At 72.6% G+C, this 112147-nt stretch carries 105 protein-coding genes and 1 pseudogene (2 of these 106 running past the window's edge); 52 read left to right on the forward strand and 54 right to left on the reverse strand.

All coding sequences use genetic code 11. From position 1 onward, the window contains the following. Positions 1 to 262, forward strand: partial view of a malonic semialdehyde reductase gene (locus ACFYX3_RS01645; protein WP_359506927.1) — the 3' portion only. It extends 329 nt beyond the left edge of the window; 262 of the gene's 591 nt are visible here — the last part of the coding sequence; its start codon lies beyond the left edge, outside the window; the stop codon is at positions 260 to 262. Positions 263 to 339: 77 nt separating this feature from the next. Here ACFYX3_RS01645 and ACFYX3_RS01650 read toward each other — a convergent pair whose 3' ends face one another. After that, a complete protein-coding gene (locus tag ACFYX3_RS01650) occupies positions 340 to 873 on the reverse strand; it encodes a DUF4245 domain-containing protein (RefSeq protein WP_389007067.1) in 534 nt (177 codons plus the stop codon). 117 nt (positions 874 to 990) lie between these two features. On the opposite strand from ACFYX3_RS01650, the gene glpX reads away from it, so the two are divergent. Continuing rightward, positions 991 to 2025, forward strand: coding sequence for a class II fructose-bisphosphatase (gene glpX, locus ACFYX3_RS01655; protein WP_116159068.1), 1035 nt, complete (start codon positions 991 to 993; stop codon positions 2023 to 2025). Positions 2026 to 2118: 93 nt separating this feature from the next. Here the strand turns inward: glpX and ACFYX3_RS01660 are convergent, their stop codons facing one another. Beyond that, positions 2119 to 2490 carry a WhiB family transcriptional regulator gene (locus ACFYX3_RS01660; protein WP_389007070.1) on the reverse strand — a complete coding sequence of 124 codons (372 nt, stop codon included), beginning with the start codon at positions 2488 to 2490 and terminating at the stop codon, positions 2119 to 2121. Positions 2491 to 2672: 182 nt separating this feature from the next. Next, positions 2673 to 3395, reverse strand: a complete 723-nt coding sequence (locus ACFYX3_RS01665) for a DUF1707 domain-containing protein (protein WP_389007072.1) — start codon at positions 3393 to 3395, stop codon at positions 2673 to 2675. Positions 3396 to 3680: 285 nt separating this feature from the next. Here ACFYX3_RS01665 and ACFYX3_RS01670 point away from each other — a divergent pair, with 285 nt between their 5' ends. Then, a complete protein-coding gene (locus ACFYX3_RS01670; RefSeq protein ID WP_382660746.1) occupies positions 3681 to 5354 on the forward strand; it encodes a fumarate hydratase in 1674 nt (557 codons plus the stop codon). Positions 5355 to 5548: 194 nt separating this feature from the next. Further along, on the forward strand, positions 5549 to 6187 hold the full coding sequence (locus ACFYX3_RS01675; RefSeq protein ID WP_352023719.1) for an HAD family acid phosphatase: 639 nt from the start codon (positions 5549 to 5551) through the stop codon (positions 6185 to 6187). Positions 6188 to 6192: 5 nt separating this feature from the next. On the opposite strand, the gene ACFYX3_RS01680 is transcribed toward ACFYX3_RS01675, so the two are convergent. Beyond that, entirely contained in the window at positions 6193 to 6696 is a 504-nt protein-coding gene (locus tag ACFYX3_RS01680; protein WP_389007075.1) for a hypothetical protein, read from the reverse strand. Between the two features lie 115 nt (positions 6697 to 6811). Here ACFYX3_RS01680 and ACFYX3_RS01685 point away from each other — a divergent pair, with 115 nt between their 5' ends. Then, a complete protein-coding gene (locus ACFYX3_RS01685; RefSeq protein ID WP_389007077.1) occupies positions 6812 to 7429 on the forward strand; it encodes a lipoprotein in 618 nt (205 codons plus the stop codon). Between the two features lie 58 nt (positions 7430 to 7487). On the opposite strand, the gene ACFYX3_RS01690 is transcribed toward ACFYX3_RS01685, so the two are convergent. Continuing rightward, a complete protein-coding gene (locus ACFYX3_RS01690; protein ID WP_389007079.1) occupies positions 7488 to 9017 on the reverse strand; it encodes a ricin-type beta-trefoil lectin domain protein in 1530 nt (509 codons plus the stop codon). A gap of 116 nt (positions 9018 to 9133) precedes the next feature. On the opposite strand from ACFYX3_RS01690, the gene ACFYX3_RS01695 reads away from it, so the two are divergent. From ACFYX3_RS01695 to ACFYX3_RS01705, 3 genes are all read left to right on the forward strand, one after another. Continuing rightward, entirely contained in the window at positions 9134 to 10534 is a 1401-nt protein-coding gene (locus ACFYX3_RS01695; protein WP_376588230.1) for a class II fumarate hydratase, read from the forward strand. Between the two features lie 127 nt (positions 10535 to 10661). Further along, positions 10662 to 11327 (forward strand): DUF402 domain-containing protein, encoded by a 666-nt coding sequence (locus tag ACFYX3_RS01700; RefSeq protein WP_382660743.1) that lies wholly within the window; start codon positions 10662 to 10664, stop codon positions 11325 to 11327. Positions 11328 to 11637: 310 nt separating this feature from the next. After that, positions 11638 to 13716, forward strand: a complete 2079-nt coding sequence (locus ACFYX3_RS01705) for a SpoIIE family protein phosphatase (RefSeq protein WP_389007082.1) — start codon at positions 11638 to 11640, stop codon at positions 13714 to 13716. Positions 13717 to 13776: 60 nt separating this feature from the next. On the opposite strand, the gene ACFYX3_RS01710 is transcribed toward ACFYX3_RS01705, so the two are convergent. Next, positions 13777 to 15987, reverse strand: coding sequence for a transglycosylase domain-containing protein (locus ACFYX3_RS01710; protein ID WP_389007084.1), 2211 nt, complete (start codon positions 15985 to 15987; stop codon positions 13777 to 13779). A gap of 271 nt (positions 15988 to 16258) precedes the next feature. Between ACFYX3_RS01710 and ACFYX3_RS01715 the strand changes: the two genes are divergently transcribed. The 3 genes from ACFYX3_RS01715 to ACFYX3_RS01725 are packed head-to-tail and all read left to right on the forward strand — an operon-like array spanning position 16259 to position 19829. Next, entirely contained in the window at positions 16259 to 16783 is a 525-nt protein-coding gene (locus ACFYX3_RS01715; protein ID WP_389007086.1) for a PadR family transcriptional regulator, read from the forward strand. Next, positions 16780 to 17463, forward strand: a complete 684-nt coding sequence (locus ACFYX3_RS01720) for an ABC transporter ATP-binding protein (protein WP_382655595.1) — start codon at positions 16780 to 16782, stop codon at positions 17461 to 17463. Before ACFYX3_RS01715 ends, ACFYX3_RS01720 begins: the two co-directional genes overlap by 4 nt. Then, complete coding sequence (locus tag ACFYX3_RS01725) at positions 17460 to 19829, forward strand: FtsX-like permease family protein (protein WP_389007089.1); 2370 nt, start codon at positions 17460 to 17462, stop codon at positions 19827 to 19829. The genes ACFYX3_RS01720 and ACFYX3_RS01725 overlap by 4 nt, the downstream gene beginning before the upstream one ends. Before the next feature lie 71 nt (positions 19830 to 19900). Here ACFYX3_RS01725 and ACFYX3_RS01730 read toward each other — a convergent pair whose 3' ends face one another. Next, on the reverse strand, positions 19901 to 20851 hold the full coding sequence (locus ACFYX3_RS01730; RefSeq protein ID WP_389007091.1) for a LysR substrate-binding domain-containing protein: 951 nt from the start codon (positions 20849 to 20851) through the stop codon (positions 19901 to 19903). 132 nt (positions 20852 to 20983) lie between these two features. On the opposite strand from ACFYX3_RS01730, the gene ACFYX3_RS01735 reads away from it, so the two are divergent. Together ACFYX3_RS01735 and ACFYX3_RS01740 are read left to right on the forward strand one after the other, a co-directional pair. Beyond that, positions 20984 to 21538: a peroxiredoxin gene (locus ACFYX3_RS01735; RefSeq protein ID WP_116159082.1), complete on the forward strand. Its 555-nt coding sequence runs from the start codon at positions 20984 to 20986 to the stop codon at positions 21536 to 21538. A 13-nt stretch (positions 21539 to 21551) separates the two neighbouring features. Continuing rightward, a complete protein-coding gene (locus tag ACFYX3_RS01740) occupies positions 21552 to 22085 on the forward strand; it encodes an alkyl hydroperoxide reductase (protein WP_030222466.1) in 534 nt (177 codons plus the stop codon). 54 nt (positions 22086 to 22139) lie between these two features. On the opposite strand, the gene ACFYX3_RS01745 is transcribed toward ACFYX3_RS01740, so the two are convergent. The 5 genes from ACFYX3_RS01745 to ACFYX3_RS01765 all read right to left on the reverse strand — a co-directional run bounded on the left by ACFYX3_RS01745 (position 22140) and on the right by ACFYX3_RS01765 (position 27876). Next, positions 22140 to 22814, reverse strand: a complete 675-nt coding sequence (locus ACFYX3_RS01745; protein ID WP_389007094.1) for a hypothetical protein — start codon at positions 22812 to 22814, stop codon at positions 22140 to 22142. Next, positions 22811 to 24238, reverse strand: coding sequence for an AI-2E family transporter (locus ACFYX3_RS01750; RefSeq protein ID WP_389007096.1), 1428 nt, complete (start codon positions 24236 to 24238; stop codon positions 22811 to 22813). The genes ACFYX3_RS01745 and ACFYX3_RS01750 overlap by 4 nt, the downstream gene beginning before the upstream one ends. A 98-nt stretch (positions 24239 to 24336) precedes the next feature. Beyond that, the gene (locus ACFYX3_RS01755) at positions 24337 to 25047 is read right to left on the reverse strand and encodes a lytic transglycosylase domain-containing protein (protein ID WP_389007098.1); all 711 of its coding nucleotides are present in this window, start codon (positions 25045 to 25047) and stop codon (positions 24337 to 24339) included. Between the two features lie 377 nt (positions 25048 to 25424). Beyond that, a complete protein-coding gene (locus ACFYX3_RS01760; protein ID WP_382655578.1) occupies positions 25425 to 26750 on the reverse strand; it encodes a PhoH family protein in 1326 nt (441 codons plus the stop codon). 364 nt (positions 26751 to 27114) lie between these two features. Then, entirely contained in the window at positions 27115 to 27876 is a 762-nt protein-coding gene (locus ACFYX3_RS01765) for an isoprenyl transferase (protein ID WP_116159087.1), read from the reverse strand. Between the two features lie 111 nt (positions 27877 to 27987). Between ACFYX3_RS01765 and mgrA the strand changes: the two genes are divergently transcribed. Further along, on the forward strand, positions 27988 to 29025 hold the full coding sequence (gene mgrA / locus ACFYX3_RS01770; protein WP_389007101.1) for an L-glyceraldehyde 3-phosphate reductase: 1038 nt from the start codon (positions 27988 to 27990) through the stop codon (positions 29023 to 29025). Positions 29026 to 29385: 360 nt separating this feature from the next. On the opposite strand, the gene ACFYX3_RS01775 is transcribed toward mgrA, so the two are convergent. Further along, positions 29386 to 30879, reverse strand: coding sequence for a DUF2079 domain-containing protein (locus ACFYX3_RS01775; RefSeq protein ID WP_389007103.1), 1494 nt, complete (start codon positions 30877 to 30879; stop codon positions 29386 to 29388). Between the two features lie 60 nt (positions 30880 to 30939). After that, positions 30940 to 31677 (reverse strand): prepilin peptidase, encoded by a 738-nt coding sequence (locus ACFYX3_RS01780; protein ID WP_389007105.1) that lies wholly within the window; start codon positions 31675 to 31677, stop codon positions 30940 to 30942. 40 nt (positions 31678 to 31717) lie between these two features. Between ACFYX3_RS01780 and ACFYX3_RS01785 the strand changes: the two genes are divergently transcribed. Beyond that, a complete protein-coding gene (locus ACFYX3_RS01785; RefSeq protein ID WP_389007107.1) occupies positions 31718 to 32101 on the forward strand; it encodes a DUF192 domain-containing protein in 384 nt (127 codons plus the stop codon). On the opposite strand, the gene ACFYX3_RS01790 is transcribed toward ACFYX3_RS01785, so the two are convergent. Beyond that, a complete protein-coding gene (locus ACFYX3_RS01790; protein ID WP_389007109.1) occupies positions 32073 to 33173 on the reverse strand; it encodes a hypothetical protein in 1101 nt (366 codons plus the stop codon). The genes ACFYX3_RS01785 and ACFYX3_RS01790 overlap by 29 nt on opposite strands. Positions 33174 to 33227: 54 nt before the next feature. After that, complete coding sequence (locus ACFYX3_RS01795) at positions 33228 to 33590, reverse strand: hypothetical protein (RefSeq protein ID WP_389007111.1); 363 nt, start codon at positions 33588 to 33590, stop codon at positions 33228 to 33230. 132 nt (positions 33591 to 33722) lie between these two features. Between ACFYX3_RS01795 and ACFYX3_RS01800 the strand changes: the two genes are divergently transcribed. The 3 genes from ACFYX3_RS01800 to ACFYX3_RS01810 all read left to right on the forward strand — a co-directional run bounded on the left by ACFYX3_RS01800 (position 33723) and on the right by ACFYX3_RS01810 (position 37560). After that, the gene (locus ACFYX3_RS01800) at positions 33723 to 34640 is read left to right on the forward strand and encodes a hypothetical protein (RefSeq protein ID WP_389007113.1); all 918 of its coding nucleotides are present in this window, start codon (positions 33723 to 33725) and stop codon (positions 34638 to 34640) included. An 81-nt stretch (positions 34641 to 34721) separates the two neighbouring features. Further along, positions 34722 to 35147, forward strand: a complete 426-nt coding sequence (locus ACFYX3_RS01805; protein WP_389007115.1) for a hypothetical protein — start codon at positions 34722 to 34724, stop codon at positions 35145 to 35147. Beyond that, entirely contained in the window at positions 35122 to 37560 is a 2439-nt protein-coding gene (locus ACFYX3_RS01810; RefSeq protein ID WP_389007117.1) for a tetratricopeptide repeat protein, read from the forward strand. The genes ACFYX3_RS01805 and ACFYX3_RS01810 overlap by 26 nt, the downstream gene beginning before the upstream one ends. 9 nt (positions 37561 to 37569) lie before the next feature. On the opposite strand, the gene ACFYX3_RS01815 is transcribed toward ACFYX3_RS01810, so the two are convergent. From ACFYX3_RS01815 to ACFYX3_RS01870, 12 genes and pseudogenes are all read right to left on the reverse strand, one after another. Further along, a complete protein-coding gene (locus ACFYX3_RS01815; RefSeq protein WP_389007119.1) occupies positions 37570 to 38184 on the reverse strand; it encodes an OmpA family protein in 615 nt (204 codons plus the stop codon). Between the two features lie 9 nt (positions 38185 to 38193). Continuing rightward, entirely contained in the window at positions 38194 to 38778 is a 585-nt protein-coding gene (locus ACFYX3_RS01820) for a hypothetical protein (RefSeq protein WP_389007121.1), read from the reverse strand. 27 nt (positions 38779 to 38805) lie between these two features. Next, positions 38806 to 39411 (reverse strand): annotated as a pseudogene (locus tag ACFYX3_RS01825) (pilus assembly protein TadG-related protein); the annotation flags it as partial. A 38-nt stretch (positions 39412 to 39449) separates the two neighbouring features. Then, a complete protein-coding gene (locus ACFYX3_RS01830) occupies positions 39450 to 39674 on the reverse strand; it encodes a Flp family type IVb pilin (RefSeq protein WP_389007123.1) in 225 nt (74 codons plus the stop codon). A gap of 191 nt (positions 39675 to 39865) precedes the next feature. Then, a complete protein-coding gene (locus ACFYX3_RS01835) occupies positions 39866 to 40753 on the reverse strand; it encodes a DUF5936 domain-containing protein (protein ID WP_389008061.1) in 888 nt (295 codons plus the stop codon). Between the two features lie 13 nt (positions 40754 to 40766). After that, entirely contained in the window at positions 40767 to 41714 is a 948-nt protein-coding gene (locus ACFYX3_RS01840) for a type II secretion system F family protein (protein WP_389007125.1), read from the reverse strand. Between the two features lie 135 nt (positions 41715 to 41849). Next, complete coding sequence (locus tag ACFYX3_RS01845) at positions 41850 to 43193, reverse strand: CpaF family protein (protein WP_389007127.1); 1344 nt, start codon at positions 43191 to 43193, stop codon at positions 41850 to 41852. Beyond that, positions 43190 to 43582: a TadE/TadG family type IV pilus assembly protein gene (locus tag ACFYX3_RS01850; protein WP_389007129.1), complete on the reverse strand. Its 393-nt coding sequence runs from the start codon at positions 43580 to 43582 to the stop codon at positions 43190 to 43192. Before ACFYX3_RS01850 ends, ACFYX3_RS01845 begins: the two co-directional genes overlap by 4 nt. Then, on the reverse strand, positions 43579 to 43947 hold the full coding sequence (locus ACFYX3_RS01855; RefSeq protein WP_382655545.1) for a TadE/TadG family type IV pilus assembly protein: 369 nt from the start codon (positions 43945 to 43947) through the stop codon (positions 43579 to 43581). The genes ACFYX3_RS01850 and ACFYX3_RS01855 overlap by 4 nt, the downstream gene beginning before the upstream one ends. A gap of 3 nt (positions 43948 to 43950) precedes the next feature. Then, positions 43951 to 45201, reverse strand: coding sequence for a CpaE family protein (locus ACFYX3_RS01860; RefSeq protein WP_389007132.1), 1251 nt, complete (start codon positions 45199 to 45201; stop codon positions 43951 to 43953). A 7-nt stretch (positions 45202 to 45208) separates the two neighbouring features. Next, entirely contained in the window at positions 45209 to 45940 is a 732-nt protein-coding gene (gene cpaB / locus ACFYX3_RS01865) for a Flp pilus assembly protein CpaB (RefSeq protein WP_385659315.1), read from the reverse strand. Positions 45941 to 46112: 172 nt separating this feature from the next. Further along, positions 46113 to 47027 carry a hypothetical protein gene (locus ACFYX3_RS01870; protein WP_389007134.1) on the reverse strand — a complete coding sequence of 305 codons (915 nt, stop codon included), beginning with the start codon at positions 47025 to 47027 and terminating at the stop codon, positions 46113 to 46115. A gap of 364 nt (positions 47028 to 47391) precedes the next feature. On the opposite strand from ACFYX3_RS01870, the gene ACFYX3_RS01875 reads away from it, so the two are divergent. After that, positions 47392 to 49107 (forward strand): chitinase, encoded by a 1716-nt coding sequence (locus ACFYX3_RS01875; RefSeq protein WP_389007136.1) that lies wholly within the window; start codon positions 47392 to 47394, stop codon positions 49105 to 49107. 80 nt (positions 49108 to 49187) lie between these two features. Here ACFYX3_RS01875 and ACFYX3_RS01880 read toward each other — a convergent pair whose 3' ends face one another. After that, the gene (locus tag ACFYX3_RS01880) at positions 49188 to 50516 is read right to left on the reverse strand and encodes a serine/threonine-protein kinase (RefSeq protein WP_389007138.1); all 1329 of its coding nucleotides are present in this window, start codon (positions 50514 to 50516) and stop codon (positions 49188 to 49190) included. A gap of 90 nt (positions 50517 to 50606) precedes the next feature. Between ACFYX3_RS01880 and ACFYX3_RS01885 the strand changes: the two genes are divergently transcribed. Continuing rightward, positions 50607 to 51959 (forward strand): M14 family metallopeptidase, encoded by a 1353-nt coding sequence (locus ACFYX3_RS01885; protein WP_389007141.1) that lies wholly within the window; start codon positions 50607 to 50609, stop codon positions 51957 to 51959. A 60-nt stretch (positions 51960 to 52019) separates the two neighbouring features. On the opposite strand, the gene ACFYX3_RS01890 is transcribed toward ACFYX3_RS01885, so the two are convergent. The 3 genes from ACFYX3_RS01890 to ACFYX3_RS01900 are packed head-to-tail and all read right to left on the reverse strand — an operon-like array spanning position 52020 to position 54546. Beyond that, positions 52020 to 52430, reverse strand: coding sequence for a RidA family protein (locus tag ACFYX3_RS01890; RefSeq protein ID WP_389007143.1), 411 nt, complete (start codon positions 52428 to 52430; stop codon positions 52020 to 52022). Continuing rightward, positions 52427 to 53206 (reverse strand): IclR family transcriptional regulator, encoded by a 780-nt coding sequence (locus tag ACFYX3_RS01895; RefSeq protein ID WP_389007145.1) that lies wholly within the window; start codon positions 53204 to 53206, stop codon positions 52427 to 52429. The genes ACFYX3_RS01890 and ACFYX3_RS01895 overlap by 4 nt, the downstream gene beginning before the upstream one ends. After that, complete coding sequence (locus ACFYX3_RS01900; protein ID WP_389007147.1) at positions 53203 to 54546, reverse strand: sugar kinase; 1344 nt, start codon at positions 54544 to 54546, stop codon at positions 53203 to 53205. The genes ACFYX3_RS01895 and ACFYX3_RS01900 overlap by 4 nt, the downstream gene beginning before the upstream one ends. A 131-nt stretch (positions 54547 to 54677) precedes the next feature. On the opposite strand from ACFYX3_RS01900, the gene ACFYX3_RS01905 reads away from it, so the two are divergent. Both ACFYX3_RS01905 and ACFYX3_RS01910 read left to right on the forward strand, forming a co-directional pair. Beyond that, on the forward strand, positions 54678 to 55943 hold the full coding sequence (locus ACFYX3_RS01905) for an alanine racemase (protein WP_376591957.1): 1266 nt from the start codon (positions 54678 to 54680) through the stop codon (positions 55941 to 55943). A gap of 25 nt (positions 55944 to 55968) precedes the next feature. Next, the gene (locus ACFYX3_RS01910; protein WP_389007150.1) at positions 55969 to 57543 is read left to right on the forward strand and encodes an amidohydrolase family protein; all 1575 of its coding nucleotides are present in this window, start codon (positions 55969 to 55971) and stop codon (positions 57541 to 57543) included. A 12-nt stretch (positions 57544 to 57555) separates the two neighbouring features. Here the strand turns inward: ACFYX3_RS01910 and mptB are convergent, their stop codons facing one another. Both mptB and ACFYX3_RS01920 read right to left on the reverse strand, forming a co-directional pair. Then, complete coding sequence (mptB, locus tag ACFYX3_RS01915; RefSeq protein ID WP_389007152.1) at positions 57556 to 58965, reverse strand: polyprenol phosphomannose-dependent alpha 1,6 mannosyltransferase MptB; 1410 nt, start codon at positions 58963 to 58965, stop codon at positions 57556 to 57558. Positions 58966 to 59009: 44 nt separating this feature from the next. Next, positions 59010 to 59468 carry a hypothetical protein gene (locus tag ACFYX3_RS01920; protein WP_389007154.1) on the reverse strand — a complete coding sequence of 153 codons (459 nt, stop codon included), beginning with the start codon at positions 59466 to 59468 and terminating at the stop codon, positions 59010 to 59012. Positions 59469 to 59630: 162 nt separating this feature from the next. On the opposite strand from ACFYX3_RS01920, the gene ACFYX3_RS01925 reads away from it, so the two are divergent. Both ACFYX3_RS01925 and ACFYX3_RS01930 read left to right on the forward strand, forming a co-directional pair. Then, positions 59631 to 60842: a pyridoxal phosphate-dependent aminotransferase gene (locus ACFYX3_RS01925; protein WP_382655508.1), complete on the forward strand. Its 1212-nt coding sequence runs from the start codon at positions 59631 to 59633 to the stop codon at positions 60840 to 60842. A 101-nt stretch (positions 60843 to 60943) separates the two neighbouring features. Continuing rightward, the gene (locus tag ACFYX3_RS01930; RefSeq protein WP_389007157.1) at positions 60944 to 61336 is read left to right on the forward strand and encodes a hypothetical protein; all 393 of its coding nucleotides are present in this window, start codon (positions 60944 to 60946) and stop codon (positions 61334 to 61336) included. Positions 61337 to 61418: 82 nt separating this feature from the next. On the opposite strand, the gene ACFYX3_RS01935 is transcribed toward ACFYX3_RS01930, so the two are convergent. Continuing rightward, positions 61419 to 61841, reverse strand: coding sequence for a hypothetical protein (locus tag ACFYX3_RS01935; protein ID WP_389007159.1), 423 nt, complete (start codon positions 61839 to 61841; stop codon positions 61419 to 61421). Positions 61842 to 61940: 99 nt separating this feature from the next. Here ACFYX3_RS01935 and ACFYX3_RS01940 point away from each other — a divergent pair, with 99 nt between their 5' ends. Genes ACFYX3_RS01940 through ACFYX3_RS01955 form a run of 4 tightly spaced genes read left to right on the forward strand, consistent with a single transcriptional unit; the run spans position 61941 to position 66577 of the window. Continuing rightward, positions 61941 to 63077, forward strand: a complete 1137-nt coding sequence (locus tag ACFYX3_RS01940) for a hypothetical protein (RefSeq protein ID WP_389007161.1) — start codon at positions 61941 to 61943, stop codon at positions 63075 to 63077. Then, positions 63074 to 64291 carry a toxic anion resistance protein gene (locus tag ACFYX3_RS01945; RefSeq protein ID WP_389007163.1) on the forward strand — a complete coding sequence of 406 codons (1218 nt, stop codon included), beginning with the start codon at positions 63074 to 63076 and terminating at the stop codon, positions 64289 to 64291. The genes ACFYX3_RS01940 and ACFYX3_RS01945 overlap by 4 nt, the downstream gene beginning before the upstream one ends. Further along, positions 64288 to 66000 carry a substrate-binding domain-containing protein gene (locus ACFYX3_RS01950; protein WP_389007165.1) on the forward strand — a complete coding sequence of 571 codons (1713 nt, stop codon included), beginning with the start codon at positions 64288 to 64290 and terminating at the stop codon, positions 65998 to 66000. The genes ACFYX3_RS01945 and ACFYX3_RS01950 overlap by 4 nt, the downstream gene beginning before the upstream one ends. Next, positions 65987 to 66577 (forward strand): hypothetical protein, encoded by a 591-nt coding sequence (locus ACFYX3_RS01955; RefSeq protein ID WP_382655496.1) that lies wholly within the window; start codon positions 65987 to 65989, stop codon positions 66575 to 66577. Before ACFYX3_RS01950 ends, ACFYX3_RS01955 begins: the two co-directional genes overlap by 14 nt. A gap of 121 nt (positions 66578 to 66698) precedes the next feature. On the opposite strand, the gene ACFYX3_RS01960 is transcribed toward ACFYX3_RS01955, so the two are convergent. Then, a complete protein-coding gene (locus ACFYX3_RS01960) occupies positions 66699 to 68522 on the reverse strand; it encodes a phosphoenolpyruvate carboxykinase (GTP) (protein WP_116159118.1) in 1824 nt (607 codons plus the stop codon). A 197-nt stretch (positions 68523 to 68719) separates the two neighbouring features. On the opposite strand from ACFYX3_RS01960, the gene ACFYX3_RS01965 reads away from it, so the two are divergent. Both ACFYX3_RS01965 and ACFYX3_RS01970 read left to right on the forward strand, forming a co-directional pair. Further along, on the forward strand, positions 68720 to 69403 hold the full coding sequence (locus ACFYX3_RS01965; RefSeq protein WP_389007168.1) for a hemolysin III family protein: 684 nt from the start codon (positions 68720 to 68722) through the stop codon (positions 69401 to 69403). A 31-nt stretch (positions 69404 to 69434) separates the two neighbouring features. Further along, a complete protein-coding gene (locus ACFYX3_RS01970) occupies positions 69435 to 70031 on the forward strand; it encodes a TetR/AcrR family transcriptional regulator (protein ID WP_389007170.1) in 597 nt (198 codons plus the stop codon). Here the strand turns inward: ACFYX3_RS01970 and ACFYX3_RS01975 are convergent. The 3 genes from ACFYX3_RS01975 to ACFYX3_RS01985 are packed head-to-tail and all read right to left on the reverse strand — an operon-like array spanning position 69991 to position 72201. Continuing rightward, a complete protein-coding gene (locus ACFYX3_RS01975; protein ID WP_389007172.1) occupies positions 69991 to 71031 on the reverse strand; it encodes a glycoside hydrolase family 26 protein in 1041 nt (346 codons plus the stop codon). The genes ACFYX3_RS01970 and ACFYX3_RS01975 overlap by 41 nt on opposite strands. Before the next feature lies 1 nt (position 71032). Further along, positions 71033 to 71680: a vitamin K epoxide reductase family protein gene (locus ACFYX3_RS01980; protein WP_382655484.1), complete on the reverse strand. Its 648-nt coding sequence runs from the start codon at positions 71678 to 71680 to the stop codon at positions 71033 to 71035. Positions 71681 to 71697: 17 nt separating this feature from the next. After that, complete coding sequence (locus ACFYX3_RS01985) at positions 71698 to 72201, reverse strand: DUF5949 family protein (protein ID WP_376591986.1); 504 nt, start codon at positions 72199 to 72201, stop codon at positions 71698 to 71700. Positions 72202 to 72351: 150 nt separating this feature from the next. Between ACFYX3_RS01985 and ACFYX3_RS01990 the strand changes: the two genes are divergently transcribed. Together ACFYX3_RS01990 and ACFYX3_RS01995 are read left to right on the forward strand one after the other, a co-directional pair. After that, positions 72352 to 72750: a tyrosinase family oxidase copper chaperone gene (locus tag ACFYX3_RS01990; protein WP_389007175.1), complete on the forward strand. Its 399-nt coding sequence runs from the start codon at positions 72352 to 72354 to the stop codon at positions 72748 to 72750. Then, complete coding sequence (locus ACFYX3_RS01995; protein WP_389007177.1) at positions 72734 to 73600, forward strand: tyrosinase family protein; 867 nt, start codon at positions 72734 to 72736, stop codon at positions 73598 to 73600. Before ACFYX3_RS01990 ends, ACFYX3_RS01995 begins: the two co-directional genes overlap by 17 nt. Positions 73601 to 73666: 66 nt before the next feature. Here ACFYX3_RS01995 and ACFYX3_RS02000 read toward each other — a convergent pair whose 3' ends face one another. The 6 genes from ACFYX3_RS02000 to ACFYX3_RS02025 form a co-directional block, all read right to left on the reverse strand. Then, a complete protein-coding gene (locus ACFYX3_RS02000) occupies positions 73667 to 73945 on the reverse strand; it encodes a chaplin (RefSeq protein WP_359507095.1) in 279 nt (92 codons plus the stop codon). A gap of 289 nt (positions 73946 to 74234) precedes the next feature. Continuing rightward, entirely contained in the window at positions 74235 to 74747 is a 513-nt protein-coding gene (locus tag ACFYX3_RS02005) for a hypothetical protein (RefSeq protein WP_389007179.1), read from the reverse strand. Between the two features lie 119 nt (positions 74748 to 74866). After that, entirely contained in the window at positions 74867 to 75835 is a 969-nt protein-coding gene (locus ACFYX3_RS02010; protein WP_389007181.1) for a hypothetical protein, read from the reverse strand. A 234-nt stretch (positions 75836 to 76069) separates the two neighbouring features. Next, positions 76070 to 76351, reverse strand: coding sequence for a hypothetical protein (locus ACFYX3_RS02015; protein WP_116159126.1), 282 nt, complete (start codon positions 76349 to 76351; stop codon positions 76070 to 76072). 223 nt (positions 76352 to 76574) lie between these two features. Beyond that, the gene (locus tag ACFYX3_RS02020) at positions 76575 to 77462 is read right to left on the reverse strand and encodes a hypothetical protein (protein WP_389007183.1); all 888 of its coding nucleotides are present in this window, start codon (positions 77460 to 77462) and stop codon (positions 76575 to 76577) included. 274 nt (positions 77463 to 77736) lie between these two features. Further along, positions 77737 to 77976 (reverse strand): chaplin, encoded by a 240-nt coding sequence (locus ACFYX3_RS02025; protein WP_116165347.1) that lies wholly within the window; start codon positions 77974 to 77976, stop codon positions 77737 to 77739. Between the two features lie 382 nt (positions 77977 to 78358). On the opposite strand from ACFYX3_RS02025, the gene ACFYX3_RS02030 reads away from it, so the two are divergent. From ACFYX3_RS02030 to ACFYX3_RS02070, 9 genes are all read left to right on the forward strand, one after another. Beyond that, positions 78359 to 79417, forward strand: coding sequence for a DUF3344 domain-containing protein (locus ACFYX3_RS02030; RefSeq protein WP_389007186.1), 1059 nt, complete (start codon positions 78359 to 78361; stop codon positions 79415 to 79417). Between the two features lies 1 nt (position 79418). Next, positions 79419 to 80555, forward strand: a complete 1137-nt coding sequence (locus ACFYX3_RS02035) for a glycosyltransferase (RefSeq protein WP_389007188.1) — start codon at positions 79419 to 79421, stop codon at positions 80553 to 80555. Next, entirely contained in the window at positions 80552 to 82003 is a 1452-nt protein-coding gene (locus ACFYX3_RS02040) for an exopolysaccharide biosynthesis polyprenyl glycosylphosphotransferase (RefSeq protein WP_389007190.1), read from the forward strand. The genes ACFYX3_RS02035 and ACFYX3_RS02040 overlap by 4 nt, the downstream gene beginning before the upstream one ends. 2 nt (positions 82004 to 82005) lie before the next feature. Beyond that, a complete protein-coding gene (locus ACFYX3_RS02045; RefSeq protein ID WP_389007192.1) occupies positions 82006 to 83316 on the forward strand; it encodes an O-antigen ligase family protein in 1311 nt (436 codons plus the stop codon). A gap of 364 nt (positions 83317 to 83680) precedes the next feature. Beyond that, positions 83681 to 85351 carry a murein biosynthesis integral membrane protein MurJ gene (murJ, locus tag ACFYX3_RS02050; protein WP_389008064.1) on the forward strand — a complete coding sequence of 557 codons (1671 nt, stop codon included), beginning with the start codon at positions 83681 to 83683 and terminating at the stop codon, positions 85349 to 85351. Then, a complete protein-coding gene (locus ACFYX3_RS02055; protein ID WP_389007194.1) occupies positions 85251 to 86066 on the forward strand; it encodes a polysaccharide deacetylase family protein in 816 nt (271 codons plus the stop codon). Before murJ ends, ACFYX3_RS02055 begins: the two co-directional genes overlap by 101 nt. Further along, on the forward strand, positions 86063 to 87196 hold the full coding sequence (locus ACFYX3_RS02060; RefSeq protein WP_382655452.1) for a glycosyltransferase: 1134 nt from the start codon (positions 86063 to 86065) through the stop codon (positions 87194 to 87196). Before ACFYX3_RS02055 ends, ACFYX3_RS02060 begins: the two co-directional genes overlap by 4 nt. Positions 87197 to 87209: 13 nt before the next feature. Beyond that, positions 87210 to 87887, forward strand: coding sequence for a lipopolysaccharide biosynthesis protein (locus ACFYX3_RS02065; protein ID WP_389007196.1), 678 nt, complete (start codon positions 87210 to 87212; stop codon positions 87885 to 87887). Further along, the gene (locus ACFYX3_RS02070; protein WP_389007198.1) at positions 87884 to 89023 is read left to right on the forward strand and encodes a GNAT family N-acetyltransferase; all 1140 of its coding nucleotides are present in this window, start codon (positions 87884 to 87886) and stop codon (positions 89021 to 89023) included. The genes ACFYX3_RS02065 and ACFYX3_RS02070 overlap by 4 nt, the downstream gene beginning before the upstream one ends. Before the next feature lie 27 nt (positions 89024 to 89050). On the opposite strand, the gene ACFYX3_RS02075 is transcribed toward ACFYX3_RS02070, so the two are convergent. Continuing rightward, positions 89051 to 90535, reverse strand: a complete 1485-nt coding sequence (locus ACFYX3_RS02075) for a glycoside hydrolase family 26 protein (protein ID WP_389007200.1) — start codon at positions 90533 to 90535, stop codon at positions 89051 to 89053. A gap of 154 nt (positions 90536 to 90689) precedes the next feature. Between ACFYX3_RS02075 and ACFYX3_RS02080 the strand changes: the two genes are divergently transcribed. Together ACFYX3_RS02080 and ACFYX3_RS02085 are read left to right on the forward strand one after the other, a co-directional pair. Then, the gene (locus ACFYX3_RS02080) at positions 90690 to 92000 is read left to right on the forward strand and encodes an ATP-grasp domain-containing protein (RefSeq protein ID WP_389007202.1); all 1311 of its coding nucleotides are present in this window, start codon (positions 90690 to 90692) and stop codon (positions 91998 to 92000) included. Positions 92001 to 92014: 14 nt separating this feature from the next. Beyond that, positions 92015 to 93283 carry a SidA/IucD/PvdA family monooxygenase gene (locus tag ACFYX3_RS02085; RefSeq protein ID WP_389007204.1) on the forward strand — a complete coding sequence of 423 codons (1269 nt, stop codon included), beginning with the start codon at positions 92015 to 92017 and terminating at the stop codon, positions 93281 to 93283. 67 nt (positions 93284 to 93350) lie between these two features. Here ACFYX3_RS02085 and ACFYX3_RS02090 read toward each other — a convergent pair whose 3' ends face one another. Both ACFYX3_RS02090 and ACFYX3_RS02095 read right to left on the reverse strand, forming a co-directional pair. Further along, a complete protein-coding gene (locus ACFYX3_RS02090; protein WP_382655441.1) occupies positions 93351 to 93584 on the reverse strand; it encodes a chaplin in 234 nt (77 codons plus the stop codon). A gap of 176 nt (positions 93585 to 93760) precedes the next feature. Beyond that, on the reverse strand, positions 93761 to 94174 hold the full coding sequence (locus ACFYX3_RS02095; RefSeq protein ID WP_376592824.1) for a rodlin: 414 nt from the start codon (positions 94172 to 94174) through the stop codon (positions 93761 to 93763). A 219-nt stretch (positions 94175 to 94393) separates the two neighbouring features. Here ACFYX3_RS02095 and ACFYX3_RS02100 point away from each other — a divergent pair, with 219 nt between their 5' ends. After that, complete coding sequence (locus ACFYX3_RS02100; RefSeq protein ID WP_376592826.1) at positions 94394 to 94804, forward strand: rodlin; 411 nt, start codon at positions 94394 to 94396, stop codon at positions 94802 to 94804. 78 nt (positions 94805 to 94882) lie between these two features. Here ACFYX3_RS02100 and ACFYX3_RS02105 read toward each other — a convergent pair whose 3' ends face one another. Next, positions 94883 to 95032, reverse strand: a complete 150-nt coding sequence (locus ACFYX3_RS02105) for a hypothetical protein (RefSeq protein ID WP_389007207.1) — start codon at positions 95030 to 95032, stop codon at positions 94883 to 94885. A 175-nt stretch (positions 95033 to 95207) separates the two neighbouring features. On the opposite strand from ACFYX3_RS02105, the gene ACFYX3_RS02110 reads away from it, so the two are divergent. Next, complete coding sequence (locus ACFYX3_RS02110) at positions 95208 to 96248, forward strand: LCP family protein (RefSeq protein WP_389007209.1); 1041 nt, start codon at positions 95208 to 95210, stop codon at positions 96246 to 96248. A 94-nt stretch (positions 96249 to 96342) separates the two neighbouring features. Beyond that, entirely contained in the window at positions 96343 to 96750 is a 408-nt protein-coding gene (locus tag ACFYX3_RS02115) for a rodlin (RefSeq protein ID WP_376592831.1), read from the forward strand. A gap of 79 nt (positions 96751 to 96829) precedes the next feature. On the opposite strand, the gene ACFYX3_RS02120 is transcribed toward ACFYX3_RS02115, so the two are convergent. After that, positions 96830 to 98851, reverse strand: coding sequence for a thioredoxin domain-containing protein (locus ACFYX3_RS02120; RefSeq protein WP_389007212.1), 2022 nt, complete (start codon positions 98849 to 98851; stop codon positions 96830 to 96832). A gap of 110 nt (positions 98852 to 98961) precedes the next feature. Between ACFYX3_RS02120 and ACFYX3_RS02125 the strand changes: the two genes are divergently transcribed. Next, entirely contained in the window at positions 98962 to 102432 is a 3471-nt protein-coding gene (locus tag ACFYX3_RS02125) for a tetratricopeptide repeat protein (RefSeq protein ID WP_389007214.1), read from the forward strand. A gap of 70 nt (positions 102433 to 102502) precedes the next feature. On the opposite strand, the gene ACFYX3_RS02130 is transcribed toward ACFYX3_RS02125, so the two are convergent. After that, positions 102503 to 102742 carry a hypothetical protein gene (locus tag ACFYX3_RS02130; protein WP_376592845.1) on the reverse strand — a complete coding sequence of 80 codons (240 nt, stop codon included), beginning with the start codon at positions 102740 to 102742 and terminating at the stop codon, positions 102503 to 102505. Continuing rightward, positions 102735 to 103616: a mycothiol conjugate amidase Mca gene (gene mca, locus ACFYX3_RS02135; RefSeq protein ID WP_376592847.1), complete on the reverse strand. Its 882-nt coding sequence runs from the start codon at positions 103614 to 103616 to the stop codon at positions 102735 to 102737. Before mca ends, ACFYX3_RS02130 begins: the two co-directional genes overlap by 8 nt. Before the next feature lie 98 nt (positions 103617 to 103714). Here mca and ACFYX3_RS02140 point away from each other — a divergent pair, with 98 nt between their 5' ends. The 4 genes from ACFYX3_RS02140 to ACFYX3_RS02155 all read left to right on the forward strand — a co-directional run bounded on the left by ACFYX3_RS02140 (position 103715) and on the right by ACFYX3_RS02155 (position 109697). Further along, complete coding sequence (locus ACFYX3_RS02140) at positions 103715 to 104116, forward strand: DUF4307 domain-containing protein (RefSeq protein ID WP_389007217.1); 402 nt, start codon at positions 103715 to 103717, stop codon at positions 104114 to 104116. A 189-nt stretch (positions 104117 to 104305) separates the two neighbouring features. Continuing rightward, on the forward strand, positions 104306 to 104803 hold the full coding sequence (greA, locus tag ACFYX3_RS02145) for a transcription elongation factor GreA (RefSeq protein WP_116159146.1): 498 nt from the start codon (positions 104306 to 104308) through the stop codon (positions 104801 to 104803). A 111-nt stretch (positions 104804 to 104914) separates the two neighbouring features. After that, positions 104915 to 107410, forward strand: coding sequence for a PQQ-binding-like beta-propeller repeat protein (locus ACFYX3_RS02150; RefSeq protein WP_389007220.1), 2496 nt, complete (start codon positions 104915 to 104917; stop codon positions 107408 to 107410). 4 nt (positions 107411 to 107414) lie between these two features. Next, a complete protein-coding gene (locus ACFYX3_RS02155) occupies positions 107415 to 109697 on the forward strand; it encodes a protein kinase (RefSeq protein ID WP_389007222.1) in 2283 nt (760 codons plus the stop codon). Between the two features lie 13 nt (positions 109698 to 109710). On the opposite strand, the gene ACFYX3_RS02160 is transcribed toward ACFYX3_RS02155, so the two are convergent. Together ACFYX3_RS02160 and ACFYX3_RS02165 are read right to left on the reverse strand one after the other, a co-directional pair. After that, positions 109711 to 110496 (reverse strand): ABC transporter permease, encoded by a 786-nt coding sequence (locus tag ACFYX3_RS02160; protein WP_181924859.1) that lies wholly within the window; start codon positions 110494 to 110496, stop codon positions 109711 to 109713. Between the two features lie 65 nt (positions 110497 to 110561). After that, positions 110562 to 111587 carry an ATP-binding cassette domain-containing protein gene (locus ACFYX3_RS02165; RefSeq protein WP_389007224.1) on the reverse strand — a complete coding sequence of 342 codons (1026 nt, stop codon included), beginning with the start codon at positions 111585 to 111587 and terminating at the stop codon, positions 110562 to 110564. Positions 111588 to 111807: 220 nt separating this feature from the next. Here ACFYX3_RS02165 and ACFYX3_RS02170 point away from each other — a divergent pair, with 220 nt between their 5' ends. Continuing rightward, on the forward strand, positions 111808 to 112147 hold the 5' portion of the coding sequence (locus ACFYX3_RS02170) for a helix-turn-helix domain-containing protein (RefSeq protein ID WP_389007227.1). The gene runs 266 nt beyond the window's last position; the window shows 340 of its 606 coding nt (coding positions 1-340); its start codon is at positions 111808 to 111810; its stop codon lies beyond the right edge, outside the window.

Here is a 112147-nt window from a genome sequence, read left to right on the forward strand (position 1 = left end):
GTTCTTCTCCGAGCGCCCGGTCCGCGAGGGCTCCGCGCTGCTGAACGCCGCCCTCCAGGCCGCGTACTTCATCGTGGGCGTCCGCGCCGCCGGCCTGGCCGCCGGCCCGATGACCGGTCTCGACTTCGCCGGCGTCCAGAAGGAGTTCCTGGACGACGACCACACCCCGCTGATGGTCGTCAACATCGGCAAGCCGGGCGAGGACGCCTGGTTCCCGCGCTCCCCGCGCCTCTCCTACGACGAGGTCGTCACCACCGTCTGAGTGGTACGCACGGCGAAGGGCCCCGCACTCCATGAGTGCGGGGCCCTTCCCGTACGCCGTGCGCCCGGGAACCCGGCTCAGACCTTCTTCGACTGCAACGAGCCGGCCATCTCCGCCAGCCGCTCGAAGGACGCCGTGCCGGTCACCACGGTCGTCGCGCCGCCGTCCGTACGGACGAGCGCGTCGTACTTCGGGCCCTCCCAGCGCTGCCAGACATGGCCGGCCACCGTCTGGGTCTTCCCGGTGTCCTTCGCCTTCAGGGTCACCTCGGGCACGAACTTCCCCGGCTCCGCCGTCGACTGGTTGACCGCCACGTACTGGGTGTCCGGGGTGAGGAAGCCGAGCTGCCAGGCGTTGCCCTGCTCGCGCTTGTAGGAGACGACCGTCGCCTTCCAGCCCTCGCCGAGGCCCTCGGGGGCCAGCACCGGGTACGGCGCCGCCCGCTGGGCCGTCAGGAGCTCGACCCGGTAGTCCTTCGCCTTGACCGGCTCCGCGTGTTCGTCGTGCGGGATGAAGAGATACATCACGCCCGCGGCGACCATGATCACCCCGAGGGACTGGAACATCCCGCGTACCGTCTGCCTGCCTCGCATACCTGCCACGCCCACCATGGTCGCATCATGGTGCCGTGCTCATACGTGGGCCCCTCTGCTCATTTTGTCGACGTACCGATAGAGTCGCATCACCCTCTTTTTTCCGGCCGTCGTCGTACAGAAAGGTGCGTTCCGATGACCGAGCACCACCACCTTCCGCCCGAGCTTGTCGTTTCCCCCGAGGCCCCCGACCGCAACCTCGCCCTCGAGCTGGTCCGCGTCACCGAGGCCGCCGCCATGGCCGCCGGCCGCTGGGTCGGTCGCGGCGACAAGATCGGCGCGGACGGGGCGGCGGTCAACGCCATGCGTACCCTGATCTCCACCGTCTCGATGAACGGCGTCGTCGTCATCGGCGAGGGCGAGAAGGACGAAGCCCCGATGCTCTTCAACGGCGAGCACGTCGGCGACGGCACCGGCGCCGAGGTCGACATCGCGGTCGACCCGATCGACGGCACCACGCTCAACGCCAAGGGCATGCCGAACGCGATCGCCGTCCTGGCCGCCGCCGACCGCGGCACCATGTTCGACCCGTCCGCGGTCTTCTACATGGACAAGCTGGTCACCGGCCCCGAGGCCGCCGACTTCGTCGACATCAACGCCCCCGTCTCGGTCAACATCCGCCGGGTCGCCAAGGCGAAGAACTCCTCCCCCGAGGACATCACCGTCGTCATCCTGGACCGGCCCCGCCACGAGGGCATCGTCAAGGAGATCCGCGAGACCGGCGCCCGGATCAAGTTCATCTCGGACGGCGACGTCGCCGGCTCGATCATGGCCGTCCGCGAGGGCACCGGCGTCGACATGCTCATGGGCATCGGCGGCACGCCCGAGGGCATCATCTCCGCCTGCGCCATCAAGTGCCTCGGCGGCGTGATCCAGGGCAAGCTGTGGCCGAAGGACGACGCCGAGCGCCAGAAGGCGCTGGACGCGGGCCACGACCTCGACCGCGTGCTCTCCACGAACGACCTGGTCAGCGGCGACAACGTGTTCTTCGTCGCGACCGGCATCACCGACGGCGAGCTGCTCCGCGGCGTGCGCTACCGCGCCGAGACGGCGACCACCCAGTCGCTGGTCATGCGCTCGAAGTCCGGCACGATCCGCCAGATCGACTCGACGCACCGGCTCTCGAAGCTGCGCGCGTACAGCGCGATCGACTTCGACCGCGCGAAGTAACGCTTCGGCGCGACGGTACGAAGAGGGGCGCCCCCATGTGCGGTGGGGGCGCCCCTTCTCGTACGGGCGCGGGGGAAGGTCTCCGCGGTCCCGTCAGCCCGCCTGGGCGATCCGCTCGGTCACTGCCGCCTTCCGCAGCTCCACCTCACGCCGCCGGCGCCGGGCGAGGACGACGCGGCGCTCGGCCGCCGTGAGCCCGCCCCACACCCCGTACGGCTCGGGCTGGAGCAGTGCGTGCTCCCGGCACTCGACCATCACCGGACAGCGCGCGCAGACCCGCTTGGCCGCCTCCTCGCGGGCGAGCCGCGCGGCGGTCGGCTCCTTGGAGGGCGCGAAGAAGAGCCCGGCCTCGTCCCGGCGGCACACCGCCTCCGCGTGCCATGGACCGGCCTCGTCCTCCCGGGCAGGGGCGCGCTGAGGGGGTACGGCGGCGACCTGGAGGGGCTGATGCGGCAGTTGCAGCACGGTCTACTCCTGACGACGGCTTCGCGAGCGAGCGGCGATGCACCAGCCCTACCCGCTGTGCGCGTGCCTATGCACTGCGTGCCCCGCCGTTCCGCACTGCGGATACCCGAGGGCGAATTCCGGTCACCTCCGGACGGCAGCCCATCGGAGCGTCGGCCTCGCTCCGGGCGGTCCCGTGAGCGTCAGTGTCCGAGGTTCTTCTTCAGCTTGCCCTGGAGGTCGGTGATCCACTTGCCGCGCTTGGGTCTGGCCTCGACGTTCCCGAAGACCGAGTAGCCGTTGATCACGACGACGGGGGCCTGCGGGTCGACGCCTTCCAGGGTCACGACCTCGAAGTTCCCGAAGATGCCGGTGCCGCTGCCGCGCAGGCTGATGTTCTCCGGGACGCGCACCTCGACGTTCCCGAAGATCGAGGTGGCGTTGATGGTGGTGAGGCGCTGGGCGAAGATCGACTCGGTCAGGTCGATCTCGATGTTCCCGAAGAGCGCGAAGGCGTTCGTGCGGCGGCTGACCCGCCAGCGGCCCTTGCGGGTCGTGCTGGAGAAGATCGCCACGAGGTTGTCCGCGGGGCCCTCGGCGTCGTCGGGTCCGTACGTGACGGCCGCCGGTGCGGTGTCGCGGGTGGTGCGGGCACCCGGCAGGTCGCGGACGATCGGCTCCAGTTCGCCCACGGTCTTGGCCCGGTAGACCGCGTCGATCCGGTCCGAGTGCTCCTCGGCGTCGAGCCGCCCTTCGGCCAGGGCGTCCCCGAGGATGTCCGCGATCCGGTCCCGGTCCGCGTCGGAGGCCCGCAGCGAGCCCCGCGGATCGGCGAGGGCCGGCTCGGCGGGGGAGGTGGTGGCGGGGGCGACCGGGCGCTGCGGCTGCGGCTGCTTCTCGGGTTCGGGCTGCTTTTCGAGGTCCACGGAGTCAGCGTAGCGACACGCGATAGATCGCGACCAGAGGGAACACCCCGGTCCCGTCCCCTAGGGGACACCCCAGGGGAGCCGCACGGGACGCGCCAGGAGATGCCCCCGAGATGCCCCCCGGGGGGCGCCCGGCGAGGCTCCCGATCGCGCCGTTCCGGCGTGGTCCGCGCCCCTAGTGAGCCTTACCTCACAGGATCCGGGCCGCGCCCGCGTCTTACGCTGGACGGTGCGTCGCCAACGGAGGCGGCGCTGCTGTCTGCCGAGTGAGGAATGGCCGCCGTCATGCCTGAGTTTGCGTACTCCGATCTGCTCCCCCTGGGAGAGGACACCACGCCCTACCGCCTGGTGACCTCCGAAGGTGTCTCCACCTTCGAGGCCGACGGGCGTACGTTCCTCAAGGTCGAGCCCGAGGCGCTGCGCAAGCTCGCCGCCGAGGCCATCCACGACATCCAGCACTTCCTGCGCCCGGCCCACCTGGCCCAGCTGCGCCGGATCATCGACGACCCGGAGGCGTCGGGCAACGACAAGTTCGTCGCGCTCGACCTCCTCAAGAACGCGAACATCGCCGCCGCCGGCGTGCTGCCGATGTGCCAGGACACCGGCACCGCGATCGTCATGGGCAAGCGCGGCCAGAACGTCCTGACCTCCGGCCGCGACGAGGAGGCCCTGTCCAAGGGCGTCTACGACGCGTACACCAAGCTGAACCTGCGCTACTCGCAGATGGCCCCGGTGACCATGTGGGAGGAGAAGAACACCGGCTCGAACCTGCCCGCGCAGATCGAGCTGTACGCGACGGACGGCGGCGCGTACAAGTTCCTCTTCATGGCCAAGGGCGGCGGCTCGGCCAACAAGTCCTTCCTCTACCAGGAGACCAAGGCCGTCCTGAACGAGGCCTCCATGATGAAGTTCCTGGAGGAGAAGATCCGTTCGCTCGGCACGGCGGCCTGCCCGCCGTACCACCTGGCGATCGTCGTCGGCGGCACCAGCGCCGAGTTCGCGCTCAAGACCGCGAAGTACGCCTCCGCGCACTACCTGGACGAGCTGCCCACCGAGGGCTCGGCCGAGACCGGCCACGGCTTCCGCGACAAGGAGCTGGAGGAGAAGGTCTTCGAGCTGACGCAGAAGATCGGCATCGGCGCGCAGTTCGGCGGCAAGTACTTCTGCCACGACGTCCGCGTCGTCCGCCTCCCCCGCCACGGCGCCTCGCTGCCCGTCGCGATCGCCGTGTCCTGCTCGGCCGACCGCCAGGCCGTCGCGAAGATCACCGCCGAGGGCGTCTTCCTGGAGCAGCTGGAGACCGACCCGGCGCGCTTCCTGCCGGAGACGACCGAGGAGCACCTGGCCACGGACGAGGACGTCGTGAAGATCGACCTCAACCAGCCGATGGACGAGATCCTCGCCGAGCTGACCAAGTACCCGGTCAAGACCCGTCTCTCCCTCAGCGGCCCGCTGGTCGTGGCGCGCGACATCGCGCACGCCAAGATCAAGGAGCGCCTGGACGCGGGCGAGGAGATGCCGCAGTACCTGAAGGACCACCCGGTGTACTACGCGGGTCCCGCGAAGACCCCCGAGGGCTACGCCTCCGGCTCCTTCGGCCCGACGACGGCCGGCCGCATGGACTCGTACGTGGAGCAGTTCCAGGCGGCGGGCGGCTCGAAGGTCATGCTGGCCAAGGGCAACCGGAGCAAGCAGGTCACGGACGCGTGCGGCTCGCACGGCGGCTTCTACCTCGGTTCGATCGGCGGCCCGGCGGCGCGTCTCGCGCAGGACTGCATCAAGAAGGTCGAGGTCGTCGAGTACGAGGAGCTCGGCATGGAGGCGGTCTGGAAGATCGAGGTCGAGGACTTCCCGGCGTTCATCGTCGTCGACGACAAGGGCAACGACTTCTTCCAGAACCCGGCGCCCGAGCCGACCTTCACGCACATCCCGGTGCGTCAGGGTTCGCAGCTCTCGTAAGGCCTCCCGCGGTTCAGGCGGAGCCCCTCGGTCCGGTCCGGACCGAGGGGCTCCGGCGTTCCCGGGGTCGCCCCTGTTGTCGATCTTCGCTCAGAAAGTGGCTACCGACCGGTAGCCCTCTCGTCACCTACTGGCCAGTATGGGTCGCGAGCATGTCAATCACTGAGCCGGTTCGACCCACTCGGGAGCCCCCCATGCCCTCCGTGCCCTCCGCCAAGGCCACCGCCACGGCCGCCACCGCCCTCGGCCTGACGGCCCTCCTCGTCGTCGGTGCGGCGCCCGCCGCCTCCGCCGCCGACCCGGACACCCACCTCACCTCGGCCGCGGCCCTCGCGCACGTCGACTACACGACCTGGCGCCACGACGTGGCGGCCGTGGTCGCCGAGGCCCGCCCGTACATCGAGGCCCGCGCCGAGAACGCCGGCCGCGAGAAGCAGGCCATCGTCCTCGACATCGACAACAGCTCCCTGGAGACGGACTTCCACCCGTTCTGGGAGCTGCCGACCCCGGCGATCGCGGACGTGCGCGCGCTCGTCAACGACGCCCACGCGCGCGGGGTGGCCGTCTTCTTCGTCACCGCCCGGCCGGGGATCATCTACTCCCTGACGGACTGGAACCTGAAGAAGGCCGGATACCCGGTCGACGGCCTCTACGTGCGCTCGCTCCCCGACCTGTTCGGCGAGGTCAGCGCGTACAAGACCGAGAAGCGCGCCGAGATCGAGGCCAAGGGCTACACGATCATCGCGAACATCGGCAACAACACGACCGATCTCGTCGGCGGCCACGCCGAACGCGCCTTCAAGCTCCCGGACTACGGCGGCAAGCTGTCGTAACGGGCTCACCTCGTGGTGACGTGGAACTCCATCCGCGAGTAGTCCCCGTCGGGGGTCGTACTCACGTATCCACGCGCCTGCGTGAAGTCGCCGGTGCCTCCGGTGATGGCGACGTCGTAGGCGGCCGGGGCCGCGTTCGAGATGTCGAAGGTGACGAGGGCCTGGGCGGTGAGCTGTCCGCCCGGTCCGCCGTTCAGGACGAAGGTGCCCACGCAGTTCACATCGGCCTGGTCACCGGAGACGCGCACCACGGCGCATGTCACGCCGTCGCGGCCGACCTTGTTGCCGCCCTTGGTCTTGTACAGGTCGTCGGCGGTCGTGAAGACGTCCCCGACCTTGGGTGGCGGCCCGCTCGAGTCGGTCCCCGGGCCGGGGACCTCCTTGGCGTAGAGCGTGAACTCGAACCCGTCACCGCTGTCGGCGTGGGCCGGGGCGGTGACGGCCGCGAAGGAGACGGCCGCGACCGTACAGGCGCAGAGCGCGCCGATCCTCCTGAAGCTGCGGGTCATGTCCTGCCTCCCGTGGGATGGGGTCCCCCTCGGCACGCTTCACATTGTGCGGCGATCACCGCCGTCTCGCCCGTTCGGAGCAATCCGGGGCCGCCCGGTCGGGGATCATGGCGCCATGCCAGAGAGAGCACGAGCGATACGCACGGCCGTCCCCGCCCTGGTGGCGTCCGGGCTGCTGCTGACCGCCTGCGGTACGACCCCGAAGCCCGACGCCCCGGCGGCGGGGGCCTCGCGGAAGACCACCGCCCCGGCCCCCGCCGCCGAGGCCGCGGCCACGCTCGGCGGCGCCGGGACGGCCTGTGCGCTGCCCGTCTCCTTCGCGCTCGCGGAGGGCTGGGAACCGAAGGCGGTCAAGGACCCCGAGAACCCCGAGTTCGCCGCGCTCACCCGGCAGGGCCCGGCCGTCGTGCGCTGCGAGGTCGACGCCAAGCCGGCGGGGAACATCGGCTACCTGCGGGTGTGGACCGCCCCGAAGGGCCCGGCCCGGGCGGCGCTCGAAGGCTTCGTACGGGCGGAGAAGGGGAGTTCGGCCGTCACCTACCGGGAGACGAAGGCAGGCGCGCTGCCCGCGACCGAGGTGACGTACACCGTCCAGGACAAGGAGGAGCGGGCCTTCGCCGTCGCCACTCCGAAGGGGACGGTCATCGTCCATCTCGGCGGGCTCGACACCGAGGAGCACCGGGCGATGCTCCCGGCGTACGAGCTGGCGAGGACCACGACGAAGACGCCCTGAGCATGACCGAGGCCCCCGTCCCGCACCGGACGAGGGCCTCGGCGTTCCTGGGGTGGCCCTACACGAACTTCTGGTTCGCGGAGCCGTCGCAGTTCTGGAGCCGGATCGGCTCCTTCGCCGCGCTCTGGGTGAGGCAGAGGCCGGTCGCGGCGGCGGGGCGGACGGTCGCGCCGTCACGGACGAACTTCTGGTTGGCGGCGCCGCTGCAGTTCCAGATGATGAGCGCCTTGCCGGCCTGGTAGGCGGCGCCGGGCACGTCCAGGCAGCGGTCCTGGGTGAGCTGGGTGTGGAGGGTCTGCCGGGCGGAGTCGTACCACCAGCCCTGGTTGCGGCCGCCGTGGCAGTCCCAGCCGAGGACGCCGGTGCCGTTGGCGGACTCGGCCGCGTTGACGTCCAGGCAGTTGCCGGTCGCCTGGTTCTTCAGCGGCTTGTACGCGTCGTCCCAGGCGACCGGGAAGAGCGTCGGGGTGCCGGAGGAGTTGACGTCGGCGCAGCTCGCCTCGCGCAGACCCGAGTTGTAGATCTGGGTCAGGCAGGACGCGAAGGCGCCGTGGCCGCTCCTGTTGGGGTGGAAGGACTGGCGTACGGAGTTCTCGTCGAGGCCGCCGGGCTTGGAGAGGTCGATGTAGAGGCCCCGGGCCCAGGTGTCCTCCATGCAGACCTCGTGGCCGTTGAAGAGCCGCGAGTTGTCGAGGAAGACGGCGCCGGTGTCGGCGGCGACCGTGCGCATGCCGCGCTCGAAGGCGGGGACGGCGCTGTTGCGGCCCCACTTGGTGTCGGAGTCGTAGCCCATGCCGCCGCAGGCGAGCTTGCCCGGGAAGTTCGGGTTGTCGTAGAAGTCGGGGCCGATCGGGCTGGGGTAGCCCATGACGACGAGCTTGTAGTCGCCGTCGGCGTATCCGGCGTCGCGCATGACGGTCTTCAGGTCGCGGACGGTCTGCTCGACCTTGGGGACGAGCGCGTCGACGCGGGCCTGCCAGCCGGGGGCGTACTTGGGCTCGCAGGTGCCCTGGCTGAGGACGAAGCGCTGGACGCAGTCGGTCATGACCGGTCCGAACTGCAGGTCGTCGTTGGCGCCGGCGACGAGCAGGACCATCTTGATCCGGGTGTTGCGGGCCTTGACGGCGAGGTTGTCGCTCTGGACGAGCTCGTCGGCGTACTGCTTGGAGCCGCCGATCCGGATGTTGCCGGTGTACGCGCCGGAGCAGGCCACGTTGAACGTGAGGTCCGCGGGGATTCCGGTGCGGTGGATGGCGGCGTCCGGGGAGCGGTGGCACCAGTTGGTCGGCCCGTTGGTGGGCGACTCGTACGTGCCGACGCCCTCGCCGGAGATCTCGCTGTCACCGAGCGAGATCAGGCCGGTCTTGCGCTGGGCGAGCGGGCGCTCCTCGGGGCTGCCGTAGATCCTGGTCGCCTCGGCGGCCCGGATCGCCTCCAGCTCGGGAGAGAGCGGTACGGAGGTGATTCCGGCCGCGGTGCTCGTGTCGACCGCGCCGGCGGGGGCGGCTGCGGTCATGCTGCCGAGGGCCGCCGCGGCGGCGGCGACGGCCGCGACGGGCCAGCGGAGTCTGGACCTGGTGCGCTTCACTGCGCCTCCTGGAAGTGGGGTTACCCACGGTTTTTACTGGCCGGTACGCGCCTTGGGAATACATCGAACAAGACAAGTGCTCATCTTTTTCGGAGAGTTCAGAGAGGCTGATGAACATGAACGACGTCGACGGCTACCGGATCGAACACGACTCCATGGGCGAGGTGCGGGTCCCCGCGCACGCCAAGTGGCGGGCCCAGACCCAGCGCGCCGTGGAGAACTTCCCGGTCTCCGGCCAGCGCCTGGAGCGCGCCCACATCGAGGCCCTGGCCCGGATCAAGGCGGCCGCCGCCGAGGTCAACGCCGAGCTCGGGGTGATCGACAAGGACCGCGCGGAGGCGATCGTCTCGGCGGCCGGAGAGGTCGCCGAGGGGCGCTGGGACGAGCACTTCCCGGTGGACGTCTTCCAGACCGGCTCGGGCACCTCGTCCAACATGAACACCAACGAGGTGATCGCCACCCTCGCCACCGAGCGGCTCCCCGAGGGCCGCGAGGTCCACCCCAACGACCACGTCAACGCCTCGCAGTCCTCGAACGACGTCTTCCCCTCCTCCATCCACATCGCGGCCACCGCCGCCGTCACCCGCGACCTGATCCCCGCCCTCGACCACCTGGCCGCCTCCCTTGAGCGAAAATCAGCCGAATTCGCGTCGGTCGTGAAGTCCGGCCGTACGCACCTGATGGACGCCACCCCGGTCACCCTGGGCCAGGAGTTCGGCGGTTACGCGGCCCAGGTCCGGTACGGCGCCGAGCGGCTGCGCGCCGCCCTCCCCCGGCTCGCGGAACTCCCCCTCGGCGGCACGGCGGTGGGCACCGGCATCAACACCCCGGCCGGCTTCTCCGCGGCCGTCATCGCCGAGGTCGCCCGCGCGACCGGACTGCCGCTGACCGAGGCCCGCGACCACTTCGAGGCCCAGGGCGCCCGCGACGGCCTGGTGGAGACGTCCGGCCAGCTCAGGACCATCGCGATCTCCCTCACCAAGATCGCCAACGATCTGCGCTGGATGGCCAGCGGCCCCCGCACCGGCCTCGCCGAGATCAACCTCCCCGACCTCCAGCCCGGCTCCTCGATCATGCCCGGCAAGGTGAACCCGGTGATCCCCGAGGCGGTCCTCATGGTCGCCGCGCAGGTGACCGGAAACGACACCACGGTGGCGGTGGCGGGCGCGGCCGGGAACTTCGAGCTCAACGTGATGCTGCCGGTGATGGCGAAGAACCTCCTGGAGTCCGTACGGCTCCTCGCCAACGCCTCCCGGCTGCTCGCCGACCGCACGGTCGACGGGATCACCGCGAACGTGGAGCGCGCCCGCGAGTACGCCGAGTCCTCGCCGTCCGTGGTCACCCCGCTGAACAAGTACATCGGCTACGAGGAGGCCGCCAAGGTCGCCAAGAAGTCCCTCGCCGAGCGGAAGACCATCCGCGAGGTGGTCCTGGAGTCCGGCTACGTCGAGCGGGGCGACCTCACCGTCGAGCAGCTGGACGAGGCGCTGGACGTGCTGCGGATGACGCGCCCGTAGGACGGGCGCACCCGCCGGTGACCGGCCGGTGGCGACCGGCCGGTAGCCGATTCCTCCATGACCGGTAGCCGACGTCTCCGTGATCTGTGCCGCAGCGGTCGTGGGAGCGCGCCCCTAAGATCTGCGCATGACAGGATCGGGCGGCTCACAGCACTGGGCGCCGGGGGATCACATCCTCTGGCGCTACCGCGGCAACGGCACCGGCGCGGTGCACATCTGCCGGCCGGTGACGGTCGTGCAGGACACGCCCGAGCTGCTCGCGGTCTGGATGGCGCCCGGCACCGAGTGCGTCCGACCCGTCCTCGCCGACGGCACGTCCGTCCACGACGAGCCGCTCGCCACCCGCTACACCGCCCCGCGCACCACCGAGCGCGCGCGCTGGGCCGGCAGCGGCGTCCTCAAGCTGGCGCGGCCCGGCGAGCCGTGGTCGGTGTGGCTGTTCTGGGAGCGCGGCTGGCGCTTCCGCAGCTGGTACGTGAACCTGGAGGAGCCGCGGACCCGCTGGTCCGGCGGCATCGACTCCGAGGACCACTTCCTCGACATCTCCGTCTACCCCGACCGCAGCTGGCTCTGGCGGGACGAGGACGAGTTCGCGCAGGCCCAGCGGTCCGGCCTGATGAGCGCGGTACAGGCCGCCGGGGTGCGTGCGGCCGGGGAGCGCGCGGTGGAGCGGATCAAGGCGTGGGGGACGCCGTTCGCGGACCGCTGGGAGGACTGGCGGCCCGATCCGGGATGGCCGGTTCCGGAACTTCCGGCGGACTGGGATCGCACTCCGGCGCACACGGCGCCGTGAGACCCTTGATGCGCCCCAGGGGTTCAAACGTAGGATCGTCCTCCGCACGGCAGAGACGGACCGGACACCACGTCAGACCGACCGACCAGCACGTCAACGACTCAGCACAGCACAGGACCTGACCAGAAGTCATCCAGAGGGGGAGAGCAGTGCCGGACGTGTGCCCGGGTGTTGCGCCCCCTGCCGTTGCCGCAGCTCGCGGAACGTCCAGATCCGCTGCGTACGAGGGGTTTATCCCCCGCGAAGGCGCGGCATCGGCGAGAAGAGCGAGTGCATCGCACCACCGGCCCGGACGGACGGAATCCCACGCGTGACGGAGCATCCCACCTCCCACGAAGGCCGGCAGCCCCTGGCTGCCCGGTCGCAGGAACGCGCGCGCCCTCGCCAGGAGGCGGCGGCCGGCCTGCCCTCCGACGCGCCGGGCGGCCCGGCGGCCCCCGCGACCCCGGGCCCCGACGTTCCCGCGCAGCCCGCGGGACCGGCTCCCGCGGGCACGGGCACCTCCGGCGGCACGGGCCACCCCGACACGGCGGGCGGCACGGACCACCCGAGCACCGCGGACGTCACGGGCCACCCCGGCACGCCCGGCGTGCCCGGATCCTCCGCCGGTACGGGTCACCCCGGCGCCCCCGGTGCCGTCGCGGTCGCCGTCTCCCCGCAGCGGCCGGGCGGCGAGGCCCGCGGCGGGGACGGCTCCGCCCGGCGCGAGGGCGACCGGCTGCGGTTCGTCGGCGCCGCGACCCGGCGCATCGCGCGCGGCATCGACCTGGACGAGATCGTCCTCGGCCTGTGCCGGGCCACCGTGCCGACCTTCTCCGACGAGATCCTGGTCTACCTCCGCGACCCGCTCCCGGTGGGCGACGAGCGCCCGGTGGCGCCGTTCGTGCTGCGGCTGCGCCGTACCGACCGGCTGCGGTTAAGCGATCTGGAGGGCGAGGAGCTCGTCCTCGTACCCGATCCGGATCCGACCCCCGCGGCCGAACTCTGCGAGGTGCGGTCCGGCGGGGCGCTGGCCGAGGTGCTGCGCGGGGTGCGGCCGGTCTTCGGCGACTCCGCGGCCGCGAAGACGGCGCTGGCCGAGCTGCTCGGCCCCGAGCACCCGCTGCCCGGCGGGCTGCGGGCGGTCCTCGCGCCGCTGCGCGGCCGGCGCCGGGTGATCGGCGCCGCCGTGTTCCTGCGCCGCCCCGAGCGGGCCGGCTTCGAGCCGAACGACCTGCTCGTCGCGGCCCAGCTGGCCACGCACACCGCGCTCGGCATCGACAAGGCCGTGCTGTACGGCCGCGAGGCGTACATCGCGGACGAGCTCCAGCGGACGATGCTGCCGGACTCGCTGCCGCAGCCGACCGGCGTCAAGCTGGCCTCGCGCTACCTCCCGGCGGCCGAGACGGCCCGCGTCGGCGGCGACTGGTACGACGCGATCCCGCTGCCCGGCAGCAGGGTCGCCCTGGTCGTCGGCGACGTCATGGGCCACTCCATGACCTCGGCGGCGATCATGGGCCAGCTGCGCACGACCGCGCAGACCCTGGCCGGGCTCGACCTGCCCCCGCAGGAGGTCCTGCACCACCTGGACGAGCAGGCGCAGCGCCTCGGCGAGAACCGCATGGCGACCTGCATGTACGCGGTGTACGACCCGGTCTCGCACCGGATCACCGTCGCCAACGCCGGCCATCCGCCGCCGATACTGCTCCACCTGGGCGGCCGCGCCGAGGTGCTGCGGGTGCCGCCCGGCGCCCCCATCGGGGTCGGCGGGGTGGACTTCGAGGCGGTCGAGCTGGACGCCCCGGCGGGCGCCACGCTGCTGCTCTACACGGACGGTCTCGTCGAGTCCCGGCTGCGGGACGTGTGGACGGGCATCGAGCAGCTGCGGGAGCGCCTGGCGGCGACCGCGCAGCTGACGGGCCCGGACCACTCGCCGCCCCTGGAGGCGCTCTGCGACGACGTCCTCGACATGCTGGGCCCCGGCGACCGGGACGACGACATCGCGCTGCTCGCGGCCCGGTTCGACGGGATCGCGCCGAGCGACGTGGCGTACTGGTTCCTGGAGCCGGAGGACGCGGCACCGGGGCGGGCCCGGCGGCTCGCCCGGCGGGCGCTGGCCCGCTGGGACCTGGAGGAGCTGACGGACTCGGTCGAGCTGCTGATCAGCGAGGTCGTGACGAACGCCGTGCGGTACGCGGAGCGGCCGGTGACGCTGCGGCTGCTCCGGACGGACGTGCTGCGCTGCGAGGTCGGCGACGACTCCCCGCAGCTGCCCCGGCAGCGGCGGGCGCGGGACACGGACGAGGGCGGGCGCGGTCTCTTCCTGGTGAACCGGCTGGCCCGGCGGTGGGGGGCGACCCGGCTTTCGGGCGGCAAGGTGGTCTGGTTCGAGCTGTCCACCCGTACCTGAGCCCGTACCGTACGGCCGAAGGCCGGACCCCCTCTCGGGGTCCGGCCTTCGGTCGTGTCGTCAGCGCGGCGGGCGGGTGGTGCTGTTGAGGCCCGGGTCGCCGCCGGCGTCCGGCGGCTGGATCGACGTCGGCGGGGCCGTCGGCTCCTGGGTCGCCGTCGGCTCCTGGGTGGGCGGCGGCGTGGTGGCGGGGTCGGTCGTCGTCGGCGGCGGCGTGGTGGCCGTCGTGGTCGGCGGGGCCGTCGGCTCCCGGGTCTCCGTCGGCTCGTCGCTGGGCTCCTCCGTCGGGGCCTCGGTGGTCGCCGTCGGGTCCGGCGCCGTGCCGTCCGAGGAGCCGCCCTCGGTCTCCAGGTCGAAGCTCGCGTCCGAGCCGCCGTTCAGCGCGCGCTCGGTGTAGTCGCCCCAGATCTGGGCGGGCGTGCGGCCACCGTTGGCGCGGCCGGGGTTGATGGTGTCGGTGAGGGTGACCTGGTTGCCCTTCTCGTCCTCGCCGAAGAGGCCGACGGCGGTGACGAGCTCGGGGGTGTAGCCGACGAACCAGGCGGAGCGGTTGTTCTCGGAGGTGCCGGTCTTGCCGGCGGCCTCGTAGTCGCCGGCGGCGCGGAAGCCGGAGCCGCTCCGTACGACGCCCGTCATGGCCTGGGTGGCGGTGTCGGCGGCCTCGCGGCTGATGACCTGGTCGCCGATCGGCTGGGCGCCCTTGACCGTGCGGTCCTTGTGCTCGGCGGTCTTCACCAGGGTCGGGGTGACCTTCTTGCCGTGGTTGTCGAGCGTGGCGTAGGCGCCGGCCATGTCCATGGTCGAGGCGCCCATGGTGCCGAGCGAGATGGCGGGGGTCTCGGGGAAGCCCGCCCCGTCCTTCATGCCGATCGCGAGGGCGGTCTTCTTGGCCTTGGCCGGGGTGACGTCGACGATCATCTGGGCGTAGACCGAGTTGATCGAGCTGTTGGTGGCCTTCTGGACGGTGACGGGGCCGTAGCTCTCGTCGTCCTCGTTCTCCGGCGCGAAGTCGATGGCGCTGCCGACGACCGGCCGCTTGCTGGTGCCGTCGTAGATCGTGCCGAGGCCGATCTGCCGCCCGTCCTGGGTGGTCGCGCGGTTGTCGACGGCGGAGGCGAGGACGATCGGCTTGAAGGTGGAGGCGGGCTGGTAGTCGCGGCGGGTCGCGTTGGACATCCAGTGCTCGGTGGCGCCGACGCCGCCGTACAGCGCGACGACCGCGCCGGTCTTCGGGTCGACGGAGGTGGCGCCGGCCTGGACGGTGGCCTGCTTCTTGTCGCCCTTGCGGTCGAGCTTGGCCTCCAGCTGCTTGTCGACCGCTTTGACGAGGTCCTTCTGCTTCTTCTCGTCGATGTTGAGGGTGATCGTCCAGCCGCCGGCCTTGATGTCCTCCTCGCTGACGCCCTGGCGCATCAGCTCCTGGTTGGCGGCCTCGACGATGTAGCCGGTCTGGCCCTCCATGCCAGGGGCGGGCTTGGGCTTCTGCGGGACGGGGAACTTCATGCCGGCGCGCTCGGAGGGGCTGAGCCAGCCCTCTCCGACCATGTTGTCGAGGACGTAGTTCCAGCGGTCCTCGACGAGCTTGCGGCCGGTGGTGGTCGCGGAGGTCCAGTCGTACTGGTTGGGCGCCTGGAGCAGCGAGGCGAGGTAGGCGCCCTGGGCGGTGGTGAGCTTGGTGGCGTCGACGCCGTAGTACGAGCGGGCGGCGGCCTGGATGCCGTAGGCGGAGCGGCCGTAGTAGCTCGTGTTCATGTAGCCGGCGAGGATGTCGCTCTTGTTCATCTTCCGGTCGACCTTGAGGGCGATGACCATTTCCTTGAGCTTGCGGGTCGCCGTCTGGTCCTGGCTCAGGAAGTAGTTCTTGACGTACTGCTGGGTGATCGTCGAGCCGCCCTGCTTGCCCTTGCCGGTGATCGTGTTCCAGGCGGCGCGGGTGGTGCCCTTGATGTCGACGCCGTTGTCCTTGTAGAAGGTCTTGTTCTCGGCGGCGACGAAGGCCTTCTGGACCGGCAGCGGGATCTTGTCGAGGCCGACGATCTCACGGTTGATCTTGCCGGTGCGGGCGAGGATCTTGCCGTTGGAGTACTTGTAGATGTTGCTCTGCATCGTCGCCTCGGCGTTGGCCGACGGCACCGGGACCAGCAGGTAGACGATGTAGAGGGCACCCATGCCGAGCATGCAGAACACGATGAAGGTGCCCAGGATCTTCTTCCAGGTGAAGAGGCGCCGTATGCCGCGCTTCTTCGCCTTTCCCTTGTCCGGTCGGCCCATGTGTCCAGTCGCTCCGCTCGTCTTGTGTCCGGCGCCCTCGGCGCTGAGCCCGTCCACGCCGGATCAGCTCAGCAAGTCAGCTAACACCGACGAGGCGGACAAAGGACAACCGATCACGTCTTTTCCGGACGTGAGAATCAGCACCCACGTCCAGAGGAACCGACGCTCGTACGGACCGGATGGTTGCGTGAGGGACCGATTCCGCTTAGTCACACCCGGCCGCACCCTCGGCTATACATCACGCGTATACACACCGTGTACAGTTGCTTTCATGTCCATCGGTCACACCCTCCTCGGGCTCCTGGAGTCCGGACCGCGCCACGGCTACGACCTCAAGCGCACCTTCGACGAGAAGTTCGGCCAGGACCGGCCGCTCCACTACGGCCAGGTCTACTCGACCATGTCCCGGCTCCTGAAGAACGGCCTCGTGGTCGTCGACGGCATCGAGGCCGGCGGCGGCCCGGAGCGGAAGCGGTACGCGATCACCGAGGCCGGCATCACCGATGTCGCCCAGTGGCTCGCCACCCCCGAGAAGCCCGAGCCGTACCTCCAGTCCACGCTCTACACCAAGGTCGTCCTGGCCCTGCTCACCGGCCGCGGCGCCGCCGAGCTCCTCGACACCCAGCGCGCCGAGCACCTGCGCCTGATGCGCGAGCTCACCCGGCGCAAGCGCGACGGCGACCTCGCCGACCAGCTCATCTGCGACCACGCCCTCTTCCACCTGGAGGCGGACCTGCGCTGGCTGGAACTGACGGCCGCCCGCCTCGACGCGCTCGCCGAGGAGATCCGCCGGTGACCTCCGCCCCGCTCCTCGGCGCGACCGGCCTCGACAAGGCCTACGGTCCGACCCCGGCCCTCGCCGGCGCCGACTTCACCCTCCGCGCCGGCGAGGTCGTCGCCGTCATGGGCCCCTCCGGCTCCGGCAAGTCGACGCTCCTCCACTGCCTGGCCGGAATCGTGCGCCCCGACGCCGGCACCATCACCTACGACGGACGCGAACTCACCGCGCTCTCCGACGGCGCGCGCAGCGCCCTGCGCCGCACCGACTTCGGCTTCGTCTTCCAGTTCGGCCAGCTCGTCCCCGAGCTGACCTGCGTCGAGAACGTCGCCCTCCCGCTCCGCCTGAACGGCGAGAAGCGCAAGGCCGCCGAGGCCAGGGCCGCCGAGTGGCTCGCCCGCCTGGAGGTCGACGACCTCGCCGGCAAGCGCCCCGGCGAGATATCCGGCGGCCAGGGCCAGCGCGTCGCCGTCGCCCGCGCCCTCGTCACCGCCCCGCGCGTGATCTTCGCCGACGAGCCGACCGGCGCCCTCGACTCCCTCAACGGCGAGCGGGTCATGCGGCTCCTCACCGACGCCTCCCGGGACACCGGCGCCGCCGTCGTCCTCGTCACCCACGAGGCCCGGGTCGCCGCGTACTCCGACCGCGAGGTCGTCGTCCGGGACGGTTCGGTACGGGACACGGAGTGGGCCGCATGAGCCTCGGCACCTGGGCCCGCGACCTGACGCTCGGCGCCCGGTTCGCGGTCACCGGCGGCCGCTCCGGCCTGCTCCGCACCCTGCTCACCGCGACCGGCGTCGGCTTCGGCGTGGCCCTGCTGCTGCTCGCCGCCTCCTTCCCGAACATGCTCTTCCAGCGGGAGGTGCGGGAGGCGGTCCGCGCCGTCGACGGCAGCGAGCAGGTCACCTCGCCCCGCCCCGACTCCTTTCTCCACCTCGGCCGGACCACCGTCTACCGGGACGACGTCATCAGCGGCCTGCTGCTGCGCCCCGAGGGCGACGCACCTCCGGTCCCACCGGGCGCGTCCTCGTTCCCCGAGGCCGGCGGGATGCTGGTCTCCCCCGCGCTCGGCGAACTGCTCGACTCCCCCGAGGGCGCCCTGCTCAAGAAGCGGCTCCCCTACAAGGTCGTCGGCACGATCGGCCCCGCCGGACTCATCGGCCCCGCCGAACTCCGGTACGTCGCCCACGCCGGCTTCCTGAACGCCGACAACCTCGACGGACGCGGCACGCGCTACGGCTGGTCCGTGCCCGAGGAACCGATGAACGCGTTCCTGATCCTCCTCGTCGTCGTCGCCTGCGTCGTCCTGCTCCTGCCCGTGCTCGTCTTCATCGCGACCGCCGTCCGCTTCGGCGGCGAGCAGCGCGACCGGCGCCTCGCCGCGCTCCGGCTCATCGGCGCGGACACCGCCATGACCCGGCGGATCGCCGCCGGCGAGTCCCTCGCGAGCGCGCTCCTCGGCCTCCTCGTGGGCCTCGGACTCTTCGCGGCGGCCCGGCAGTTCGCGGGTGCCTTCACCATCTGGGACGTCAACGCCTACCCCGCCGACGTCGTACCGATGACCGGCCTCGCCGTGCTCGTCCTCGCCGTAGTCCCGGTCGCCTCGGTCGTGGTCACCCTCTTCGCCCTGCGCGGCGTGGTGATCGAACCCCTCGGCGTCGTCCGGACCTCCACCCCGCGCCGCCGCCGGCTGTGGTGGCGACTGCTGCTCCTCGCGGCCGGCACCGCCTTCCTCGTCCCGCTCATCGGCGACGTACAGGTGAACCAGACCAGCATCGACAGCGTCGGTGTCGTGGCCGGCACGACGCTCGTCCTGATCGGCCTCACCACGCTCCTGCCGTGGCTCGTCGAAGCGGGCGTCAAGCGACTGCACGGCGGTCCCGTGGCCTGGCAGCTCGCCGTCCGCAGGCTCCAGCTGAGCAGCGGCACGGCGGCCCGCGCGGTCAGCGGCATCGTCGTCGCGGCGACCGGTGCGATCGCCCTCCAGATGCTCTTCCAGGCGATGGAGAACCAGTTCACCCAGTACAGCGGCGAGGACACCTCGCGCGCCCAGATCGCACTCGGCTTCGACGCCGGGAACGCGGACGACGCCCGCGGGATGATCGACCGCGTCCGGCGGACCGAGGGCGTCAGCGGCGTGATCGGCGTCGTCGAGTCGCGCGTGTGGCGGCCCGGTCCCCTCAAGCAGGGCGAGGAGTTCTCGCCGATGGTCTCGCTGCGGGTCGGCGACTGCGTCTCCCTCGGGGAGTTCGCCACGCTGCCCTCCTGCACCGACGGCGACGTCTTCGTGTTCCTCGCGCACGGCAAGCAGGGCAACCCGGACGACTCCTTCGTCACCAAGGCCGTCCGGCCCGGCGCCGCGGTGGCCCTGAGCGACCCGCACCCGCACCCGAGCGCCCCGAAGCGTACGAAGGGCGCGCCGGCGCAGTGGCGCGTCCCCGCCGACGCCAGGATCGTCGACTCCCGCCCGGACCCGACGGGCATGTACGAGTACGGCGTCCTCGCCACCCCGAAGGCGCTCGCCGGAGCCGTCCTCGACGAGCCCGACGCCCAGGTCATGGTCCGCCTCGACCCGGCCGTGCCCGACGCCGCCGACCTCGTACGGAACACGGCGGACGCCATCGACCCGACGGCCTGGGTGCGCACCCTCAAGGACACCGAGCGCGACGCGGCCTTCTCCAGCGTCCGCACCGGCATCCTGGTCGGCTCCACCCTCACGATGCTCCTGGTGGCGGCCTCGCTCCTGGTCGCGACCCTGGAGCAGCTCAGGGACCGCAAGCGGCTGCTCTCCTCGCTCGTCGCCTTCGGCACCCGGCGCTCGACCCTGAGCTGGTCGGTGCTGTGGCAGACGGCGGTGCCGATCCTCCTCGGCCTCGCCCTCGCCGTGGCGGGCGGCCTCGGCCTGGGCGTCGTCCTGCTGAAGATGGGCGACCAGCAGGTCCAGGACTGGTGGGGCTTCCTGCCCGTCGTCGGGATCGGCCTCGGTCTGATCGCGGCGGTGACGCTGCTGAGCATGCCGGTGCTGTGGCGGCTGATGCGGGCGGACGGGCTGAGGACGGAGTAACCCGTCGATCGCGCGTACGAGGGAGGGCGGCGGTTCCTGGCACCGGGGGGTGTCAGGAACCGCCGCCCTTCTCACTCGCCGGGGGTCACCCGTACCGGAAGCTCCTTCATCGCCCCGCGCAGCGCCTCCGCCAGCTCCTCGAACTCGGCGTGCCGGGCCGCGCCCGTCCGCATCGCGAGGGCGATCCGCCGCGAGGGCGCCGGTTCGGCGAACCCCCCGGTCCACAGGGCGGTGTTACGGGCGGTCTCGACGGTCACGGCGGTGCGGGGCAGCAGGGTCACCCCGAGGCCGCCGGCGACGAGCTGCACCAGCGTGGCGAGCCCGGCGGCGGTGGTGGTGACCTCGGCGCCGTCGGTGCGCCCGGCCTCCCGGCAGACGTCGAGGGCCTGGTCCCGCAGGCAGTGCCCCTCGTCGAGGAGCAGCAGCCGGAGCTCCTTGAGGGCCTCGCGCGGGATGTCGTCCCGCCCGGCGAGCGGGTGCCCCTCCGGGGTGACCAGGACGAAGTCCTCGTCGAAGAGGGGAAGTTCGGTGACTCCGGGCACCCCGAGCGGCACGGCGAGCAGCAGCAGGTCGAGCCGCCCGGCGGCGAGCCCCTCCAGGAGCGAGGAGGTCTGCTCCTCGTGGACCTGGAGGTCGAGCTCGGGATAGCGGCGATGGACGAGCCGCAGGACGGTGGGCAGCAGGTACGGCGCCACGGTCGGGATCACCCCGAGCCGCAGCACCCCCGTGAACGGCGCCTGGGCGGCCTCCGCCTCCTCCATCAGCTCCGCCACCGCGTCGAGGACGGTCCGCGCCCGCACGGCGAGCCGCTCCCCCGCGGGCGAGAGCAGCACCTTCCGCGTCGTACGCTCGAGAAGCTGGACACCGAGTGCCTCTTCGAGAGTCGAAACGGCGCCCGAGAGCGCGGGCTGACTCATACCGATGGCGGCCGCCGCATCGCGGAAGTGGAGATGCTCGGCGACGGCCACGAAGGCCCTGAGCTGGGAGATGCTGGGCTGCTTCGTGCGCCGGACGGAAACCACTGATAACCACCTTCGATCAACACGACCGAGTCTAGCTATTTCACTGATCAATGCACCCCGTGCCAGTATGTGAGACGTCCAACCCCCACGGAAGCCCCCAAAAGGGACCCTTCCTGCCTGCAAGGAGAGCGCGTGCTCACTGTCGGTGACAAGTTCCCCACCTACGACCTGACCGCCTGCGTGTCGCTGGAGAGCGGCAAGGAGTTCGAGCAGATCGACCACAAGGCCTACGAGGGCAAGTGGCGCGTGGTGTTCTTCTGGCCGAAGGACTTCACCTTCGTCTGCCCGACCGAGATCGCCGCGTTCGGCAAGCTGAACGACGAGTTCGCCGACCGTGACGCCCAGATCCTCGGTGTCTCGGGCGACTCGGAGTTCGTGCACCACGCCTGGCGCAAGGACCACGCCGACCTGCGTGACCTGCCCTTCCCGATGCTGGCCGACTCGAAGCACGAGCTCATGCGCGACTGCGGCGTCGAGGGCGAGGACGGCTTCGCCCAGCGCGCCGTCTTCATCGTCGACCCGAACAACGAGATCCAGTTCACGATGGTGACCGCCGGCTCCGTCGGCCGTAACCCCAAGGAGGTCCTGCGGGTCCTCGACGCCCTGCAGACCGACGAGCTCTGCCCCTGCAACTGGAACAAGGGCGAGGGCACCCTCGACGCCGCCGCCCTCCTCGCCGGCGAGTAAGGGCGGACCTGACATGGCTCTCGACGAACTGAAGTCCGCCATACCGGACTTCGCCAAGGACCTGAAGCTGAACCTCGGTTCGGTCATCGGCAACAGCGACCTCCCGCAGCAGCAGCTGTGGGGCACCGTCCTCGCCTGCGCGATCGCCTCGCGCTCGCCGAAGGTGCTCAAGGAGCTGGAGCCCGAGGCCCAGGCGAACCTGAAGCCCGAGGCGTACCAGGCCGCCAAGTCCGCCGCCGCGATCATGGCGATGAACAACGTCTTCTACCGGACCCGGCACCTGCTGTCGGACCCCGAGTACGGGACGATGCGCGCCGGCCTGCGGATGAACGTCATCGGCAACCCGGGCGTCGAGAAGGTCGACTTCGAGCTGTGGTCGCTGGCCGTCTCCGCGATCAACGGCTGCGGCCAGTGCCTGGACTCGCACGAGCAGGTCCTGCGTCAGGCCGGTGTCGACCGCGCCACGATCCAGGAGGCCGTCAAGATCGCCGCGGTGATCCAGGCGGTCGGCGTCACGCTCGACGCGGAAGCGGTCCTCGCCGAGTAGTCGGCGGATCCGTACGAGAAGGGCCCCGGGGCTGCGCGCCCCGGGGCCCTTCCGTCATTTCCTGAGTGCCGCCATGACCGCCAGCAGGTCCTGGGTCATCGGAACGTCGATCCCCGTGAGGTCGATCGGCTTGGAATCGCCGAGCGGGTTCCCGTCCGCGTCCGTGCTGTACTGCCGGTAGATGTTCAGGGAGATCTCGGCCTGGCCGTCGAGGACCCGCATCTCCCCGCCCTCGCCGCCGCGGCCGTCGAAGAAGGCCGCCTCCCCGAGGCCGCCTATCGGCGTGGTGACGTCGTAGTACTTCGACCGTGCCGCGAACTCCGGCCCCGGGTCCGTCACCTTGTGCAGGGTGTACGTGAGCGAGGCGCTGTACCCCGACTCCGGCGGGCCGAAGGTGACGTCGCAGGACGACTCGTACACCGCCGGTTCGTTCAGCTCGGGCCCGACGCCGTCCTGGCTCCGCTCGCCGAGGATCCCGCCGAGCGCCTTCAGCTTCGCCACCTCGCAGAGCTTCACCTCCGGCGGGTAGCCGCCGAGGTCGACGCCCGGTTCCTTCCTCTGCCCGTACGCGTACAGTCCCCCGCCCCACACCGCCGAGGCGAGCACCGCGCCGCCGAGCGCCCACAGCCAGGGGCTGCGGGCCCGGGGCCGGCGCGGCGGCGGGGCCTCGGTGAGCACCTCCGGGGCGTCGAACTCCTCGCCGCCCTCGAGCTCCGGCTCCGATATCACTTGGCCTCCGCCTCGAGCGTGCCAGGCGCCGGGACCGGCGCCACGGCGAAGGCCGTCGCGCCGCGCGGTTCGGGGGTGCTGAGGAGAGCCTGTTCGGTGGTGTACGCGCGCAGGTAGCCGACGACCGTGTTGAGGACGGCGACCAGGGGTACGGCGACGACGGCGCCGCCGATGCCGGCGGTGAGGCCGCCGGCGGCGACGGCGAGGACGACGGCGAGCGGGTGGACGCGGACGGCCCGGCCGAGGATGAAGGGCTGGAGGATGTGGCCTTCGATCTGCTGCACGGCGAGGACGACGACGAGCACCATGAGGGCGGTGAACACGCCGTTGGTGACGAGGGCGACCACGCAGGCGAGGGCACCGGAGATGACGGCGCCGACGAGCGGGATGAAGGCGAAGAGGAAGATGAAGACGGCGAGCGGGACGGCCATCGGGACGTCGAGGAACCAGAGTCCGAGGCCGATGAAGACGGCGTCGATGAGGGCGACGAGGACCGTGCCGCGCACGTAGGCGGTGAGGGTGCGCCAGGCGCGCGGTCCCGCGCCGGCGACGCCGGGCCGGGCCTGGGCGGGCACCAGCTTGAGCGTCCACTCCCAGACCTTCTTCCCGTCGTAGAGCAGGAAGAGGGTGCAGAACATGGCGAGCAGGATGCCGGTCATGGCCTCCACGATGACGGTGACGCCCTGGAGTCCGACGGAGGTGATCTGCTCGGCGTTGGCGCCGATGGCCTCGCTGAGGTTCTTGGCGATCTCGTTGATCTGCTGCTCGGTGACGTGGAAGGGGCTGTCGAGCAGCCAGTGCTTGAGCTCCTCGATGCCGTCCTTGACGCGGTCGGAGAGGTTGTCGACGTTGTCCATGACCTGCCAGACCACGAACCAGCCGACCAGGCCCATGACGACGAAGCCGGAGACGGCGGTGACGGCGGTGGCGAGTCCGCGGGGCAGGCCCTTGCGGCGCAGCATGGCGACGGTGGGCTGGAGCAGGGCGGTGATGAGGAGCGCGGCGACGAAGGCGAGGACGACCAGCTGGACGGAGCTGATCACCTTCATCAGCACCCAGACGGTGCCGGCGAGGACGAGCAGCCGTACGCCCGCCTCGGCGGCCACGCGCAGGCCCCAGGGGATGGCGGCGACGGGGTCGGGGCGGGCGGCGACGGCCGGTGCGTAGGAGGGGGGTGCGGGGACGGAGCGGCCGGGCTCGGCGGTCGCGGCGGTCTCGGCCTCCGGGAGGGGCGTGGCGGTGTCCGGCTGCGGGGAGGCGGGCGGGGCCTCGTGGGGAACCGCGCCCGGGACCTCGTGCGGGGTCGCGTACGGGGGGCCGATCGGATCGTCCCGTTCCGCCTCGGCCCGGCGCTCGTCGAGGCGTTCACCCATGCGGCTCAGGCTCTCGCCGAGCCGGCCCAGCAACCCTGGCACTCTGGACATCTCTTCCCTCTTCCCCCACCCATTCCTTCTCGGGAACCTACACGCAAGAAGCCCCTCACCGTAGGACGGCGAGGGGCTCTCGGAGGTTGAGCGCGGTACTAGTACCAGCGGTTGGCCTGCCAGAAGGACCAGGCGCCACACGGGCTGCCGTAGCGGCCGTCCATGTAGTTGAGGCCCCACTTGATCTGGGTGGCGGGGTTGGTCTGCCAGTCGGCGCCGGCGGAGGCCATCTTGTAGCCGGGGAGGGCCTGCACGAGACCGTAGGCGCCGGAAGAGGCGTTGGTCGCGCGGTAGTTCCAGCCGGACTCGTGTTCCACGATGTTGCTGAAGCACGAGAACTGGTCGGACGGCATCATCTGCCGGGCCATCGCCTTGACCTCGGCGATGCTGTAGGAGCCCTGTGCGGCGAAGGAGCTGGCGCTGCGGATGGAGGAACGGTTGGCGCGCTCCTCGGCCTCCTTGCGCTCCTTCTCGGCCTTGGCCTCGGCGGCGGCCTTGTCGGCGGCCTCCTTCTTCGCCTCGGCGTCCTTGGCGGCGCGGATGCGGGCCGCTTCCTCCGCGGACTTCTTCAGGGAGGCGTCGGCCGCGGCGGCCTGGGCATCGGCCTGCTCCGAGAGGGAGGAGACCTGTACCTGGGCCTGCTCCCCCGCGGGGATGTCCGCGAGCAGCGTGGTGTCGGCCGCGGTGGCCTCGAAGTTGTCGTCCGAGGCCTGGGCGGCGTTGCCCGAGGCAACGCCGACGACGGCGCCGACGGTGGTGACCGCAGTGGCCGAAGCCACCGCGAATCCCCGGACCGAGATCCGGCTCACACGGTTTCCTTCCAGCACGACCGCACAGGTGACCACGCGGGCGAAATCTTGCCCCTGGCACTGGTCTCCGACGTACGGGGTCACAGAAGACACGGGCCCGTGGTGCTGTGGGCGGCATACGACGACGGCTGTGGAGTTGTGTGGTGCGGTGCGCACCCCTGAGGGTGCACGTGTGCCGTATGCGGGGCCTGACGGAAGCAAGACTTTGCCGGACGGCGACGCCGCAAGGCAATTCCGTGTTGCGTGTGAAAGCTCACACCTGGGTGGACGCAAGGGATTTGGCGGATAACGGCGACAGCAGAGCGCCGCCCGGCTAAGCTCCTGCGCTTTGCCGGGCGGCGTCAACTACCGTACCCCTACAGAAGGGTACGAACCGGTCAGATCTGAACGTCCTCCAGCATCTCCGTCACGAGCGCGGCGATCTGGGAGCGCTCGGAGCGGGTGAGGGTGACGTGGGCGAAGAGCGGATGCCCCTTCAGCTTCTCGACCACGGCGACGACTCCGTCGTACCGGCCGACCCGGAGGTTGTCGCGCTGGGCGACGTCATGGGTCAGCACGACCCGCGAATTCGCCCCGATACGGGACAGAACGGTCAACAGGACGTTCCGCTCGAGGGACTGGGCCTCGTCCACGATGACGAACGCGTCGTGGAGGGAGCGGCCCCGGATGTGGGTGAGCGGCAGGACCTCCAGCATCCCGCGGCCGAGCACCTCCTCGATGACCTCGCGGCTCGCGACCGAGGACAGCGTGTCGAAGACCGCCTGGGCCCACGGGCTCATCTTCTCGGACTCGCTGCCCGGCAGGTATCCGAGCTCCTGGCCGCCGACCGCGTACAGCGGGCGGAAGACCATCACCTTCTGGTGCTGACGGCGCTCCAGGACCGCCTCCAGGCCCGCGCAGAGCGCGAGCGCGGACTTTCCGGTGCCGGCCCGGCCGCCCATGGAGATGATGCCGATGTCCGGGTCGAGCAGCAGGTCGAGGGCGATCCGCTGCTCGGCGCTGCGGCCGTGCAGCCCGAAGGCCTCCCGGTCGCCGCGGACGAGCCGCACGTTGCCCTCGGCGGTGACCCGGCCGAGCGCCTTGCCGCGCTCGGACTGGAGCACCAGGCCCGTGTGGACGGGAAGCTCGGCGGCCTCCGGCACGTACAGCGTGTTCTGCTCGTAGAGCAGGTCCACCTGCTCGCCGGAGAGCGCCAGCTCGGACATCCCGGTCCAGCCGTTGGCGTCCGTGATGGCGAGCTCGGCGCGGTACTCCTCGGCGAGGAGCCCGACCGAGGAGGCCTTGATGCGCAGCGGCAGGTCCTTGGAGACGACCGTGACGTCGTACCCCTCCGCCTGGAGGTTGCGCGCGACCGCGAGGATCCGTGAGTCGTTGTCCCCCAACCTGTAGCCGGCGGGCAGGACGCCGGGGTCGGAATGGTTGAGTTCGACACGCAGGGTGCCGCCCAGGTCCCCGATGGGGAGCGGGGCGTCGAGGCGTCCGTACCGGACCCGGAAGTCGTCGAGCAGGCGCAGCGCCTGCCGGGCGAAGTAGCCGAGTTCGGGATGGTGCCGCTTGGCCTCCAGCTCCGTCACCACGACGATCGGGAGCACCACCTCGTGCTCCTCGAAGCGCGAGACGGCGTTGGGGTCGGCCAGCAGGACGCTGGTGTCGAGAACATAGGTGCGCCGGTCGGAAAGGCGGCGCTTCGTGCTGGTCACCACGGAAGGACAGACCCCCTCTGAAGACCCCTGTGAGGTCGGGGTGCGACGGAACCGGTGTCGCTGCGGAATGGGACCGGGCTCAGGCCGCGATGCGCGGGCCGAACCACGGCCCTCCGCTTCTCCCGTACGTGTCCCGCACGGTCGTCCTGGTGCAAGGGGCCTCCCGGGTGGCGGTCTCCGTGCCGCTCACTTCACCAGGGATATGCCCTCGAACACCCTCTGCCATGCCATGGCATATGACGACGTGTTCATGAACTCGAGATGATCGGTTCCGACCGGGGATGACCGACTGCGAGGTCGGGTCCCGTGGCGCTCGGGTCCCGTGGTGCTCGGGTCCCGCAGCGCTCGGGTTCCGTGACGGCGCTCAGGTTCCGTAGCGCCGGTGCCGGGCCGCGTAGTCGCGCAGCGCGCGCAGGAAGTCGACCTTCCGGAAGGCCGGCCAGTGGACCTCGCAGAAGTAGTACTCGGAGTGGGCGCTCTGCCACAGCATGAATCCGGACAGCCGCTGCTCGCCGCTGGTGCGGATCACCAGGTCCGGGTCGGGCTGACCGCGCGTGTAGAGGTGCTCCGAGATGTGCTCGACGTCGACGATCTCGGCGAGCTCCTCGAAGCTCGTCCCCCGCTCCGCGTGCTCCAGGAGCAGCGAGCGGACGGCGTCCGCGATCTCCTGCCGGCCGCCGTAGCCCACGGCGACGTTCACGAGTATCCCGGTGTTGGTGCGGGTGGCCTCCTCGGCCTCCTTCAGCACCGACTGCGTACGGGAGGGCAGCAGGTCCATCGTGCCGACGTGGTGCACCCGCCAGCGGCCGTCGGCGGCCAGCGCGCGCACGGCGTTCTCGATGATGCCGAGCAGCGGGACGAGCTGTTCCTCGGGGCGGTTCAGGTTGTCCGTGGAGAGCATCCAGAGCGTGACGACCTCGACGTCCGTCTCGGAACACCAGCCGAGCAGCTCCTGGATCTTGTCCGCGCCGGCCTTGTGTCCCTGCTCGGGGGTCCCGCCGGACGCCTTGGCCCAGCGACGGTTCCCGTCGAGGATGACCCCGATGTGCTTGGGCACCTGGGTGTGGTCGAGGCGGCCTTCCACCCGGCGTGCGTAGAGCCCGTACACCAGGTCGCGCAGGTTCACTGTTCTTTACCCCTCCATGCAGTGTCGGCCCCCCGAAGCCGCCAGACTACTGCGGACGGGTAACGAGCTCACAGGCCGGGACTGTCACAAGTCCGTGATAAGCAGAGATACGTGACTGATTCCCCCCTCTACCGCGCCTCCGCGGACCGCTACGACGCCATGGAGTACCGCCGCACGGGCCGCTCCGGCCTCAAGCTCCCGGCGATCTCCCTCGGCCTCTGGCACAACTTCGGCGACGACAAGGCCCTCGGCACGCAGCGCGCGATCCTGCGCCGCGCCTTCGACCTCGGCGTCACCCACTTCGACCTGGCGAACAACTACGGGCCGCCGCCCGGCTCCGCCGAGCTGAACTTCGGCAAGATCTTCGCCCAGGACTTCGCGCCCTACCGCGACGAGCTGATCATCTCGACCAAGGCCGGCTACGAGATGCACCCCGGCCCGTACGGCGAGTGGGGCTCCCGCAAGTACCTGATGTCCTCGCTCGACGCCTCCCTGAAGCGGATGGGCCTCGACTACGTCGACATCTTCTACTCGCACCGCTTCGACCCGCACACCCCGCTGGAGGAGACGATGGGGGCCCTCGCCTCCGCCGTCCAGCAGGGCAAGGCGCTGTACGTCGGCGTCTCCTCGTACGACAGCGAGCAGACCGCCGAGGCCGCGCGGATCCTCCAGGACATGGGCGTCCGGCCGCTCATCCACCAGCCCTCGTACTCCATGATCAACCGGTGGACCGAGGAGGACGCCCTCCTCGACACCCTGGAGGCGGCCGGCATGGGCTGCATCTCCTTCGTCCCGCTCGCGCAGGGCCTGCTCACCAACAAGTACCTGAAGGGCATCCCGGCGGGCTCGCGGGCCACCCAGGGCAAGTCCCTCGACCCGAACCTGCTCTCCGACGAGGTGCTGCGGCGGCTGCACGGCCTCGCCGACATCGCCCAGCGGCGCGGGCAGACCCTCGCCCAGCTGGCGCTGTCGTGGGTGCTGCGGGACGAGCGGATGACCTCGGCGCTGATCGGCGCGTCCAGCGTCGCCCAGCTGGAGGAGAACGTGGCCGCGCTCGCGGGCGCGCCGCTGACGGACGAGGAGCTCAAGGAGATCGACTCGTTCGCGGTGGACACCGCCGGCACGAACATCTGGGCGGGCCGCGGCTGACGCCCTGGCTTTCCTGGCCCCGGGCAAGAAAACGGGCCGGTCCGTGGGGGGGATACGGACCGGCCCGAGGGGGGGTTTCCACCATAACCCTTCGATAGTCGTCTTGCGCGCCACGCGCGCCGAACGAACTGCTTCCAATTCCCCGGATCCCAAGCGGCACAAGGGCTCCGGGGCCCCGTGGCGGGTTTGCGCCCCGGCGTGGCGGCGGGGTTCCGTCCCTCCGAAGAGGGACCTCACGGCGTTGACGCGAGGGGACGCCGGGGGCTGCGGGGCGGGTGGTTTCCCGGCGGGTCGGACGGGCTCCGGCGGGCGGCTTCCCGGCAGGTCGGCCGCCGGTTCGGCGGGCGGCTTCCCGGCAGGTCAGCCGCCGGTTCGGCGGTGCAGGAGCGTGATCCCGTCCCGCCGGGCGACGACCTCGTAGCCGTACGTCCGGGTCGCGGCCTCCAGCTCGGCCTTCTGCCGCTCCAGCGGGTAGGGCCAGTGGCCCGAGGGGTACGGCCAGGCCTCGGGCGCCCGCTCGTCGTGGACGATCCACGCGGCCGTCGGCGCCGGGATGTGCGGGACGTCGTACCGGTAGAGCTCGCCGCCCACCGGGAACGTCGGGAAGAGGACGACCGTGCAGCGTGCGGTGAGCTGCGGCGCGAGCCGGTTGGAGGCGGCGACGGTGGCCCCGTCGGGGATGCGGGCGAGCAGCGCGCGGGCCGCCTCGATGTGCGGGGTGGTGCGCCAGGTGGCCCGCTGGGCGAGCTGGGCCAGCGGGAACGACGGCAGCAGGACGACGGTCACCGCGAGGACGGTCGCGAGGACGGCCCGCAGCTCACGCCGGGACTTGTCCCCGAGCACGTCGACGAGGCCGGCGAAGACGACCGGCATCAGGATCGCGCTGTAGTGGAAGGCCGTGCCCCAGTGGAAGCCGTTCTCGGAGAGCAGCCGCCAGCCGAGCGTGGGGACGGCGGTCAGCGCGAGCGGTGAGCGGAGCGCGAGCAGCGCGGACGGCGCGAAGACCAGGATCAGGGTGACCGCCTTGACCTCGGGGCGGAGCACGTCGAGCGGGGCGTGCGCGAGGGTGGAGAGCAGGGAGCCCTGCGCGGCGGCGAGGTTGCCGCCGTGGGCGTAGCCGCCACCGGGGTTGAAGGCCGGCAGCAGGACCTCGACCTCCAGGACCGAACCGAGGACGCCGACGACGGCGGTGACGAGCCCGAGGCGGCGGGGCCCCTTGAGGGCGATGTACGCGCCGACGGCGGCGAGCGTGAACCCCAGGTCCTCCTTGACGAGCAGCAGTGGCGCCGCCCAGGCGACGGCCTGCCGCCACCTCCGCGTGGCGAGCGCTTCGAGGGAGAACGAGAGCAGCGGGACGGCGAGCGCGACCTCGTGGAAGTCGAAGGCGGCGGCGGAGGCGACGCCCCAGCTCAGCCCGTATCCGACGGCGACGGTGTGCGCGGCCGCGGGCCCGAGGACGGCCTCGGCCCGGCGGGCGAGGGGGACGACGGCGAGGGCGAGCAGCGCGGACTGGGCGAGCAGCAGGCAGAGCGGGGAGGGCCAGAGCCGGTAGAGGGGGGCGAGGGCGGCGAGCAGGGGGTGGAAGTGGTCGCCGAGGAGGTTGAACCCCTCGCCGCGCAAGGGGGCGACGGGTGCCCTGAGTTCGGCGTAGGCGCGGACGGCCTGTTCGAAGATGCCGAGGTCGTAGCCGGTGGTGCGCAGGAGCTGGTGACGGCGCACGGCGACGGTGGCGTAGAGGAGGAAGAGGGCGGCGGCCCAGATCCAGGGGATGAGCCGGGGGCGGCGGTACCAGGGAATCGGGGCCGGTGCGGGAGCCGTGCCCGTTACAGGTTTTTCGTTCGCAATTGTCCGCATGTGCGGCGATGCTAGGGGCGCTCCTTCCGGGCACGGCGGTGAACGCGCCGAGGCAGGTCCTTACGGCACGGCGGTGAACGCGCCGAAGAGGAGGCCGAGCAGGGCGCCCCCGAGCATGAAGGGGCCGAAGGGGATCGCCGAGGAGCGGCCGGCGCGGCGCAGCAGCATCAGCCCGAGGCCGTACATCGCGCCGAGGAGGAAGCCCGCGAAGGCCCCGGCGAAGAGCACGCCCCAGCCGTACCAGCCGAGGGCGGCGCCCAGCGGGACCGCCAGCTTCACGTCGCCGAAGCCGAGCCCGCTGGGGTTGATCAGGAACAGCACCAGATAGGCCCCGCCGAGGGCGAGCCCGCCGAGTACCGCGTGGATCCAGGAGCCGGCCTCGTACGGGAGGAGTGCGGCGCCGCCGAGGAGCAGCGGGACGGCGGCGGCGAGCGGCAGGGTGAGCCCGTCCGGAAGCCGGTGCACGCGCGCGTCCACGCAGGCGAGGAGGACGGCGAAGGGCGCGCCGAGCAGCCAGACCGCCAGCTCGGGCCGGGGCCCGCCGGTGGCGGCGGCGAGCGCGGCGCAGGCGAGGGCGGTGAGCAGGGGTGCGACGTGCGGGCTCGGGGTGGTCGCGCAGGCCTGCCGTCCGGGCCCGCCGAGCCAGCCGCGCCCGGGCCCGGCCAGAACGTGCCCGGCGGGGCAGCGGTCCCGCCACGGCTCCTCCGGCTCCACGGAGAGCCGGTACGCGGCCCGGGGCACGAGCAGCCCGACGGCGGCCCCCCACAGGGCGGCGACGGCGATCAGCGTGACGTACACGGACGAGACCCTAGGCGCCGGGGCCGCTACGGTCTGCCGCATGGGGAAATGGGTGGACGGGACGGGGACGTTGGCGGTGGCCGCCAGGGAGATCCCACTGGAGGTGGCGGCCTCGTACCGGGCGAGGCGGCGGGGGCTGCTCGGCCGGGACGGGATCGCGGGGGCGCTGCTCATCGTCCGGACGAACAGCGTGCACACCTTCGGCATGCGGTTCCCGATCGACGTGGCCTACCTGGACGGCTCGTTCACGGTCCGGTCGGTGGTGACGATGGCGCCGGGGCGGCTCGGGATGATCCGGCCGCGCGGCCGGCACGTCCTGGAGGCGGCGGCGGGCGCGATGGCGGGGTGGGGGCTGAAACCGGGAGTACGCGTGCGCGTGGACGTCGATGAGGGGGTCACGGAGGCCCCGAACCGAGCAGCGTGAACGCCCCGTAGACGCCGGAGGCGAGCGCGAGCCCGGCGAGGACGGGCACGGCGATGCGCGTCCGCACGCGCGCGAGGGCCACGGCGGGCGGGAGGAGGAGCCCGAAGGCGGGCATCATCAGGCGCGGCCGGGAGCCGAAGTAGGCGGCGCCGACGAGGGAGACGAACACGACGCCGATCGTGTAGACGAGCAGCGGCAGCGGCTGCCGCTGCCGCACGCACAGCGCGACCAGCCACCCGAGCAGCGCGAGCGCCGCGCACAGGCCGAGGGCGGCGGGCCACGGCAGGCCCGCGATGAACGTGGCGAGGGCGACACCGAAGTCGATGGAGTTGCCCCAGGCGGCCTGGACGTCGAAGTAGGCGGTCGGGCTGCCCTGGCGGACGCCGACGTAGGCGACGTACGCGAGCCAGCCCAGCGGCGCGATGAACACCCCGGCCACCGTCCGCGCGGGCAGCCGCCGTTCCCGTACGAGGGTGACGAGGGCCGTGATGCCGAGGGCGGCGATCAGCGCGGCGGCCGTCGGCCGGGTGAGCCCGGCGGCCGCGCACAGGACGCCGGCGAGGATCCAGCGCCCGCGCAGCACGGCGTACAGCGACCAGGCGGCGAAGGCGGTGAACAGGGTCTCCGTGTACGCCATGGACTGGACGAACGCGGTCGGGTACACGCCCCAGAGCACGGCGAGGAGGACGCCGGCCCTCCTCCCGGCCACGTGGTCACCGCACTTGAAGATGCCCCAGGCGGCGGCGAGCCCGGCCGTCCAGGAGACGAGGAGTCCGGCGGTGGCCGCGTCGACCGGCAGGACGGCGGACAGGCCGCGCTCCAGGGCGGGGAGGAGCGGGAAGAAGGCGAGGTCGGAGTGGACGTCACCGTTCGGCAGGGTGACCTGGTACCCGTACCCGTGCTCGGCGATCCGCACGTACCAGACGGAGTCCCAGCGTCCCTTGAGCCGGTGCAGGCCGTCCTCGCCGGTCGCGGCGGCGGCGACGGCGAGGACGACGAGACCGACGACACGGGTGGCGGCATAACCGCCGAGGGCGGTGAGGGTGGGGCGGTCGGGCCTGGTCAGGGGCATGCACCCGATTATCCGGGGGCATCCGTCCGGATCAGCCGAGGGTCTTGTCCGCGCTCACCCGAGGGGCCTTATGCGGACGAACTTCGCGGCCATGACGGGACCGAGCTGCTCGACGATGGCGTGCCCGGGCTCCTGCGGCGAGGGCAGGTCGCCGAGGAACGACGTCACGATGACCTCGTCGATCCCGAGCACGCCACGCGCGCTCTGCTCCTCCAGGAAGTCGAGCGTCCGCCGCCAGTCGGCGGAGCCGGGGGCCTCCCCGAGGAAGGACCGGACGGTGTCCTGGACGACGTCCCAGAAGAACACGTGCGGCTGGACACCGCCCTGATGGAAGACATGGGTCTCGTACACGCCTCGGAACTCCGGAATCCGGGTGACGAGGTCACTGACCAACTGCACGCTCGCGGTCGCCGTCATCTGTCCAGAATGCTCCTGCTGAACGGGGATGTCCCACCGGATCCCGCCGGATTTACGCTTTCCTGGCGACGTCTTTCGCCGGGTTTTCCACAGGGGGTGCGAAGTGTCCCTCTTCCGTGGATCGTTGGGCGTATGTACGAGTTGGCGATCCTCGCCAGGGGCGGGGTCCTCCTGACGGTCTGGGCGGTCGCGGCGGGCCGGCCGCCGGGCCGGCTGGCCGGACGGCTGCGCCGTGACGGCTGGCAGCGGATCTGCCGGGGCGCCTGGGCGGCCCCGGGGAGGGAGGTGGACTGGCGGCTGAGGGCGACGGCCCTCCAGTTCCTGCGCCCGGAACTGGTGTGCAGCCACGGGACGGCGGCGCGGCTGCACCGCATCGAACGGCTGGGAGCGGGCGCGGGCGACCCGCTGGAGTTCACGGCTCCGCCCCCGGCCCGCTCGGCGCGCGGCGAGGACATACGCGTCCACGGCACGGCGTTCCTCACGCCCCGGGACTGGTCGAACCGGCGGGGGCTGCGGACGACGACCCCGGCGCGGACGGTCGGCGACCTGATACGGGCGTCCGGCACCCGCGAGGAGGCGGTGGTCGTCGCGGACTCGGCGCTCGCCCGGCGGGCGGTCGAGGGGGTACGGCGCGAGGCGCTCGTCCGGTACGAGGACCTCGCCGCCGAACTCGCCGCGCCCCGACGGGGAGCGGCCCGCGCGAGGACCTGGCTGCGCCTGACGGAACCGGCGTCGGGCTCACCGGCGGAGACGGTGGCGAGGCTGCGGATACGGGACGCGGGATGGGTCCCCGAGTCCCAGCCGACCCTGCTCACGGCGGCGGGCCGGCCCCTGCGCCCGGACTTCCTCTTCCGGGCGGCGGGCCTGGCGGTGGAGATCGAGGGCCACGCCTTCCACGGCACCCGCCGCGCCCACGAACGGGACGTCGCCCGCTTCAACGCGCTCCAGTCCTGCCCGGAGATCCGCCGCGTGCTGCGCTTCACGGCGAGGGAGGTGTTCCGCCACCCGGACCGGATGACGGCGACGATCCGGGCGGCACTGAGCCTGTGAAACCCCTGCCATGCGGGCGCAGGACGGGGAGAATGACTAGCCCGAAGGGGAGCGCTGGGGGCTGAGGGGGGGGCGGATCGGATGTCGCGTCCGATGCGGTGGACGGTGGCCGTGGTGGCGGCGGCGGTGACGTTCTGGGTGTGCCTGTGGGCGGCCAGGACGGTGTCGTGGGGATGGCTGCCGAAGGAGGAGGACACCCGGTTCGCGGTGGCCATCGCGTTCGCCACCGTGGCGGCGACGGTGGTGGCGGCGGGGGTGGGGTGGTGGGCGGGCCGGGAGCAGCCGCCTGCTCCTGCTGTGGAGCGCGCGGTGTCGCAACGGGCGACGGCGACGGGGAAGGCCCGGATCACGCAGATCGGCGGCAGCCGAACGCCGGGCGCCGGCACGACCCCCGATCGGGTCGAACAGCACGCGGAAGCCTCGGACGAGGGGCGCGTGATCCAGGTCGGCGGGGACCGGCACATCGAGGAGGCGGGGACGGATGACCGGTCGACACCCCGGCCCTGAGCACGTCACGCAGAGGGCCACGGCATCCGACCACGCCCGGATCATCGAGGCGGGCGGGGACGTCCACGTGTGGGAGGCAGGCGGCCCCACGCCGCACACGCTGGACGCGCTGCCGCCGGCCCCGCGACTGACCGGCCGTACGGCACAGGCCGAAGAGCTCCTGAAGGCGCTGGAGCCCGACGAGACGGGCAGGGTCGCGACGGTCGTGACGGGCCTGCCGGGAGTCGGGAAGTCGGCCCTGGCCCTGCACACCGCGCAACGGGCGGTCGACCTGGGCCACTTCCCGGGCGGCACCCTCTTCGTGCACCTGCGCGGCTACGCCCCGACGGGCGCCGTCGGCCCCGGACAAGCCCTTGAGACGCTGCTGCGGGCTCTGGGCGTACGGACGGAGGACCTGCCGCCGACGGTCGAGGAGCAGGCCGGCCTGTACCAGTCGGAGCTGGCCCGCCGGGCGAGGGACCACGGCCCGGCCCTGATCCTCGCCGACGACGCCTCCTCCCCCGCCCAGCTCCTGCCCCTGATCCCCGCGCACCCGGGCCACCGGCTCCTGGCCACCTCCCGCGACGCCCTGACCGCCCCGGACTTCCGCCCCAGGCTCGTCCCCCTGGACGAACTCGACACGGACGCGGCGGGCAAGCTGATCGCGGGGGCCCTGGCCCAGGTCCGTCCGGAGGACCCCCGCGCCGGGGCCGAACCAGACGCCCTGGAGCAGGTGGCGGCACACTGCGGGGGCCTGCCGCTGGCCCTGACGATCGCCGCGGCACTCCTCACGGACGACCCGGGCCTCCCGATCGCCACCCTGGCGGACGACCTCGCCGACACGCGTACCCGCCTGGAGTCCCTCCGGCACGAGGACGCCGACGGACGCACTCTGGCGGTCCGCACGGCCTTCGACCTGTCCCACCGGCGCCTGAAGGAGCGGGACGCCCGGCTGTTCCGCCTCCTGACGCTGAACCCGGGCCCGGACGTGTCCACGGACGCGGCCACGGCCTTGAGCGGCCGGTCCACGAAGGAGACCCGGGGAAGCCTGGCCGCGCTCACCCGCTCCTGCCTTCTCGGCGAGCAGCCGACGGGTTCGGGCCGCTGGCGGGCCCACGACCTGATCCGCCTGTACGCGGCGGACCTCCCTCCGGAGGAGGACGAGGACGAGGCCCTGGAGCGGCTCCTCACGTACTACTCCACCGTGAGCGCCGCCGCCGACGGCCATCTGCGCGGCCCGCACGGGCAACAGGCGCTCGACGTCTTCCCCGACCGGGCCTCCGCATCGACCTGGCTGGACGCGGAACGCGCGAACCTCATCGCCGTGATCCCCAGCGCCGCATCGGATCCCGCGACGGCGCTGGGCCTCGTCGACCGGCTGACCACCTATCTGCACGAGCGCCGCCACTTCCACGAGGTCCTCGCCCTGAGCGAGTACGCCCTCGCCGTCGCCCGCACGCTGGACGACCCGACCGTCGAGGCCTGGGCGCTGACCATCCTCGGCATCGCCCTGGAAGGGGTACGGCGGTTCGACGAGGCCGTCGACGTGCTCGCCCAGGTCGTCGACGTCTACGCCGAACTGGACGAACGCCACAGCGAAGGCGTCGCACTCAACGGCCTCGGGACCGCTCTGATGCAGGTACGGCGCTTCGACGAAGCCGTCGACGCCCTCACCCGAGCCGTCGGCATCTTTCGCGAACTCGGCGAACGCCACGGCGAGAGCCGGGCGCTCAACAACCTCGCCATCGCCCTTCAAGAGGTACGGCTCTTCGACGAAGCCATCGACGCCCACGCCCGCGACCTCACCATCTGCCACGAACTCGGCGACCGACTCGGCGAAAGCGCCGCGCTCAACAACCTCGGCGTCGCCCTGCGCCTGGTAGGGCGTTTCGACGAAGCCGCCCAAGCCCACACCCGCGACCTCGCCATCTGTCGCGAACTCGACGACCGCCACGGCGAAGGCCAGGCGCTCGGCAACCTCGGCACGGTCCTGCAAGAAGGGCTCGTCCTGGACCTGGCCATCGACGCCCACACGCAGGCGGTCGCCATCTACCGCGAACTCGACGACCGGCACCGCGAAGGCGGGACGCTCAACAACCTCGGCGTCGCCCTGCGCCTGGCACACCGCGTCGACGAATCCATCGAAGCCCATACGCAGGCCGCCGACATCTTCCGCGAACTCGACGACCGACACCGCGAAGGCGGCGCGCTCAACAACCTCGGCATCGCCCTCATCGAGGTGCCACGCCTCGACGAGGCCGTGACCGCCCTCACCCAAGCCCTGCGCATCTACCGGGAGTTCGGCGACAGTCACAACGAAGCCATCGCCCTGAGGAACCTCGACGCGGCCCGAGCCGACAGACTGCCGCCTCCCGCCAAGCGCGAGAAGCGGCGATGGTTCCGGCGCGGCCGCGCAGGTGGGCCCGGGGCTTGAGCCGCGCGGCTAGCCGACGGGTGTGGTCCGGGGGAAGGAGATCTCGACGCGCCGGTTCTTCTTCCGCCCCTCCTCGGTGCGGTTGTCGGCGATCGGGTAGTCCTCGCTGTACCCCCGGATGTCGAAGGCCGTACCGGGGTCGAGGGCGCGGGCGAGGACCTGCTGCACGGCGACGGCGCGCTCCTTGGAGAGCTTCAGCCCGTGCTCGTACGTCCCCAGGTTGTCGGTGAACCCGAAGACCCGGACCCGTCCGGAGCCCATCTTCTTGATCTCGGCGGCGATGGCGGCGATGCGGGCGGTGGCGTCGGGCGAGAGCTTGGCGCTGTTCTTCGGGAAGAGCACCTCGGCCTGCAGCGCGAACGTCACGTCCACGTTGGTGTCCTGCCGGCGCTCCTGCCCGCCCTCCTCCTCGACGATCTGCTTGATGTCGAGGACCTTGGCGGGGGCGAGGGTGGCGCCGTCGGGCAGCATCAGCCCGGGCGAGTTCGGATCGATGACGGGCGCGGGCGAGGCGGTACCGGCGGGACCGGGGGCGTCGTCGGCGTAGGCGGGCGGCCCGGCGAGCGGGGCCAGGGCCACGCAGGTGAGCACGATCGCGGCGAGGCGGCGGTTTGTCGTCGTCATGGCGTCGCCTCAGGAGAGCTTGAGGGTGGCGGGTTCGAAGGTGGGGAGTTGGAAGCTGACTTCGGTGGTGGAGGCGGGGGGTGCGGGGAATTGCATGAAGACGGCAGTGGACTTGCCGGGCCCGAGGCTGTCGAGCCCAATGGTCGTGAGCGGCCGCCCGTCCGTGTCCCTCAGGACGTAGTACCGCTTCTTCCCGACGGAATCGACGAACGTGGCGCCGCCAAGTGACGTGCCGTGCTTCACCACTTCCGTCTCGTCACCACTCGTCTGAGCGGGGATCGCACTGACGGAATCAGAGGTATTGCGCAGCCGCCCCTTAACGGTGATGAACCCGCCCGCGTCTCGCTCCGCCGAGTTGATGGCCAACTCAAGCCCCTTCTGCCCTCTGAGGAGAGCCAGCACCTCTGCCGGCTCCTCGGCCTCCTGCTGGGGCTGGGTGGCTGATGCTCCTTGCCGGGGCGCGGCACTCGTCGAGGTGGGTTTGTTCTCGCTGGGCTTCTCCTCGGCGCCGCATCCGGCCGCGAAGAGTGCCACGGACGTGAGCGCGACGGCGATCACCCCTCGGCGGGTCTTCCATACGTAGCGCGCGTTCATGAAGCGTGCTTCCTTTACTCGTCGCGGTCAGTTCGACAGTCGAACCCTGAAGAGATCAGCGGCACCGGGGAGGTTCGGGCTTTCAGGATCGATCACCCACGGCTCGCCATCGCACAGGAGGTCAACCACGGGTCCCTCGCCTTCGGGCTCTCCGCTACCCCCATCAGGGCCGGTCGATGTCGAATCCGGAGGGGATTCCGGCGGGTCCGGGGGCGGGTCCGGCACCTCGAACGTGCAACGCGGTTCGAGTACAGCTTCAGCGGAAGCGGTGGCATGCGGACCTCCGCCCGTCGTGCTCACGGTCACCCTGAAACCATGCTCCCCGGTAGCAAGAGGCACGCACCTGCTGCCCGAGAGCGCCGCCTCGTTTCGAGCCGCAAACTCCTCCGCTTGCTGGCACGCGGAGTCACCATCAGTGTCCGCCACGCCCTGAAGGAACCTGTTCCACTGCCCCGGATCGAGAATCACTCCGATCCAACCGGCCCGCAATTGCTTTCCGGCATCCTGAGCCGCCGCGAGAGCCGCTGCGTCCGCAGCGGTCTGGGCACTATTCCGCGTCGAAGCGGCCTGACCCACCAAGAAGTAGGCGAACGCCAGGAAAAGGAGCCCTGCAATGACCGCGATGTAGACGGGGAACGCCTGCCCCTCATCACGGCAACGCGCGAGCTGCTCTACTCTCCTCCGCCACCCGTCAGCTCGGCGATCTTCTGGCTGATCGCACTCTTGATCGACTGCCCGAGATCCGTACCGGTGATCGCCACCACGATCGCCACCACCACCACAATGATCCCCAGATACTCCACCGCAGTCTGCCCGCGGTCCCGCGTCCGCCGGGACGTCCAATCGTCCAGGCAGACACGGCCCTTCGTCAGGGCCTTCAGCATTGCGTCGTTCATCGTGGTCCCCTCCGCGTTCGGACGCCTGCGTTCGGGGACCGTACGCCGACGGGCGGGTCGGCGGGTAGGGCCCCGTCATCGGGCGGGACTCATGGTGCAGGTCCATCAGCCCACCCCCCTCACACTCAGTCCGCACTCTGGCACATCGCGTTGCGCGGCCGAAGCCGTTTGACTCGAATATGTCACCGCGCTCACTTGCCCGTCACCGCGCCGAAGTCCGTTCCCGTGCCCAGGAACAGGCCCGCGCCCAGGAGGATCATGGTGGCCGGGACCATCAGGGTCGTGATCACCATCGTGGCCTTCGGGACGGCCTTCGCGGCCTTCCTCCTCGCGTTCTGCGCGTCCGTGCGCCGCATGTCGTTCGCGATCTGGATCAGGGTGTCCACGATCGGCGCCCCCAGCTCCTCCCCCTGCTGCAGCGCCGTCACGAACTGGGCCACCTGCTCCGAGTCGTTGCGCCGGCGCAGTTCGTCGAAGGCCTGGCGGCGGCTGACGCCCATGTCCATCTGCCGCAGGGTGATGCGGAGTTCGTCCGACCACGGGCCCTCGTACTTCTCCGCCACCCGTTCCAGCGCCTGGCGGAAGCCCAGGCCCGCCGAGACCACCACCGCCAGGACGTCCAGGAAGTCCGGCAGGGTGCGTTCGATCTGGTCCTTGCGGATGCGGACCGCCGACCAGATCCCGACCTCCGTCCAGAACGCGCCGAAGGCCAGGAGGAGGAGAGCGGTCAGGTACGAGCCCTTGCCCAGCATCACCAGGGCCCCGAGCCCGCCCAGGAAGCCGTACACCGCCCGCCGCGCCCCGTACCGGTCGATCGTCAGGCCGCCGGGGTTGCCCGCCAGGTCGATGCGCCGGCGCACGGCGTTGACGCGTTTCGGGCCCATCAGCCGGAGCACGGCCGGCGACCAGCGCATGCCCAGGCGGTCCACGGCCGAGTCGACCGCTCCCGTACGCGTCGCGCCGACCTCCAGGGCCAGCTTGAGGTCGTCGGGCAGCCGGGCGTCGGCTCGGTAGAGGCGTAGGCCGTAGGCCATGCCCGCCACGGCCAGCGCCGCCAGGAGGGCCAGGAGGAGGTCCATCACGCACCGGCCCCTATACGTCGATCTTCGAGAAGCGGCGGATCGCGGCGAAGCCGACCACGTACAGGGCGAACGCGGCGATCACGGCGGCCTGTCCCATGCCGGATGCGGTCATGCGGTCCAGCGCTCCCGGCTGCATGTTGTCGATGAGGAGGAGCGAGCCGATGCCGATCACCGGGACCGAGTACGCCGTCATGCTCACCTGGGACAGCTGTGTACGGACCTCGCGTCTCGTCTCCTTGCGCTCCTCCAGCGTCTCCGTGAGGTTCCGAAGGGACGACACGACGGTGCCGCCCGCCCGGTTGGCCAGGACGAGGGTGGTGACCAGGACGACCAGTTCCCGGGACGGGAGGCGTTCCGCCAGCTCCCCCAGCGCGTCGTCCAGGGAGGTTCCGACCGCCAGCTGCTGCGCCACCTTCTCCAGTTCGTCGCCCGCCGGCGCCTCCAGCTCGTCCGCCGCGAGGCTCAGCGCCATGCGGAGGGCGAGGCCCGCCTGGGTCGCGTTCGCCAGGATGCGGGAGAGTTCGGGGAGTTGGTTGATGAAGCGCTCGATGCGCTTCTGGCGCTGCCAGTTGAGGTAGCCCAGCGCCACCCAGATCCCGAGGATCCCGCAGATCGGGCCGAAGAACGGCGACAGCGCCGCCTGCCCCACCACCCACAGGACCGCCACGGTCGCCGCGAGCGCCACCGTGAACTCTCCGGGCGTGACGTCGAGGCCCGTCGCCGCGATCCGCAGTTCCAGCTTCCGGCCGAGCGCCGTCTTCCGTACCCGCCGGTCGATCCCCCGGAAACGGCGCCTGCGCCGGCCGGTCGCGGTCTCGGGTGCGCCGCTCCCGTCGAGCCGGGCGACGAGAGCGGCATGGCGGCGGGCCCCGCTCGCGTACGTCTGGACGCCGACGACGCCCAGCACGCAGGCGATCAGCGCCACGCCCACCGTCAGCCAGAAGGGGTCGGTCAGCATGGCCGCGCCTCGGGGCGCTGATCCCCCGGCCGCCAGGTGGGGTCGGTCGTGGTCATCCCTGCTCCCCGGGTCGCCAGGTCGGGTCCGTGTTCGTCGCCCACAGGTCCGTCGTCATCGTCGCTCCCCACGTCGTCTTCACTCCGCCTCCCTGGTCGTCAGGTACGCGTCCGTCGCCGCCACCCCGAAGGCCTGCGGAATCGGCTGCCCCGCCAGGTACAGCCGTTCGGCGACGCGCCGCGGCAGCGGGTGGTACGTGAACCTCCCGTACACCCGCCCGTCGGGCGCGACCGGCTGCGCCTCGAAGCGGCAGACCGTGGCCAGCAGGAAGCGTTCCCGGCCGTGCGAGGCGAGGACGGAGATCTCGGTGATGCGGCGGGTCCCGTCCGGGTGCCGGGTCAGCTGGACCAGGACGTCGACCGCGCTGTTGATCTGGTCCCGCAGCGCCTCGAACGGCACCTTCACCTCCGACATGGAGGCGAGGGTCTGGAGGCGCATCAGGGCGTCCTCGGCCGAGTTCGCGTGGACGGTCGCGAGCGAGCCGTCGTGGCCGGTGGACATCGCCTGGAGCATGTCGAGCGTCTCGCCGCCGCGTACCTCTCCCACGATGATCCGGTCGGGACGCATGCGCAGGGAGTTGCGGACGAGGTCGCGGATCGAGATGGCCCCGCGGCCCTCGATGTTCGGCGGGCGTGCCTCCAGGCGGATCACGTGGGACTGCTGGAGCTGGAGCTCGGCCGAGTCCTCGATGGTGATGATCCGCTCGCCGTCCGGGACGAGACCGGAGAGCGCGTTGAGGAGGGTCGTCTTCCCGGTGCCCGTGGCCCCGGAGACGATCAGGTTGAACTTGGCCTGAACCAGTCCCGAGAGCAGGAGCAGCATCTGCTCGTCGAGCGAGCCGAGGCCGATCATCTCGTGCAGCGTGTACGCGCGGGGGAAGCGGCGGATGGTGAGCGTGGCCCCGGTGAGGGAGAGCGGCGGGATGATCACGTTGACGCGCTCGCCGGAGGGGAGCCGGGCGTCGACCATCGGGTTCGACTCGTCGACCCGCCGGTTGACCGTCGAGACGATCCGCTCGATGGTCTGCATCAGCTGCTCGTGCGAGGCGAAGCGGAGCGGGAGCAGTTCGACGCGGCCGCCGCGCTCGATGAAGATCTGGTCGGGGCCGTTGACCATGATCTCCGTGATGGACGCGTCTTCGAGGAGCGGTTCGAGTACGCCGAGCCCGAGGGCCTCGTCCACGACCCGGCGGATCAGCTGGGCCCGCTCGGCGGTCGAGAGGACCGGGCCCTCGCGGCTGATGATGTGCCCGAGGACGCGCTCCAGGCGGGCGCGCCGCTCGGCCGCCGCGAGCGCGGACATCTCGGTGAGGTCGATCTCCTCCAGGAGCTTGGCCCGGAAGGCGGCGACGAGGTGCCCGTCCTCCCGGCCCCCGCCCGTGGCCTTCTCCTCGGGAGCGCTGATCCGCGCACGCAGGCTCATGGCAGGTCCTCCTCGTCGGGGAGCGGCATGGTGGCGGTCTTCGTGACGGAGCCGAAGCCGTCCCAGAAGGGGACGACGGAAGGGATCGTGACGCTGACGGTGTAGACGGCCGCCCCGTCTCCCCCGCCGGAGGTGACGGTGGAGCGTTTCGCGACCCAACCGCTGACGGCCGCGTGGGCGGCCGCCTCGGGGCTGGGCCCGCTCTCGTCGTCGCTGCTCGCCGCCCGCGCAGCCGCCCGCGCAGCCGTCCCCGCCTGCTGCGCCGCGTACGCGACGATGCCGAGCTGGAGGCCCGCGAGCCCGACGAGGAGCAGGATCGGGAGGAACCCGAGGTACTCGATGGCCGCCTGCCCCCGGTCGCGGCCACGGCGGTGCGGGAGGATCGTCATGGGTTCAGGTCCTCCTCGTACACCGCGCCCGCTTCGGCCGTGACCGGGAACAGGCCCCCGAAGCCCGGGACGAGGGCCGGTACCTCGACCTCGACCTCGACGTGGACCATGCCGCCGCTCGGGCCGTCGCAGTCGCCGCCGGACGCGCTCCAGGCGCCGTCGATGTGGCGCTGCGCGGCGGCGGGTCCGTCGTCCCCCACCGCGCACGCACGCGCCGCCTCGTCCGCCGCGTTCCCCGCCAGCGTGTACGTGTAGCCCACCAGGACGACCTGCCACAGCAGGGCGAGGGTCAGCAGGATCAGCGGGACCATGCCCACGAACTCCACCGCCACCTGCCCCCTGTCCTCGTCCCGGTGCGTACGCATCCCTCAGCGCCCTCCCCCGCGCCGCCGCAGTCCGAGCGAGCCCCGGTCGCCCGCTCTGGCCAGCTCCCTGCCGGAGGTCTCGGCCGTGCCGACCAGGCCCAGTTCGCCCGCCAGGGTCCACAGCGCCTGCTTGACCGTCGACTTGGCGTCGAGCTCGTGGAGGCGGCCCGCGTCGACGACGGCCGAGAGTTCCTTGAAGTTGGCCGGGACGGCGACGCCCGCGATCCGGGTGCCGGTGATCTTCTGGACGAGGGGTGGCTGGATCTCGGTGGAGCGGTGGTGGCGGTTGACGAGGGTGACGGTCTCCTCGGCCTTGCGGACCTGGAGCCGTTCCCACATCCGTACGGTCCGCTTGGCCGCCCGGACGGCGACCACGTCCGGGGTGGTGACGAGCAGCGCGGTGTCGGCCATCTCGATGGCGGCGGCGTTGGCGCTGTCGAGCCGGGAGCCGCAGTCGAGGACGACGACCTCGTGCCGGCCGCGCAGGGCGCTGACGACCTGGCGGGCGGCGCGGTCGGTGACCTCCTCGCCGCGTTCGCCCTCCGCCGGGGCGAGGAGCAGCGAGAGGCCGGTCTCGTGGACGTAGACGGCGTCCTGGAGGACGCGGGGCGAGATGTCGGCGATCGTGGCGAGGTCGGCCACGGAACGCCGGAACTGCACGTCCAGGTACGAGGCGATGTCGCCGCTCTGGAGGTCCATGTCGACGAGCGCGACGCTGCGGCCGGAGGCACGGGCGGCGAGGGCGAGGTGGACGGCCGTGACCGTGGTGCCGACGCCGCCCTTGGCGCCGCTGACGGTGACGACGGCGCCTCCGGGGCCGGTGAACTGGTCGGCCCCCGCGCCGAGGTGGCGGCGGACGCCGGCGGACCACTGGGCTGCGGCCTGGACGCGGCTGGCGAGTTCCTCGTAACCGAGGGGGAGCGTGACGAGGCCTCGGGCGCCGGAGTCCATGGCGGCGGAGAAGAGGACGGGGCTGGCGTCGGCGGTGATGAGGACGACGCCGACGGCCGGGAAGCGGAGGGCGACCTCGCGGACGAGTTCGAGCGCGGGCACGGGCCCGATGCGCTCGTGGACGAGGACGACCTCCGGGAGTTCGTCGAGGGAGGCGGCGGCGAGGCGCGCGAGGGTGTCGACGAGCTGCGTGGAGTCGACGACCGGCTGGGACGGTTCGGCGTCGGGGAGCTGGCTGAGCAGCGTACTGACGGACCGGGCCGCGTCGGGGTCTCCGACGGCCGGCAGGATCCTGGTGGTCATACCGGCCTCACTTGTCCTTGTCGAGCGTGTAGGTGCGGTCGCCCTTGTCGGCCGGGGAGCCGCCCGGGCTGCCGCCCTGCGAGCCGGCCGCGGAGGGGGCGACGAGGGCGAGGCGTACGTGCTCGGCGAAGGACTCGGCGTACGCGACGCGCTGGGTGTCGAGGGTGGAGAGCGCGAACGTGATGGGGACGGTGGAGGTGGCCCGGTCGCCGCGGTCGGAGCTGTCGGAGGCCCGGGTGAGCTTGCCGACGTCGAGGACGCGGGCGCCGGTGACGATCATCCGGGACTGGTCGGGGTCGCCCTTCTTCTCGCCGGCGAAGGTCGCGTAGATGTTGACGGTGGAGCCCGGGTTGATCTTGCCGGCGACACCGGTGGCGGCGTCGATCATGATCGCGATCTCCTGCTGTCCCGGCTGGAGTTCGGGGCGCTCGACGATCATGTCGGCCTGGAGGAGGGAGCCGGCTTTGAGTCTGTTGACCGCGATCTTTCCCTCGATCTGGCGGAGATCGGTGACGGCGGTCGAGGAGAGCCAGCGCTTGGGCATGGAGATCTTCTCGAAGTCGCCCGCCGTCAGGGGCTTGTAGGGCTCCACGTCGTTCTTGAGCCGGTACGCCGTGGTCTCCGGGCCGACCTTGGAGTTCACGTCGCTGATGACGGCGAGGACACCGGCGAACGCGCCGAGGGCGCACAGGACGGAGAGCAGCAGCAGGATCACGCCGCGGCGCTGGCGGGAGTTCATGGCCGTACTTCCTCGGTCGGAGCGGTCGGAACGGTGGGAGCGGTCGGAGCGGTCGGAGCGGTCGGAGCGGTCGGAGCGGTCGGAGCGGTCGGAGCGGTCGGAGCGGTCGGAGCGGTCGGAGCGGTCGGAGCGGTCTGGGGCATGGGACAGCGGCGGGGCACGGGACCGCCGCTCACGGCAGCGCGGCGCGGGCGGTACGGGCGCCGGGCCCGAGGGCGCGGGTCCGGTCCCCCGGTCCGAGTGCGTGCCCGCCGGGGTCCGGCGGCGGTGCCAGCGGCGCCGCGCAGAAGCCGCAGCGGTCGCCGATGAGTTCCATCCCGCACCAGTGGCAGGTCTCGCGGCGCACGGAGGAGACGAGCTGGTGGAGGACGGACAGGTCGGGCAGGTACGCGGCGAACTCGACGAGCTTGCCGGTGCCCCACCAGCCGGGCGAGGACGCGGGCAGCGGCACCTCGTGCACGGGTCCGGGGATCCGCCACCGGGGCACGAGGGTGGTGGCCGGCCAGTCGGTCTGGAGCTGGCCGCGGGCGAGGAGGAGCTCGGTGGCGAACTCGGGTCCGGCGAGCGGTTCTTCCGAGGTCCCCACCCGCACGATCTGCGGTGTCGGTCCGGCGAGGACGGCGAAGTGGGCGCCGGGGAGCCAGCCCTTGAGGTGGGAGCCGAGGCTGACGGGGACGCGGTCGAGCCGGGAGACGGAGCCGAGGACGGCTCCGGCGTAGATGTAGTGGGCGAGCAGCCGGGCGGCGGAGGCCAGGACTCCGGGGCTGAAGTCGCAGCCGGCGAGCTGCCGGAGCTGGCGGACCAGGACGGCCGCGCCGAGGGGTGGCAGGTCGGTCCTGACCAGGGAGATCCGGTCGCTCTCCAGGAGGGCGCGGACGGCGTGCAGGCGGTGTTCGACGCCGGCGGGCGCGGCGGTGGGGCAGACGACGACCACGTGTCCGTACCGGGCGAGGAGCTGCTGCATGTCGGCGAGGGAGGCGTCGAGCGAGCGGCTCTCGGGGGGCGGGAGCACGGCGGCCTGCGGGGTCCCGGGGTCGGCCGCGGGCAGCACCAGGTCGGCGCTGGTGACGGCGATCGCTGTCGGCACGTCGGACCCCCCGTCCCCTCCGGCCTCCGGTGACCCGGGGGCCGCGGATCACTTACCGCGTTCGCGGCGTCACCGCAGGGTGCCGCCGTCTCTGCACCTTATCCACGTCCCCCGGGGTGGTGAACACACAATCCGCCAAGCTGCCCCCACTAATTTGCGCCCTGGCCTCGCCCTTGGGACCGGGCCCTGACCTCGGGGCCTTGCCCGCGGGCGAACGCCGTTCGCCGCGCGAGGTATTGACATTGCGATTGGTCTGGACCAACTTGTTCCGACAGCGGTGGCCACCGCCGGTACCCCCGTACCCGCATCTCCCTCCGTACGACGACGTACGGCACCTCCACCTCCCCAACTCCCCCACCGGAGGATGCACGTGGACCGCACCACCACCCGTCCGCACGGACGCCGGCTGCTCGGCGGAGCGCTCGCGCTCGCCGTCGGCTCCGGGCTCGTCCTCGTCGGCGGAGCCGGCACCGCGCAGGCGGCCGACGTCAACGTCGCCAAGAACGCCGGGTTCGAGAACGGCCTGACCAACTGGTCCTGTTCCGCCGGGAGCGGCGCCGCCGTCTCCTCGCCGGTCCACACCGGCACCGGCGCGCTGCGCGCCACCCCGGCCGGCCTCGACTACGCCCAGTGCGTGCAGACCGTGGCCGTGAAGCCCAACTCGACGTACTCCCTGAGCGCCTGGGTCCAGGGCGGCTACGCCTACCTCGGCGTCACCGGCACCGGCACCACCGACGTCAACACCTGGACGCCCGACAGCGCCTCCTGGAAGCAGCTCACCACCACCTTCACCACCGGCGCCTCCACCACGTCCGTGCAGATCTACACCCACGGCTGGTACGGCACCTCCCCCTACTCCGTCGACGACGTGAGCGTCTTCGGGCCCGACGGGGGCGGCGGCCAGGACCCCGACCCGACCGCCCCGGCCACCCCGGCCGGTCTCGCCGCCGGCTCGGTCACCACCAGCTCCGTCGCCCTGAGCTGGAGCGCGGTCTCCGGCGCCACGGGCTACAAGGTGTACCGGGACGGCGCCAACCCGCAGACGGTCAGCGGTACGTCGACCACGATCACCGGACTCGCCGCCGACACCGCGTACCAGTTCCAGGTCTCCGCGACGAACGCCGCGGGCGAGTCCGCGAAGTCCGCCGCCGTCACGGCCCGCACCGCCAAGCCCACCGACCCGGGCCCCGGCCCGGCCGTGCCCAAGCACGCCGTCACCGGCTACTGGCAGAACTTCGACAACGGCGCCGCCAAGCAGAAGCTGCGGGACGTCCAGGCGGCGTACGACATCATCGCCGTCTCCTTCGCGGACTCCACCGCCACGCCCGGCCAGATCACCTTCAACCTCGACCCGGCCGTCGGCTACGCCTCGGCCGCCGACTTCAAGGCCGACATCGCGGCCAAGAAGGCGGCCGGCAAGTCCGTGATCCTCTCCGTCGGCGGCGAGAAGGGCAACGTCACCATCAACAGTGACGCCACCGCGACCGCCTTCGCCGACAGCGCGTACGCCCTGATGCAGGAGTACGGCTTCAACGGCATCGACATCGACCTGGAGCACGGCGTCAACGCCACGTACCTCACCAAGGCGCTGCGCCAGCTCTCCGCCAAGGCGGGCTCCTCGATGGTCCTGACGATGGCCCCGCAGACCATCGACATGCAGAACACGAGCTCCGAGTACTTCAAGACCGCGCTCGCCGTGAAGGACATCCTCACGGTCGTCAACACCCAGTACTACAACAGCGGTTCGATGCTCGGCTGCGACGGCAAGGTCTACAGCCAGGGCTCGGTGGACTTCCTCACCGCGCTCGCCTGCATCCAGCTCCAGGGCGGCCTCGACGCCTCCCAGGTCGGCCTGGGCGTCCCCGCCTCCACGCGCGGCGCGGGCAGCGGCTACGTCGACCCGCAGATCGTGAACAACGCGCTCGACTGCCTGGCCAAGGGCACCGGCTGCGGCGCCTTCAAGCCGGCCCAGACCTGGCCGTCGCTGCGCGGCGCCATGACCTGGTCGACCAACTGGGACGCGACGGCCGGCAACGCCTGGTCGAACGCGGTGGGCCCGAAGGTGCACGGCCTGCCGTAGCGGACCGGGTTCCAAGGTGACAGCGCAGCGCCGCCGCTCCCCCGGCGGCGCTGCGCCGTCTCGTCACGCGGAAGGCCGAGTCACGCGGGCAGGTAGTGGCGCAGCACCGGGTCGAGCTGCCGGATCCACTCGTCGACCCGGGAGGCGCGTCGGCCGTCGACCTCGCAGTCGTACACCGAGCCGTCGTAGAGGGTGACGGCGACGCGCAGCACCCGGTCGCGGCGGATGCGGTCGTACCGTACGGCCCCGATCTCGCTCCAGAGGAAGTCGGCCTCCTCGCCGAAGAAGTGCAGGGACACCCCGCTCCCGTCGACGGCGATCCCGGAGTTCCGGTCGGCGGCGGTGAACTCCGGCGCGGGGGCGGGGGCCAGGAGGGGCGGCGGCGGTACGTAGGAAGTGGGGGGATACGGGACGGGGGCGGGGGGACGGGACACGGGGGCGGGGACAACGTCCTGGACCTCCACCGGCGCGGGGATCGCGTCCCGGGCCTCTGCGGGCGCGGGGATCGCGTCCTGCACACCGATGGAGGGCTCCGTGGGCACCCGGGGGTCCGGCACCACGGACGCCTCCGTCCCCTCCGGCACCTCCGGTGTCCCCGGCGTCCCCGCCCCCTCCATCAGCTCGTCCATGATGGCGTCCGGCGTGGGCCGTTCGGCCGGGTCCTTGGCGAGGCAGCGGCCGACGAGCGGGCGCAGTGCCTCCGGTACGGCACGGAGGTCGGGGGCCTCGTGCACCGACCGGTACATGAGCCCCATCGGCGTCCCCTCCCCGAAGGGCCGCCCGCCGGCGGCGGCGACGAGGACGGCGCCGAGGGCGAACACGTCGGCGGCACCGGTGACCTCCTCGCCGAGCGCCTGTTCGGGGGCGAGGTAGCCGGGGGTGCCGAAGGCGCTGCCGGTGGCGGTGAGGCGGGTCGACTCCAGGGCGCGGGCGATCCCGAAGTCGAGGACGCGGGGCCCGTCGGAGGCCATGACGATGTTGCCGGGCTTGAGGTCCCGGTGGACGAGCCCGCAGGCGTGGATCGCCTCCAGGGCCTCGGCGAGCGCGGCCCCGAGGGATCGGAGCCGCTTCTCGCCCATGGGGCCCTCGGCGGTGACGAGTCCGGAGAGGGTGGGGCCGGGGATGTAGGCGGTGGCGAGCCAGGGGGCCTCCGCCTCGGGGTCGGCGTCGACGACCTGCGCGGTGTGGAAGCCGCCGACCTGCCGGGCCGCGGCGACCTCGGCGCGGAAGCGGGCGCGGAAGGACGGGTCGGAGGCGAGTTCCGGCCGTGCGACCTTGACGGCGACGGCGCGCCCGCCGCGCGAACGGGCGAGATAGACGGTGCCCATGCCGCCTTCACCTAGTTTGTGCTCGATGACATATCTACCGATGAGGGTCCCCACGCGGGACAGTATGGCCGAACTCCCCATCTTGACCGGTCCATGACATAGCCGGACCATGTGCCCGGACACCCGCACGACTTGGTCGCACTCCCCCACACTCCCCACCCAGGAGCCAGCATGCGACGTCCCACACGCGGCAGAAGGTCCGCAACCCTCGCGGCCCTCGTGGCGCTCGCCCTCGCGGCGCCCCTCTCCGCGCTCACCACGCCCGCCGGGGCCGACCCGGCGCCGGCCTCCGCCCGCATCGCCTCCGGGGCCGAGGAGGTGATCCGGCAGTACGAGATCGCCGGACCGTCCACCCCGGCCGCCCGCACCGCGCTGACCGCCACCGGCGTCTCGATCGACGAGGTCGACGCCCGCTCGGTCGTCGTCAGCGCCAACACCGAACAGCTCGCGCGCCTCAAGGCACTCGGCTACGAGCCGGTCGCCCTGCCGGGGCCGCCGAACCGCAGCACCGAGGCCGACAAGACGGCCGGCCCGCTCGACTTCCCCTCCGCCGACGCGAAGTACCACAACTACGCGGAGATGAACACGGAGATCGACCAGCGCCTGGCGGCCTACCCGAACATCATGCGCAAGCAGGTCATCGGAAAGACGTACCAGGGTCGGGACATCGTCGCCATCAAGGTCAGCGACAACGTCGCCACCGACGAGAACGAGCCCGAGGTCCTCTTCACCCACCACCAGCACGCCCGCGAGCACCTCACCGTCGAGATGGCGCTCTACCTGCTGCGCGAGTTCGGCGCGGGCTACGGCACGGACTCCCGGATCACGAACATGGTGAACAACCGCGAGATCTGGATCGTCCCGGACCTCAACCCGGACGGCGGCGAGTACGACATCGCGAGCGGCTCGTACCGCAGCTGGCGCAAGAACCGCCAGCCGAACTCCGGCTCCTCGTACATCGGCACGGACCTGAACCGGAACTGGGACTTCAAGTGGGGCTGCTGCGGCGGCTCCTCCGGCACGAAGAGCTCCGAGACCTACCGGGGCGCGGCCCCCGAGTCCGCCCCCGAGGTGAAGGTCGTCGCCGACTTCGTCCGCTCCCGGGTGGTCGGCGGCAAGCAGCAGATCACGGCGGCCATCGACTTCCACACGTACAGCGAGCTGGTCCTCTGGCCCTTCGGCTGGACCACGGCCAACACCACCACCGGCATGACCCAGGACGACCGCGACGCCTTCGCGACGATCGGCCAGTCGATGGCGGCGAGCAACGGCTACACGCCCGAGCAGTCCAGCGACCTGTACATCACGGACGGCTCGATCGACGACTACCTGTGGGGCACGCAGAAGATCTTCGCGTACACCTTCGAGATGTACCCGTCGAACGGCGGCGGCGGCTTCTACCCGCCCGACGAGGTCATCGAACGCGAGACGAGCCGCAACCGCGACGCCGTCCTCCAGCTCCTGGAGAACGCGGACTGCATGTACCGCTCGATCGGCAAGCAGGCGCAGTACTGCGCGGCCTGACGGCCCGTACGTGAGGAGGTGCCCCGGCGGCCCATCGCCGGGGCACCTCCGCGTCCCGTCTCAGCCGAGAACGGCGAGCGCGTCGATCTCGATGAGCAGACCGGCCGGGAGGCCGACGTAGACCGTGGTGCGGGCGGCGGCGGGGGCCTTGAGGCCCTCCTCCTGGAAGTACTGGTTGTAGATCGCGTTCATCTCGGCGAAGTGGTCCACGTCCGTGAGGTAGACGCGCATCATCATCACGTCGTCCCAGCTCGCGCCGCCCTCCTCCAGGATCGCCTTGACGTTGGCGAAGGTCTGCAGGGTCTGCTCGCGCAGGGTCGGACCCGCGACCGTCGGGGCCTGGCCCTCGACGGCGGGCAGGAAGCCGACCTGGCCGGCGACCTGCAGGATGTTGCCCTTCCGCACGCCGTGCGAGAACTTCGCGGGCGGGGTGGTGTGGGTGGCGGGGGTGATCGCGGTCTTCTCGCTCATGCGCTGTCCTTCACGTCCTTCGTGTCGCTCACGGCGGGGCTGCCGGAGTACTCGCGGCTGATGGCTTCCGCGGTGCTGCGCACCTGCGGGAGGAGGGTGAGGAGTTCCTCGGCGGTGACCACCACGTTCGGCGCCGAGACCGACATCGCGGCGACGACCCGCCCGTCGGCGCCCCGGATGGGCGCGCCGACGCAGTTGATGGACTCCTCGTGGCCGCCGAGGTCGGTGGCCCACCCCTGCTCGCGCACGGTCGCCAGCTCCTTGAGGAAGGCGGCGGCGTTCGGCGTCGAACGGGGCGTGTACGGGGGGTAGTCGAGCCTCGCGGCGACGGCACGGCGCTCCGGCTCGGGCAGGTCGGCGAGGAGCAGCTTCGCGACGGCGGCGACGGTGATCGCGACGGGCTTGCCGATGCGGGAGTACATGCGGACCGGGTAGCGGCTCTCCACCTTGTCGATGTAGACCACCTCGCCCTCCTCGTACACCGCGAGGTGGATCGTGTGCCCGATCCGCTCGTTGAGCGCGGCGAGGTACGGGTGGGCGATGTCGCGGACGTCGAGGTTCTCCACGGCCTCCTGCGCGAGCGCGAACAGGCGTGCGCCGAGGCGGTAGCGCTGGTCCTGTTGCCGGTGGACCAGACCGTGCTCGTGGAGCGTGCGCAACAGCCGCAGCGCCGTGGACTTGTGCACACCGAGCCGCTCGGCGACCTGCCCGAGATCGGCGGGCCCCTGGGCGAGCAGCGGCAGGATGCTGAGCGCCCGGTCGACGGTCTGGCTCATGGCGTACGTACCTCCTGGTCGTCCCCCGTCCAGCCGGGGCCGAGGTGAAGTGTGCCCCAGGCGACGTCGTCGAGCGCGACGAGGCGGTCGGCGAGGTCACGGCGGGGCGGCGCGGCGAAGTCCCCGGGCACGGTGAGCACGGCGGCGGCGGCGAGATGCCCGTGCCGCAGCCGGTCTTTCATGCCGAGGCCGCGGAGGGTGGCGGAGAGGAACCCGGCGGCGAAGGCGTCCCCGGCGCCGACGGGGGAGAGGACGGTGACGTGGGGGGCGGGAGCGGGGGTGAGGGCGTCGCGTCCGCGGGGCGGGGGGTCGGCGGGGGTGCCGGGTGCGGGCGCGGCGGGTACGGGTTCGGGGCCGCTGCGCGGGGCCGTTCCCCACCCCGCCGCTTCCCGAACCGGGGGCAAGCCCCCGGACCCCCGTACGGCCTTCGGCCGTGCCCTCAGACGCCGGGCAGGCCGAGTTTCCGCCCGGCGGGCGGAAACTTCAGCCCCGCCGACTTTCGAGGCGCGGGGTCCGGGGCGGAGCCCCGGTTCGGGAAGTGGGGGTCCCCCCACGCCGCCAGGCGTAGGGGGAGGGGTGGGGAAAGAAGCCGCGCAGCGCTCGAACCCCACCGCCCCCTCCCCACCCCCCTTCACGACCACGACCGCCGGCTCCGCCAGCACCTCCCGAATCGCGGCCGGGTCGGCGACGCCCCACAGCGCCGCCGCCTCGTCCGCCCCCACGAACACGATGTCCGCCCGCCGCGCCAGCGACAGCAGCACCTCGGCCGCACCGCCCTCGCGCCACAGCCCCGGCCGGTGGTTCACGTCGAACGAGACCAGCGGCCGCCCCGGACGCGGCGCGGTGAGCTCCCGCACGAGGGCGAGGCAGGACGCGGACAGCGCGGCCGTGATGCCCGTGAGGTGGAGGATCCGCGCGTCGGCGACGGACTCGTACGACACGGTCGCGGGCGACATCGCCGAGGCCGCGGACCCGGCCCGGTAGTAGACGACCTCGTGGGCGGACGTCGCCCGGTCCGAGTCGGTGCGGAAGTAGACCCCGGTCGGCCGGTCCGGGTCGCGCCCGACCGTGCCGACGTCGACCCCGTACGACGCGATCGTGTCGACGAGGTGGTCGCCGAAGCCGTCGCGGCCGACGCGGCCGACCCAGCGGACGCGGTGTCCGACGGCGGCGAGCGCGCACGCGACGTTGGACTCGGCGCCGCCGATCGCGCGGGTGAAGGAGGGGACGTCGGCGAGGCGGCCCGGCCGGGAGGGCAGGAAGGTCACCATGGACTCGCCGAGACAGACGACGTCACAGACGGCATCGCCGACGACGTCCGCCCGCCCGCCTCCGCTCACTCTCGACTCCCCACGACTCGTAGTGGCTCATACGGGTCCATTGACCCGGCCTCGGCCCGGATGTTAGACAGCCTTGAGCACTGTGCGCAATGAGCGTTGCACATCCCGCAACGCCCCGATGAGGAGGCCTCATGCCCGACCTGGCGAACGAGCGCGTCGACCACCGCTTCAAGGCCCTGCCCCCGGACGCCGAGGGCCTGACCGTCGGCGAGCTCTCCGCCCAGCGGCGCAACCTCTTCACCGGCGGCTTCACCACCCCGGTCCTCGCCCTCTCCGCCGAGTCCGTCGAGCACAACCTGCGCCTCCTGGAGACCTACGCCGAGCGCCACGGCCTCGCCTTCGCCCCGCACGGCAAGACCTCCATGGCCCCGCAGCTCTTCGAGCGGCAGCTGGAGCACGGTGCCTGGGGCATCACCGCCGCCGTCCCCCACCAGGCCCGCGTCTACCGCGCCCACGGCATCTCCCGGATCTTCCTGGGCAACGAGCTCGTGGACGCCGTCGCCCTGCGCTGGCTCGCCGCCGAGCTCGACGCCGACCCCGACTTCCGCTTCATCTGCTACGTCGACTCGGTGCGCGGCGTCGAGCTGATGGACGAGGCCCTCGGCGCGGCCGGTGCGGTCCGCCCCGTGGACGTGGTCGTCGAGCTGGCCGCCGGCGCGAAGGGACGTACCGGCGTACGGACGGAGGCGGAGTGCGTGGCCGTCGCCGACGCGGTCGCGGCCACCGCCACCCTGCGCCTCGTCGGCGTCGCCGGCTACGAGGGCACGATGCCCGGCGCCGACGCCGACTCGGTGCGCGTGTGGCTAGAGCGGCTCGTGGGGCTCGCGGCCGACTTCGACAAGGCGGGCCGCTTCGACCCGGCCATCGGCGAGATCGTGGTGAGCGCGGGCGGCAGCGAGTGGTTCGACACGGTCGCCGACGTCTTCGCGGAGATCCCCGGCCTCTCCCTCCCCGTCCTGAAGCTGCTGCGTTCCGGCGCGTACGTCTCGCACGACGACGGCCAGTACCGCGACCGCACCCCCTTCAACCGGATCCCCGAGGAGGGCGCCCTCCAGCCCGCGTTCCGGCTGTGGTCGCAGGTCGTCTCCCGGCCCACCGACGAGCAGGCCTTCACCAACGCGGGCAAGCGGGACGCCGCCCACGACCTGCACCTCCCCGAGGCGCAGGTCGTCCGGGACGCCCGCACGGGTGAGATCCGCCCCGCGGCGGGCATCACCGTGACGGGCCTCTCCGACCAGCACACCTGGCTGGCCACCGCACCGGACACGGACCTGGAGGTCGGCGACTGGGTGGGCATGGGCCTGTCCCACCCGTGCACGATCTTCGACAAGTGGCAGCTGATCCCCGTCGTCGAGGCGGACGGCACGGTGGTCGACCACATCCGCACCTTCTTCTAGTCGGCAAAGGGCAAAGGACAGGGGCATGGATCTCGTCTTCCGCGACGCGGACGTCGTCGACGGCAGCGGCGGCGACTCCTACCGGGCCGACGTCGGGATCGAGGGCGGCCGGATCGTCTCGATCGTCAAGGAGGCCGCGGCGGCCGGCTGCCAGCGCCCCACCGCCCGCCGCGTCCTGGACGCGGAGGGCCTCGTCCTCTCCCCCGGCTTCATCGACATGCACGCCCACAGCGACCTCGCGCTGCTCCGCGACCCGGACCACAGCGCGAAGGCCGCACAGGGCGTGACCCTCGAAGTCCTGGGCCAGGACGGACTGTCGTACGCCCCCGTCGACGACCGCACGCTCGCCGAGGTCCGCCGGGCGATCACCGGCTGGAACGGCGACGGCTCCGACCTCGACCTCGACTGGCGCACGGTCGGCGAGTACCTGGACCGCCTGGACCGGGGCATCGCGGTGAACGCCGCGTACCTCGTCCCCCAGGGCACGGTCCGGATGTACGCGATGGGCTGGGAGGACCGGCCGGCGACGGAGCACGAGCTGAACCGCATGCGGCAGCTGGTCGCCGAAGGCCTGGAACAGGGCGCGGTCGGCATGTCGTCCGGCCTCACCTACACGCCCGGGATGTACGCGCCGGACGCCGAGCTCACCGAGCTGTGCCGGGTGGTGGCGGAGTACGGCGGCTACTACTGCCCGCACCACCGCTCGTACGGCGCGGGGGCGCTCCGCGCGTACCAGGAGATGGTGACGCTCACCCGGGAGGCGGGCTGCGCCCTCCACCTGGCGCACGCCACGATGAACTTCGACGTGAACGAGGGCAGGGCCCCGGAGCTCCTCTCCCTCCTCGACGAGGCCCTCGCCGCGGGCGCCGACATCACCCTCGACACGTACCCGTACACCCCGGGCAGCACGACCCTGCTCGCGCTGCTCCCGAGCTGGGCGGGCGAAGGCGGCCCGGACGCGACGCTGGACCGCCTCCGCGACCCCGCCACGGCGGAGCGGATCAGGCACCACCTGGAGGACCTCGGCTCGGACGGCTGCCACGGGGTGCCGGTCGACTGGAGGACGATCGAGATCGCGGGCGTCACGAACCCGGCCCTGACGGGTCAGGTGGGCAGCCGCGTACCCGACTGGCCCGCAGCCCGCCGCCTCCTCCTGGAGGACCGCCTGGGCACGACGATCCTCCAGCACGTGGGCCACGAGGAGAACGTCCGCACGATCATGCGCCACCGGGTGCACACGGGCGGCTCGGACGGCATCCTCCACGGCCTCAAGCCGCACCCGCGCGCGTACGGCACGTTCCCGGAGTACCTGGGCCGGTACGTACGCGACCTCGGCGTCCTCACCCTGGAGGAGTGCGTCGCCCACCTCACCTCCCGCCCGGCAGCCCGCCTCCGCCTCCCGGACCGCGGCCTGGTGAAGGAGGGCTACGCGGCGGACCTGGTCCTCTTCGACCCGAAGACGGTCGCGTCAGGCGCGACGTACGAGAACCCCCGCAGCCTCCCGGTGGGCATCCCCCACGTCCTGATCGACGGCAGGTTCGTCATGGAGGACGGCAGGAGGACGGACGTGTTGGCGGGAAGATCGATCCGCCGCGCCTGAGAGGTCCCGTCCCTACCGCCCCGCGCCCACCGGAGCGGCATCCTTCACCGGGTCGCTCCCCCACTGCTCCCGCCGCGCCCACAGGAGACCGAGCCCCAGCACCGCGCCCGCCAGCACGAACCCGTACCAAGGCGTGTGGCCCGAGGGCTGGGTCTCGTACGCCAGTGCCGCCGACAGCACCGCCAGCACCTGCCCCACCCGACTCCGCCAGGCCACCGCCGCGACGACGACCGTCCCCCACAGCAGGTACCACGGCTGAACCATCGGCGACAGCACCACAAGCGCCACCAGCGACAGTCCAAGCCCGAGCACGGGATCGATCCGCCCCCGGTACGCCCGCCACGCAAGGCCCGCGACGGCCACCAGCGCCACGACGAGACCCAGCTTCTGGAACACGCCCCTGACCGGGTCCGGCTCGCCGGTGAGGAGCACCCCGAGACCGAGCCCGAGGTCACTCGTCAAGGACAGCGGCGTGTGGATGGCACCGGCCACGCCCTGCGTCCGCAGCCAGCCGAAGCCCGTCCCGGCCAGGACCGACGCCCCCGCCGCCACCGCCCCCGCGACGGCCCCCGGCAGAACCAGCCCCTTCAGCAGCCCCCGCACGCCGCCCCCGCGCGCGATCATCACCCCGATGAACAGCAGCGCCACCGCCGCCGGGGACTTCACCATCATCGCGAGGCCCACGAGGACGGAGCCGAGCACCCACCGACCACGCGTGGCGAGGAGGACGCCGCCGAGCATGAGGCCGATCATCAGCCCGTCGTTGTGCATGCCGCCGACGACGTGGACGAGGAGCAGCGGGTTGAGCGCGGCCAGCCACAGACCTCCCTCGCCGCCGCCGAGGCCGCGGACCGCCCACACGATCAGGGCGAGCGCGGCGAGGGCGACGAGCCGCAGGCCGAGGACGGAGGGCACGATCGCCCCGCCGGTCGCCTTCACGACCGCCGCGGCGAGGAGCAGGAAGGCGGGCCCGTACGGCGCGGGCGTGTCGGTCCAGTTCCCCCCGACGCTCGCCGCCGCCTCGGCCCCGGGGTCGCCGGGTCCTAGGACCGAGGGCCCGGCCCCGTACACGTCGTGGCCCGACAGGACCATCCCGCCCTGGGCGATGTAGCTGTAGACGTCGGCGCTGTGCAGCGGCGGCGCGAGGAGCAGCGGCGCGGTCCAGCAGGCGAGGGTCGTGAGGACCCCGTCGCGCAGGCCGCGGGCGAGGAGGACGCCGTAACGCCACCAGGCGGCGACGAGCAGGGTCAGACCGAGGTACGCGAGGACCGCGCCGGCGACGGTGAGCGCGGAGCCGCGCGGCTGCCACAGCGGCCCGCCGCCGAGGACCGGCAGGGTGCCGGCCGCGTACCCGCCGACGGCGACGGCGAGCGACCCGCCCGCACCCAGCCACCGGCATCCGGAGGCACTGAAAACCCACATGACGGGCCAACCTATCCCGACCCCGGAACCTCCCCCGCCCCGAGCTACCTCGGGCGCCGGCCCGAGCCCCGTCCCTTCCCCGGCTTCACCGGCTGGGCGTCGTCCGAAGCGGTGGCGGACGGCCGGGCCGTCGTCGTGGCGTCCGGGGCGGTGGTCGCGGCCCCGGACGGAGCAGTCGTCGCCGTGGTCTTCACGGTGGGCGCGGTCGTGCCCGTGCGGCCGGGCACGGACGTGGCGCCGCCGCCCGGGGAACCGGAGGTCCCCGACGGGTCGGCGGACGGGTCGGACTGGATCAGCGCGGGCGGCCCGTCCGCCCCGTCGTCGACGGGGGACCGGGTGCCGCCGCTCTTGCCGAGGCCGCCGGCGAGCAGCGCGCCCGCGAGCCCGAGGACGGTGACGCCGCCTCCTGCGAGCAGCCAGACCGCGCCGCGGCCCCGGCGTGCGGAGGCATGGCGGCGGCGGGCGCGCCGGGGTCCGGCGGCTCCGGGATCGTGGTGGCTCATGGCCCGGATTGTAGGGAGCCCGGCACCGCGGATGCGATCCGGGTCACAGCCGCCGCGCAGCCCACCCCGCGGACCGCCGCGCAACCCCACCCGCCCGCCCCGACTGTCCGACGTGTCCCAAAACACTCCGCGTCCCGGCCGCCCCCGCCGTAAGCTCTCGTCATGCAGGTGATCCAGTCCACGAAGCTCGCCAACGTCTGTTACGAAATCCGGGGTCCGGTGCTCGAAGAGGCGATGCGGCTTGAGGCTGCGGGTCATCGCATCCTCAAGCTGAACACGGGCAATCCGGCCGCCTTCGGCTTCGAGTGTCCGCCCGCCATCCTCGAGGACGTGCTCCGCAACCTCTCCGAGGCGCACGGCTACGGCGACGCGAAGGGGCTGCTCTCGGCCCGCCGCGCGATCATGAGCCACTACGAGACCAAGGGCATCCCGCTCTCCGTCGAGGACATCTACCTCGGCAACGGCGTCTCCGAGCTGATCCAGATGGCGATGCAGGCGCTCCTCGACGACGGCGACGAGGTCCTCGTCCCGGCCCCGGACTATCCGCTGTGGACCGCCTCGGTCTCGCTCGCGGGCGGTACGGCCGTGCACTACCGCTGCGACGAGCAGGCGGACTGGATGCCGGACCTCGCGGACATCGAGCGGAAGATCACCGACCGCACCAAGGCGATCGTGATCATCAACCCGAACAACCCGACGGGCGCCGTCTACGACGACGAGATGCTCCGCTCGCTGACGGAGATCGCCCGGCGGCACAACCTGGTCGTCTGCTCGGACGAGATCTACGACAAGATCCTCTACGACGGCACCACGCACACCCCGACCGCCGCGATCGCCCCCGACCTGCTCTGCCTCACCTTCAACGGGATGAGCAAGAACTACCGGGTGGCCGGTTTCCGCTCGGGCTGGCTCGCGGTCTGCGGCCCGAAGCACCACGCGTCCTCGTACATCGAGGGCCTCACGATCCTCGCCAACATGCGCCTCTGCGCGAACATGCCGGCGCAGCACGCGGTGGCCGCCGCGCTCCAGGGCCGGCAGTCGATCGAGGACCTGGTGCTGCCGGGCGGGCGGCTCCTGGAGCAGCGGGACACGGCGTACGAGCTGCTCACGCAGATCCCGGGCGTGACGTGCGTGAAGCCGAAGGGCGCGCTGTACCTCTTCCCGCGTCTCGACCCGAACGTCTACAAGATCAAGGACGACCGGCAGATGGTCCTGGACCTGCTGCGGGCCGAGAAGATCATGGTCGTGCACGGGACGGGCTTCAACTGGCACGAGCCCGACCACTTCCGGATCGTCACGCTGCCGACGGCCGCGGACCTGGCGGACGCGGTGACGCGGATCGGGCGGTTCCTGGACGGCTACAGCCAGCCCTGAGCCGGGGCCGGTCCGACCCGGTTCCAGAGTCCGGACATCGCTCAACTTTAGATCGAATCTAAGCTAGGATGGCCTTCAGAGCACCTCAGGAGGCCATCCCCATGTACGAACCGATCCGCGCGAAGTCGGTCCACCGGATGGCCGACGACGCCCAGGACACGTACCCGCACCGCTCCCGCGAGGAGGAGCTGGACATCCAGCTCGCCGGACACCTCGCCGCCCTGCTCGCCGTCACCGACGAGCTGGGCGACACGGAGGCGGGCGAGCTCATCGCCCGGCAGGTGGCGCGGCTGCGTGGCGCTCCGCCCGCGCGGCACGCCGGACTGAGCCGCGCGTCCGCGCAGGACCTGCACCGCAGGGCGCACGCCCTCGCGGGCCGCGCACTGGTCGTCGCCGCCTCCCGGGCCGACACGGCCGCCGCGATCCTCGCCGCCGGGCGCATGGACGCGCACACCGCGGCGCTGGCCGGGGAAACCCTGGTCGCCGCCCCCTGACGGCCCCGGTCCGCGTGGCACGAACCACGCGGACCGGGCGCCACCCAACCGGCACACCCGACAGGACACCGCCCGGAACGCCTCACGGGCCGGCGGTCGCCACCGGTTCCGTCGACCGGAACTCGGCGTCGTGGACGACGCACTGCGGCACGCCCCCCGCGTACGCCCTCGCACCCACGGCCTTCGTCCGGCCGGTCGCCCCGATCGCGAGACCCTCGACGGTACCGACCCCCCGGTCGACGGCCTTCTCCCGCTCGTCCTGGAACTCCACCGTCACCGTGTAGGTGCCCTCGCGGGCCGCCCGGCTGGTGACCGACAGTTCGGCCACCGGCCGCCCCGTGGCCGGGTCGAGGGCGCACCGCGCCACCGTCACGTCGTCGGACGGGAACCGCATGTCCTCGTGGTTCTTCCCCGAGGCATGGATGTACGCGGCGATTCCACCGACCGGCACCAGCACGACCAGCGCCCCCATCACCACCAGCAACACGACCGTCCAACGCGGCATCCCGCCACCCCCTCCGTGCAGGGGGCCACGGTACCCCCCGCTCCGGTTCGGTACCGGGATCGCTCCTTCACCCCCCGTACACCCAACTCCCCCTGGAACGTGGGTTTCCGCGAGCACGCTGCCCGCGTGAGACGCATCCTGGGAATCGTCCTGGCCGTCCTGCTCCTCGGCGGCGTGGCCGCCGTCCTCGTGACGGGCGGCGACAAGGACACAGGCACGGCAACGAAGACCGTGCGAGGAGTCATCGGATCGGAGAAGGCCGAGTTCTTCGCCGATCCGCAGGTCGTGAAGGCCCTGGCCGCCGAGGGCTTCACCGTGACCACCGAGACCTCCGGGTCCTGGGACATGGAGGAACTGCCGCTCGAAGGCTACGACTTCGCCTTCCCGTCCTCCAAGGGCCCGGCCGACGAACTGCGCGCGAAGGCGCAGCAGAAGACGAAGGACAAGGCGGCCAGCGCCCCGCTGCGGCCGTTCTACTCGCCGCTCGTCGTCGTCGCGCACAGCGCCGCCGCGCAGGTCCTCGCCGCCAACGGCCTGGCGGCCCTCGGCCCGCGCGGCACGAGCGGCACCCTGAAGATGGACGCCTACCTCGCGGCGGCCCGCGCCGACCGGACCTGGCAGCAGCTCAAGGGCTCAGCCGGACACGCCGAGCTGAGCGGCACCCTCTTCATCACCTCCACCGACCCGGTCGCCTCCAGCTCCGGCGCCCTCTACCTCGCCGCCGCCAGCTACGTCGCCGACGGCGGGCGGGTCGCGGGCGACAAGGCCGCCGTCGACCGCACGGCCCCGCTCATGCACAAGCTCGTCCAGGTGCAGGGCGCCCAGCAGTCGAGTTCGGACGCGCCCTTCCGGGACTTCGTCAGCGGCGTCGGCAACCCGCTCGTCCTCGTGTACGAGTCGCAGGTCGCCTCGCAGCTGCTCGCCGGACGGCCGATGGGCGACCTGGTCGTCCTCTACCCGGACACCACGGTCAACAGCGACCACACCCTCGTACCGCTCACCGAGAACGGCCGCAGGCTCGGGGAACTCCTCTCCACCGACCCCGAGCTGCGCAAGCTCGCGGTCCGCCACGGCTTCCGCCCGCAGGGCGCGGCGAGCGAGTTCACCGCCGCGACCGACGGCCACTCCGCATACCTCAACCAGACGCTGACCGGAGTCCGCCAGGCGCCCGTGCCCACCAGCAAGGTGCTGCACGAGATGGCGCTGCGGGCCCGCGACCAGGGGGACACCGCATGACCACGCCCGCCGATCCGAGAAGAACGATGGCCCTGACCCCGCCCGAGCAGGACGCCCCGCTCGTCCTCACCCCGCCCGAGCCCGTGCCGGTCGTCCGCGCCGAGCAGGCCTCCGGCCTGGTGCCGCTGGACGAGTCGGTCCGTACGGAGATGTCCCGCCGGGCCGACGAGTACGTCGGCTCGCTGTCCGGACTCGACCCGCGCTCCCCCGAGTTCGCCGGCCGCATCGGCGAGATCGCGGCGCTCGGCGCGGGCGAGATCCGCTCCGCCGCGAACCAGTCGAACCGCATGCTGGACCGCACGATCCGCTCCCTCGGCGAGGGCGCGGGCGGCGGCGACACGCAGACCCGCGTCGGCTCCTCCCTCGTCGAACTCCGCCGCACCGTCGAGGACCTGGACCCCCGGGACACCCCCGGCAAGGGCTTCAAGGGACTGCTCTCGAAGCTGCCCGGCGGCAACAGGTTCCGCGATCACGTCGCCAAGTACGCCTCCTCGCAGGCCACGTTGAACCGGATCGTCGATTCGCTGCGCGGCGGCCAGGACGAACTACGCCGCGACAACGCCGCGTTGCAGACCGAGCGGGCCCGGCTGTGGGAGACCATGGGCAAGCTCCAGGAGTACGCGGTGCTCACCGACGCGCTCGACGCGGCCGTGGAGGAGCGCATCGCGCAGACCCCCGACCCGGCCCAGGCGGACGCGCTCCGCGCCGACGTCCTCTTCCCGGTCCGGCAGAAGCACCAGGACCTGCTGACCCAGCTCGCCGTCTGCGCCCAGGGATACCTGGCGATGGACGTCGTCCGCCGGAACAACGACGAGCTGATCAAGGGCGTCGACCGGGCCGCGACGACGACCCTGCAGGCGCTGCGGATCGCGGTGATGCTCGCCTCGGCGCTCCAGAACCAGCGGAAGGTCACCGAGCAGGTGACCGCGCTGGGCCGGACGACCGAGGAGATCGTCCGGCGCAACGCCGAGGCGATCGAGCAGCAGGCCGGCGAGATCCAGCGGATCGCGGCGGACCCGGCGGTGGGCGCGGAGACACTGCGCACCGCCTTCCAGCAGATCTACCGGACGCTCGACGCCATCGACACGTACAAGGCGCAGGCGACGGAGTCGATGGCGGCGACGATCGAGTCCCTGACGGCCGAACTCCAGGAGGCGAGCGCCCACTTGGACCGCAGCCGCCGCAACGGCGCCCTGGAGGGTGGCCTCTCGTGAACCACGCCACCCCGAGACCCGCCCGACGCGTCGCCGCGCGACTGCGCCGCACGGCGGCCGGCACCGTCGCCCGCCTCGCGGGCAGCCGCAGCAGTGCCCGCGCCACGACGGCCCCGCGCGGCACGACCGCCGCCCGCGCCGGCACCGCCCTCCTCGCGCTCGCGCTCCTCGCCACCGCCTGCTCCGGCGGAGACGGCGGTGGAAGCGGCGGCGGCCCCGACCAGCAGGGCACGGAGTACAAGACCGGCACCCTCCGGGTCCTCGCCTCCTCCGAGCTGGCCGACATGGGCCCCGTCCTCGACGAGGCCGCCAAGGCGACCGGAGTCACCGTCCGCCCCACCTACGCCGGCACCCTGGACGCCGTCGAGCGCATCGCGTCCGGCGAGGCGGACAAGGGCTTCGACGCCGTCTGGCTCTCCTCGAACGACTACCTCCGGCTCCGTCCCGACACGGCGAAGAAGATCACCAACGAGACGCCGATCATGACCTCTCCGGTGGCGCTCGGCGTGCGGCCCGCCACGGTCGCCCGGCTCGGCTGGGACCCGGCGAAGGTGACCTGGTCGCAGCTGCACCGGGCGGTCGCCGACGGCAGGCTGACGTACGGCATGACGGACCCGAAGCGCTCCAACTCCGGTTTCTCCGCGCTCGTGTCGGTCGCCTCCGGGCTCTCCGGCGCCCAGTCCGCGCTGACCGGGGCGGACGTGCGCAAGGCCGCCCCGAAGCTCAAGGAGTTCTTCACGGGCCAGAAGCTGACCTCGGGCTCCTCGGGCTGGCTCGCCACCGCGTACACCCGCCGCACCGACGTCGACGCGCTCGTGAACTACGAGTCCGTGCTGCTGTCCGCGCCCGAGAAGCTGACCGTGATCCGGCCGTCCGACGGTGTCGTGACCGCCGACTACCCGCTCACCCTGCTGACCTCCGCCCGCCCGGAGGCGAAGGAGGCGGCGGCCCGGCTCACCACGTACCTGCGCACCCCGGGCGCCCAGCGGCGGATCACCGAGACGACCCTGCGCCGCCCGGTCGTCGCCGGGGTCCGCCCGGCCTCCGCGCTCGCCCGTGACCCGCGCCGCGAGCTGCCGTTCCCGGGCAGCCGGGCGGTCGCCGACGGCCTGCTCGACGCGTACGACAACACCCTGCGCCGGCCCTCCCGCACGGTCTACGTGCTCGACACCTCGGGCTCCATGGGCGGCGAACGGCTCGACCGGCTGAAGTCCGCGCTCGCCGAGCTGACCTCCGACTTCCGGGACCGGGAGGAGGTGACCCTGATGCCCTTCGGCTCCTCGGTGAAGCAGGGCGAGGTCCGTACGCGCACGGTCGACCCGGCCTCCCCGAAGGCCGCGCTCGACGCGATCCGGGACGACGCCGGGAAGCTCTCGGCCTCGGGCGGCACGGCGATCTACTCCAGCCTCCAGGAGGCGTACCGCTTCCTCGGAAAGGCCCCGAACGGCAAGGCGCCGTCCGACACCTTCACCTCGGTCGTCCTGATGACGGACGGGGAGAACACCGACGGCAATCCGGCGTCCGCCTTCGACACCTTCTACCGCTCCCTCCCGGCCGCGCAGCAGCGCACGCCGGTCTTCCCGGTCCTCTTCGGGGACTCCGACCGGGGCGAGCTCGACCACATCGCGGGCCTGACCGGCGGAAAGCTCTTCGACGCCACCCAGGGTTCGCTCGACGGCGCGTTCGAGGAGATCCGTGGGTACCAGTAGCCGCCTGTTCGGGTACCTCGAGTCCCGGAAGAACATCACCGGCAGCGTCTGCGGTCTGGCCGGTGTGGGGATCACCCTCACCGGCGCCGCGGGCGGGCTGTGGCCGCTGGTGATCGGGGGGCTGTACGCGGCGGGGGCGCTGATCGCCCCGCCCGAGCGGCCCGACACCCCGAGCTTCCCGTCCGCGGACGAGCAACTCGACGCCCTGCGGGCCGATTTCGCGACCCTGCGCGCGTACCTGACCGAGGTGGAGCTGCCGCCGTCCGCCCGCGAGCGGCTCACCGCGCTCGACACCCTGATCGAGGCCCTGCTCGAACCGGGCTGGGTGAGCGACCCGGAGCACCTGCACGTCCTGGCCCGCGCGGTGCGGCAGGACGTCCCGGAGGCGGTCGACACCTTCGTACGGACACGGTGGTGGTCGCGGTTCACGCCGGGAGGCGAGCCGCCGGAGGCCCACCTCGAACGGCAGCTGACCGCGCTCCACGAGGAGGCGACGGCCATCGCCGCCGCGCTCAGGGACGCGGAGGCGATCCGCCAGGAGATCCACACGCGGTACGTGGAGGAACGCGGCACCTAGACATGCGCCGGCCCCCGGAGCCTGAGGGGGCTCCGGGGGCCGGTTGCGTCGTGATGAGCCGTCGTGACCCCACTGGTCAGGGCGGTAGTTCGGGGCAACCCACCACGAGTTCGGGGGGGGACTAGCCGAGGCGCTCCACGAGCGCGTTGTACTGGTCCCACAGCTCCTTCGGCGTGTGGTCGCCGAAGGTGTTCAGGTGGTCGGGGACGAGGGCGGCCTCTTCGCGCCACACGTCACGGTCGACCTTGAGGAGGAACTCGAGGTCCTCGGCCGGCAGGTCCAGGCCCTCGGTGTCCAGGGACTCGGCGGTCGGCAGGATGCCGATCGGGGTCTCGACGCCCTCGGCCTTGCCGTCGAGGCGCTCGACGATCCACTTCAGGACGCGGCTGTTCTCGCCGAAGCCGGGCCAGACGAACTTGCCGGCGTCGTTCTTGCGGAACCAGTTCACGTAGTAGATCTTCGGGAGCTTCGCGGCGTCCGCGTTGGCGCCGACCTTGACCCAGTGCGCCATGTAGTCGCCCATGTTGTAGCCGCAGAACGGCAGCATGGCGAAGGGGTCGCGGCGCAGCTCGCCGACCTTGCCCTCGGCGGCGGCGGTCTTCTCGGAGGCGACGTTCGCACCGAGGAAGACGCCGTGGTTCCAGTCGAAGGACTCGGTGACCAGCGGGACGGCGGAGGCGCGGCGGCCGCCGAAGAGGATCGCCGAGATCGGCACGCCCTTCGGGTCCTCCCACTCCGGCGCGATGATCGGGCACTGCCCGGCCGGGACGGTGAAGCGGGCGTTCGGGTGGGCGGCCGGGGTCTCGGACTCCGGCGTCCAGTCGTTGCCCTTCCAGTCGATGAGGTGCTTGGGCGCCTCTTCGGTCATGCCCTCCCACCACACGTCGCCGTCGTCGGTGAGCGCGACGTTCGTGAAGACGGAGTTGCCCCACATGGTCTTCATGGCGTTGGCGTTGGTGTGCTCGCCGGTGCCGGGCGCGACGCCGAAGAAGCCGGCCTCGGGGTTGATCGCGTAGAGGCGGCCGTCCTCGCCGAAGCGCATCCAGGCGATGTCGTCGCCGATGGTCTCCACGGTCCAGCCGGGGATGGTCGGCTCCAGCATGGCGAGGTTGGTCTTGCCGCAGGCCGACGGGAAGGCGGCGGCGACGTACTTGGCCTCGCCCTGCGGCGGGGTGAGCTTCAGGATGAGCATGTGCTCGGCGAGCCAGCCCTCGTCACGCGCCATGACGGAGGCGATGCGGAGCGCGTAGCACTTCTTGCCGAGCAGGGCGTTGCCGCCGTAGCCCGAGCCGTACGACCAGATCTCGCGGGTCTCGGGGAAGTGCGAGATGTACTTGGTGGTGTTGCAGGGCCACGGCACGTCGGCCTCGCCCTCGGCGAGCGGCGCGCCGAGGGTGTGGACGGCCTTGACGAAGAAGCCGTCGGTGCCGAGCTCGTCGAGGACGGCCTGTCCCATGCGGGTCATGGTGCGCATGGAGACGGCGACGTACGCGGAGTCGGTGATCTCGACGCCGATGGCGGAGAGTTCCGAGCCGACCGGGCCCATGCAGAAGGGCACGACGTACATGGTGCGGCCCTTCATGGAGCCGCGGAAGATGCCCTTCTCGCCCGCGAAGATGTCCTTCATCTCCGCCGGGGCCTTCCAGTGGTTGGTCGGGCCCGCGTCCTCCTCCTTCTCGGAGCAGATGAAGGTCCGGTCCTCGACGCGCGCGACGTCGGACGGGTCGGAGGCGGCGTAGTAGGAGTTCGGGCGCTTGACCGGGTCGAGCTTCTTGAAGGTCCCCTTGGCGACGAGCTCCTCGCAGAGGCGCTCGTACTCGGCCTCGGACCCGTCGCACCAGACGATGCTGTCGGGCTGGGTGATCTCGGCGATCTCGTTCACCCAGGAGACGAGCTCCTGGTGCTGGGTGGGGACGTCGGTGGGAGCCGCGTTGTCGCGCGCCACGATTGCTCCTTGTTGAGGGGTTTTTTAGATGTCTGCCCCGTGGGGGCCGCGACCCGGATGCTTCGTAGCTGCTCATCCGGTGCCGACCGCACTCATTTGATCATCCGATGGATACGCCCATATGTCCAGGGGGGTGCACACGTGAGCATCGCCACTCATATCCGGTACCTACGGGGGCGTAGCTAGGATTCCGTCCCATGACTGCAGCCACGCCGGAAGTGACCACCGAGCGCACCGTGCCGCTCCCGACGAAGCCCCGGCTCAGGGGATGGCTGCACGCGGGCATGTTCCCCGCCGTGATCGTCGCGGGCCTCACCCTCGTCGCCCTCTCCGACTCGCCCCGCGCCCGCATCGCCTGCGGGATCTACGTGCTCACCGCCTGCCTGCTCTTCGGCATCAGCGCGCTCTACCACCGCGGCAACTGGGGCCCGCGCGCCGAGGCCGTGCTCCGGCGCCTCGACCACGCCAACATCTTCCTGATCATCGCGGGCACCTACACCCCGCTCACCCTGCTGCTGCTCCCCGACTCCACGGCGAAGCCGCTCATGTGGGCGGTGTGGGCCGCGGCCGCCGCCGGCATCGCCTTCCGCGTCTTCTGGGTCGGCGCCCCTCGCTGGCTGTACACGCCCTGCTACATCGCGATGGGCTGGGCCGCCGTCTTCTTCCTGCCCGACTTCATGCGCGCGGGCGGCATCGCGGTCCTCGTCCTCGTCGTCGTCGGCGGACTGCTCTACAGCGCGGGCGGCGTCATCTACGGCATCAAGCGCCCGAACCCCTCGCCGCGCTGGTTCGGCTTCCACGAGGTCTTCCACTCGCTGACCCTCGCGGCCTTCATCGTCCACTACGTCGGCATCTCGCTGGTGGCCTACCAGCACGCCTGACCGGCCCGTCCGACCTGGGACAATGGGCTCCATGAGCCTGCGCGAACGCAAGAAGGCGAAGACCCGCGCGGCGATCCGGCAGGCCACCTACCGGCTCGCCGCCGAGCAGGGCTGGGACGCCGCCACCACCGAGCGCATCGCCGCGGCCGCCGAGGTCTCCCCCTCCACGGTCGTGCGCTACTTCCCGGTCCGGGAGGACATCCTCCTCACCGCCGAGAACGACGAGGAGCTCGAAGCCCGGCTGCGCGCCCGCCCCGCCGCCGAGGAACCGCTCGACTCGCTCCGGGCGGTCGTCCTCGAAGCCGTTCGCGCCTCCCTCGACGAGGAGCCCGAGGACACCCTGCTGCGGGCCCGGCTCATGGCGGAGATCCCCGCCGTCCGCGCCCGGCTCACCGAGACCACCGCGGAGACCGGCCGCCGCCTGGCCCGCGCGATCGCCGACCGCACCGGCCGGGACGCGGACGACCTGGAGGTACGGATCTTCACGGCGTCGGCCCTCGGCGCCCTGCGCGAGGCGGTCCTGTACTGGGCCGAACGCAACCGCACCGACGACCTCGTCGCCCTCCTGGACGCCACCGTCGACACTCTCAAGACCGGCCTGACGCCCCGGGTCCCAGCGCACCCCTGACGATCCGCGCCGACTCCGGATTGGCGTCGCACTGCCACACCCCGTGCGGGCAGTAGTCGGTGACGGTCTGGTACACGGGCCGGTACGCCGCGAACCAGTCCAGCATCCCCCGCACGTACGCCGGGTTGTCCCCGTTCCTGAAGAGCCCCCACTCCGGGTACGAGACGGGCTTGCCGTGCGCCGCCGCGAACCGCACGTGGTGCGCGAGCCCGTACTCCTCGTACACCTGCTCCTCGAAGGAGAGCCCGGCGGGCTGGTCGTAGGCGTCCATCCCGATGATGTCGACGACGTCGTCCCCCGGGTAGCAGTGCGGCCACGGGATGGCGTCGAGCCCGCGGCTCGGGGTGAAGTCGAAGCGGAACCGCTGCCCCGGCACCCCGCGCAGTACCCCCACCACCCGCCGCCAGTACGCCTTCCAGGCCGTCGGGTCCGGCCGGCAGCGATGGCTGTACGTGGTGCCGTTCATCTCCCAGCCGAGCACGAGGACCGCGTCGCCGAGCCCCTGCGCCACCAGCCGCTCCCCCAGCGTCCGGAAGTGCCCGTCGAACGCGCCGTCCGCGCCCCGCCGCAGCCCGGCCCGCACCTCGGTGTCCGGCAGCCCGGCCTCGTTGCGGTCGAGCAGCGGCACGTTGAGGACGAAGAGCCGCCCCGGTCTTTCGGCCTTCCAGCGCGCCCAGGGCCCGAACAGCGCCGGATGCCCCTCGATGTTGGACCAGCGGTCGCCCGGCAGATAGGTGTGGCCGACGGTCAGCGAGTCCCCGCCGAGCCAGGCCTGCACCTGCGCGATCCGCCGCACCCCGGCCTCGTCGGAGCCGGTGAAGAACCCCGACGGGACGCCCGGCAGCGGCTGTTGCTCGGGCGCGGGCTCCGTCCCGTCGTGGCGGCCGCCGGGCGGGATCCGGTCGGTCACGAGGAGGAGTACGGCAACGGCCGCGAGCAGCACGGTCAGTGCGGCCCGCGGCCAGGTCGACCAGGGGAGCCGGGCGGGGGGTCGGCTCACGTCAGCTGGTCCAGAAGTCCCACCAGCGGGTCAGGATCAGCATCCCGATGATCCCGATGTGCAGGACGGGCAGGGCGAAGGCGAACTCGCCGAGGAAGGTCCGCAGCGCCGCCGGGGCGGGCAGCACGCGCTCCCGGACGTTGTGCGCGGTGACGTACCAGAACATGGTGATGGTGGCGGTCCAGGCCAGGCAGCACCACAGGCAGAGCGAGTTGATCTCGTACAGCGACTGGTACATCAGCCAGGTGCAGAAGCCGACCCCGAACAGCATCCCGGCGTTGAGGCCGAGCCAGAACCAGCCCCGGTAACGGGCCCCGGCGAGGAGCCCGGCACCGACGGCGACGACGACGGCGTACGTGACGAGCCCGAGCATCGGGTTCGGGAAGCCGAACACCGACGCCTGTGCGCTCTTCATGATGTTGCCGCAGGACACGACCGGGTTCAGGCTGCATCCGGGCTGGAAGCCGGGGTCCTCCAGGAGCAGGAACTTGTCGATCGTGATGACCCAGCCGGCGAGCACGCCCGCCGCGCCGGTGACGAGCAGCAGCCAGGCCAGGGCCCGGCTCGCACCGATCGGCCCGCCGGTCTCCTGCGCGGTCTCGTCCTGCCGCTGACCCGGCACCCCGTCCCGTACGTTCACCGTCGCCATGACGCGGCTCCTCCCGCTCAGCCCTGGATGCGGCGGACCGGCAGCAGGACGTGGGCGCAGTCGGCGAGCGTCTCCTCGTCCGAGACGAAGGCCCGCAGCATGGCCTCGTCGACGGGCTGTCCGGGCACGCCTTCGGACCAGGGCCGTACGGAGCAGAGGAAGTAGACCTTGCCCTGCTCGCGGGCGGCCGCCTGCCACTCGTCCGGCACCGGGCACTGCACCTTCAGGAAGGGCAGCGTGAGCACGGCGGAGCCGCCCTCGACGAGCAGCGTGGCGTTGATCCCGGCGTCCTTCTCCAGGTCGAAGAGCCGGTCGCCGACCGAGAGCTTCATCGACTCCAGGGCCGCGCGCATCGCCTGCTGCCCGGCCTCCGGACCGTCCCGGCCGTCACCGAGCGAATAGGCCATCAGGAACGGCGTTCCCGCCGAATCGGCGGAGGGCTCGCTGGCCCACGGAATCACCGTGAGAGTTCCCAGCGGAGAGGCGCTGCGCGCCGAGGAGACGACGTTGGAAGTGGTCATGCAACCGGATGCTAATGCGCCGACCACCCTTTCCCCGCGCCGTTTTCACCCGAACGGCCGATATTCACGCCGCTGCCATTTCCGCCGCAACGAACGCGGGTTTTCATCGTTGTGCCCTGAGGGCATAAGCCGACCACCAGGAGATCACTGATGATCGTCCCGCGCCGCGTCGCACTGCGGTCCCTGTTCGCCCTTGCCGTCACCGCCTTCACGGGCGGGGCGCTCGGCCGTATCGCGACCCGACCGGAGTCGGGGGGCAGCCGCGATCCGCACGCCTTCGACGAGATGTACCGGGGTCGTCGCCTCCTGGGCTTCTCCGGCCCCGGGGGCGAGCCGACGGCCCTCGTCGACGGCCGGCCTCTGCACCTGATGCGCTGCGCCGACGGCGGCTACGTCACCCCGATCGACCACTACGAGTCCTGCCCGACGCCCCTGGCGGCGACCCGCGCGGCCGTGGACGAGCTGGGCACCGCCCGGCTCTCCCCCCTCGCGGCCGCCCACGGCGTCACCGACCCGACGGGAGGGAGCCCGCGTGGTGTACACGCGTAAGAACCAGCGCGATCTGACCGCTGCCGAGCGCCGCAAGTTCGTCGCCGCCGTCCTGGAGCTCAAGCGGACCGGAGCGTACGACCGCTTCGTCCGCACCCACATCGACCACTACACGGCCGACGGGGAGGGCCGGCTGCGGATCGCCCACATGACGCCGAGCTTCCTGCCCTGGCACCGGAAGTTCCTCCTCGAGTTCGAGACGGCGCTGCGCCGGATCGACCCGACGGTCTCCGTCCCCTACTGGGACTGGACCCGGGACAACTCCCCGGCCTCCTCGATCTGGCGCGAGGACTTCATGGGCGGCAACGGACGCCGGGCCGACCTCCAGGTGATGACGGGCCCCTTCGCGCACTCCGCCGGGCACTGGACGATCACCCAGTCGATGACCGACAGCAAGTACCTGACCAGGGACTTCGGCCGCCCCCGCGACCCGATCACCCTCCCCACGGCCACCCAGCTCGACGAGGTGATGCGCGAGCGGGTGTACGACGCGGCGCCCTGGAACTCGACGAGCGCCACCGGCTTCCGCAACGCACTGGAGGGCTGGGCGCCGGGCCGGGGCAACGAGCGGTTCCGCATCCACAACCGGGTGCACCGCTGGGTCGGCGGCCTGATGCTCGGCGGCGGCTCCGTGAACGACCCGGTCTTCTGGCTGCACCACTCCTTCGTCGACCTGGTCTGGTCGCGCTGGCAGCAGCGGAACCCCGGGGCCGCCTATCTGCCGGCGGAGCCGCCGCCGCTCGGCGACGCGCAGCACCGCAAGGTCGCCGCCCGGCACGAGCCGATGGCGCCCTGGGGCGTGACCCCGGCGTCGATGTTCGACCACAGCCGGATCTACCGGTACGTCTGAGCCCCTGCACACGGATGTCCCCCCGACCGCCGGGCCGGGGGGACATCCGTGTGAAGCGGGGGGGGATCAGCCGCCGTAGCCGCCGTCACCGTGGCCGTGGCCGCCGTCGGCGTTGATGCAGGTGTTGCCGAACGCCGGGTTCAGCAGACCGATCACGTTGACGGTGTTGCCGCAGAGGTTCACCGGGACGTGGACCGGGACCTGCACGACGTTGCCGGAGGCGACACCGGGCGAGTGGGCGGCGACGGCCTCGGCGCCGGCGTCGGCGACGGCCAGGCCGGCTCCGCTGAGGGCAACGGCACCCGTGCCGGCGAGAACAGCGGCAGCCTTCGCGATGCGAGACATCAAGAACTCCTTGGACTGGAAAGCGACCGCAGGAATCACGGCCGTCACTTCCGTTCAACGCCGGCCCCCGGAAGGGGTCACGGCCATTGGGCCGAAAGGGAAGAAGGAAAACCGAAAAAATGGCCCGTGGACCGAATGCCGTCCGCCGCCGGATACGACGGGACGCCTTCGGCCCACGGGCCGCGGCCATGCGACAAGCCTTCTCTTGCAACGACCGAAAACCCTTGGGGTGGCGGGGAAGAATCGTGTCTTCACCCACCTGGCGACCGGTCGAACAGAAGCACGGTCGTCAGTGCGCGTCCGGGGCCAGACCCAACTGCGGGTCGAGGGCCCCGCTGAGCACCGGGGTGAGCAGGCCGACCTGGGGCTTCGCCAGGTCGGGAATCCCGGCGAGTCCGTTGCCGCGCGGGGCCTCCACCGGGGTGCCGACGACGGCGCCGGGGGTGGCCGCCTTCATCTCCGAGTGCGGGTTGCTGAGCAGCGCGCGACCGGGCTCGCTGCCCTTGAGGAGCTCGGGCAGCGGCGCGTCGACGATGGTCTCCGGCACGGTGCCGGTGAGCGGGACGCTGGGCAGCGCGACGTCCGGGAGCGAGCCGAGGCCCTTCTGGAAGCCGGTGGGCGCCCCGGGCATCGGGACGGGGACGCCGGTCGCCACGGTCGGCGCGTCCATCGGCAGCACCGGGTCGAGGCCCTGGAGCGGGACGATCACCGGCGCCTCGATGGCGGCGGCGGGAGAGGCCAGGGCGGCGGAGGCGAGCGCGGTCATGAGGAGGCCCATGCCCGCGTGAGAACGCAGAGTCATACGAGGAGAACGAGCCCCTTGGCCGAAACGTCGCGGGACTAACCCATTAGCAGCAACGCGCAGGGCCCTCACCGGTGAAGGCGAGGGCCCGGGTTGACGCGTTGCCGGCGCTCGGGGTGTCAGTGCCGGCGGGCGAGCCGTCCGCCGCGGAGGTAGACGACGGCGCCACCGATGATCAGCGCGGCGCTGATCGCGCCCGCACCCATGAGCTCGGTCTCCATACCGGTGTCGGGCAGCTCCCCACAATCGTGCGGGCCCCCACCGTGACCGGGCTTCTCACAGGTCGGCTTGCCGGTGGGCTGCTCGGTCGGGTGATCGGTGGGGTGGCCGGTCGGGTGATCGGTGGGGTAGCCGGTGGGATGCCCGGTGGGGTGGCCCGTCGGGTGACCCGTGGGGTGACCGCTCGGGTGGCCGCTCGGGTGGCCGCCGGGGTGACCGGTCGGGTGGCCGGTGGGATGGCCGGTCGGGTGACCCGTGGGATGGCCGGTCGGGTGACCCGTCGGGTGACCGGTGGGGTGACCCGTGGGATGGCCCGTCGGGTGACCGGTCGGGTGACCCGTGGGATGGCCCGTCGGGTGACCGGTCGGGTGACCCGTCGGGTGACCGGTCGGGTGACCGGTCGGGTGACCCGTGGGGTGGCCCGTGGGGTGGCCCGTGGGGTGGCCCGTCGGGTGACCGGTCGGGTGACCGGTCGGGTGACCCGTCGGGTGGCCCGTCGGGTGACCGGTCGGGTGGCCGGTCGGGTGGCCGGTCGGGTGGCCCGGCTGCTCCTCGCCGTAGCCGCCCGGACCCTCGCCGTAGCCGCCCGGACCCTCGCCGTAGCCGCCCGGGCCCTCGCCGTAGCCGTCGGGTTCCTCCGCCTGGTTGCAGAGGTCTCCGACGGCTGCCGCGACGACGCCGCCGAGCTCCATGGTCTTGCCGCAGACGTCCGCCGGCACGGTGGCGTGGGCACGGCCGGCCGCACGGGAGCCGGGACCGTCGCCCGAACCCGCGTGGGAGTTCGCGGCCAGGGCGAATCCGCCGGTCAGCGACAGGATGCCGGTCGCTGCAGCCGCGGTGAGTACTTTCCTGCTGATGATGGACCGCATACCGCTCTTCCTCTGGAGAAAGGGAGAGACCGGCGAGGATCCCCCCTCGCTCCGACCGGCCTGATCCGCACCGACGTTCAAGGGGGATCGGCCAAAAGGTATGGGTCGACGCCCGGCGCACAGCCGTGGCCACACGGCAGCTGATCAGAAAATCATTCGATCAGCCGACCGCGAGGAACGGCGGCACGGAAGTCCGCCGCAAGTGCCCGTGGGGCCGGTGTTGCTGAGGTGGCGTCAGCCGCCGAGCGGGAGGCCGCCGGGGACCGGGAGGCCGCCGAGCAGCGGGGCGCCCTTGGTGGCGGTGTTCAGCTGGTCGGCCGCCTTCGTGACGGTCTGGACCGGGGAGCCGTCCGTGGTGCTGCTCAGCATGTCGCTCTTGAGCCCGTTGGCGGCGATCGCTTCGAGTCCACCGTTCAGGCTGGTGGGGGTCAGCGCCTCGGAGGCCATGGCGGGCGCGGCGGCGCCCAGGGCCATCAGCGAACCGGCGACGACCGCGGCGACCTTGGTGGGCTTCATGGAGTGAATCCTTCCTCTGTGCTTTCAAGTCACTTTCCGCACAGGGTTCTTGACGGAATCCTGTACGTCGTCCTGCTTCTGTAACGAGGAGTGAGCGCCCCGGAAACTCCGGGAGGAAGGATTTCTCGGTACTGCACCCGATCGATGCGGGCCGGTGCTATTTGCCGATCGCACACGCCCGTACCGGCCCGGCGGAAGCCGGGCCGGTACGGGGTGCGGGGTGCTACCGGGCGGGCAGCGGGGGCTTGACCGGCAGCTCGGGCGCGGCGACCGGCGGCTCGACAGGCAGCTCGGGCGCGGTGACCGGGAGCTGCGGGAGCGCGGGCAGCCCCGCGAGGTCCGGCGCGGGCAGGCCGCTGCCGAGCACGGTGGAGACGGCCAGGTTGACCAGCGAGGTCAGCGTCGAGGTGACCTGCGGTACGACTCCGCCGGCGTCGCCGGAGGTGACGGCGGCGAGGAGGCCGGCGACGGCCTTCTCGACGCTCGCGAGGGCGTCGGACACGACGTCCGCCGGGGCGGCCTTCCCGGCCGCCGAGGCCGCGCCGGCGGCGACTGCCGCGACGGGCAGATCCACGGGCGGCTTCACCGGGAGCTCGGCGGCGGGGGGCGTCACGGGCAGCTCGGCGGCGGGGGGCGCCGCCGGGAGCTCCGCCGCGGGCGGCGTGACCGGCAGCTCTGCGGCGGGCGGGGTGACCGGGAGCTCGGCCGCGGGCGGGGTCACCGGCGCGGCGACCGGGAGGTCGGGGGACGGCGGGATGGCCGGGAGCTGCGGTGCGGGGCCGTCCGGGACGGCGGCCGCGGCCTTAGCCTCCTCGACCGCCGCGGCGATCTTCGCCTTGAAGGCCTCGACGTCGGCCGCGGGCAGCCGGCCCGAGTCGGCCTTGAGCGCGGCCGTGACGAGTTCGGTCACGGGGGTGATCACCGAGCCGAGTTCGCCGAGCGCCTGGGCCTGGGCCAGGAGGGCGGCGGCGTCCGGGGCGGGCGCGTGCGCGGCCCGGTCGGCCGCGGGAGACGGGTGGTGTTCGCCGGCGAAGGCGGGTCCCGCCGCGCCGAGGGAGATGGCGGCGGATATCGCCAGGGCGGTGAGACGGCGTATGGCCAGGGGACGCATATGTGTTCCTTTTCCTTATGCGTCGGACAACTGCTCTCTCACGGTGCCTGCGGGTATAGCCCTCCGCAACCGAGGTACTACGCAGCGCCACGTCCCCGTTCGAGTGAATCCGCCCCGGGAGCCCGCCCCCGAAGGGGCGTACGCCGTTGCACCGGACGGCGCACGAGGGTGCGTCCGAACGAGTACCGAACCAGTGCGGGCAAGGGAAAAGCCGGTGCGCCCGCCCCGGGGGGCGGGCGCACCGGCTTCGGAAGGACCGATCAGGCGTGCGAGATCAGGCGTTGACGCAGGTGTTGCCGAAGGCCGGGTTCAGCAGGCCGATGACGCTGACGGTGTTGCCGCAGAGGTTCACCGGGACGTGGACCGGCACCTGGACGACGTTGCCGGAGAGGACACCGGGGGACTTCACGGCCGCGGCCTCGGCGCCGGCGTCGGCGGAGGCGGCACCAGCGGTACCGGCGACGGCGGCGGCGGCACCCACGGTCAGGACAACGGCCTTGGCGATACGGGACATGGGGAGGTGCTCCTCGATCGAATTCATCCAACTCGGACTGCGCGAACCGTTCGGCCCGACTCCCTCAACAACGCCCCGGCTTTTCATCGGTTGCTCTCCCGAACGGGTGACGTTCAACCGATCTTTGGGCCATAAGAGGGCCATTCGAGGGACTGGGCGTGGAATGGCGCAACACGCTCAACGAGGAACCGGCCGCCCAGATACGGGAGTTAGCGTTTCCGGGCATCTAATGCGTACTATCGCCCCGGTTCGGGGTTATAACGTTCCCGAACGTTGCTTCCGGGCCCGCCGCGCGTTCACTCATTTCGTGCGGACGACACCTTCATCTCCCCCGGCCTGCTCGGGTCTTCCCTCCCTTCTCTCATCAAAGCGGAGAACCTGTATGCGGAATTCAGCGGTTCTTGCCGTGCGTCGCAGCGTGTTGTGCGCCTTGTCGTGTGCGGCCCTGACCGCCGCGCTGCCAGGCGCCTCCGCAGCAGCGCCCCGGCCCCGGGAGGCGGCCCGCGTCCCCTTCGCCGCGCGCCACCAGGCCGTGCAGCACGGTGGGATCGTGCGCGCCGCCAACACCTCGGCGAAGGGCGCGAAGGGCACCGAGTCGGTCAACGACGGTGCCGGGATCGTGTACGTCGACGTGGACCGCGACCCCAACACGTACAACTCCAGCCGCGCCGAGCTCGCGGTGCCGGCCGGGGCCCGGGTCACCTGGGCCCGGCTCTACTGGGGCGGGAACCTGCGGGTGGGCGAGCAGAAGCCGCCGAAGGACGACGGCCGCGTGCTGATCGCCGAGCCCGGCGGCCGGTACAAGGCGCTGCTCGCCGACTCCGTGATCGGTCACCGCACGGCCGACGGCGCCGACGCCTTCCAGGCCTCCGCCGACGTCACGGACCTGGTCCGCCGGTCGCACCCGGGGCTGTGGACGGTCGCGCAGGTCAACGTCGCCATGGGCCGTTCCGCGGTGGGCGGCTGGGGCGGCTGGACGCTCGTCGCCGCGTACGAGAAGGCCTCGGAACCGCTGCGCAGGATCAGCGTCTGGGACGGTTTCGAAACGGTCGGTCCGCGCGCCGGGGAGCTGCGCGTCCCGGTCGACGGAAACCGTTTTCCCAAGGGTGTCTCCGGGCGTCTCGGGCTGATCGCGTATGACGGTGACCGGGGGACTTCCGGGGATTACCTGACGGTGGAAACGAGCCGTTCGAAGAGCACCCGTATCTCCGATTCCGCCAATTCCGCGGACGACGTGCTGAACTCCACCGTCACCGAATTCGGCACCGGTCGTACCGTACGACGGCCCGATCGTACGAACACCCTCGGATACGACTCCGACGTGTTCGATCTGCGGGGGGCGCTGCGCGCGGGGGGCGACCGGGTGCACGTCCGGGTCGGCAGCCGGAAGGACACCGTCTGGCTCGGTGCCGTCTTCCTCCAGGCCGACGTCCGGCGCTGACGTGCTGTCACCATTCCACGCGGACCTCGCGTCCGTCACCGTCCTGCACGCGGTCCAGCCCGGCGACGGCGGGGTCGCCCGTGTCGTCGTCGACCTGGTCCGCGCCCAGCGTGCCGCCGGCCTGCGGGTCGCGGTCGCCTGCCCGCCCGGCACCCGGCTCTCCGCCGCCGTCCGCGCCGAGGGCGCCGAGACCCACGACTGGCGGGCCGGCCGCGACCCCGGTCCCGCCGTCCTCCGCGAGACGCGGGACCTGGCCCGGCTGATCCGTGCGGTCGCGCCCGGGCTCGTCCACGCGCACAGCGCCAAGGCCGGTCTGTGCGCCCGACTCGCCGTGCGGGGACGGATTCCGACGGTGTATCAGCCGCACGCCTGGTCCTTCGAGGCCGTCGAGGGGCGGACCGCCGCGGTCGTCCGGCGCTGGGAGCGGTTCGGCGCCCGGTGGACGGACCGCGTCCTGTGCGTGAGCGAAGCCGAGCGGCGTACCGGCGAGGCGGCCGGGGTCGTGGCGGACTGGTCGGTCGTCCACAACGGCGTGGACACGGCCCGGTTCGCCACCGACGGGCCGCCGCGCAATCCGGCGCCCACGGTCGTCTGCGTGGGCCGGCTCTGCCGTCAGAAGGGCCAGGACGTGCTGCTCGCCGCCTGGCCCTCGGTCCTCGCGGAGGTGCCCGCGGCCCGGCTCGTGCTGGTCGGCGACGGCCCGGACGGCGAGGCCCTGCGGGCCGGCGCCGGTCCGTCGGTGCGGTTCACGGGGGCCGTCGAGGACCCCGTGCCCTGGTACCGGGCCGCCGACGTGGTCGTCCTGCCGTCCCGCTGGGAGGGCATGGCCCTCGCCCCCCTGGAGGCCATGGCCGCCGGCCGGCCGGTCGTCGTGAGCGACGTCGACGGGGCCCGCGAGAGCCTGCCGCCCGCCCATGAACCCCTGTGCCTGGTCCCGCCCGAGGACCCGGCCGCGCTCGCCGCCGCTCTGGGCCGCCTCCTCGGCCGGCCTGAGCTGCGGCACCGCCTGGGCCGCGAGGCCCACGAGCACGTACTCAGCAGATTCGACGTCCGGCGCACCGGCGCGGCCGTCGCGGATGTCTACCGCGAGCTGGCCGGAGTGCGGGGGGCCGAGCACAGAGAGCCGATTGCGCAGTGACCACGGAAAGTACCAGCGTTCCCTCCTCGCCGGGGCCCTGGCCCACGGCGGGCCAGGCCTTCGGCCTCGCCTCCCTCGCGCCGCGCCGCAGCACGCCCGGCCGGCTCGCGCTGCCGCGCCACCGCCGTGAGCGGCCGCGGTCCGGCGTGGCGGCGCTCGTGGCGGTCGACGCCCTCGCCGTCCTCGCCGCCGCGTCGGTGCTGAGCGCGGCGCACCACGACCTGCGGCTCGTGCTGCCGGTGATGGCGCTCGTCCTCGTCCTCGACGGGCAGGCGGGGCTCTACCGGCCGCCCGCGCACATCCGGGCCCTGGACGAGCTGCCCGCGCTGGGGTCCCGCGCCGGATTCGCCTGGTGCCTGGCGGCGGCCTCGGTCGCCGCGTACTCCCCCGGTCTGGCGATCGGGCCGCTGCGGCTCTGCGCCGCGTACGGCACGCACGTCGCCCTGGTGTGCCTGGTCCGGGCCGTGGTCCTCGGGCGGCGGCGCCGGATCGCGCGGGAGCGTCCGCGCTCGGCGCTCGTCGTCGGCTCGGCGGGGGCCGCGCGCCGGTTCGCCGCGGCGGCCGCCCAGCACCCGGAGTACGGGGTGCGACCGGTCGGGATCGTCGGCGTGCCGGAGCAGGGCGGCGCGTCCCGCACGGTCGGGGAGGCCGGGCTCCCGGTGCTCACGACGACCGAGGAGATCCACCGGGCGGTCATCCAGAACACCGTGCGCGACGCGGTGTTCCTCGACGACGACCCGAATCTGGTGTCGCTCTTCCAGCAGTACGGCTGCACCACCTGGCGGGTCGGCGGCCGACACCAGGACGGGCCGATGGGCGCGCACATGTGGGGGTACGCCTGGCAGCGCGTCGTCCCGCTCGACGAGCGGCGCGGGCGGGCCTCCAAGCGGGCCCTCGACATCGTCCTCGCCACCCCCGCGCTCGCGCTCGCGCTGCCGGTGCTGCTGCTCTGCGCGCTCGCCGTGCGGCTCTCGGACGGTCCCGGGGTGCTGTTCCGGCAGGAGCGGGTGGGCCAGCACGGGCGCCACTTCACGCTGCTCAAGTTCCGTACGCTGCGGCCCTCCGACGACACCGAGTCGGCGACCCGCTGGAACGTGGCGGGCGACCGTCGGATGAGCGCGGCGGGCAGCTTCCTGCGGAAGACCTCGCTCGACGAGCTGCCGCAGCTGTGGAACGTGCTGCGCGGGGACATGAGCCTGGTCGGGCCGCGGCCCGAACGCCCTTACTTCGTCGCCCAGTTCAGCAAGATCCACGCGGGGTACGCGGCCCGGCACCGGATGCCGGTGGGCCTCACGGGCCTCGCGCAGGTGCACGGGCTGCGCGGCGACACCTCGATCGAGGACCGCTGCCGCTTCGACAACCACTACATCGACCACTGGTCGCTCTGGCAGGACGTCTGCATCCTGCTGCGCACGGCGGCCGGGCTGGTCCGACCCACGGGGAGCTGAGGATGGCCACGGCCGTGACGGTGCCCGCCTCGGGCCTCGACGTACGGGACCTGGCCCGGAGGGCCGGGGCGCTGTCCCCGGTCCTCGCCGTGATCGCACTGCTGCTCGTCCCGGGCGGCGGCGGCGCGCAGGGCGGCACCGGCGGCACGGGGACGGTCGCGGACGCGGCCTCCGGGCTCCTGGTCGTGATCTGCCTGGTGCGGGTGCTGCGCGGCGGGGCCCGGCCGCTGACCCGGGCGGCGGCCGTCGTCCTCGGCCTGCCGGTGCTCGGGATCTGCCTGGCCGCGATCACCTCGAACGACCCGGCGGCGAGCCTGCCGGGCGTCGCCCGTTACGTGCAGGTCTTCGTCCTCGTGCCGGCGGCCGTGCTCCTGACGATCCGCGACCGGCGGGACTTCGCCGTGATCGCCTGGGGCCTGGTCGCGTTCGCGCTGCTCCAGGGCGCGGTGGGCGTCGCCCAGTACCTGACGGGCACGGGCGCCTCGTACCAGGGCGAGGACATCCGGGCCGTCGGCACCTTCGGCGCCACCGACGTGATGGGCATGGCGACGGTCGTCGCGTACGGGCTCGTCGTCGTCACCGGGATCGCGCTCGGCAGCGGTCCCGGCCGCGCCCGCACGGTCGCGACGGTCTGCGCGGCGCTCCTCTTCGTACCCCTCGTGCTGTCGTTCAGCCGGGGCGCGTGGATCGCGACCGTGCTCACCTGCGTGATCCAGCTGCTGCTCGCCGGGGTGCGGCGGGCGGCCCGGGTGGCGCTCGCGGCCGCCGCGCTCGGCGTGGTCCTCGTCGGCGGCCTCGGGGTCGGTTCGACGATGGTGAAGGAGCGGGTCGGCAGCATCACGCAGGTGGCGGCCGCGCCGGACCAGTCCGTGACCGACCGGTACACGATGTGGGCCGCGGCCGGGCGGATGTGGCGTACGGAGCCGGTCACGGGCATCGGCCTCAAGGGCTTCCCCCAGTACCGCGACTCGAACGCCTCGCTCGCGCTCTCCTCCGGCAGCGACACCGCCGGCGCGGGCGCCGCCTTCGCGCGCCAGCCGCTGCTGTCCCCGCACAACATGTACCTCCTGGTGCTGAGCGAGCAGGGCCTGGTGGGACTGCTCGCCCTGGCCGGCAGCTGGCTGGCGCTGCTCGTCGGCGCGCTGCGGCGGCAGCGGCTCGGCGCGGACTGCGCGCTCGTCGCGACGGGCCTGCTCGCCTGGCAGCTCATCGACTTCTTCTACGCGGACATCGGCGGCCCGTCGACCGTCCTGATGTCGGTCGTGTTCGGTCTGGCGGCCTGGTGGTCGCTGGCGGAGGTGAGGCGTGCGTGACCCGTGGGCCGGGGCACCGGAGCCCACGGACGCAGCGTGGGCCGAGGGCCCCCGCCCCTCGCCCAGGCCGCCCTGCGGCACCCCGCTGACCGACCCCTGGCCGACCTCGCCTCCGGGCCCCACGGACTCCCCGTGGCCCCCGGGGGCCGTCGTGCTGCCGGGGGCGGGGACACCGGCGGGCGGGACGGGAGCGGGATCCGCCGGTGCCGGTGCGGCGTCCGGGCGGGGTGCCGGGACCTCCACGGCCGCGAGGCCGCTGCTCGCCGGGGCCCGGCGCGTGGCGCGGCGTCCCGCCCCGCCCGCGCCCGCGCGGCCCGTGGCCGCCGCCCCGCCCTCCGGCCGCCGGGCGCACGCACGCCCGCGCATGGCCCGCGAAGGGGCGCCCGGGGGTGGCGGGTTCCTCGCGAAGGCGGCGGCCGTGACGGCGGGGCTCACCGCGGCCGGGGCGGTGCTCGGGCTCGTGCGGGACCAGATCATGGCCGGGTACTTCGGCGCCGGGGCCGGGACCGACGCGTTCCTGGTGGCGTGGACCGTGCCCGAGTTCGCCTCGACGCTGCTCATCGAGGACGCGATGGCGCTGATCCTGGTGCCCGCCTTCTCCCGCGCCCTGGCCCGCCGTTCGGCCGGGCTGCCCGGCGATCCGGTGCGCGACCTCGTGCGCGGGACGCTCCCCCGGCTCGTCCTGACCCTGGGCATCGTCGCCGTCGTCCTGATCCTCGCCGCACCGCTGCTCGTGGCCGCGCTCGCACCGGGCCTGCCCGACCCGTCGCTCGCCGTCGACTGCACACGCCTCACCGGGACCTGCGTGCTGTCGTTCTCCCTGGTGGGGTACTGCTCGGCGGCACTGCGGGCGCACGGGCGGTTCCTGCCGCCGGCCGCGATCTACGTCGCGTACAACGTGGGGATCATCGGCACGATCCTGGTCCTCCGCGAACCGTTCGGGGTGCGGTCCGCGGCCGCCGGGGTCGCCGTCGGCGGCGTCCTGATGGTCCTCGTGCAGGCGCCTTCGCTCCTGCGGGAGCTGAAGGCCCCCCGGCGGAAGGAACCGACGACACCCGCCCCCGCCTCCACCGGCGAGGGACGCATCCTGGCCCTCGGTCTCATCGCGCCCGTCGTCGCGTTCTCCCTGTGCCGCCAGTCCCAGACACTGATCGAGCGCTTCCTCGCCTCCCCGCTGCCCGCCGGCGCCATCTCGCATCTGAACTACGCGCAGAAGGTCGCGCAGATGCCGATGATCCTCTCCCTGATGCTGTGCACGGTCAGCTTCCCGGTGGTCGCCCGCGCGCTCGCGGCCGGCGACCCGGAGGCGGCCCGCCGCCGGGTCGAGCGGGATCTGCTGCTCGCCGCCCTCGTCGTGCTGGTCGGCACCTCGACGGTGATCGCCGCCGCGCCCCGGATCGTGGAACTGCTCTTCGAGCGCGGCGAGTTCACGGGGGCGGACACCACCGCCACCGCCGCCGTCATGCGGGTGTACGCGCTCGGCCTGCTCGGCCAGACGATGGTCGGTGCCCTCGTCCGCTGCTACTTCTCCGCCGCCCGCCCCCTCTGGTACCCGGCCGCCGCCATGGCCGCCGGTCTCGCCACGACCGCCGCCGCCGGCGTCCCCGGCGCCCACTACTGGGGCGCGGTCGGCATCGCCGCCGCCAACGCGCTCGGCATCACCCTCAGCGCCGTCCTGCTGCTGCGGGGCGCGCACCGCCAGGCCGTCCCGGTCCACGTCGACCGGCTCGGCGAGGGACTCCTCAGGCTCGCCACCGCCGGCGCCTGGGCCACCGGCGCCGGCTGGCTCTGCCAGCTGGCGATCGGCTCCGCCGTCCTCGCCGTCGCCGTCGCCGGCCTCGTCGTCGTCGGCGTCTTCGTGCTCTTCATCGCCTGCGCCGCCAAGGCGCCCGACATCCCGCCCCTGCCCCGCTCCGCCTTCCGGAGGACCCCCCATGCCCGCCGCCACCGCGCTGCGCCGTCTGCTGCCGAAGCCGCCTCTGTGGAAACCGCCCCTGTGGGTGGCGATGTACCACTCGATCACGGACACCGCTGACGATCCGTACCGGGTGACCGTCTCCCCCGTGCGCTTCGCCCGGCAACTGCACTGGCTCGGCGACCGGGGGCTGCGCGGGGTGTCGGTGCGGGAGCTGCTCGACGCCACCGCCGAGGGCCGCGCCGAGGGGCTCGTCGGCCTGACCTTCGACGACGGGTACGCGGACTTCCTCGACTCGGCGCTGCCGCTGCTCCAGCGGCACGGTTTCACGGCGACGGTGTACGTCCTGCCGGGCCGTCTCGGCGGCGAGAACGGCTGGGACTCGGCGGGGCCGCGCAAGCCGCTGCTCGACGAGGACGGGATCCGGCGGATCGCCGACGCCGGGATGGAGGTCGGCTCGCACGGCCTGCGGCACGTCCCGCTGACCGAGGCCGACGACACGGCGCTGGCCGCCGAGACCCGGCACAGCCGTGAGCTCCTGGAGGAGATGACCGGCCGGCCGGTGGAGGGCTTCTGCTACCCGTACGGGCAGGTCGACCCGCGGGTGATCCGCGCCGTGCGGAAGGCCGGCTACCGCTACGGCTGCGCGATCGACCCGGGCCCGCACACCGGCACGTACGCCCTGCCCCGCGTCCACATCGGCGAGAACGACACCCCCTGGCGGCTCACGGCCAAGCGCGTCCTGCACCCGCTGCGCCGCCGCCACCCCGCCGACCTGCTGCCCGCCGCGTGCGGCCCCACCGCGCACGGCCCGGCCCCGGTCGGTGCGCCGTGAAGGTCCTGCACGTCATCACCGGTCTCGGCATCGGCGGCGCCGAGCAGCAGTTGCGGCTGCTGCTCCGCCACCTCCCGGTGGACGGCGGGGTGGTCACGCTCACCAACCCGGGCGCCGTCGCCGCCGGCATCGAGGCCGACGGGACGCCCGTCATCCACCTCGGCATGGCCGGGAACCGCGATGTCGGGGCGCTGCCCCGGCTCGCCCGGATCGTCCGGCAGGGCCGCTACGACCTCGTGCACACACATCTCTACCGGGCGTGCGTGTACGGCAGGACGGCGGCCCGGCTCGCCGGGGTCCGCCGGGTCATCGCCACCGAGCACTCCCTCGGCGAGACCCAGATCGAGGGCCGGCCGCTGTCCGCGGGCACCCGCGCGCTCTATCTGGCGTCCGAGCGGCTCGGCACCTCCACGGTCGCCGTCTCGCCGAGCGTCGCCCGCCGGCTCGCGGACTGGGGCGTGCCCCCGCAGCGGATCCGGGTGGTGCCGAACGGCATCGAGACCGGCCGGTTCGCCTTCGACGCACGCGCCCGGCGCCTCACCCGGGGCGTGCTCGGCATCCCCGGGGACGCGTACGTCGTCGGCGGGGTCGGGCGGCTCACGCCGGGGAAGCGGTTCGACCGGCTGATCCGGGCGGTGGCCTCGGTGCCGGAGGCGCGGCTGCTCCTCGTCGGCGAGGGCGAGCACCGCGAGGAGCTGCTGCGGGTGGCGCGGGAGTGCGGGGCGGCCGGCCGGGTCCTGTTCTTCGGGGCCTGCGAGGACCCGCCGACCGGCGGCCCGCAGGGGCCCATGCTGCCCGAACTCCTCGCCGCCATGGACGTCTTCGTGTCCACCTCCCCCGACGAGACCTTCGGGCTCGCGGTCGTCGAAGCCCTCGCGGCGGGCCTTCCCGTGCTGTACGTGGCCTGCCCGGCGATCGACGACCTGCCCCCGGACGCGGCACCGGGCGCACGCCGGATCGGCGAGTCCGTGTCCGAGCTGGTCTCCGCGCTGCGCGGCATCCGGGACGCCCGGCTCGCCCGGCTCCCGCAGCCGGAGGCCGCCCGCCGCTACGACATCGCGCACAGCGCACGGCAGTTGATGTCCCTCTACGACCAGGCCGTCCACGGCATCCCCTCCCCCGCGAAGTGAGAGAACCCGTCCGATGAACACCACCCCACCCCGCGCCCTCCTCCCCGCCGGTCTGCGGTCCCCCGGCCGCTGGGCGGTCCTGCCCGCCGCCGTCCTCGCCGGCGCGGTCCTCGGCGGCGGCTACGGAGCGCTGAAGACCCCGGAGTACGCGGCGACCAGTTATGTCATCGTCGTACCGGCCGAGAAGGCCGACCCGGCGGGGGCGCTCGGCTTCGCCCAGGCGTACGGGCGGGTCGCCACCGACATCGCGGTGACCGGCGACGCCCAGGTGTGGGCGGGCGTCACCGCCGACACCCTGCGGAAGAACGTGCAGGCGGCGACCTCCCCGGACGCGCCGATGATCTCGATCACCGCGCGCGCGGCGAAGCCCGCCCAGGCGGTCTCCATGGCCGACGGGGTGGCCCGCGCGCTCATCCTGAACAGCTCGCACGTGGCGGGCAGCACGGGCGTGAAGGTCGTCCAGTTCTCCCGCGCCACCAAGCCCGTCGCGCCCGTCTCCCCCTCCGCGCCGCTGTCCGCGCTCGTCGGCGGCTGTGCGGGCGGCCTCCTCGGCGGCCTGGCCCTCCTGGTCCGCCCGAAGCGCTCCGCCGCGCGCGGCGAGGCCCGGCACTCCCGGCAGGCGACCGCCCCGGCCGGATCCGCCGCGGTGCCCGCCCCGGCGGCCGCCGCGCACCAGGTGGAGGCGGTGTGAGCCCGAGAGCCTCCGCCCCGGGCGGGCTGCGCACCGAGGTCTGCCGTGACGAGGAGGAGTTCGGGCGGCTCTCGGCCGAGTGGACGGCGCTGTACGGGCGCTGCTCCTCCGCCACCCCGTTCCAGTCCCACTCCTGGCTGCACTCCTGGTGGCTCTCGTACGGCCGTCCCGGTGCGCTGCGGGTGGTGCTCGTGCGACGGGACGGCGGCGAACTCGTCGCCGCCGCGCCCCTGATGCGGGCCCGTGGGCCGCTGCCCGCCCTCACCCAGCTCGGCGGCGCCATCACCGACTTCACGGACGTCCTCCTCGACGACGACTGCCCGGACGCGGCGCCCGCCCTCGCCGGGGCCCTCGCGCGGGCCGCCCGCGGCGCGGTCCTCGACCTGCGGGAGGTCCGGCCCGGAGCGGCCAGCGAACGCGTCTTCGCCCACTGGCGCGGCCCGCGCCGCCGGCTGCCCGACTCGCTCTGCCTGGAGCTGCCCGCCGTCCCCATGGAGGGGCTCCTCGAACGGATCCCGTCCGGGAAGGCCCAGCGGGTCCGCGCCAAGCTGCGGAAACTGGACGCGCTCGGCATCGACGCGCACGTCGTGACCGGCGAGGAGGTCCCCGCCGCCCTCGACCGGCTCCTGAAACTCCATCAACTCCAGTGGCAGGGGCGGGGAGTCACCACCGAGCACACCAGCGAGCGGTTCGCCCAGCACCTCACCCGGGCCGTGCGGCCCATGGTCGAGCACGGCGACGCGATGGTCACCGAGTTCCGGCTCGCCGGGGACGTGGTCGCCGCCGACCTCACCCTGATGTCCCCGCGGCTCGCGGGCGGCTATCTGTACGGCGCCGACCCGGCGCTGCGCGCCCGCAAGGTCGACGTGGCGACGATGCTGCTGCGCCATGGGGCCCGCGAGACCAGCGCGGGCGGGCGGGCCACGCTCAGCATGCTGCGGGGCAGCGAGTCGTACAAGCAGCACTGGCGCCCCGAACCGGTGCGCAACCGCCGGCTGCTCCTCACCGGGCGCGGTACGGCGCCGCTGCTCTGGCTGCGCGCGGGTGCGGCCGACGTCCGGCGCTGGGCGGCCCGTCAGGCGCGGGAACGGGCCTGGGTGGGGCGGATGCTCGGCCGCGGTGGCGGCGGCGGATGAGTTCCGCCACCGCCACCGTGAGCGGTGTCAGAAGGGCCAGACCTCCTTCAGGGTGTTCTGCCAGTCGAGGTCGACATCGTCCTTCCAGTCACCCTTGGGGACGCAGAGGGCCCCACCGAGCCAGCTCTCCACCCACGAACCGAGGTCGACGTTCCAACAGTCGGGCTTCGGCTCGGGCTTGGGTTCCGGCTTGGGCTCGGGCTTCGGCTCGGGCTTCGGTTCCGGCTTGGGCTCGGGCTTCGGCTCAGGCTTCGGTTCCGGCTTCGGCTCGGGCTTCGGCTCGGGCTTCGGTTCCGGCTTGGGCTCGGGCTTCGGCTCAGGCTTCGGTTCCGGCTTGGGCTCAGGCTTCGGCTCAGGCTTCGGCTCAGGCTTCGGCTCAGGCTTCGGCTCAGGCTTCGGTTCCGGCTTCGGCTCGGGCTTCGGCTCAGGCTTCGGCTCAGGGATCGTCGGGTCCGTCGGATCGGTCGGATCGGTCGGGTCCGTCGGGAGTTCCGGTTCCGTGCCGTACAGCGCCTGTCGGAACACCAGCGAGGACTGCGGATTGTCGTCGCACTGCCAGACGCCGTGCGGGCAGTAGTCGGTGATCGTGTGATACAGCGGCTTGTGCTGCTTCATCCAGTCCAGCATGCGCCGCATGTATTCCGGGTTGTCGCCGTTCCGGAAGAGCCCCCATTCGGGATAGGAGATCTGCTTTCCGTGCTCGGCGGCGAAATCGACCTGCTTCTGCAGGCCGTACGGTTCGCTGACGTGCCGGTCGAAACCGCTCCCCGCCGGCTGGTCGTACGAGTCCATGCCGATGATGTCGACGACGTCGTCGCCCGGATAGCACTCGGTCCAGGGAATCGCGTCGAGGCCGCGGCTGGGGTTGAAGTCGAAGCGGAACTTCTGGCCCGGTACGGAACGCATCGCGGTGACGATCCGGTTCCAGTACTTCTTCCACGCGGTGGGGTCGGGGGCGCACCGGTGGCTGTAGGTGGTGCCGTTCATCTCCCAGCCGAGGACGACGACCGTGTCCAGGGCTCCTTGTTCGACGAGGTGTTCGGCGAGGGTCGTGAAGTGGTGGTCGTAGTAGCCGGCGGCGCCGAGCTGGAGCTGGCGGCGGACCTCGCGGTCGGAGAGGCGGGCCTCGTTGCGCTCCAGCATGGGCACGTTGAGGACGAACATGCGGTCGGTGCGGGAGTTGCGCCAGTCGGCCCAGGCCTCCAGGAATCCGGGCTGTCCCTCGATGTTCGACCAGAGGTCGCCGGGCAGGTAGGTGTGGCCGACGCGGAGTTCGTGGCCGCCGAGCCAGCGTTCGAGCTGGCCGATGCGGGTGACTCCGAGCCTGCCCGAGTCGAGGAAGGCGCCCATGGCGACGCCGGCGAGGGTCGGGCCGGGGTCTTCCGCCGCCGGGCCCGTCACGGATTCGGCTGCCTGGGCGGGGGCGGAGAGCAGGACGGAGCCCGAGGCGAGGAGGCCGGCGGTGAACACCCCCAACCATGCTCTCGATCTTCTCCGGTGTGCAGATGCCATGGCCGCTCCTTCGCGTACGCCTTTTGATGATCCGTCAATCCGATGTTCCGAAAGTATTCCTAATGAGCCGACCGTGAACTCGGCTTCCCTCTGCTCCGTAGTCCATTAGAGGATTTCATCGCCCAGTTGGGGCACCCGAGATGAAGGGCATGCCGTGCCGCCCAGTCAGCTTTTCGACACCAGCGTCCCCACCGTCCTCGTGCGGCTCGACCGGAACCCCTTCCATCACGGCACGCTCGGGGCCGCGCGTTCGCTGGGGCGGGCGGGAATTCCGGTCCACGCCGTCATCGAATCGAGCACCAGCCCTGTCGCACACTCGCGCTATCTCCGCTCGGCCCGGGTGCGCCCCGGGACGGATTCCGGAACCGACCTCTCCGCCCTCCTGACCCGGATCGCGGACGAGATCACCGACGACCCGTCACATCCCGTGCTCGCCGTGCCGCTGGACGACGTCAGCGCCCTCGCCCTGGCCCGCCACCGCCCCGGACTCGTCCCCCGCCTCCTGCTGCCCGAGCAGACCGAGGAGCAGCTCCTGAAGGTCGCAGACAAGGCGGAACTCGCCGATACCTGCGCCGAGCTGGGCCTGCCCCATCCCCGTACCGAGATCCCCGAGGGCGCCGACGAGGCCGCCGCCATGGCCTGGTCGCTCGGCCTCCCGGTGGTCGCGAAGTGGAGCCGGCCCTGGCTGCTCCCGGCCGGCGGCGGGCTGCGGAGCACCTCGATCGTGCGCTCCCTGGCCGAGGTGCGGGAGCTGTACGCCCGCACCCCGGAGGCCGGCAGCCGACTGCTGCTCCAGGAGCTGCTCCCGGCGGGCCGGGACCTCGACTGGTTCTTCCACGGATACGTGGACGCGGCGGGCCGCTGCCCGACCGGGTCGACCGGCCGCAAGGAGCGCTCCTGGCCGGACGGGGCCGGGCTCACCGCCTCCGGACGCTGGACGGTGAACCCGACCGTGGAGCGGACGGCCCGCGACCTGCTCGACGCGCTGGGCTACCGGGGCGTGTGCGACCTGGACTTCCGGCTGAACCGGGCGACCGGCGCGTACCACCTGCTCGACTTCAACCCCCGGCCCGGCGCCCAGTTCCGGCTCTTCACCGACCCGGACGGACTCGACGTGGTCCGGGCGCTGCACCTGGACCTCACCGGCCGCCCCGTGCCGCCGCACTCCCCCGCGCACGGCCGACGGTTCCTCGTCGAGAACTACGCGGCGCTCTCGCTGCTCGCCTCCCCGCGCCGCCGGTACGCCCCCGAGCCGGACGCCGCGCGGGGGCGGACCGAGTGCGCCTGGTTCGCGGCCGACGATCCGGCGCCCGCGCTCGCCATGGGCGCCGCCTGGCTCGCACACCTGCTGCGCAAGGCCCTCGCCGCGCTCCGCCGGGCGCTCGCGTCCCGCCGGAGGGGCCCGGCCGTCACCGCCGCGCCGCCCCCGGCCCGTACCTCCAGCGACCAGCTCACCCCACGATGAACACGGAAGGCACGATGTCGACGTCGAAGTACGACCTGGTGGTCGTCGGGGCCGGCCCCTACGGCCTGTCCGTGGCCGCCCACGCCGCGGCCCACGGACTGAACCTCCGGACCTTCGGCCGCTCGATGGACTCCTGGCACGCCATGCCCTCCGGGATGTTCCTGAAGTCGGAGCCCTGGGCCTCCCATCTCTCCGACCCGGCGGGCTTATACGGCCTCGACGCCTACGCGGCGGCCCGGGGCGTGCGCGCCGAGCACGGCCTCCCCCTCCCGGTCGGCTTCTTCGCCGCGTACGGCGACTGGTTCGCCCGGCAGGCCGTGCCCGCCCTCGACGAGCGGCTCATCGGCTCGGTCGCGCCCACCGCCGGCGGCTTCGAGCTGCGCACCGAGGACGGCGAGGCCGTGCGCGCCCGGACGGTGGCGCTGGCCGTCGGCGTCCTGCCGTTCCTGGAGATCCCCGAACCCCTGCGGGCACTGCCCCGGCGGTACGTCACCCACTCCGGCCACCACGGCGAACTCGACGGCCTCGCCGGCCGGGACGTCACCGTCGTCGGCGCCGGGCAGGCGGCCCTGGAGACCGCCACGCTCCTCGTCGAGCGGGGCGCCGCCGCCGTACGGATCGTCGCCCGCGCCGGCCGGCTGAACTGGAACACCCTGCCGCCGCCCCTCGACCGCGACCCGTGGCGCTCGCTGCGCGCCCCGCACACGGGGCTCGGCTGCGGCTGGCGGAACAAGCTGTACGCGGACACCCCCGGAGTCTTCCGGCGCCTTCCGGCCGCCACCCGCGAACGGATCTTCGACTCGGCACTCGGCCCCGCGGGCGCCTGGTGGCTCCGCGATCGGTTCGCGGCGATCGGCGACGTCCGCCTGGGGCAGCGGGTCACCTCGGCGAAGGTGACCGGGGACGGCCGGCTCCGGCTCGACGTGGCGGGGCCGGACGGGACGACGGCCCTGGAGACGGACCACGTGATCGCGGCGACCGGCTTCACCCCGAGCCTGGACCGGGCCGGGGTCCTCTCCCCCGCCCTGCGCGGGGCACTGCGCAGGGTCGGGCCGGGCGGCGCCCCCGAGGTCGGCGGCCTCTTCGAGTCCTCCTGGCCGGGCCTCTTCCTCGCCGGGCTGCTCACGGCCCCCTCGTACGGACCGTCGATGCGGTTCGTGTTCGGCGCCGAGTACACGGCGGGACGTCTGGTGAAGGGGGTACGGCGGCGGCTGCGGGCGGGCGCCGGGCGTGGCGTCCTCGGCCGGCCGCGTACGGGCGGGAAGGCGCCGGTCCCGGCATGACGGAGGGTCGGTCCCGGAGAGCGGATGCTCTCCGGGACCGGCCCTCCGTGCCTGCGGGCGCCGGGACTCAGGCGTTGATGCAGGTGTTGAAGGCGGCCGGGTTCAGGGCGCCGACGACGTTCACGCTGTTGCCGCAGACGTTGATCGGGACGTGGATCGGGATCTGCACGACGTTCCCGGAGAGGACGCCCGGCGAACCGACGGCGAGGCCGGTCGCGTCCGCGTCGGCGAAGGCGGGGGACGCCACACCCATGGCCATGACGATTCCGGCGATGACGGCCGCGGCCTTCTTACAGTTCATTGCGTCTGGATCCTTTCCTCGGCGGAATGAATTTCCGCTGCACACAACACAACGACCATGCCGCACAGAGGAAACCGGAATAACACCGACACCCGCTCTTTCACCCCATTGCCCGCACGGAAAAGGGCCGGCGGGAACGTCCTCGTTCCCGCCGGCCCCGTCGTGCGCGAGACGGATCAGCCGTTGTAGGCGCCGTTCCCGGAGAGGACCGGGATGTCCTCGACCAGGTGCGACAGCGGCTCGTCGCCCTTCGCCTGCGTGGAGTTCTCCGCGCACTGCTGGTTCTGCGGGGAGGACAGGACGTTGACGTCCTGGACGGCGACCGGGACGAGGAGGCCGAAGACGGAACCGACGTTGCCCTTGACCGGGGCGCCCAGGCAGAGCTTGTTCAGCGAGCCCTGGACGGCCGAGAACTGCGGGCTCATGTCGCCGTGGGTCTTCGAGTTGCCGAACGACTGGTGTGCGCCGTTGCCGCTCAGCGAGGTCGTGCCGCCGTCGTCGGCGATGGCGAGCGCCGGGGAGGCCGCCGCAGCAGAAGCGCCGACAACAGAGGCCGTCACAGCCGCAGCCGCCATAATCTTCTTGATCACGGTGATTCCGTTCCTGTTCCCACCAATCGACCTGATTGATGCGACGGGATCAACTGCGGTCGCGGGCTTTGGTTCCGGCACTTCACTCGTTCGACTGTGTCCGTGTTTCGCGCTGCCGCGCGCGCTCCGCCAAGGGGGTGACACAGCGGAACCCCCGTGCCCGGAGGCCTGTTGATCAGGTCGCTCCCTGCACGGAGCCGGTTCTAGAAGGGAACTCCCGTGATCAAGAAGGTTATGGCCACCGCGGCCGCAGCCGTCTCCATCGTCGGCGCCACCGCCGCCGTTGCCTCCCCCGCGCTCGCCATCGCCAACGACGGCGGCACCACGTCGCTCTCGGGCAACAACGCGCACCAGGAGTTCGGCAACTCCGCCACCTACGGCAACATGAGCCCGCAGTTCGCGCTCGTCCAGGGCTCCCTGAACAAGCCCTGCATCGGCCTGCCCGCCAAGGTCAACGCCGGTTCGCTCATCGGCGCCATCCCGATCGCCGTCCAGGACATCAACGTCCTGTCGTCCCCGCAGAACCAGCAGTGCACCGAGAACTCCACCCAGGCCAAGGGTGACGAGGCTCTGTCGCACATCCTGGACGACATCCCGGTCCTGTCGGGCAACGGCGTCGGCAACAACTGACGTTCCGCCTGAGCGCGACGACGTTCACACGTCAGGGGCCGCCCTCCGGGGCGGCCCCTTTCGTCTGCCCCGGCTCCGCTACCAGGTCGGCCAGACCGGCGTCGCCATCAGGCGCTCCCACTCCCGGTCGGGCACACCCGGCACCGCCCGCCCCGCCTGCACCCACTGGGCGACCAGCGCGGAATAGACGGGGAACGGAGTGCTGTCGGCCGGAGGCGGGTCACTCACATATCGGCTCTTCGGAATGAAGGCCATCCGTTCCCATTTTCCGGGATCCGGCGCCATTTTCGCTCCTTCCGCTGCGATTCCCGCATCATTACACAGGCGCCGCAGGAGAGTGATTCGACCTGTTCATGTCGCGTCGCGTACCTGTGTGCGAGCGGGTCGAAAATACGGTGCGGGCATGGAATTCCCGCGCCCCCGGCCGGCTCGGCGTCCGCTGCTCGCCGCGACCGCCCTCGCCGCCCTCACCGCCCTCGCCCCCGGCGCCCTCGCGCTCGCGCCCACCGGTCTCCCGGCCCCCGAGAAGGGCCTGAACCTCCTCGTCGTCGGCATCGACAGCCGCAAGAACGTCACTCCTGAGGAGAAGGAGCGCTTCCACCTCGGCGGGCACGAGTGCGACTGCACGGACGTGATGATGCTCGTGCACGTCTCCGCGGCGAACGACCGCGTCGAGATCGTGAGCATGCCGCGCGACTCCCTCACCACGCTCCCCGCGGGACACGTCGACCGGCGCACCGGGCAGACGCACCCCGCCCACCCGGCGAAGATCAACAACGCCTGGGCGGAGGGCGGTTCCTCCCTCGCCGTGGAGACCGTCGAGTCGAGGACCGGACTGCCCGTCCACCGCTACCTGGAGATCGACTTCCGGCGGTTCATGGACACCGTGGACCGCGTCGACGGCGGCGTCCCGATCTGTACGGAACAGCCGCTCAAGGACCCGTCCACCGCCATCGACCTCCAGCCCGGGACCAAGTGGGTCGCGGGCGGCGAGGCCCTCCAGTACGTCCGCTCCCGGAAGGCCGACGGGAAGATGGACTTCGGCCGCATCCAGAAGCAGCAGCAGTTCGTCGTGAACACCCTGCGCCGGCTCCACGACGGGATCCTCGACGACCCGGCGGCGCTGAAGGCCTTCGCGGCCACCCTGCGCGGGACGGACGCGGTCGAGCGGGGGATCTCCACGGCCGAGCTGCTGACGCTCGCCGCACACCTGCGGGACCTGCCCCCGGAGCGCATGGAGTTCGCGACCGTGCCCGTCCGGGGCTTCAACCCGGACATCGAGGGCGTCGGGTCCACCCTCGCCTGGGACGAGGAGGGCGCCGCGGAGGTCTTCGGGCGGCTGGCCGAGGACCGGCCGCTGCCCGCCGCCGCGGCCGTCGCGCCGAGCGAGATCCCGGTGGGCACGTACAAGCCCTCGAAGGGGTCATCGCTCATCTGCCCGTAGTCCGTCCGATGGACATCCCGGAACCTCCGGGCCGCTGACCAGTTGATCAGCACGGCTCGGCACTCAGCCAGTCAGTATCGGAAAGGCCAGAACCATGAAGAAGCTCCTCGCGACGGCTGCTGTGGCCGCGTCCGTCCTCGGCGCGACGGCGGCGGGTGCCGGGCAGGCGCTCGCGATCGCCGACGACGGCGGCACCACCTCGCTGTCGGGCAACGGCGCGCACCAGGAGTTCGGCAACTCCAAGACCTACGGGGACATGAGCCCGCAGTTCGCGCTCGTCCAGGGCTCCCTGAACAAGCCCTGCGTCGGTCTGCCGGCCAAGGTCAACGCCGGTTCGCTCATCGGCCTCATCCCGATCTCGGTCCAGGACGTCAACGTCCTGTCCTCCCCGCAGAACCAGCAGTGCACCGAGAACTCCACCCAGGCCAAGGGCGACGAGCCGCTGTCGCACATCCTCAGCGACATCCCGGTCCTCTCCGGCAACGGCGCCGGCAACAGCTGAGCGACCACGCCAGGACACGGCGCGGCCCCGCGACCCCTCCGAGGAGGGGTCGCGGGGCCGTCCCCGTTCCCGGCTCGTCTCAGAGCTTCCGGGCCAGTTCGGCCGGGTCGGTGACCGGCGCGTCGCAGGTGAAGTGACGGCACACGTACGCGGCGGGCGACCCGGCCACCAGCGGCCGGTCCTTCAGCAGCGGGAACTCCCCGCTGTCGGGGGCTCCGGTGGCGAGGACCGCGCCGGGAGTGGTCGCCGCCAGGGCCGTGCGCCGCAGCTCCCGGAAGACCGGGTCGGCGGCGTCGCCGACGACGGCGATCTCGCGGGGCCCGTCGAGGAGGGCCTCCGCGACGGCCAGGCCCCAGCCGATGAAGCGGGGCGCGCGCGGGCCGAGGGCCTTGACCACGCCGAGGGCGCCCTCGGCTGCGGCGCGGTGGGCCTCGGAGCCGGTGTGCGCCGCGTACGAGAGGAGCGCTCCGGCGGCGGCGGTCCAGCCCGACGGGGTGGCGTTGTCGGTGGGGTCCTGCGGGCGCCGGATGAGGGCCTCGGCGTCGTGGGCCGTGTCGTACAGCGCGCCGCCCTCGGCGGTGAAGCGGTCGAGGACGAGGTCCAGGAGGAAGCCGGCGAACTCCAGCCAGGCGCCCTCGCCGGTGACGGCGGCGAGGGCGAGGAACCCCTCGGCGACGTCGGCGTAGTCCTCCAGGACACCCGCGTTGGTCCCGGCCCGGCCGTCCTTGGAGGTACGGGTGAGCCGGGCGGACTCGTCCATGTGGACGCGGACGAGGAGGTCGGCGGCCTCGGTGGCGCGCTCGACCAGGTCGGGACGGTCGAAGAGGGCGCCGGTCTCGGCGAGGGCGGCGATCGCGAGGCCGTTCCAGGCGGCGACGACCTTGTCGTCACGGCCCGGACGCTCGCGCTCCTCGCGGGCGGCGAGGAGCCGGGCCGCGATCGAGGCGATCCGGTCGGCGTCGGCCGGGCCCGCCTCCCGCGGAAGCTGGAGTACGGAGCTGCCGTGCTCGAAGGTGCCGTCCTCGGTGACGCCGTAGTGTGCGGCGGCGAGGGCGGCGTCCTCCGCGCCGAGGACGTCCGTGAGCTGCTCGGGGGTCCACGCGTAGAAGGCGCCCTCGACGTGCCTGCCCGTGCCGTCGTCGGAGTCGGCGTCGAGCGCGGAGGCGAAACCGCCCTCGGGGGTGCGGAGCTCCCGGACCATGAAGTCGGCGGTCTCCAGGGCGACGCGGCGGGCCGGCTCGCTGCCGGTGGCCTTCCACAGGTGCGCGTACACCCGGCAGAGCAGGGCGTTGTCGTAGAGCATCTTCTCGAAGTGCGGGACGACCCAGGCACGGTCCACGGCGTACCGGGCGAAGCCGCCGCCCAGCTGGTCGTAGATGCCGCCGCGGGCCATCGCCTCGCAGGTGTCGGCCACCATCTGGAGGGCGCCCTCCGCGCCCGTACGGGCGTGGTGGCGGAGCAGGAACTCCAGGGCCATCGACGGCGGGAACTTGGGGGCGCCGCCGAAGCCGCCGCGGGTCGCGTCGTACTCGCGGGTCAGCGCGAGCAGGGCCCCGGCCAGCTCCTCCTCGCCGGGGACGCCGTCGCCCCCGTAGGCCAGGGAGCGGCCCGCCAGGTCCTTCACGATGCGGTCCGCGACCTCGTCGACCTCCCCGCGGCGGTCGGCCCAGGCCGACCGGACGCCTTCGAGGACCTCGGGGAAGGACGGCATGCCGTGTCGGGGCTCCGGCGGGAAGTACGTACCGAAGTAGAAGGGGGCGGCGTCCGGGGTGAGGAAGACGGTCATCGGCCAGCCGCCCTGACCGGTCGCGGCCTGCACGGCCTCCATGTAGACGGCGTCGACGTCGGGGCGCTCCTCGCGGTCGACCTTCACGGCGACGAAGTTGTCGTTGACCAGGGCGGCGATGGCGTCGTCCTCGAAGGACTCGTGTGCCATGACGTGGCACCAGTGGCAGGAGCTGTACCCGACGCTGAGCAGCACGGGGACGTCGCGGCGCCGGGCCTCCTCGAAGGCCTCGGCCGACCACGGCCACCAGTCGACCGGGTTGTCGGCGTGCTGCAGGAGGTACGGAGAGGTCTCATGGGCCAGTCGGTTCGGCATGGGCCCATCCTGCCGCAGTGGTCTCCTCCTTTCTCCGCTCCCTCGCGCCGACGCGCGCGACGCAGGACACTGGGCCGGATTCGTCGGGCACGCGCGGAGGGGGAACGCAGATGCGGGAGAGTCACCGGGCCGAGGCCGAGCGGCTGTTGGAGCGGGCGGTCGCGGAGGAGGTACGGGTCTCCGGGGGCCGGGCGGACGCGGAGGTGCTGCTCGCGCGGGGGCGGGCGGAGCTGGATGCGATGGCGGCGGACGTGGGGGACGCGTACGCGGTCTATCTGCGGGCGGAGGCGGCTGGACGGAGGCGCCCGGCCTTTCTCGGCGGCCCCGCACTGGTCACGGGCGTCGCCGCGGCGGCGGCCTTCGGCGCGGACCTGGCGCTCGGTACGGGGCCGGGGACGGCGCTCGGCGCGGGCACGGCGGCCGCGGTGGCGGGTGCGGCGGCGACGGTGCTGCGGGCTACGGGCGGGCCCCGCGGGGCCGATGGGGTGGAGCGGTCACGGGCCGACTGGCTGACGGCCCTCGAGGTACGGGGGGTGCGGCCGTTCCTGGAGCGGGAGCGGGTGCGGGTGCCTGCGGCGCGGGCGGAGGCGGACGGGCCGGGGTCGGGGACTTCAGCGGCGGCCGGTTCGACGGGCGGGGCCCGGCGGGCCGGGGCGGGTGGGGGCACGGAGCGGGCCCGGCCGGGAGAGGGCGGGGCTTCGGGGTTCGGCGCCTCTGCGGGCGACGGCCGGTCGGCCGAGGCGGGTGGGGGCGCGGCCCCTGTCCCGGGGGGCGAAGGGGCTGCGCGCGGCGGTGGTCCGGTCGACGTGGGTGGGGGTGCGGCCCGGGGCGGGGGCGAGGGCCTGGCACGCGGCGGTGGTCCGGTCGGCGTGGGTGGGGGCGGGGCTTCCCGCGGAGCCGGGTGGTCGGGTGCGGGTGGCCCGGGGGAGCGGCGGGTCGATCGGAGTGCGGCTGCCCGGACGCGGGCCGTGCTGGAGCGGTCGTTCGGGCATCTGCCCGATCCCGGTGGGGTGTTCGCCGGGCGGCGGGAGGAGCTTGCGCGGATCGCGCGGTGGGTGCAGGCCGGGCGGGCCTCGACCGCGACGCGGCCGACCGTCGTCCTGCTGCACGGCCGGCCCGGCTCGGGCCGTACCGCGCTCGCCGTGCGGGCCGCCCACGCGCTGCGGGACCAGTTCCGCGGAGCCTGCGTCGTCGACCTGCGGGACGGTGCCGTGACGGACCGGGAGGCGCTGCTGCACCTGCTCAACCGGCTCGGCGCCCCGCGCGACCGGCTACTCTTCCGCGAGGGCGCCTCGGCGGAGCAACAGGTGCGGCGGCTCTCGGAGTTGTACCGGCGACAGGTGAACGGGGTACCCGTCGTGCTCATCCTCGACGACGTCGCCGATGCCGCCCAGGTGCTCGCCCTGCTGCCCGAGCGGTCCGACAGTCTCGTCCTCGTGACCTGCCGGGAACCGCTGGACCTCGGCGAGGGCGCACCGGCCGACGTGCACACGCTGCCCGTGGCCGCGCTCGACGCGGCGGGCGCCGAGGAGTTGCTGCGTGCGACCGCCGGCGGGCCCGACCCCGGCCCGTACGACGCGGAGGCCTTCGAGCGGATACGGGAGCTGTGCGGGGGCCTTCCGCTGGCGCTGCGGGTCGCGGGCTCCCTGCTCGGGGGTCGCGCCATGGACGACCTCGCGCATGTCCTCGCCCGGCCCGGCTGGGGCGGCGATCCCGTCGAACGCGCCCTGTCCGTACGGTACTTCCTCGACTTCGACGAGGATGCCCGGCAGCTGCTCCGGCGGCTCGCGCTCGCCGGGCGGGCCTCGCTCGGCGCGGCGGCGGCCGCCGCGCTGCTCGGCGGGAGCGGGACCGAGGCGGCCCGGCGGCTGCGGGAGCTGTCCGCGGCCGGGCTCCTCGACCATGTGCGCGGGGAGCGCTACCGGCTGCACGACGTGGTGCGCGCCTTCGCGGCGGTCCGGCTCGTCGACGAGGAGGACGCGGCCGAGATCGCGGCCGCGCAGGAGAGGCTCATCCGGAACCACGCGGAGCTCGCCGACGCGGTGATCCGGATGGTCGACGGCAAGATGTCGACCCGGGCCGACCGGTTCGACGGGCACGGCTTCGGCTCCCTGGAGGCGGCGCTCGGCTGGCTCGACGAGGAGTCCAGCTTCATCACGGCGGCGCTGCGGCACGCGGAGGGCGTCGACCAGCAGACCGTGCTCGATCTGCTCAGCGCGCTCTGCGACTACTGCCTGCTGCGCGGCGACCTCTACCGGCTGGGCGAGATCAACGAACTGGCCGAGTCCGTCGGGCAGGGGCTGCTGACGCGTTCGGTGCGGTGGCGGACGGGTATCGCGGCGCGGCAGCTCGGCGAACTCGACAAGGCCCACAAGACGCTGACCTCGGTCGTCTCCCAGTACCAGGAGGCCCACCAGGACGCCGGGGCGGCGCTCGCGCTCTGCTCGCTGGGGATCACGCTGCACCACCAGGGGCGGCTCACGGAGGCCGCGGCGCGCCTGCGGGAGGCGCTGGCGCTCCAGGAGCCGGAGTCGCTGGCCGCCGACCGGGGGTGGACGCTGCACGCGCTGGCCGCGGTGGAGCGCGACCGGGGCGACCTCGCCGAGGCGTCGGCGCTGCTCGGACGGTCGCTCGCGCTGCACCGGGAGCACGAGTCGCTGCACGGCGAGGCGTGGGCGCACTTCCAGCGCGGGCAGGTGCTCCTCGTCCTCGGCGACACGGCGGGCGCGGAGGGCGAGCTGCGGCAGGCCCTGGAGACGTACGGGCGCGTCCACGACGGGCGCGGCGAGGCGTGGGCGCTGACCCAGCTCGCGCGGGCGCGGCTCGCCGCCGGGGAGGCGGAGCTCGCGGTGGACGAGCTGCGCGGGGCGCTCGCGCGGCACCGGGAGCAGGAGGACGCGCGCGGGGAGGCGTGGACGCTGTACCACCTGGGGCAGGCCCTGGAGGAGCGGGGCGACCGGGACGAGGCGGTACGGGAGCTGGGGCGGGCGCGGTCGATGTTCTCGCGGATGCGGGACCTGTACGGGCTCGCCTGCGCCCGGCACCACCTGGGGCGGGTCACCCGGGACCAGCAGGGGGCGCGGGCCGGCAACCTGCGGAACTCGGGCTTCGCCCGGCAGCTGCTCGTGGACGCGCGGGCGGACTTCCGGCGGATCGGGGTTCCCCATGGGGAGGCGTGGGCCTGCCTGGAGCTCGCGATCGTCGACGCCGGCAACGGGCGCGTCCCGCAGGCGCTCGCGCTGTGCGAGGAGGCGCGCGCGCTCTTCGAGGGGTACGGCGACCGGCGGGGCTCGGACTGGGCCCGTCTGCTGCGCTGCGGGCTGCTGCCGCACGCGGCCCCGGGCAGTCCGGAGCCGGGCACGGCATCGGCCCGCGAGGAGCTGGCGGCGCTCGCCGCGGACCGCCACCCGGCCCGTGACCCCCGCCTCGACGACTGCGCGGAGACCCACGCCCTGCTTCTGGACCGGGGCACCACCGCGTCCGCTCCGTGGCAGGCCTGGGACCTGGGCCTGGTCCCCTCGCGCGCCGCCAGGGAGGTCCTGGGGGTGCGGGAGGACGTCAAGGGGCCGGAGGCGCCGTAGACGCCCGGCCCCTCGGGGACGGGGCCGCCCCCCGGGCCGTACTCCGCGTACGGCCCGGGGGGCGGGTGGGTCACTTGCCCTTGGTGGACGCCGGCTCCGCCGGGGTCGGCGCGTCCGGGTCCGGGGCCTCCTCGAAGGAGACCTTGCCCATGTGGCGGTTCATCGACTTCATCAGCATCCAGACCGCGAGGGCCAGGGCCGCGAAGACGACGAAGCCGAGGACGCCGGGGGTCACCTTGTTCTTGTCCAGCTCTTCGGCGGCGAAGGGGACAAGCTGGGTCAGTGCCAGGTGTGCGCTCATGTCAGGCATTGTCGCGGATGCCCGCGAAGAGATCTTCCTCGGGGAGGGAGGTCGGGACCAGCGCCTTGCTGAGCTCGTACTCCTCCGTCGGCCAGACCTCCTTCTGGATCTGCATCGGGACCCGGAACCAGCCGCCGTCGGGGTCGATCTGGGTGGCGTGGGCGATCAGCGCCTTGTCGCGGATCTCGAAGAAGTCCGCGCACGGCACGTGCGTGGTGAGGTTGCGCGCCTTGCCGCCGAACTCGTCCCAGCGCTTCAGCCAGTCCCCGTACGGCGACTCCAGGCCGCGCGCCAGGAGCGCCTCGTGCAGGGCCTCGGTGCGGGGGCGGTTGAAGCCCTGGTTGTAGTAGAGCTTCAGCGGCTGCCAGACCGGGCCGAACTCGGCCTCGGGGTACTTCTCGGCGTCGGCCGCGCCGTCGAACGCCACCATCGTGATCTTGTGGGTCATGATGTGGTCGGGGTGCGGGTACCCGCCGTTCTCGTCGTAGGTCGTGACGACCTGCGGACGGAAGGAGCGGATCTCGCGGACCAGCGTCCCGGCCGCCTTGTCGACGTCCTCCAGGGCGAAGCAGCCCTCGGGCAGTGGGGGCAGCGGGTCGCCCTCGGGCAGGCCCGAGTCGACGAATCCGAGCCAGTGCTGGGAGACGCCGAGGATCTCGCGGGCCTCGTCCATCTCCTTGCGGCGCACCTCGTGGATGTTCGCCTCGATGTAGGGGTCGCCCTGAAGCTTGGGGTTCAGGACCGAGCCGCGCTCGCCGCCCGTGCACGTCACGACCATGACGTCCACCCCCTCGGACACGTACTTGGCCATCGTGGCCGCACCCTTGCTCGACTCGTCGTCGGGGTGGGCGTGAACGGCCATCAGTCGCAGCTGCTCAGTCAAAGCTCGATCCTCAGTGATTCGACGCGGAGGGTGGTCTCTATAGTGACGGAATCGGGGGAGTGAAAATTCCGCCACCCCCGGCTTCGAGAGGATCCCCCATGAGCGCGGTGCGAGAGCAGCTGCCCGAGGGGCGCTACGGGCGCTCCGCGGATGAGCGGGCCGACCGCAAGCTCAAGATCACCGGCGCGGTGCTCGGGGTCCTCTTCCTCGGCATGATGGGCTGGTTCGGCTGGCACTACGTCGTCGACAACAAGATCAGCGCCGAGATGATCAAGTTCGAGGTGGTGAGCGACGCCGAGGTCCAGGTCCATCTGGAGATCCGCAAGGACGCGGGCGTCAAGGGCGTCTGCACGCTGCGCTCCCGCTCCGAGGACGGCGCCGAGGTGGCCCGCAAGGACGTGCGCGTCGACGACCCCGGGACCCGGGTCGACCGCGTCTTCTCGCTCCGCACGACCGCACGCGCGACGAACGCCGAGCTCATCGGGTGTACGGCGCAGTAGCGGTGGGTAGGGACGGGGTGTCGAGTCCCGGCGAGTCACCGCGGTGACCTGGGGTGACGCCATCTTTATGGTTTATGTCCTCCCGCTTTTCGCCACTCATTGTTAGGCTCGTGGTTTCGCCCACTCGGGAAGCGCATGCTGTCCGTGTAGGGCGATGCTTTGTATTCCCAGTACCTACGAGGAGCACCTGTGACCCAGACCAGCGACAACGTCACCTGGCTCACCCAGGAGGCGTACAACAAGCTCAAGGACGAGCTTGAGTACCTGTCTGGTCCCGCGCGTACCGAGATCGCCGCCAAGATCGCCGCGGCGCGCGAAGAGGGGGACCTGCGCGAGAACGGCGGGTACCACGCGGCCAAGGAGGAGCAGGGCAAGCAGGAGCTCCGGGTCCGCCAGCTCACCCAGCTGCTCCAGCACGCCAAGGTCGGCGAGGCACCGGCGGACGACGGCGTCGTCGAGCCGGGCATGGTCGTCACGATCGCCTTCGACGGCGACGAGGACGACACGGTGACCTTCCTGCTCGCCTCCCGCGAGTACGCGAGCGACGACATCGAGACCTACTCGCCGCAGTCGCCGCTCGGCGTCGGCGTCAACGGCAAGCAGGTCGGCGACGAAGCCGAGTACGAGCTGCCGAACGGCAAGAAGGCCACGGTGAAGATCCTCAGCGCGAAGCCGTACACCGGCTGAGCCGCCACTCCTTGAGCGAAGGGCCGGCCCCCCCGTGGGGGGCCGGCCCTTCGTCCTGCATGTACATGCGATGATGCGGGGCTGACGACGCGTCACCAGGGGGAGGACGAGGTGCTGGGACCGCTGCGCGAGGGCGCGCCACGCCGTATCGGACCGTACGAGGTCCTCGCCCGGCTCGGCGCCGGCGGCATGGGCGAGGTGTTCCTGGCACGGGATGCCGGGCATGCCGGCGCGGGGGACGGTTCCGGGAGCGGCCGGGGCCGTGCCGAGAACCGTCGCTTCGTCGCCGTCAAGACCGTGCGGCGCGATGTCGTCGGTGATCCGGCGTTCCGGGACCGGTTCCGGCGGGAGATCCGGGTCGCCTCGCTCGTCGACAGTGCCTACGCCGCCGCTCCCGTCGGCGGTGACGCCGATGCCGAGGTGCCCTGGCTGGCCACCGCGTACGTCCCCGGGCCCAGTCTCGCGCAGGCCGTGCGCCGTGGCGGGCCGCTGCCCGTCGCCGCCGTGCGGGCGCTCGGCGCGGACGTCGCCCGGGCCCTCGCCGATCTGCACGGGGCAGGGGTCCTGCACCGGGACCTCAAGCCCGGCAACGTCATGCTGTCCGTCGACGGCCCCCGGCTCATCGACTTCGGCATCGCCCGCAGCAGTACCGCGACCACCATGACCGCCACCGGCCTGATGGTCGGCACGCCCTCCTTCATGTCCCCCGAGCACGTGGCCGGCGCCCGCCGGGTCACGGCCGCCTCCGACGTCTTCTGCCTCGGCTCCCTGCTCTGCTACGCGGCGACCGGCGAGGACCCCTTCGGCGACGGGCCCCTCGCGGCCGTCCTCTACCGCGTCTCCCAGGCCGAGGCCGACCTGTCCCGCGTCCCGGAGGAGCTGCGCGGGACCGTCGCCGCCTGTCTGGCCCTGGATCCGGCGGACCGGCCCACGCCGGAGGCACTCGCCGGGCTCCTCGGCAGCACGACGGGGAAGGTCTTCCCGTGGCCGGAGGGCGTACGGGACCACATCGGCGAGTACGGCAGGGAGCTCGCCCAGCTCGTCGCCTCGGGCGGGCCGCTCCTGGAGGCGCCGCCCGCGCCGGCCGGGCCCGTCGTCACCCCGACGGTCCCGGGCCTGCACTCCGTACCCACGCTTCCGCCCGTCGCACCGCCCACCCTGCCGTCCGCTCCCCCGCCCCGTAGGCGGAGGCGGCTGCTCGCCGCCGTCCTCGCGCTCGCCGTGGTCGGCGGAGGCCTCGGGACGTACCTGCTGTGGCCCGGCCAGGAGCCGTCGAAGGCTCCCGCCGAGGCCGGCCCGTCGGCCGGGCCCCGCGTCCCCGGCGTCGACGACCGCGGCGGCGCCGACGCCTCGGGCGTCGTCCCGCAGAGCGCCGCCCAGCGCCCGGCCGGCTGGAAGCCCTGGCGGGCGAAGCTGAGCGCCCCCGCGTTCGGCTGCTCGGCCGGGGAGAAGGCGCTGGTGTGCCGGACGACGGACGGGCGGTACGAGGCGCTCGACCCGGCGAGCGGGAAGCGGCTGTGGAGCGCGGACCTGGTCGCGGACGCGCGCGACGACCAGAGTTTCGTCAGTCCCACCGGCGGGGTCTTCATCGCGGGCAGTACGAACGTCCCCGCCGTCCACGACGGCTCCGTCGTCCTCCTCTCCGGTCAGCGCCTCCAGGCCCGGGACGCCCGCAGCGGCGCGGTGCGCTGGGAGAAGAGGAGCACCGCGGGGGCCGGGATGCGTTCCCAGCCCGTGGTGGGAGACGGCACGGTCTTCGTCGCGACCGGCGACGACACCCAGGGGGAGGTGACGGCCTTCGCCCTGGCCGACGGCCACGAGCTGTGGTCCAAGGCGCTCACCAACGCCGAGCTCTCCCGGGCCGACTTCCGCGACTTCGAACCCGTCGCCTACGCGAACGGGCTCGTGTACGCGCTGAGCGACGGCGGTTTCGTGTCGTTCGACGCGAAGACCGGCCGGCAGCGCGGCCAGGTGCCGCCGGAGGCCAAGGGGTGCAACGCCCTCCAGGTCCAGGGCAAGTACGCCTACTGCGCACCGCTCGACGCGACGAACGTGTCCGCGCTCACGCTGTACCGCCTGGACGCCACGACGCTCGCCCCGGCCGGCGCCGGACGGCTCGCGGTGCCCGCCGAGGTCGCGAAGTCGGGCGCCTGGCCGACCGCGGTGTCCGCGCGCGCCGCCGTCGCCCTCGACGGCGGCGCCGACAAGTGGGCCGACTGGGGCAACACGGGCAGGCCCGAGGGCGTGTACGTCCTGGACCCCGCCACCGGCAAGGCCCTCGGTCACTACCCGGCTCCCCCGCAGGTCTCGGCCGACGGGAAGCGGCAGCTGCTCTCCGACCCGCTGATCGCGGGGAACTCCGTGCTGTACGCCGACTTCTCCGCCCTGCACGTGGTGCCGCTCGGCGCGGACGGCACGCCCGGCAAGGAGCGCGTCGTGCCCGTGCCCGGCGCCCCCGGACCGCGGGCCGAGGAGTCGTACGCCCGCTCCGGCGGCACCTACCTGGACCGGGAGATCCGCCCGCCGGTGGCCCTGCCGCTCGGCGGTGTCGTCCACGTCGTCTACGACACCGGCGTCGTCGCCTCCGTCGCCCTGCCCGAGGAGTAGTCCCTTGCTGGAAGCCCTGCCGCAGGACCGGCCCCCGCGGATCCTCGGCCCGTACCGGCTGCTCGCCCGGCTCGGCGCCGGCGGCATGGGCGAGGTGCACCTCGCCTGCCGTACGGACGCGCCGACGGCCGATCCGTACCGGATGGTCGCGGTGAAGACCGTACGGGAGGACCTGGAGGTCGACGGGGACTTCAGGACCCGGTTCCGGCGGGAGATCGCGGCGGCGCGGACCGTGGACGGGCCGGGCGTCGCGCGGCTCGTGGACGCGGACGCCGACGCCCCCTCGCCGTGGCTGGCGACCGAGTACGTGCCGGGTCCCTCGCTCGCGGAGGCGGTCGTACGGTCCGGGGCGCTGCCCGTCGTGACCGTCCGGGCGCTCGGCGTCGCCCTCGCGCGGGCACTGGCGGGCGTGCACGCGGTGAAGGTGCTGCACCGGGACCTCAAGCCGGCGAACGTGCTGCTCGCCGCGGCCGGGCCCAAGCTGATCGACTTCGGGATCGCGCAGGCCTTCGAGGCGACGGCGCTGACCTCGACCGGTCTGGTGGTGGGCTCCCCCGGGTTCATGTCGCCGGAGCACCTGGTGGGGAGCCGGGCGGTGGTGCCCGCCTCGGACGTGTTCTGCCTGGGCGCGGTGCTCGCGTTCGCGGCGAGCGGCCGGGGGCCGTTCCACGACGACGAGATGGCGGCCGTGATCTACCGGATCAGCCGGGCCGAGGCCGACCTCGACGGGGTGCCGGAGGAGCTGCGGCCGGTCCTGGAGCGCTGTCTGCGGCTCGACCCGGCACAGCGGCCGTCGGCGGCGGAGCTGGCCGGGCTGATCGGCGGCGGCGCCGCTGCCGAGGCCTTCCCGTGGCCCGGCGGGGTGCTCTCGCTGCTCGCCGAGTACGGGGAGGCGGCCCGGAGCGCCGGGGAGGCGGCGGCCTCCGGGTCGGGCGTGGCCGATCTGCCGACGCTCGGCCCGGTCGTGCCGTACTCCCCCACGGCGCTGACGGACCGGCCCGTCCTCCCCCCGGCCCCCGTGGAGCGGCGGCGCCGGTGGGGCGCGGTGGTCGCGGGTGCGGTGGCGGTGGCCCTGGTGGCGACGGTCGGCGTGGTGCTCCTGAACCGGACCGTCGGGCAGGGCGGCGGCACGGCCACCGGCGGCGTCGCGGGGCCGCCCCCGAGCAGCGGCGGCACCACGGCGCCGGTCACGGCCCTGAGCCAGGTCGTCCGGCCGTACGGCGGCACGGGCCACACCCACGACTTCGGGAAGGCCGGCACGGACCGCGCGTACCGTCCGGCGGGCTGGTCGCCCTGGTCGGTCGAGACGGGCGCGCCGATCGGCCCCTGCGCGCTCGCCCCCGAGGTCCTCGTGTGCACGGGCGCGGGCGGCTCCGCCGTCGGGCTCCGTGCCTCGGACGGCAAGCGGCTGTGGACGGTGGAGGGCAGGCGGAACACCTCGCCGGTCGGCCCCATGTACCCGGCGGTCGTCGACGACGCCGTGTACCTGACGGACATGGACGGCATCGCCGCGTACGGGCTCGCGGACGGCTCGGCGCGCGGGAAGGTCCCGGTGCCGGACGGCGGCTGGGGCGTGAAGAGCACCGATCTGGTGGACGGCGTCCTGTACTCCTCGTACTTCGACGTGCGGGAGGACGGGAAGGGGCTCGTGGCCGCCGTACGGCTCAAGGACCGCAAGGTGCTGTGGCGCACTCCGCTCGACGGGGTGCCGGAGCAGCTCGTGGTGGGCGGCGGCCGGGTCCTCGTGCCGATGGGCTCCGGCGGGCCGGTCGCCCTCGACCCCGGGACGGGCCGGGTGGTGGCGCGGGCCGGGGAGCCGTGCGGCACCCTGACCGTGCACGAGAAGAGCGGGAGCGTGCTCTGCACGGGCCTGTCGGACGCGTCGGTCACCGTCCTCGACGGCCGGACCCTGGCCCCGCGCCACCGGCTGGGGATCCGGACGACGGCCCCGCTCGCGGTGAACGGGGACGGGCTCGTGGCCGTCCTCAGCGGGGACGGGGAGCTCGTCACGTACGACGTGGCGAGCGGCCGGGAGCGGTGGCGGGTCTCCGAGGCGCGGGCGAAGCGGGTCTACTTCGCGGGCGACCGGCTCCTCGCGGTGCGCGAGGACGGGGTGACGTCGTACCCGGCGGCCGGGCCCGCCGATGCGCGGGGCCCCGAGGACTACCGGCCCAAGTTCCCGAAGGGGGCCGAGAAGCCGGAGTTCCCGGGGGAGGCGATCGCCGCCGGCGGGGCCGCGTTCCTCGCCTTCCCCGAGGGCCTGGTGGTCTCCGGCTACCTGCCCTGAGACCGCCCGGCCGTCACCCCGTCGCCGAGCGGTACTTGCGGACCGAGAGGGTCCGGAAGACCACGATGATCAGGATCGACCAGAGCAGCGAGGCCCACACCGGGTGCTGCATCGGCCACGCGTCGGAGGTGGAGACGCCCGGGTTGCCGAAGAGGACGCGGCAGGCCTGGACGGTCGCGCTGAACGGGTTCCACTCGGCGATGGGCTGGAGCCAGGAGGGCAGGTTGCTGGAGTCCACGAACGCGTTCGAGATGAACGTGACGGGGAAGAGCCAGATCAGCCCGCCCGAGGTCGCCGCCTCGGGGGTGCGGACCGAGAGGCCGATCAGCGCACCGATCCAGGAGAAGGCGTAGCCGAGGAGCAGCAGGAGGGCGTAGGCGCCCAGCGCCTTGGGGACGCCCTCGTGGATGCGCCAGCCGACGAGGAGCGCGACGACCGTGAGGACGACGAGGGTGAGCGTCGTCTGGACGAGGTCGGCGAACGTGCGGCCGGTGAGGACCGCGCCGCGGGCCATCGGCAGGGAGCGGAAGCGGTCGATCAGGCCCTTGTGCATGTCGTCGGCGATGCCCGCGCCCGCCCCTGCCGTGGCGAAGGTGACGGTCTGGGCGAAGATGCCGGCCATCAGGAACTCGCGGTAGACGGCCGGCGAGGTCGATGTGCCGATCTGCATCGAGCCGCCGAAGACGTAGCTGAACAGCACCACGAACATGATCGGCTGGATGAGCCCGAAGATGATCACCTCGGGGATCCGGGACATCTTGATCAGGTTGCGGCGCGCGATCACGAGCGAGTCGTTCATGGACTGGACGACCCCGCCGCGCGGGCGCGGAGCGTTCAGCCCGTCGGCCGACCCCAGGACGATGGTCACTTCACGGCCTCCTTCCGGCTCTTCCTGTCCTTGCCGTCCGGCGCGCTCGCGTCCTCCTCCTCGCCCCGGTCGGCCACGTGGCCGGTGAGGGAGAGGAAGACGTCGTCGAGGGTGGGGCGGCGCAGGCCGATGTCGTCGATCTCGGCACCGGCGGCGTCCAGGTCGCGGATGACCTCGGCGAGCAGCTTGGCGCCGCCGGTGACGGGGACGGTGAGCTTGCGGGTGTGCTCCTCGACGGAGACCTCGCCGTGGCCGATGCCCGCCACGCCGTACCGGGCGAGGACGTCCCGGGCGCCGTCGATCATCTCGGGCTCGTGCACGACGACCTCGACGCGCTCGCCGCCCGTCTGGTCCTTGAGCTGGTCGGAGGTGCCGCGGGCGATGACCCTGCCGTGGTCGACGACGCAGATGTCGTGGGCGAGGTGGTCGGCCTCCTCCAGGTACTGGGTGGTGAGGAGCAGGGTCGTACCGCCGGAGACGAGCTCCTTGATGACCTCCCAGAGCTCCTGCCGGTTGCGCGGGTCGAGGCCGGTGGTCGGCTCGTCCATGAACATGACCGGCGGGGAGACGACGAGCGCCGCCGCGAGGTCGAGGCGGCGGCGCATGCCGCCGGAGTACGTCCTGGCCGTGCGGTCGGCGGCGTCGGCGAGGTGGAACCGTTCGAGCAGCTCCCCGGCCCGGGCCTTCGCGGCCTTCGCCTTCATCTGGTAGAGCTGCCCCACCATCTGGAGGTTCTCGCGGCCGGTGAGGTACTCGTCGACGGCCGCGAACTGGCCGGAGAGACCGATCGAGCGGCGGACCTCGTTGGGGTGCCGGAGGACGTCGATCCCGGCGACGACGGCCCTGCCGCTGTCGGGTCTGATCAGGGTCGTCAGGACCCGCACGGTGGTCGTCTTCCCCGCGCCGTTCGGGCCGAGCAGACCCAGGACCGTGCCCTCCGGCACGTCCAGGTCCACCCCGTCCAGTGCTCGTACGTCCCCGAAGGTCTTCACCAGACCCTCGGCGTAGATCGCGCCTGGCATGTGGATACTCCCAGGAAGATTTCGGGCTTATCCCCCCGATCCTAGGATTTCGCGGCGACCCTCGCCCGGTGAGTCCGTGGCCCGGGGCAACCACTCGACCCGTCCCGTGCCGTCCCGGGGCGGCGGCCCGGGACACCCGTTGGCGTGCTGTTGGCGGGCCGTTGGACCCGGGGGCGAAGCTGGGGTCCTGGCACGGAGCACGACTAACGGGGAGCACGAAATGACGGTCGGCGCACACGGCACGAGCAGAACCAGCGGGACGAACGGGACGGGCAGGACCGGAGGGGCGGGAGCAGCCGGGGGGACGGGCAGGACGGGCGGTGCCGGGGTGACCGGCGGGACGGGGGCGGCGGACGAACCGGGCTGCTCCGGCTGCGCGGGCTGCGACGCGACGACCCCGTGGGACGAGCTGGCCGCCGAGATGCGCCGCATCAAGGTCGCCACGGAGCTGAGCTACGGCAAGCTCGCGCAGCGCACCCACTACAGCCGCTCCTCCTGGGAACGGTTCCTGAACCAGAAGCAGTTGCCGACCCGGGTCGCGGTCGAGGAGTTCGCCGCGG

The organism is Streptomyces sp. NPDC002463 (genome assembly GCF_042889835.1).
GTDB classification, from domain to species: domain Bacteria; phylum Actinomycetota; class Actinomycetes; order Streptomycetales; family Streptomycetaceae; genus Streptomyces; species Streptomyces nymphaeiformis.

Coding starts and splice junctions, on each gene's coding strand:
- ACFYX3_RS01875 (WP_389007136.1), top strand. CDS start 47,392: ATGCACGTGGACCGCACCACCACCCGTCCGCACGGACGCCGGCTGCTC.
- ACFYX3_RS02065 (WP_389007196.1), top strand. CDS start 87,210: ATGAACACCACCCCACCCCGCGCCCTCCTCCCCGCCGGTCTGCGGTCC.
- ACFYX3_RS01820 (WP_389007121.1), bottom strand. CDS start 38,778: ATGAACGCGCGCTACGTATGGAAGACCCGCCGAGGGGTGATCGCCGTC.
- ACFYX3_RS01800 (WP_389007113.1), top strand. CDS start 33,723: ATGTACGAGTTGGCGATCCTCGCCAGGGGCGGGGTCCTCCTGACGGTC.
- ACFYX3_RS01880 (WP_389007138.1), bottom strand. CDS start 50,516: ATGGGGAGTTCGGCCATACTGTCCCGCGTGGGGACCCTCATCGGTAGA.
- mptB (WP_389007152.1), bottom strand. CDS start 58,965: ATGTGGGTTTTCAGTGCCTCCGGATGCCGGTGGCTGGGTGCGGGCGGG.
- ACFYX3_RS01725 (WP_389007089.1), top strand. CDS start 17,460: ATGAGCCTCGGCACCTGGGCCCGCGACCTGACGCTCGGCGCCCGGTTC.
- ACFYX3_RS01685 (WP_389007077.1), top strand. CDS start 6,812: ATGCCAGAGAGAGCACGAGCGATACGCACGGCCGTCCCCGCCCTGGTG.
- ACFYX3_RS02055 (WP_389007194.1), top strand. CDS start 85,251: ATGCCCGCCGCCACCGCGCTGCGCCGTCTGCTGCCGAAGCCGCCTCTG.
- ACFYX3_RS01810 (WP_389007117.1), top strand. CDS start 35,122: ATGACCGGTCGACACCCCGGCCCTGAGCACGTCACGCAGAGGGCCACG.
- ACFYX3_RS01740 (WP_030222466.1), top strand. CDS start 21,552: ATGGCTCTCGACGAACTGAAGTCCGCCATACCGGACTTCGCCAAGGAC.
- glpX (WP_116159068.1), top strand. CDS start 991: ATGACCGAGCACCACCACCTTCCGCCCGAGCTTGTCGTTTCCCCCGAG.
- ACFYX3_RS02030 (WP_389007186.1), top strand. CDS start 78,359: ATGCGGAATTCAGCGGTTCTTGCCGTGCGTCGCAGCGTGTTGTGCGCC.
- ACFYX3_RS01845 (WP_389007127.1), bottom strand. CDS start 43,193: ATGAGCCTGCGTGCGCGGATCAGCGCTCCCGAGGAGAAGGCCACGGGC.
- ACFYX3_RS02045 (WP_389007192.1), top strand. CDS start 82,006: ATGGCCACGGCCGTGACGGTGCCCGCCTCGGGCCTCGACGTACGGGAC.
- ACFYX3_RS01715 (WP_389007086.1), top strand. CDS start 16,259: ATGTCCATCGGTCACACCCTCCTCGGGCTCCTGGAGTCCGGACCGCGC.
- ACFYX3_RS01830 (WP_389007123.1), bottom strand. CDS start 39,674: ATGAACGACGCAATGCTGAAGGCCCTGACGAAGGGCCGTGTCTGCCTG.
- ACFYX3_RS01680 (WP_389007075.1), bottom strand. CDS start 6,696: ATGACCCGCAGCTTCAGGAGGATCGGCGCGCTCTGCGCCTGTACGGTC.
- ACFYX3_RS01860 (WP_389007132.1), bottom strand. CDS start 45,201: ATGACCACCAGGATCCTGCCGGCCGTCGGAGACCCCGACGCGGCCCGG.
- ACFYX3_RS02110 (WP_389007209.1), top strand. CDS start 95,208: ATGGAATTCCCGCGCCCCCGGCCGGCTCGGCGTCCGCTGCTCGCCGCG.
- ACFYX3_RS02085 (WP_389007204.1), top strand. CDS start 92,015: ATGTCGACGTCGAAGTACGACCTGGTGGTCGTCGGGGCCGGCCCCTAC.
- ACFYX3_RS01980 (WP_382655484.1), bottom strand. CDS start 71,680: ATGGCGACGGTGAACGTACGGGACGGGGTGCCGGGTCAGCGGCAGGAC.
- ACFYX3_RS01920 (WP_389007154.1), bottom strand. CDS start 59,468: ATGAGCCACCACGATCCCGGAGCCGCCGGACCCCGGCGCGCCCGCCGC.
- ACFYX3_RS01710 (WP_389007084.1), bottom strand. CDS start 15,987: ATGGGCCGACCGGACAAGGGAAAGGCGAAGAAGCGCGGCATACGGCGC.
- ACFYX3_RS02020 (WP_389007183.1), bottom strand. CDS start 77,462: ATGCGTCCCCTGGCCATACGCCGTCTCACCGCCCTGGCGATATCCGCC.
- murJ (WP_389008064.1), top strand. CDS start 83,681: ATGGCCCGCGAAGGGGCGCCCGGGGGTGGCGGGTTCCTCGCGAAGGCG.
- ACFYX3_RS01855 (WP_382655545.1), bottom strand. CDS start 43,947: ATGCGTACGCACCGGGACGAGGACAGGGGGCAGGTGGCGGTGGAGTTC.
- ACFYX3_RS02010 (WP_389007181.1), bottom strand. CDS start 75,835: ATGCGGTCCATCATCAGCAGGAAAGTACTCACCGCGGCTGCAGCGACC.
- ACFYX3_RS01670 (WP_382660746.1), top strand. CDS start 3,681: ATGCCTGAGTTTGCGTACTCCGATCTGCTCCCCCTGGGAGAGGACACC.
- ACFYX3_RS01815 (WP_389007119.1), bottom strand. CDS start 38,184: ATGACGACGACAAACCGCCGCCTCGCCGCGATCGTGCTCACCTGCGTG.
- ACFYX3_RS02005 (WP_389007179.1), bottom strand. CDS start 74,747: ATGACTCTGCGTTCTCACGCGGGCATGGGCCTCCTCATGACCGCGCTC.
- ACFYX3_RS02025 (WP_116165347.1), bottom strand. CDS start 77,976: ATGTCCCGTATCGCCAAGGCCGTTGTCCTGACCGTGGGTGCCGCCGCC.
- ACFYX3_RS01700 (WP_382660743.1), top strand. CDS start 10,662: ATGACAGGATCGGGCGGCTCACAGCACTGGGCGCCGGGGGATCACATC.
- ACFYX3_RS01835 (WP_389008061.1), bottom strand. CDS start 40,753: ATGGACCTCCTCCTGGCCCTCCTGGCGGCGCTGGCCGTGGCGGGCATG.
- ACFYX3_RS01990 (WP_389007175.1), top strand. CDS start 72,352: ATGATCGTCCCGCGCCGCGTCGCACTGCGGTCCCTGTTCGCCCTTGCC.
- ACFYX3_RS02120 (WP_389007212.1), bottom strand. CDS start 98,851: ATGCCGAACCGACTGGCCCATGAGACCTCTCCGTACCTCCTGCAGCAC.
- ACFYX3_RS01895 (WP_389007145.1), bottom strand. CDS start 53,206: ATGAGCCAGACCGTCGACCGGGCGCTCAGCATCCTGCCGCTGCTCGCC.
- ACFYX3_RS02140 (WP_389007217.1), top strand. CDS start 103,715: ATGAGCGCGGTGCGAGAGCAGCTGCCCGAGGGGCGCTACGGGCGCTCC.
- ACFYX3_RS01795 (WP_389007111.1), bottom strand. CDS start 33,590: ATGACGGCGACCGCGAGCGTGCAGTTGGTCAGTGACCTCGTCACCCGG.
- ACFYX3_RS02125 (WP_389007214.1), top strand. CDS start 98,962: ATGCGGGAGAGTCACCGGGCCGAGGCCGAGCGGCTGTTGGAGCGGGCG.
- ACFYX3_RS01850 (WP_389007129.1), bottom strand. CDS start 43,582: ATGACGATCCTCCCGCACCGCCGTGGCCGCGACCGGGGGCAGGCGGCC.
- ACFYX3_RS01965 (WP_389007168.1), top strand. CDS start 68,720: ATGACTGCAGCCACGCCGGAAGTGACCACCGAGCGCACCGTGCCGCTC.
- ACFYX3_RS01925 (WP_382655508.1), top strand. CDS start 59,631: ATGCAGGTGATCCAGTCCACGAAGCTCGCCAACGTCTGTTACGAAATC.
- ACFYX3_RS01935 (WP_389007159.1), bottom strand. CDS start 61,841: ATGCCGCGTTGGACGGTCGTGTTGCTGGTGGTGATGGGGGCGCTGGTC.
- ACFYX3_RS02160 (WP_181924859.1), bottom strand. CDS start 110,496: ATGAACGACTCGCTCGTGATCGCGCGCCGCAACCTGATCAAGATGTCC.
- ACFYX3_RS01910 (WP_389007150.1), top strand. CDS start 55,969: ATGGATCTCGTCTTCCGCGACGCGGACGTCGTCGACGGCAGCGGCGGC.
- cpaB (WP_385659315.1), bottom strand. CDS start 45,940: ATGAACTCCCGCCAGCGCCGCGGCGTGATCCTGCTGCTGCTCTCCGTC.
- ACFYX3_RS01945 (WP_389007163.1), top strand. CDS start 63,074: ATGACCACGCCCGCCGATCCGAGAAGAACGATGGCCCTGACCCCGCCC.
- ACFYX3_RS02115 (WP_376592831.1), top strand. CDS start 96,343: ATGAAGAAGCTCCTCGCGACGGCTGCTGTGGCCGCGTCCGTCCTCGGC.
- ACFYX3_RS01790 (WP_389007109.1), bottom strand. CDS start 33,173: ATGCCCCTGACCAGGCCCGACCGCCCCACCCTCACCGCCCTCGGCGGT.
- ACFYX3_RS02015 (WP_116159126.1), bottom strand. CDS start 76,351: ATGAAGCCCACCAAGGTCGCCGCGGTCGTCGCCGGTTCGCTGATGGCC.
- ACFYX3_RS01930 (WP_389007157.1), top strand. CDS start 60,944: ATGTACGAACCGATCCGCGCGAAGTCGGTCCACCGGATGGCCGACGAC.
- ACFYX3_RS01905 (WP_376591957.1), top strand. CDS start 54,678: ATGCCCGACCTGGCGAACGAGCGCGTCGACCACCGCTTCAAGGCCCTG.
- ACFYX3_RS01695 (WP_376588230.1), top strand. CDS start 9,134: ATGAACGACGTCGACGGCTACCGGATCGAACACGACTCCATGGGCGAG.
- ACFYX3_RS02000 (WP_359507095.1), bottom strand. CDS start 73,945: ATGTCTCGCATCGCGAAGGCTGCCGCTGTTCTCGCCGGCACGGGTGCC.
- ACFYX3_RS02090 (WP_382655441.1), bottom strand. CDS start 93,584: ATGAACTGTAAGAAGGCCGCGGCCGTCATCGCCGGAATCGTCATGGCC.
- ACFYX3_RS02130 (WP_376592845.1), bottom strand. CDS start 102,742: ATGCCTGACATGAGCGCACACCTGGCACTGACCCAGCTTGTCCCCTTC.
- ACFYX3_RS01750 (WP_389007096.1), bottom strand. CDS start 24,238: ATGTCCAGAGTGCCAGGGTTGCTGGGCCGGCTCGGCGAGAGCCTGAGC.
- ACFYX3_RS01840 (WP_389007125.1), bottom strand. CDS start 41,714: ATGCTGACCGACCCCTTCTGGCTGACGGTGGGCGTGGCGCTGATCGCC.
- ACFYX3_RS01970 (WP_389007170.1), top strand. CDS start 69,435: ATGAGCCTGCGCGAACGCAAGAAGGCGAAGACCCGCGCGGCGATCCGG.
- ACFYX3_RS01805 (WP_389007115.1), top strand. CDS start 34,722: ATGTCGCGTCCGATGCGGTGGACGGTGGCCGTGGTGGCGGCGGCGGTG.
- ACFYX3_RS02165 (WP_389007224.1), bottom strand. CDS start 111,587: ATGCCAGGCGCGATCTACGCCGAGGGTCTGGTGAAGACCTTCGGGGAC.
- ACFYX3_RS01985 (WP_376591986.1), bottom strand. CDS start 72,201: ATGACCACTTCCAACGTCGTCTCCTCGGCGCGCAGCGCCTCTCCGCTG.
- ACFYX3_RS01650 (WP_389007067.1), bottom strand. CDS start 873: ATGGTGGGCGTGGCAGGTATGCGAGGCAGGCAGACGGTACGCGGGATG.
- ACFYX3_RS01885 (WP_389007141.1), top strand. CDS start 50,607: ATGCGACGTCCCACACGCGGCAGAAGGTCCGCAACCCTCGCGGCCCTC.
- ACFYX3_RS01785 (WP_389007107.1), top strand. CDS start 31,718: ATGGGGAAATGGGTGGACGGGACGGGGACGTTGGCGGTGGCCGCCAGG.
- ACFYX3_RS02075 (WP_389007200.1), bottom strand. CDS start 90,535: ATGGCATCTGCACACCGGAGAAGATCGAGAGCATGGTTGGGGGTGTTC.
- ACFYX3_RS01675 (WP_352023719.1), top strand. CDS start 5,549: ATGCCCTCCGTGCCCTCCGCCAAGGCCACCGCCACGGCCGCCACCGCC.
- ACFYX3_RS01890 (WP_389007143.1), bottom strand. CDS start 52,430: ATGAGCGAGAAGACCGCGATCACCCCCGCCACCCACACCACCCCGCCC.
- ACFYX3_RS01775 (WP_389007103.1), bottom strand. CDS start 30,879: ATGCGGACAATTGCGAACGAAAAACCTGTAACGGGCACGGCTCCCGCA.